This is a genomic window from Flavobacterium sp. ZT3R18 (genome assembly GCF_007097385.1).
Lineage (GTDB): Bacteria > Bacteroidota > Bacteroidia > Flavobacteriales > Flavobacteriaceae > Flavobacterium.
This window is the reverse complement of the sequence record NZ_VJZS01000005.1, coordinates 132,376-247,718: the sequence shown is the minus strand read 5'-3', so window position 1 is coordinate 247,718 and position 115,343 is coordinate 132,376. Positions and strand designations below refer to the sequence as shown.

Genomic DNA, 115,343 nt, shown 5'->3' with positions numbered 1-115,343 from the left:
GTAAATAACATATTGACCTTCTTAAAATGTAAAAGTTTAAAGGAGTGACCTTAATGAAAGGATATATTGAAATTGAATTCTTTTTTATTAATAATTTTTAAATAAACCAAAAACAAATTAACAAACCAAAAACAATTGCTTATGAAACGAATTATATTAGTGTTAGGTCTGGTAATGCTTAGCTGCATAGGAGTAGCTGCGCAAAACCGATCAATAACAGGAGTAGTCGCAGATGCAGAAAAAAAGAGTATTGCCACTGCAAATATAAAGGTAAAAGGAATGTCTATTAGTACAATGTCGGATTCTGAAGGGCATTTTACGATGTCAGTTCCTGAGGGAAAAATTACTTTGACAGTATCTTCTATTGGGTTTATTTCAAAATCTGTAGAAGTTGGTGCCCATGAAAATAATATTACAGTTTTGCTAGCTATTGGCACAACAGAATTAAAGGATGTAGTGGTTACCTCATTTGGGGTAATGAAACACAAGAAAACATTGGGGTATGCTGTTGGTGAGGTAAAAGGAGATGATTTGACAAAAACCAAAGAGGTAAACTTAGCGAACGCATTACAAGGAAGAGTTGCGGGTGTAAATGTTTCTGCACCAGCTACTGGGCCATCAGGTTCCAGCCGTGTGATTATTCGTGGGGCTACTTCAGCTTCTGGATCAAACCAGCCTTTGTATGTGGTAGATGGTGTTCCTATTGACAATACTCAGCAAGGTAATGTCGGTTTGTATGGCGGGGCCGATAAAGGAGATGGTATGTCTTCTTTCAATCCAGATGATATCGCTTCTATGTCAGTATTAAAAGGGAGTGCAGCATCTGCTCTGTATGGTTATAGAGGTTCTAATGGGGTAATCTTGATTACCACCAAAAAAGGAAAGTCAGGTAAAGGAATAGGAGTTGATTTTAGTACAAGTATTGTCGCTAGTACGGCCATAAACCATCTGAAATGGCAAGATCAGTACGGAATAGGAGCGCCTGGTAATGCGGGTATTCCTACAAGAGAAACCACTTTGGATAATATTAGAGATGCTTATAATTTTACTTGGGGAGATAAATATGATGGTTCTTCAATAATCGGTGTAGACGGTCAGCCACATACTTATTCAGCTAATGGGAATAATAATATCAAAAATTTCTATCAAACAGGAATGAACTTTACCAACACTTTGGCAATTTCTGGAGGAAACGAAACTTCTAATTTTAGAGTGTCTTTTGGAAATACTAAAAATGAGTCTATCATGCCAGGCACAACTTTTGGTAGAAATAACATAGCTTTTAATTTTTCTTCTACTCCAAATACAAAAGTAAGTGTAGAAGCAAATGCTCAGTATATTTCTGAAAAATCTCACAACAGACCTTATTTGAATGATGGCCCGAGAAATGCCGCCTATGTGGTTACTTTTTTGAGTCCGCAAACTGACATTAATTGGATGAAGAATCCCTATAATGCAGATAGAGGAGAGGCGGATTACTTAGGTGGAAATGATTACAACACAGTTCCGTCTTTTGCTACTTCCCAAGATTTGAATGATGACCTTAGAAAACGTTTTATAGGTTCTACTAATCTAACTTATAATATTACGGATAAATTTTATGCAAAAGCAGTAATTGGTATTGACGACATTAGTTATGAATTTGAAGAAGTTGAACCAACAGGAATTTCCTATAATCCAGCAGGAAGTATCGAAAACAGAATTGAAGACCGTACAGAGTTAAACACTTCTGCTTTCTTGGGGTATAAAGGAGATTTAGTTAAAAATCTTACATTAGATGCTTTTGTTGGTGCAAACCGCCAGCATAATAGATATAGTGGAATAAAAACGAGAGGAAATGGTTTTATAGTACCGTTTGAATATTTTTATGGAAATACCACGCCAGACAGAACTGAAAAACTGTTTTCAGAAAGCGAAGTAAACTCAGTGTTTTATTCGGCAGATTTTGGATATAAAAATTACTTGTTCGTAGGTTTAACAGGTCGTGAAGATTGGTTTTCTACTTTGGACCCATCAAATAATAGTACTTTTTATCCCTCTGTGAGTACAAGTTTTATTTACTCTGATGTGATAGACTTACCAGAATGGATGTCGTATGGTAAGTTGAGAGGTAGTTGGGGTAACGTTGGGGGAGCATTGCCTGATGCTTATGCTTTAAATCTGTCTTATGCTACTCCCAATGGGCAAACCGATGCTCAGGGGCAACCAATTTTGGGAATTAAAGGAGAGACTATTCCGAATAGCAAATTGAAACCTTATAATGTAAGTACTATTGAATTTGGTTTTGAGAATACATTTTTCAATAATAGACTTAGTACCGATTTGACTTTTTACAGCAAGAGAACTACTAATGATATCACTGATGCAGATGTTTCTGTTGCTTCTGGTTATAAAACCACAAAAATTAATGTGGGTGAAATTTTGAATCAAGGTGTGGAGTTTGCCATAAATGCAAAAGCTATCAAAACAGAAAATTTTACGTGGACTATAGGATATAATATTGGGTATAATGATAGTGAAGTAGTTGGCTTGGCCGATGGAATAACCACTAAGACATTAGATGGGAATAGAGATGGTAGAGCCACTGTAGCTTTAGAAGTAGGGCAGCCTTTTGGAGTTATCAAAGCTTATGATTATTTGAGAGATAAAAATGGTACTATTCTGCTTAACGCAAGCGGAAGATTTGAAAGAGGTGACTTAATTATAGCAGGGCAAGGTGTTGCACCAGTGGCAATGGGATTTACTAACGATTTTAAATATAAAGCGTTTACACTTTCGGCTCTTATAGATGCAAAATTTGGAGGAGAAATATATTCTGCTACAAATCAGTTGGGAACACGTTGGGGTTTAACCGAAATGACATTAGAAGGTCGTGAAGGAGGAATTCATGTTACAGGAACTGATGTTAACGGTAATAGCGTAGACAAACAAGTTCCAGCTTATGATTATTGGAGAGCGGGTTATAGTCAGATATCATCAAATTTTGTTTATGACGCTGATTTTGTCAAATTGAGATCAGTTTCTTTAAGTTATGCTTTCCCAAAAGAATTAATAGGGAAAACAGGATTTCAAGCAATCAACGTAGCTTTTTCTGCTCATAATTTATGGACGTTATATAGTGCAACTCCAAATATAGATCCAGAATCAAACTATTCTAATAGTAATGCTCAAGGTCTTGAAAGAGCAACTTTGCCTTTGACTAGGAATTATGGTCTAACTCTTAATGTTAAATTCTAATAATAAAAATCTTAAGATGAAAAATCAATTTATAAAATTATTTTCTATCGCAATTGTTAGTGCAATGACATTAACTTCATGCGAAAACGGATTCGAAGAAATGAACACGGATCCAAATGCTTTAACAACTCCATCACCGAAATCTATGTTTACGCTAGCAGAGGTGTATATGGATGGACAAGACTATTCGAATACCAGGGCCAATAACATATATGCAGCCCAAATTGTACAGCAATTTTCCTCAATAGGAGGATCTGGTTCAGTATACTCCTATGATGGAGGGTATTCAGGGTCGCTTTTTGGAGAATCGTATGGTAAAGGGTTGAGTCAAATTTTTCAGTTAATGTCGGTTTTACCCAATACGACCGAAAATTCCAATATGATTCAGGCTTGCAGAATAATGAAGGTATTTATGTTCCAAAAATTGACCGATACTTATGGTGAGGTTCCTTATTTTGAGGCAGGTAAAGGATATAATGGGAATATTTTTTCTCCAAAATACGACACCCAACAAGCAATCTACAACGATCTTTTGAAAGAGTTGGACGAGGCAGGTGACGCACTAGATGCCAACAAGCCTTTTGTAGGTAATGCTGATTTGTTTTATCAAAGCGATGTTGCAAAGTGGAAAAAAATGGCTAATTCATTGATGTTAAGAGTAGCGATGCGTTTGTCTAAAGCAGATGCTGCTAAATCGAAACTCTACGTAGAAAAAGCTTTTGCTAAAGGAGTATTTACGTCTAATGTTGAAAGCTTAGTTCTAAAACATGATTCTAGTCCACAAGGTGTTAAAACCAATCCAATTACTTCTACTTGGGTAATTAATGATTTGCAAAATGGAAAAGGAAACATAAAATTCAGTAAAACCTTTATTGATTTGTTGAAGAATAACAATGATCCCCGTTTGAGAATTTATGCTAAATTGGAAGCGACACAAGACAACAATCCAGCAAATCAACAAGGACTAGCCAATGATGCAAAAGTAATTCCTGGTGGTGACAGTCAACTTTTCTCGGATCCAAACACTTCAACGGTGTTGCGTACAGATGCTCCTACCTTAATCATATCTTATGCTGAGGTTCAATTCTTTCTTGCCGAAGCAGCCGTAAAAGGATGGAATGTTACCGGAACCGCTAAACAGCATTACGAAGATGGGGTAAAAGCTGCAATGGAGATACTAACAATATTTGGAGACAAGGTTCCGGCGGTTACTACTGCTGAGTATAATGCTTATATAACAACTCCTGGTATCGCTTTTGATGCTCCCAATGCTTTAAAGCAAATTGGAACTCAAAAATGGATAGTTCTATTGTTTAATGGGATTGAAGCTTTTTCAGAGTATAGAAGAACAGGATTTCCAGTTTTAGTTCCTGTTAACGCTCCAGCTGGGGTAACTAACGGAACTATTCCTAGAAGATTGGTTTATGATCAATCTGAGCTTTTTACAAATAGTGCCAATTATAAGGAAGCGATACAACGTCAAGGTTTAGATTTAATGACAACTAGAGTTTGGTGGGATAAATAAGTTTGGGTTAGGTTAGCTTAATATAAGTCGGGTAGGTTGTTCCTCCCGGCTTACTATTAAGTTTTTAGTTTTGTATTTTTTTAAACATTTACTAAGGTATAAAAAGAGTTGTTATTTTTTAAGGTTTGGTTTATTGCTTTTATCACCTCTTTTTTCGCAACAGATAATTTTTACTGTCTGCTGAAAAAAATGGAGTTATCTTCAGCAAACTATTAGATGAATATACTTAATTTAACATCTTTAATTACAAGTATTTTCGTGGTAACACAAAGCTGATTTGGGTTGTTTTATAATGATTTAGAAATAAAATTTATTTTTTTATAAATTAATTAATCCAACAAATTATAGCCTAGTAAGGTCCTTAAAGTTTTAAGAGAATATAAAACCGCTCAGGTAGAAAATAATAAAAGATATAAAGCTTGGAATAAGCTTGGCAGAAGGAAAAAGGAGATAGTTTTTGAATATTTTTGTTAGTTATTCTGAAATGCAACCCTGAAAAGAGAAGGAATTAATTGTGCTGCAAGAACAATCCTTCTCTCGCTGCCAACTATTAAGTAAATGTTTCAAAATAAACCTTTACTAAAGCACTTTTGTTTATTCTAGAAAAATATAAACACACCGTAATAATGGTAGTAAACTCAGTAACAATGAAATATAAAAAACACTTATATTGGTTTTTCTACATTTGTCTTGCAAACTTTTCATTTGTGGTCAGTGCCCAAAATATTGATATTCAAAAAGGATGGCAATACAGAGAAGCGGGTGCTTTAAAGTGGTATTCGGCCACAGTTCCAGGAGAAGTGCATACTGATTTATTGAAAAATAAATTAATATCAGACCCTTTTTATCGTGATAATGAGAAAAAATTACAGTGGATAGAAAAAAAAAATTGGGAATATAAAACCACTTTTTTGGTAACCCCTGCTACGATAAAGAAAGTATATGCAGCACTCGTTTTTGATGGATTAGATACCTATGCAACGGTGTACTTGAATAAACAGTTAGTTTTAAAAGCCGATAATATGTTTCGTCAATGGCGAGTAGACGTAAAAAAAATAATAAAACCAGGCAAGAATGATTTAGTAGTTGTGTTTCAATCGGCACAAAATGTAGTTGATTCGCTGGCCAAAAAGGATCTTCCTTTTGTAATTCCTGACAACCCTCGCGCGTATGTGCGTAAAGCGCAGTATCATTTTGGTTGGGATTGGGGACCTAAATTTACCACTTGTGGCATTTGGAAATCGGTTCGGTTAGAAGCTTATGATGAAAAAGAAGCCGAGAAAGTATATAAAGTGCCACACCAATACGAATTGGTTCAAGATGTCGATACTATAGGGAAGTCATTTTATTTTAAAATTGATGGTACCCCAGTGTATATGAAAGGAGCCAATTATATTCCTTCGGATGCTTTTCTTTCTAGAGTGACCCATAAAGAATATGAAAAAGTTATTTTGATGGCAAAAGAGGCCAATATGAATATGTTACGTGTTTGGGGTGGTGGAATTTATGAAGATGATTATTTCTATGATTTATGCGATAAAAACGGAATTTATGTTTGGCAAGACTTTATGTTTGCTGGAACGATGGTGCCAGGAGATAAAGCTTTTTTTGACAATGTAAAAGAAGAAGTAAAATACCAAGTGAAGCGTTTGCGTCATCATCCTTCGATCGTGGTTTGGTGTGGGAATAATGAAATTGATGAAGCTTTTAAAAATTGGGGATGGCAAAAAACATTCAAAATGAATCAAAAGGATTCTATTCGCTTGTGGAATGATTACAAACGATTGTTTCAGGACAGTATTCCAAAATGGGTTAAAGAAGTAGATCCTAATCGTCCTTACGTAAGCAGTTCCCCATTGCTTGGGTGGGGAAAACCAGCGAGTATTACCCAAGGCGATAGTCATTATTGGGGCACTTGGTGGGGACTGGAAGATGTTGAAGTTACCCTAAAAAAAACGGGTCGTTTTGTGAGTGAATACGGTATGCAGGCGATGCCGAATTATGCTAGCACGGAGAAAATAACTATTGAAGAGGATCGCCATTTGTATTCGGATGTGTTGAAAGCGCATCAAAAAGCGGGTAAAGGTTTTCATAAACTGAATTCCTATTTGCAACGCTATTTCAAAGATACTACTTATGTAAAAACGTGGTCAGTCAAAGATTATACCTATCTCACACAATGTTTACAATATTATTCTTTTAAAAATATAATCGGAATCCATCGTTCAAAAGCACCGTACAATATGGGGACCATTTTGTGGCAACTCAATGATTGTTGGCCTGTGGCAAGTTGGAGTATTACAGATTACTACAACCGTCAGCCAAAAGCGGCTTGGTATGCCGTGAAAGAAGCGTATCGGGATGATGTCAAACCAGTAGTCGATTTGACTCGCCCCATACATTTAAAGCTAGAAAATCCAGCTATACAATTTAAAATAAATGGAAGTAAAATAGTGCTGATAGCCAATAAAGACGCAAAATATGTTTGGATAGACATCAAAGGGTACACCGGAAGATTGAGCGACAACTATTTTGATCTGAAAGCTGGACAACAAAAGACGATTATTATCGAAAGTCCAATTTCAAAACCAAATATCACTATTACATCTTTGTATGAGGTGTTGAAGAGAAACAGATAATTTGTATTAAATTTTGATTATGGAGGTTTTTAAATTGCCTCCAGCTTTAGCTGGAGGAAAATGAATTAATCTGTAGTGGCTTTAGCCAAAATAACATATAAAATGGAGAAGATGAAACAAAATAAATTGTCATTCGCAATTATTGCTGTGTCACTTGTACTATCGGTTTTTCCAACCTATTCTCAAGGGAAGACGAACAAAAATGCGGATGCAAATTACACCCAATACGTGAATCCGTATATCGGTTCTGGAGGACATGGACATGTTTTTGTTGGAGCCAATGTTCCCTTTAGTGCTGTTCAATTGGGACCTTCTACAATTTTTGAAGGTTGGGACTGGTGCAGTGCCTACAATTATTCGAGTAACACCATTTTGGGATTTACCCACACGCATTTGAGCGGAACTGGAATTGGCGATTTGAATGATATTCTGCTTTTACCCCTTACGGGAAAAGTACCCCTGCAAAAAGCAACTAAAGAAGAGGCAAGCGGCTATGGTTCTACCTTTTCTCATACTAATGAGGTGGTAAAACCAGGTTATTATAGTGTTCTTTTGGATAAATATAATGTAAAAGGCGAGTTGACGACTACTGAAAGAGTCGGTTTTCATAAATATACTTTCAACTCGAAAGACGAAGCACACGTATTGTTGGACTTGGCAGATGGTGTGGGATGGGATAGTCCAAAAGAAACTTTCATCAAAAAAACTGGAAACAGAACCCTAGTGGGATACCGTCATTCTAAAGGATGGGCTGCTGATCAGCGTTTGTTTTTTGCCATGGAATTTTCAGAAGATATTTCGAATGTTTCGCTTTATGACAGCACTTCGGTTGTAAAAGGAATCGACGGGAAAGGGTTAAAAATGAAAGCCGTACTTGATTTTAAAAACAAATCAAAGAATGTTATTCTGGTAAAAGTGGGGCTTTCCCCCGTGAGTTATGAAAATGCTTTGACGAACATAAAAGCTGAAATTCCTACTTGGGATTTTGCTCAATCGGTTCAACAAGCAGCTGCCAAATGGAATAAAGCTTTGGGGAAAATCGATATTAAAGGCGATGCCGATACCAAAACAATTTTCTATACGGCTTTATATCACACTATGTTTGCGCCTTCGATTTTTAATGATGCAAATGGTGATTATAGGGGAACAGACAAGAAAGTCTATAAAAACGCAGGATTTGTAAACTATACCACTTTCTCTTTATGGGATACCTATCGGGCCTTACATCCGCTTTATACGATTACCCAAGAAGATAAAATCAACGATATTGTCAAAACGTTTTTAGCGATTTATCAGCAACAAGGGAGATTGCCAGTTTGGCATTTGATGGGGAATGAAACCGATTGTATGAACGGGAATCATTCTATAGCTGTTATTGTTGATGCTTATTTTAAAGGGTACAGAAACTATGATGTAGCATTGGCTTTTGAAGCCATAAAGAAAACGGCTATGCAAACTCGAGCTGGAATGGATTATGTTCAGAAAGTTCAGTATATACCTGCCGACAGCCAACTAGAATCTGTTGCCAATGCAATGGAATACGCCATTGACGATTATTGCATAGCCAAAATGGCAAAGGACTTGAATAAAATGGACGATTATGCTTATTTCACTAAAAGAGCAGCGTTGTACAAACAATATTTTGATAAAAATACTGGATTTATGAGGGGGAAATTAAAAAATGGGCAATGGCGAGAACCATTCAACCCGCTTTCTTCTGCCCATCGTAAAGACGATTATGTAGAGGGAAATGCTTGGCAATATACTTGGCTGGTGCCTCAAGACCCTTATGGTTTGATTGAATTGTTTGGAGGAGATGATCCCTTTATCCAAAAATTCGACCAATTATTTAAAATTAACGAAAAAGTAGCAGGCGAAGAAGCGTCTCCCGACATCAGTGGTTTGATAGGTCAATATGCTCAAGGAAATGAACCAAGTCACCATATCCCTTATCTTTATGCGTATGTGGGACAACCCTGGAAGACCGCCGAAATTGTCCGTGAAGTTTTTGATACATTCTATACCACTAAAACTGATGGAATCTGTGGTAACGAAGATGTGGGTCAAATGTCAGCATGGTACGTACTCTCTTCTATGGGATTCTATGCTGTAAATCCTGCCAATGGCATTTACGTTATGGGAAGCCCAGCTGTTGATGAAGCCACAATCCACTATAAAAAAAATGTTTCTTTCAAAATACTGGCTGTGGATAATAGCAAAGCGAATAAATACATTCAAAAAGCAGCATATAATGGGAAGCCATATACCAAATCGTACATCACCCATGACATGATTATAAAAGGAGGAGAACTCAAATTGTATATGGGGAGTCAGCCTTCAAAGACTTTTGGGGTGTTGAAAGTGGATAGACCTTTGTAGAAGTTTTTAGTTTTCAGTCGCAGTTTTCAGTGATCGGCCGCATGTATCTAACTCCTTTGGAGAGGGGTTGGGGATGAGGTTTTTAAAAACTATTTTATATTAAAACTATGAAATCGCTATGACATCATTTCTCGTAAGCACCAATGAAGATCTGGCGATACCATATTCAAATAAAAAACAAATATTAGCTACATATGAAAATAAAGAGTTTAATTATTTCGAGTTTACTATTACTTTGCGTCCAAGTAAAAGCACAAACCAAAACGTTCGATCCAGTCGATTATGTAATCCCTTTGATGGGAACACAATCTGCGCCTAACCTTTCAAATGGGAATACTTATCCCGCTATTTGTAGACCTTGGGGAATGAATTTTTGGACGCCACAAACTGGTAAAATGGGAGACGGATGGTGCTATACGTATACTGCTGAAAAGATTCGAGGTTTCAAGCAAACGCATCAGCCATCGCCTTGGATAAATGATTACGGACAGTTCTCCATTATGCCTGTAACGGGTAAATTGGCATTTGTCGAGGAGGATCGTGCAAGCTGGTTTAGTCATAAATCAGAAATAGTAACCCCTTATTATTACAGTGTTTATCTTGCCGATTATGATGTGACAACAGCAATTACCGCTACCGAAAGAGCCGCTCATTTTCAATTTACATTTCCACAAAATGACCAATCTTCAATTGTAATTGATGCTTTTGATAAAGGATCTTATATAAAAATTATTCCGTCCGAGAATAAAGTTATGGGTTATACTACTCGTAATAGTGGTGGTGTAGCCCCTAATTTTAAAAATTATTTTGTTTTAATTTTTGACAAACCATTTGCTTCAAATTATACTTGGAGTGGGTCAGTTTTAGATAAAGCAAAACTTGAAATGAAGGCCGATCATGCAGGAGCTGTAGTCGGATTCAAAACGAGTAGAGGAGAAATTATAAACGTAAAAGTGGCTTCTTCTTTTATCAGTATGGAACAAGCAGAATTAAATTTGCAACGGGAATTAGGGACCGCCACTTTTGAGCAAACAGTTTCAGAATCTAAAAAGGAATGGAATAATGTTTTAGGAAAAGTAACTATTGAAGGGGGAACTGACGAACAACTTAAAACTTTTTATTCTTGTTTGTATCGTACCGCTTGTTTTCCACAAAAACTATACGAAATTGATTCGAACGGGAAAATTATTCATTACAGTCCATTTACTGGTAAAATTTTGCCAGGTTATATGTTTGGCGGAACTGGTTTCTGGGATACTTTTAGAGCATTGTACCCAATGCTGAATTTATTTTATCCTTCCATAAATAAAGAAATGCAAGAAGGATTGGTAAATGTCTATAAAGAGGGGGGCTTTCTTCCAGAATGGTCGAGTCCTGGATATAGAGATTGTATGGTAGGTAATAATTCGGCTTCAGTAGTTGCAGATGCTTATTTAAAAGGAGTGAAAATTGAGGGTATTCAAACTTTATACGAAGCACTTTTAAAAGGAGCAAACAACGAAGGGCCTGATGCCACGGGAAGAAAAGGTGTTGGATTTTACAATAAATTAGGATATGTGCCTAATGATGTTGGAATAAACGAAAGCGCCGCAAGAACATTGGAATATGCTTATGATGATTTTACAATCTGGGAATTGGCCAAAGTGTTAAAAAGACCTAAAAAAGAAATTGAATTGTACGAGAAACGTATGATGAATTATAAAAATGTATTCAATCCAGAGTTTAAGTTGATGAGTGGCAGGGGTAAAGATGGAAGTTTTCAGAAAAATTTTAATCCATTCAAATGGGGAGGAGATTTTACCGAAGGAAATAGTTGGCATTATAGCTGGAGTGTGTTTCATGACATAAATGGCTTGGTTAATTTGATGGGAGGACAAAAACAATTTGTGTCTAAATTGGATGCCGTTTTTACTTTGCCTCCTGTTTTTGATGACAGTTATTATGGTTCGGTTATTCATGAAATTCGTGAAATGCAAATTATGAATATGGGGCAATATGCACACGGGAATCAACCGATACAGCATATGATTTATTTATACAACTATGCAGGCGAACCATGGAAAACGCAATACTGGTCCAGAGAAGTTATGAATCGTTTATACAAACCAACTCCGGATGGTTATTGTGGGGATGAAGATAATGGGCAAACCTCTGCTTGGTATGTTTTCTCTGCCATGGGATTCTATCCTGTTTGTCCTGGAACGGATGAATATGTTCTTGGCGCACCATTATTCAAAAAAATGACGTTGCAATTAGAAAATGGGAAACAAGTTATAATCAATGCTCCTGGTAATTCTGAAGAGAATAAATATGTTCAGGAATTAAAATGGAATAATGCAACCTACAGCAAGAATTATATCAATCATTTCGAATTATTAAAAGGTGCCGACTTGCATTTCGATATGAGTAATTTGCCTAATAAACAAAGAGGAATTTCAGCAAAGGACTTTCCTTATTCTTATTCAACATCAAAATAAAATAGTATGCAATCAAGACGAAAATTCATAAAAAATACAGGGATTTTTTCAGCTGGACTTCTAGCCTTGCAAAGTGATGCTTTTGCTTTACATTCGAATTCGATTTTTGATTTAGGATTAAAAGACTTTGTGAGTCAACGCCCCCCTTTGGCACAAAGGAAATTCACTAGTGATGCAATTGAAGCGGCTATTGTTCGCATCAAAAAACAGATTGCGAATCCTGAGTTAGCTTGGTTGTTCGAAAATTGTTTTCCCAATACATTAGATACCACAGTCGATTTTGAAATCATAGATGGTAAGCCAGATACTTATGTAATTACGGGAGATATTGATGCGATGTGGCTTCGAGACAGTACGGCACAGATTTGGCCTTATATTCCTTTTGTGGCAGCAGATAAAAAATTAGGCGAACTAGTAAAAGGAGTAATAAACCGCCAAACAAAATGTATTTTATTAGATCCTTATGCAAACGCTTTCTACAAAGATTTTAATAAAATTAGCGAATGGAAAAATGATATAACCAAAATGAAACCAGGCATCCATGAACGAAAATGGGAAATTGATAGCCTGTGTTATCCTGTTCGATTGGCTCACGGTTACTGGAAAGAAACTGGCGATATAAGCATGTTCGACAACCATTGGAAAGGGGCAATGAATCTGATTTTGCAAACATTCAAGGAACAACAAAGATGGACGGATAAAGGGCCGTATAGTTTTCAGCGGGAAACGGCTTGGGCAACAGATGGAGTACCGTTGTCTGGATATGGTTATCCTGTAAAACCTTGTGGATTGATTGTCTCTACTTTTCGTCCAAGCGATGACAGTACCTTGTTTCCGTATTTAATTCCAAGTAATATGTTTGCTATTGAGGTGCTTGGGTATTTGATCGAAATGTTCTCTTCTCCAAAAATGAAGGATATGGACATGGTTGCCAAAGCTAAAGAATTGCAAGATCAGATAAAAAAGGGATTGAATGAATATGGAATTATAGACCACCCTAAGTTTGGAAAAATCATTGCCTTTGAAGTAAACGGATATGGAAGTTTTCACTTTATGGATGATGCTAATGTACCTTCTCTACTGTCATTGCCTTATTTGGGAGCCATTAAACCAGATAGTTCATTATATCTAAATACACGAAAAGTGGTACTCTCTGAGAATAATCCGTTTTTTTATAAAGGAAAAGCGGGCGAAGGAGTTGGAGGGCCACATACGGGAGCTGATACCATTTGGCCAATGAGTATTATTCTAAGAGCAATAACTAGTGTTGACGAAAAGGAAATCCGAATGTGTATTAGCAATTTGATAAAAACAAATGCCGATACAGGTTTTATGCACGAGTCATTTCATAAAGATGATGTCACAAAGTTTACTCGCAAATGGTTTGCGTGGGCGAATACATTGTTTGGAGAGTTAATTGTACATACTAGTGTGAAATATCCTCAAATCTTAAAGGATAAAAACATTTAGGCAATATCAATATCAATGGCAATGACAATGGCAATGGCAATGTGAAAATCAATAATGTGTGTTCGAAATCAATAAATAATATAAAAATGAAAACCATAAAACTCCTTTTTTTGTTACTTCTTATCACTACTGGTATAACTGCTCAGAGCAATAAAAATCTAGCTGTAATCGCATATTATACAGGCGATGATAAACAAATAAATGAATTTGAGGTAAATAAATTAACTCATATTATTTATAGTTTTTGTCATTTGAAGGATGGTAAGTTAAGTGTGGATACTGCTAAAGATTCCTTGACTATTAAACATTTAGTTTCCCTAAAAGCTAAGAACCCTCAACTAAAAATCATGTTGTCTTTAGGAGGTTGGGGAGGTTGTGAAACCTGTTCTGATGTCTTTTCTACCCCAAAAGGAAGAGAGGATTTTGCAAAATCGGTAAAAGAAGTTAATGCCTATTTTAATTGCGACGGATTAGATTTGGATTGGGAATATCCAACTATAGAAGGATTTCCAGAGCATCATTATCAAGAAGCCGACAAAAAGAACTTTACGGAACTTATTAAAATACTTCGGCAAACTTTAGGAAACAAGAATGAACTAAGTTTTGCTTCTGGAGGCTTTCAAAAATATTTGGACGAATCCGTTGAGTGGAAAAAAATAATGCCATTGGTAGATCGTGTAAACATTATGAGTTATGATTTGGTAAATGGTTATTCAAAAGTTACAGGACATCATACCCCATTGTTTAGTACTAAAAAGGATGAAGAATCTACGGATAAAGCGGTAACCTATTTGTTGAAATTAGGAATACCTGCAAAAAAAATAGTTATTGGAGCTGCCTTTTATACAAGAGTTTGGAAAGAGGTGTCTAATAGCAACAATGGTTTATACCAATCAGGCATACCAACTGCTGGTGTAAATTTCAAAGAATATACCACATCATTTACCACAGCAAACGGTTGGAATTATTTTTGGGACCAAAAGGCAATGGCAGCCTATTGGTATAATGAAAAAGAGAAATTATTTGCTACTGGGGATGATATCCCTTCTGTTAAAGCAAAAACGACCTATGTAATAAAAAACAAACTTGGAGGAATTATGTTTTGGGAACTGGTTTTAGACAGCCCTCGCAATGGCATGGTCGATGCGATATACCAAATAAAAATTGCAAAATAGTTCAAATAGAAATTAATGTGTCTTTCAAAATTAGAATCACTCTTAAAAAAACAAAAACCGTTATGCCATTCAAAAAAATAGTTTTACTACTTCTTTTATTCGTTTCAGGGCTAATGAAAGGGCAACAAATACTTCCAATTATCCCGAAACCCGGGGATATAAAAATGGGTATAGGCAATTTTATAATTGATGAGAATACAGCTATCCATTACCATAAATCCCAAAAAGAGTTAAATCCTAATGCTATTTTTTTGGCTAGCTGTATTAAAAACATTTCAGGATTATCTTTGAAAATAAATAAAAAGACAGCCAAAAAAATTGAATTTGTAATCGAAAAAGGAGTTCCAGATGAAGGGTACAAATTAAAGGTTTCGCCTAATTCAATAGTAATAAAAGCGAGCAGTCATAAAGGCATCTTTTATGGAATGCAATCCGTATTACAAATACTTCCTGTGGTACGAACCAATGCAGCATTAGCAGTACCTGTTATGGAAGTGAATGATTATCCTCGTTTTAAATGGCGTGGAATGATGCTCGATGTAAGCCGTCACTTTTTTGGTACCGAAGTGATAAAAGAATACCTCGATCTCATGGCGTCCTATAAAATGAACGTTTTTCACTGGCATTTGGTTGATGGTGCAGGTTGGCGTTTGGAAATCAAAAAGTATCCAAAACTTACGCAACAAGCGGCTTGGCGAGTAGATGACTTAAATAAACCATGGAACTGGGCTGAGGTAGCGTTTAATGCAGACCGAAACAAGTCAACTTATGGAGGATATTATACACAGGAACAGCTAAAGGAAATTGTGGCCTACGCCAAAGCCCGAAATATTACCGTAGTTCCCGAGATAGAAATGCCAGGTCATTCTGAAGCTGCAATGGCCGCTTACCCTGAATTATCTTGTAATTCTGCAACCAATTTTGGTCAATCTGGTGATTTTTTCGCCAGTAAAATGGAAGGTAATTACTGTGCAGGAAATGATAATTCTTTTCTCTTTATTCAGGATGTATTGACTGAGGTAATGGCTATTTTTCCATCTGCTTACCTACATATTGGTGGTGATGAGGTTGATAAAACAAGCTGGAAAAACTGCGTTAGATGTCAAGCTAGAATGAAAGCCGAAAATTTGAAAGATGAAAATGAATTGCAGAGTTATTTTATACGAAGAATAGAAAAGTTTTTAGTTTCAAAGAACCGAAAAATGATTGGTTGGGACGAAATATTAGAAGGGGGGTTAGCACCCGAAGCTACAGTGATGAGCTGGCGTGGAGAAGCTGGTGGAATTGAGGCTGCCAAAATGAAACACAATGTAATTATGACGCCCAATTCTCCTTGTTATTTTGACCATTATCAAGCGGGACCAGAGGGAGAGCCATTAGCTATAGGCGGTTTCAATACCGTAAAAAAAGTGTATGATTACGAACCCATTCCTAAAGAATTAAATAAAGAGGAAGAGCAATATGTAATGGGCGGACAAGGGAATGTATGGACAGAATACATAGCTACTACCAAACATCTAGAATATATGGTGCTTCCCCGTATGGCCGCATTAGCCGAAGTGTTGTGGTCTCCAAAAGACACTAAAAATTGGAATGATTTTAAGGAACGATTGCAGTATCATTTTAGAGGATATGATCAAAAAGGGCTAAATTATTCTCCCGGGAATTTTACGGTTAGTATAAAACCTTCTTTTCAAAACGAACAATTGCAGGTAGCTCTTTTTACAGAAGCGTTGCATGGAGAAATACTTTATACAACTGATGGATCTGAACCGACTTTGCAAAGTCTGAAATACGAACAGCCTATAAAAATTAATTCATCTTTAGAATTAAAAGCAGCTACCGTAGTAAATAATCAGATTAGGAGTGTTCAGGCTGCAAAACAAAATTTCGTCATGCATAAAGCAATGGGAAGTCCAGTAGTTTACACTAATCCGGTAAGTGAATATTATCTTGCTGATGGACCTAATTCTTTAACGGATGGGGTCAGGGGGACTAATGCAAATGGTAAATATTGGCATGGTTTTTTTGCAAAAGATATGGTGGCAACAATTGATCTTGGAAAGGGGAAAAGTATAAAAAGCATAGCTTTGGGATGTTTGCAAAATTATAACGACTGGGTTTTTTTACCCCAATCTGTAAAATTTGAAGGGTCGTCAAATGGGACGGATTATGCAGAAATAAAAACGGTAAACAACCCGATCGATGCCAATCTAAAAAACATGAAGTATGATTTTGTTGCGGCTTTTAACCCTCAAACGGTAAAGTATATTCGAGTGACTGCAAAAAATAGTCTCTGTCCTCTAGGTCATAGTGGCGAAGGAAAATCAGGGTGGCTATTTGTAGATGAACTGATAGTGGAATAAAATTACAAATAGTAAGATAAATAAAAGAAAATGAATAAAGTATATGCCATTGGATTGGACATTGGAGGGACCCATATTACAGCTGCAATTATAGACATTATTGACATGAAAGTCCTTGAATCTTCATTGTACAAAGAGTCTTTTGATTCTAATTTACCAGTAGACCAGGTTATGGATATTTGGGAAAAAGTGATTCGTATTTCTTTAAAAAAATCAGGGGTAGAAACTGTAATGGGGGCAGCAGTATGTATACCAGGGCCATTTGATTATGAAAAAGGCATTTGCTGGATAAAAGGACAGTCAAAATATGAACATTTTTATGGTTTAAGTATTCGGGATTTAATTAAGGAAAGATTCCCTTTTTCAGATGATTTCCCTATTTATTTTGAAAATGATGCGGTTTGTTTTGGTAAAGGGGAAGTTTATAAAGATAAAAATAATCTTTTAAAAAGCGTGATGGCAATTACGATTGGGACAGGATTAGGCGCCTGTTTTATAGACAAGGGAATTTCAATTAATTCGGGAAGTTTAGTGCCAAAAGAAGGGGAAATATATGACCTTCCCTATAAAAAGGGGATAGCCGAAGATTATGTGTCAGCACGTGGGCTTTTATCCAGTTATTTTCACTTGAGTGGAACTAAAGTAGCAAATGGATTGGAGCTATTTAATCTTGCTACGATTGGAAATGAATTGGCTATAATTGCTTTTGCAAAGATGGGAGAAGATTTAGCCGAAATTGTGATTCCTTGGTTGAAAAACTTTTCGGTTGATCATTTCATTATTGGGGGGAAGATAGCTAATGCAAGTGCTTACTTCTTGCCTTCTTTCGAAAAAAAGATTAAGGAGGCTAGCTGTGAAGTTAGTGTGTTAATTTCTACAGATAATGAAATTGCTGCTTTATTAGGAGCTTCAAGTCTGCTTTACACATTGTAGTTTTGAATTATATTTGGGATGAATATAAAAAAGGATTTAGAATTGATAAAAAGTAGGATATGACAAATCGAAGAAATTTTATAAAGACAGCAGCGATAGCGTCTGTAGCAGTGGCATTGAATTCTTTCAAAGGAGAATCCGAGGAGGAAAAATTGGTGGTATCAAATAAAAAAATAAAACCAATTGTTCTTTCTACATGGCGATTTGGAATACAAGCTAATGAAGCAGCGTGGGACATATTAAAAAGGAGCGGCCGCGCTTTGGATGCAGTAGAAGCGGGAGTTAAAATCCCAGAAGGAGATCCGAAAGAACGGAGTGTGGGCTATGGAGGGAGACCCGATAGAGACGGTCGTGTAACTCTGGATGCTTGTATTATGGATGAGTTTTCCAATATTGGGGCTGTGGCTTGTTTGGAATATATTAAGCATCCTATTTCTGTAGCAAGAGCAGTTATGGAAAAAACACCCCACGTAATGTTGGTTGCAGATGGAGCATTGCAATTTGCGTTATCACAAGGCTTTGTAAAAGAAAATCTATTGGTCGAAGAATCAGAAAAGGAATGGAGAGAATGGCTAAAAACTAGTCAATACAAACCGATTGCCAATATTGAAAATCATGATACCATAGGAATGATTGCTTTGGATGCCAATGGAAATCTTTCTGGAGCCTGTACCACTAGCGGAATGGCATTTAAAATGCACGGGCGAGTAGGCGATTCTCCAATTATTGGAGCTGGTTTGTACGTCGATAACGAAATAGGCGCTGCAACTGCAACTGGTCATGGAGAAGAAGTGATCCGGATTTCGGGCTGCCATTTGGTTGTAGAATTGATGCGCCAAGGAAAGTCGCCACAAAAAGCGTGTGAAGAAGCGGTTGCCCGAATTGTAAAATTGACGAAAAATAGAAATAAAAACCTAAAAGACATACAAGTTGGTTTTATTGCCCTGAATAAAGAAGGGGAGTATGGCTCTTATTGTATTCAAGGAGGTTTCAATTATGCCGTCAATGACGCCACTGGAAACCGATTAATTGATTCCGACTATTTTTTAAAATAATGAAAAAAGGAAAACTTGAAATAGCGTGTTTTAATCCACAATCCGCTAGTATTGCCCAACAAAACGGTGCCGATAGAGTAGAATTATGTGACAATAGGAACGAAGGAGGAACAACACCAAATTTTGAAATCACAAAAAGTGTTAGAGCAGAATTGGAGATTGAATTAAATGTAATGATTCGCCCGCGAGGTGGAGACTTTGTCTATTCGGATGATGAGTTTGAACAAATGAAAAATGAAATCAGACAGTTCAAAAAGATAAAAGTAGATGGTTTTGTCTTCGGAATTTTAAAAGAAGATGGAAGCATTAATGAAAAACAAAATAAGGAGTTAGTGGTATTGGCCAACCCAATTCCATGTACATTTCACCGTGCTTTTGATGTGGTTAAAGATATATATCAATCGCTTGAATCCATAATCGAATGCGGTTTTAAAACCATATTGACTTCCGGACAAGCCAATAATGTGGTTGAAGGCATTGATGTATTGGCAGAATTGGTTGAAAAGGGGAACAATCGAATTATCATTATGCCCGGTGGCGGCTTGCGTTCCACTAATATTAAGTTATTAAAAGAAAGAACAACTGCTATTTTCTATCATTCTTCCGCCATTGTTGATTTTGGCGAAACAGCAAATGAAGAGGAGGTAAAAGCCTTAAAAACCAATTTGCAATCTATCAACCCCATCTTTTATTAAGATTCTACCATGAATTGTGCGGGTAAAAAATTTCGATACAAATTACACGAATTGTCACAAATTAGAGTAATTCAAAATTTGAATTATTCTAATTCCTAGCTTTTACTTGAATTAGAGAAATTGAAACACCAATTTTTCGTGTAAATTTACTTCGTCAGTTCGCTGTCAATGTCATTAAGTTAAGAGATTTTTGAATGATGATTAACGATTTCAGATTTTAGATTTTGTGTTGATAAATACAAAATCTGTCGGTTTTACGAGAATTAAAACTTCTGCAATCAAAAATCGTTAATCAAAAATCTTAAATAATTTTACAAATTATTCCTTAACTTAATGACATTGAGTTCGCTGTCGCTTGGGTGTGCGATTTGTGTCTAACTTTTTTTAAATAATTACAATACCTATTCAATTCGTGCTAGAATCAAAAAGTATTCCGTTAGGTAATTCAAAAAACACTTTGTGTTGAATTACCTAACGGAATAAAAGAATCCATTTACGGATGCTTGGTTTAAGTTCAAAAGTTAAATACTACATGTGTTGTATGCTAATCGACAAGGATTTAATGGTTTGTATGGTTTGGGGCAGAATTATTTAAAATATAAGCCCCACTGCTTCCATTATTCAAATGCTTTAATGACGGCATCAAAGTTTACTTTGATCGATTTATCATGGTGTGAGATTGGCGGAATTTCTTTGTCAATATTGAGCAGTTCATAAACAGCCATTTGTGCAACTCTGATGGAATATTCAACCGTAAAAACTACATCTTCCGGAATTTCGACAAATTGGCTCACAAAAGCAAGATTTTTTGAATTTTTTGGCACGGGTAGCGGGCGATCCTCTTTTATGCGAGGCATGAACATACTAGTGATATAAGGCATTCTGCAAGGAATACAATTCGCTGCATTGAATGTGCTATTCATGTCGAAATTTAGATGGCCACAAAGTTCTTGCAAAATTTCGCTTCCTGTACATTCAGACATTGGTTTAGCAATGAAATTCCCAATGCGATCCGGATGCAATGCATATCCCCAAAAAACTTGAAGATTCGAAGGCTGTTCCGCAAAATGAGGTTGGTGTGGCAATACCACCGACATAAACCAGTTGGAATCTTTGAAGGTGACCAATCCGCCAACTCCTGCTTCGTTTCCTGAAAATGCTTCCATTTTGTCAAAGAAAGCCGTGTCTTTTAGTGTAACTGTGAAAGAGTGCCAATACGATTCGGGTATACTTGAATTAAAAACGCTTGGATTACCAAATTCAGGGCGTCCTTTTGCTAATTTTTCCCAAAGTGTCCAACCACCGCTATCTTTTTTTGTTAGCTGTTTTGGTGCGTTTGTCATGGAACCAAGACTTGACGCATCGGTCATGGAGCCATTTTGGAAAAACACTAAATCATCTTCATTTACTGTGGCGGTCTTTTTGTTTCCAGATTGATCATAGATTATACCAGTAACTGCAACTTTGCCATTTTCGGTTTTTAGTTCGAAATCTGTAACGGTACAATTAGTCAAGAAATTAACTCCCTGTGCTTCAAGCCAAGCCATTAACGGACGAACCAGTGAATCATATTGATTATAAACCGTGCGTTTGACTCCAGCGAGCGTTTCAATTCTAGAGAATTCCTTCATGAAACGGTGCAAATAACGTTTAAACTCTGTGGCACTGTGCCAAGGTTGAAAAGCAAATGTAGTTGCCCACATGTACCAAAATTTTGTGTCAAAAAACGCTGGCGAAAGCCATTCGTTAATGCGACTTTTACCCAAATGTTCCTCGCTCGCCTCAGTCAGTTTGAAGAGTTCAAGTCGGTCATTCATTGTAAAACCCATTGAAGTTACATCAACAATTGCACAATCACGATCAACTAGTCTAGCGTTAGAATGGGCCTTGATTTTTTCATTAAAATCAATGGTTTCTTTATAAACTGTCGTGTCAGGTTTCGCAAGAGACGGAATGGATTTAAATAATCCCCAAGTGCATTCATAATTGTCTGTTGTTAACATGCGTCCGCCACGCAAGGAGTATCCTTCGTCTTTAAGTGCTGCATCCAAACTACCGCCTAGTAGCGGTAAAGTCTCATATATAGTAATATTTGATCCTTTTATCCCACCATCACGAATCATGAAAGCGGCCGCCGCGAGAGACCCAATACCACCACCTACTAAATAAGCTTGAATTTTTTCTTTACTCTGTATCATATTGTTTTTTTTAAATTTAAGAAATGAAATGCGTATTGTTTTTATTAATTGTAAATGCTTGATAGACAAGTTTTTTGTTTTGTATGGCAGATTGTTATTTGCAAAAAAAGCAACTGTTATTTGGCTGTTTAAATGCCAAACTCCAGACTCCAAGTTCATTTTAAGTATCACTTTGGGATGCTGAAAATATTTTTGGCCGATTCAAGTTGTTAATTTCAATGTAATTCGCCTTATAAAGTTAGCCAACCCTCTTCGAATTATAGAGTAGCTATACCTGATATACTTTTGATACTGTTTTCGGTTTTATGTTTTTTAAATTATTGTCAATCTCGCCAGATGTAGTTACTACTCCATCAGGAACAATTTCGACGTCGTGCACAAAAGGTTTCCATTTTATGATATCTTGAACATTTTTTTGAAACCTTTACTTTTTTTTATTGAATAATTTTTTCAATTGAATGCGTATTTGCGAGGGTGTAAAGTTGCTTTGTTTTGAGAATATAAGTGTTGCATAATTATTGAAATAAGTTTCAATATTCATACGTTAAAAATAAAAAACCCCAGAGTTGGCATACTCTGGGGTTTCTTTCTTTGCAACCTATTATTAAAACTAATCTTTAAAACCCGCCACTTCCTTGGGTTTCATTTTTATCTCTTGCTTTTCTTTGAATAGCTTTGTTTTTTCCTGTTCCAAAACGATAATTGAATCCTACATAGGCAGTTTGACTTTCCCAGTGGAATTCTCCAGTTTGTATTTTTGGATTTGTAGCATCAAATGCAAAATGCATGCTGTCAAATATATCACTTACTCTAGCAGTAATGGTTCCGCTTCCTTTAAGTACCGTAAGACTAGATCCGAAGTCTATTTTCCACATTGGTTTTCTAAGGAATTGTAGCCCTAAATCCTCACCGCGGTACATTCCAGTCAATTGAAAACGTAAATTTTTATTGGCTTTAAAGGTATTGCTTATGCGAGAATTAAAGGTCGTAACGTTTGCCTCTACGTAATCAGTTCCCACATACCCTTTGGTTTTTTTATTGTATACATCAAAACTAATATTGGCAGTATACCATTTTGTAAAATCTAAATTTCCAGAAAGTTCTACTCCAAAAGCATTATTGTCACCCAAATTGGCATAAGATAAAATTTGCTTTTTGGAATCATTTGGGTTTTCAGTAAGAGTTCTTGAAATTTCGTCGTTGATTTGACGGTAAAACACTCCCGAAGTGATAGAACCTATTTTGGTTTTTCGAGTATAATTCAATTCAACCGAATTGGTAAATTGAGGATACAAATTTGGATTTCCTTCCGAGTCTATCAGAGGAGTACTCCATTCGCGAATAGGATTTACTTGATCGATACTTGGTCTGTCCACACGTTTTGAAACACTAAGATTAAAGGAATCAGTATCATTTGGCTCATAGTTTAAAAAACCAGAAGGATAAACCGTGAATAAATTGTCATTAAAAGTACCATCGGCTTCATTCACTTTTTTGAATAAAGCATCGGCAGTGTATTTTTCAAAACGAGCGCCAACTTGCGCGTTCCATTTTTTCCACTGTTTCGAGATCGTAGTATAGGCAGAATAAATGTTTCTCTCGTAATTGAAATTTGAATTATAAGCGCCATTCAAGAGAAAATTATTTTTTGTATTTTCTATTCTGGTTTCTAATCCTGCTTCCAGTTTTATGGTTTCAGTTAAGGGATTAGTGTAATCTAAATTCAGTAAAACATTCTCTCCTTTGTTGGTGATATCATTTGTTTTAGGATCATTGAATACACTGTTTTCGGTATTATTATTGTTACTGTAATTACCTTCAAATTCAAGGGTATGTCCTTCTTTTTTGAATTTTTTCTTGTAATCTAAATTATAGGTTTGGGTATAATTATCGTTTTTACTGTCTAACAATTGAGTGATACGTTTTGACAGGTCAATTTCCCAAGGTTTTAATTTATTTGGAAAATCTACAATTACTTCTGAGCGGCCATTTTCTTTATTAACATTTTGGGTAGTGTAAATAGAAATGGTGTTGGTGTCATTCAGATAAAAGTCAAGCCCCACTTTGGCTAAATGTGAGGTGTTGCTGTTTGAGAAATCAAAATTCTGAGTGTTTAGGTCATTAGGATCAAGCGTTTCAACATGTCCGTAATTGTGGTGTTTTCCTGTAGTTAAGCCGTAATTTCCATACATGTTAATTTTTCCACTACGGTAATTCATGTCAAAAGAAGAATTTGTTTTTGGGGTTTCGCCAAAGGTTACACCACTATTTACACTTCCGTTAAAACCTATTTTAGCGTTTTTGTTTAATACGATATTGATAATTCCGCTCATTCCTTCGGGATTGTATTTGGCCGATGGGTTGGTGATTAACTCAATTTGCTTGATAGAAGTCGATGGAATTTGTTGCAATAACTGAGCTGCATCTACAGTACTCGGTTTGCCATCTACAAAAATCCGCACATTTGAATTTCCTCTAAGGCTTACTGCATTGGTTTGAGGATCTACGCTTACAGAGGGAATGTTGTTCATGATTTCGGCAGCAGTTGCTCCAGCACTCAGTAAATCTTTACCTACATTGATAATTTTTCGATCTGTTTTTTGTTCGATCAACGAACGCTCTTTGACAATATCAACCGATTGGAGTTCTGTAGCTTCCTCTTCCAAAAGAATTTCTATTTTGGAAGTCTTTTTCGAAGTATTCAATTCAAAAGTGGTAGTGTATTTTTTGTATCCAATGAATTCTACTTCTAAAGTGTATTTTTTTAATTCTAAGTTTTTAATTAAAAAGGCTCCGTTATCGTCAGCTACAACTCCATTAATTATTTTGCCAGCCTCTTTGATTACAATTGATGCGTAGGGAACAGCTGTGTTTGTGGTTTTGTTGACTACTTTTCCCGACATAATACCGGGGTTTTCTGCTTGTGCTATTCCTATAAAACTCAATAGGAATAATACTAATACTTTAGTTTTCATAATTTGTTTTTTGATTGATCGATTTTGATTGATGATTTCCCATAAGACTATTTTATTCTTGTTTTGTAACACTATTTCATGAAAAAGTTATTATTTTTTTTGAAATTGTTTTGTGCCGCTTTGATTTTTAGCCCTTTGTAGTTGAAATTTTTTTGAAGCATTTTTGAGTTTTGCTTGTTTTAAAATAATTTTTTTATTTTTTTTAAGGGTGTAAATGCTCAAAAAACAGAATGCTTTCTGAGCATTCGCTTGAGAAAAAATCTGCGTAAATCTGCGAGATTTGCGCGCCTTTTTTTTTACGCAGCTCTAACAGATCTCAAAGAAAAAAATATAAAGCCCTATTTTTATAGATAAAAAGAATATTCTAAATGAGAATGCTATTTTTCACATTCTATATTTGGCTAATAAGCCTTATATTTGCACACTTAAAAAAAGCAAGTACACATGTCATTATCCAATATTCTTACCCCATCTATAGAGAAAGCCATTCAAACTTTGTTTGAAGTAACCATTGATAAAGTAGAGTTTCAAACTACCAGAAAAGAGTTTGAAGGCGATATTACGATGGTTATTTTTCCACTACTTAAATTGGTAAAAAGCAATCCCGTAGAATTAGGAAATAAAATCGGAAATTATTTGGTGGAAAATGTTCCCGAAGTAGCCCGTTTTAATGTGGTTTCAGGTTTTTTGAATATAGTAATTGCAGATTCTTATTATTTAAATTTCTTCAACGAAATCAAGAATACGGAGAAGTTCGGATTTGTAACGCCTTCGGCAAATGACAAAGCGGTGATGGTAGAATATTCTTCGCCAAACACCAACAAGCCTTTACACTTAGGACACGTTCGTAATAATTTATTGGGCTATTCGGTTGCCGAGATCATCAAAGCTTCGGGTAAAAAAGTATACAAAACACAAATCATCAACGATAGAGGAATCCATATTTGCAAATCCATGTTGGCTTGGCAAAAATTTGGTAACGGAGAAACTCCGGAATCTACAGGATTGAAAGGCGATAAATTGGTTGGTAACTATTATGTAGCTTTTGATAAAGCCTACAAAGCAGAAATTGCCGAATTAATGGATGCCGGTAAAACCGAGGATGAAGCTAAAAAACAGGCTCCAATCATTCTGGAAGCGCAACAAATGCTTTTGGATTGGGAAAATGGAAAGCCAGAAGTAATTGCGCTTTGGAAAACCATGAACCAATGGGTTTATGATGGTTTTGCAATAAGTTATAAAAATCTAGGCGTAAACTTTGATAGTTTTTATTATGAAAGCAATACCTATTTATTAGGAAAAGATGTCGTTCAAGTAGGTCTTGAAAAAGGGATTTTCGAAAAAGATCCTGATGGTTCGGTTTGGATCGATTTGACTGATGAAGGATTGGATCGTAAAATTGTATTGCGTTCTGATGGAACAGCGGTCTATATGACTCAAGATATTGGTACGGCGATTCAACGTGTAAAAGACATGCCAGATGTTGGCGGAATGGTTTACACGGTGGGTAACGAGCAAGATTATCATTTCAAAGTATTGTTTTTGATCCTGAAAAAATTAGGATTTGACTGGGCTTCCAATCTGTTTCATTTGTCATACGGAATGGTAGATTTACCTTCTGGAAAAATGAAAAGCCGTGAGGGAACTGTAGTTGATGCCGATGATTTGATGCAAGAAATGACAGACACTGCTCAAAAAATTGCCGAAGATTTAGGAAAATTAGACACTTATTCGGTAGAGGAGAAATCAAAATTATACAATACAATAGGTCTAGGAGCTCTTAAATATTATATTTTAAAAGTAGATCCTAAAAAACGAATCTTGTTTAATCCAGAAGAATCTGTAGATTTCGCTGGAAATACAGGGCCTTTTATTCAATATACTTACGCTAGAATTCAGTCGATATTAAGAAAAGCGGATTTTGATCTTAATGCCGCATCGGGCGTAGTCGAGATGCACGAGAAAGAAAAAGAATTGGTAAAACAACTTGAATTGTTTCCAGAAGTGATTCAGAATGCCGCTCACAATCACAGTCCGGCTTTGATTGCCAATTTTACCTATGAGTTGGTGCGTGAATACAATTCTTTTTACCAAGCCGTTTCTATACTTGGAGAAACGGATTTGAACAAAAAAACATTCAGAGTACAATTGTCCAAAAAAGTGGCAGAAGTTATTGCAGATTCCTTTCAATTGTTGGGTATCAATGTGCCAGAGAGAATGTAATACCAATTATATCATACAAAAAAACGGCTTCCATTGGAGGCCGTTTTCAATTTAAGCAGCCTCAAACTTCGCCAAGCGGTAAGTTAGGCGACAGCAGTCCAAAAAACGGACAATTAACGAACAGAAAGCTAAATCAACAGAAAATTTTAGTAAATTTGGAATATTAAATATAAAAAAGATGTCACAAATCATATCTATAGAATATCCGGACTATTTGGCAAACTCAATGCGAATGAATAAAAGCGAATTTGGAAAAGAAATTAAAATTTCTGCACTTGTAAAGCTTTTCGAATTGGGGAAAATTTCATCTGGAACAGCCTCGAAAGTTTTACAATTATCTAGAATTGAGTTTTTAGAATTATTAGCTAAATATAATGTTGGGTTTTTGAATGTTGAAGATTTAAATGAAGATTTACAAAATGCTTAAAGTTGTTTCAAATACCACACCTATTATTTCACTTTTAAAAATTGGTAAACTCAAAATCTTTAAAGATTTGTATGGGGAAATTTTTATTCCTCAAGAAGTATTTAATGAAATCGAAGCAGGAAAGAATAAAGAATTCTACACCGATTTATCTAAAATTGAATGGATTCAAATAGAAAAAATAATTAATAAAAAGTCTTTGTCTTACTTTTTAGATTTAGATAAGGGAGAAGCCGAAGCAATTGTTTTAGCAACTGAAAAAGAAGCTGACTTAATAATTCTTGATGAATCTTTAGGAAGATTTCACGCTAAACATGCAGGGTTAAAAGTTACTGGAACAATTGGAATACTTTTAAAAGCGAAACAACTTGGACATATAACTGAACTAAAACCTTTGCTTTTTGAACTAAGAACAAAAAACGTTTGGTTAAGTGATAGTTTTATTGAAAATGCACTAAAACTTGCAAACGAAAAATAAAACCCGAAAATCTGCTGTCGCCTAACACACGTCATTAACCGTTTCTATACTTGGAAAAATGGACTTGAACAAAAAAACATTCAGAGTACAATTGTCCAAAAAAGTGGCAGAAGTTATTGCAGATTCTTTTCAATTGTTGGGTATCAATGTGCCAGAGCGAATGTAATGTTGAAACATAAAATTAAAAATCCGAACTGAAAAGCTCGGATTTTTTTATGCGCTATTTCTAAAACATAATTAGTGATTAGTGAGTAGCTTTTAGTGAATAGTATTGTAAGTGTATTCGAAATTTGTACAAAAAATAACCGAAATAATTTTTAGCGATAGATTCTTGTTTTTCGCACACCAAATGCTAATCACTAAGAGCTAATTACTAGGAGCTAATTGCCGCTATCTATCAATTTGAAACCATCATATAATTGATTTCAAAGGGTTTTAGAATTTTGTATTCACTAACACCATCTACCAAAAACCGCAATTCCTCCAGTTCTTTTCTGTTTAACAAAATTATAAAATTGGTCTGCAAAGTAGGGATTGGAATCTTCTTTTCATAAATGGAGTGTTTATATTCTGTTTCCCAATAATCAATGTCTATTTGATCCAAATAATTGGCGAAACTCGTCATTTCGACACTACTCAGATCAAAGGTCAAATTGTTAAACAGCAATTGATACATATCCCTATGCTGGCAATGCAGTAAAATTCCATTCGAGGTACGGTTTAATATTTTTAGATTGCACATAAGCTTAATTTTTAATTATTTAACAACAAAAGCATCAATGATAGCATCAACTTCTGCTTGGGTTGCGGTTGGTTTTAAAGCAAATAAAACAGCGAAAAGCGATTTTTTATCAACTTTGTTTTGTAACGATAAATCTTTGTTAGTAGCATAGACTTTTTCCCATTTACTTCTTACTTTTTTCCAAACTTCGGTGTTGTTTTTCCACCAATTTTGAGCCAATTTACATTTGCTATCGGCTACTTTGGTATAAATGTCCATTCCTTTTTCTTGTGCCAATACCACATCTTTTCCGTCAGCATCTCTTACCAGTTTGTCATTATCTTGCTCGTGAATCCATCCAAACGGCGTTATTTCCTGAATGTTTCTTCTTTTGAGTACATTATAATCGTTTCTTTTGGTGTGTTCTCTTCTTGGCAGGGGAGCATCCGTTGTGTTTTTCCAATAATCAGTTCCGTCAACATGAACCCAGCTTGCTGTCCCTTCGTATCGCGGACTGTCATCTACTTGATATACTTTTTGAGTCCATTGTCCTTTTACATTTTTGGCAGGTAATTTGTTGAATTTCCAAGTTTGGTCTTTGAAATAAGAATACAAATCGGTGTTTTCATACAGCCAGTCCTGTCTCCAGTGTTTTACAATGTCATTTTCTCCAGTTCCAACTATTAATAAATGCTGCATAACAATTTTGTTGGGTTGGTCTTCTACTAATTCTATCCATTCGAGCCCACTATCGTGTTTGGTTGCTGAGGGTTTGTAATTGACGCTATCTTTTGAATATTTAAAAGTTTCCGTGAAGTTAAATTTCACTTCATAACAACCACACATTGCTTTGATTGAATTAATGTCTTGTTGCTGTTGCAAATCTTGACTTTTACCAGTTAGACTTGTTAATAATACAATGGAAAAAAGGAATGCTTTGATTCTCATAAGGTTAGTTTTTAATGAATAATTATTTTGGACAAAAATACTATATTTATTTAGAACAAATAAAAATAAGATATATATTTGTCAAAAATTATTAAGAATGTCTCTAAATAAAATGAAGTTTATAGGTTTGATTTTGTTGCCAACACTGGGTTTTGCTCAAGTAGATGAAAATGATACTAGTTTAAAAACGGAGCAGTTAAATGATGTCGTTGTAACGGCAACACGTACTGAAAGACAGCTTTCGACTTTGCCATTGCCTACTTATGTGATAACAGCGACTGCTATTGAAAGAGCTGGAGTGACAAGATTAAACGAGATTTTGGCACAACAAACAGGACTCATCACAACGGCTGATTTTGGGGGTGTCGAAGGGATTCAGATGCAAGGTTTGGACGCTGCTTATACTTTGATTCTAATGGATGGAGTGCCGCTTGTGGGGAGAAGCGCAGGAACTTTAGATCTATCGAGAGTTAGTGTTGGGAATATAGAACGGATTGAAATTGTAAAAGGAGCTTCATCTTCCTTGTATGGATCGGAGGCTTTGGCAGGAGTGATTAATATTATTACCAAAAAACCAAAAACAGATTTGCTTTCAGGGAGTTTTTCGTATCGCTATGCAACCTTTAATACGATGGATACTAATGCTAGTTTGAATTGGAAAAAGAAAAAATTTTCGGGGGCAGTTTTTGCAGATTATTTTAAATCCGATGGGTATGATTTAGATAAAACTACTGCACTAAAAACAGTTGAACCTTATCAGAATATAACGATTCAGCCCAGATTCTATTTTGATTTTTCGCAGGGGGTCAAATTGACTTTAGGGACAAGATATTACCATCAGAAACAAGATTATAAAACGGTTATTCAGGAACTAAATTACAATGGAGATGCGACTATAAACGAATGGGATATTAATACAAAAGTGGAACAAAAATGGAATTCAAAAATAAGTACTGATTATGAATTATATACAACCAATTATAAAAACGAATCTTTTTTGAATAATCCAAACAATGTGCTTTTTGAAGAGAATTTTTATGATCAATGGCTTTTTCGTCCCGAAATTAGAACTACTTTTTCGATCAATAAAAACAAATTAACTACAGGAATTGGTCTGAATTATGAAACGCTGAATAGAACTTATTTTGCCGAAAAGGCAATATTTAATTCGCAATTCGCATTTCTTCAATATGATTATAATCCAACGGATAAATGGAATATTCTGGCGGGTTTGAGATACGATAATAACAATCAATATCAATCACAGCTCAGTCCAAAACTAGCCATAAACTTTAAACTCAATACCCATTTATCACTCAAATCATCGATAGGATATGGCTTTAAAGCACCCGATTTTCGACAATTGTATTTTGATTTTACCAATTCATCGGTAGGATATACCGTTTTGGGCTACAATGTTGCAGAATCGAGATTAAATGTATTAGAAAGTCAAGGACAATTGTTGTCTCGAATTCCGGAAATTAGTTTTGAAAATCCATTGAAACCGGAAAGTTCTATAAACTTCAATTTTGGAAGTTTTTATAAAAAAGAGAAATTAAAAATAGAAGCCAATTTGTTTTATAACTCTATTTCTAATTTAATTGACACTCGGGTGGTGGCTCAAAAAACAAATGGGCAAAACGTATTTAGCTACTTTAATATCGATCAAATTTTTACTTATGGATTAGAATTGAATGCTGCTTATAATTTTTCAGATCAATTTAATGTCTCTCTGGGATATCAGTACCTCATTGCCAAAGATCAATCGGTTGTTCGAGCTATCGAAAACGGAACTGTTTTTGCCAGAAATCCAACCACATTAGAGTCTTTTCAGATTAAAAAAGCCGATTATTTTGGGTTGTTGAATCGCTCGAAAAATACGGCAAATGTGAAGCTGTATTATACGATTCCAAAGCTAAAAACCGATTTCAATTTACAAGTTTTTTATAGAAGCAAATATGGTTTATCGGATTCTAATAGCAACCAAATTTTAGATAAATATGATGATTTTGTCGATGGTTATGCAACAGCCAATTTTTCAATCTCAAAACAAATTAAAGAAAAATTATTTATCCAAATGGGTGTAAACAATCTTTTTGATTTTACAAATCCAGAAGAAATTAGCACCGTTTCAGGAAGACAGATTTTTGGAAGATTACAATTCAATTATTAATTATTTTAAACACTTTTATTATGAAAAACAGATTTACAACAAATTTTTTTAAACTTTCTATTTTAGCAGTAGTACTATTTACAGCATCTTGCAACAAAGACAATGACACACCTGTTGCTGTGGTATTAGAAACCAAAACGGTTTCCAATTTAGCTGCACCTCAAACAGGTGCTCAAGGGCAGCTAGCTGGTGGGGCATTTACAAAATTTAGTTTTTCAGAAAATGCTATAGTTACTAATGATAATTGGGATATTGCTTTCAGAGGGACAACTATTATTGTAAATGGCGGAACCCTAATTGGTCTTGCAGATGAGCCAGCTAGAAAAGGAACTGGGGCGGTAAGTATTGTTTCGGGTACATTAGGTGCTATCACTACAATTCCTGCAGCGGGTACATTTGCGCAAGACGGAGCAAAGACATACGCGTTTCCAACTTCGGGGGATAATGCTTGGTATGACTACAATTCTACCACACATATTATTTCTGCAAAAGCTGGAAAAGTGTTTGTTGTAAAAACACACAATGGTAAATATGCAAAATTTGAAATTTTGAGCTATTATAAAGATGCTCCAGCAACACCAGATGCCAATTCGGTATCAAGGAATTTTACTTTTAAATTTGTTTATCAAGGGAGTAATACTACAAATTTTTAATTATAGTTAGTTGGTTTTTTTATTTTTGGGAAAAGGAGGCTGGATTTGTTCAGCCTCTTTTTGTTGTTTTGAACTTTATTTTAAAACAATTGCTTTTTTATTTCTAATACTATTTAAACTTCAATATCAAATCATTAAATTTGCGGCTTAATTAAAGAGAAATACAATTATGTTCGATAATTTAAGCGATAAACTAGACAAAGCCTTTCATATATTAAAAGGACACGGGAAAATCACTGAAGTAAACGTAGCCGAAACTTTGAAAGAAGTGCGTCGTGCCTTGCTTGATGCCGATGTCAATTTTAAAATTGCCAAAGATTTTACTACCAAAGTAAAAGAGAAAGCAATAGGTCAAGATGTATTAACTACATTACAACCGGGACAATTATTGGTAAAGTTAGTCAAAGATGAGCTTACTGAATTGATGGGTGGAGATGTTGCAGGAATCAATCTTTCCGGAACTCCATCAGTGATATTAATGTCGGGATTACAAGGGTCTGGAAAAACTACTTTTTCTGGTAAATTGGCCAATTATCTTCAAACGAAAAAGAATAAAAAACCACTTTTGGTGGCTTGTGATATTTATCGTCCAGCGGCTATCCAACAATTGTATGTTGTTGGGGATTCGATAGGTGTTGAGGTGTATTCCGAACCAGAAAATAAAAACCCAGTTGAAATTGCACAAAATGCCATCAAGCATGCCAAAGCCAATGGTTTTAATGTCGTGATTGTCGATACTGCTGGTCGTTTAGCGGTCGATGCAGCAATGATGGACGAAATTGCCAAAGTGCATAAAGCCATTCAGCCACAAGAAACTTTATTTGTTGTGGATGCGATGACAGGTCAGGATGCAGTTAATACAGCCAAAGCTTTCAACGATATCTTGAATTTTGATGGGGTTATTTTGACCAAATTAGATGGGGATACTCGTGGTGGAGCTGCAATTTCTATTAAATCGGTAGTAAACAAGCCTATTAAGTTTGTAGGTACAGGGGAGAAAATGGATGCTATTGATGTATTCTATCCTATTCGTATGGCAGAACGTATCCTTGGGATGGGGGATGTTGTGTCTTTGGTAGAAAGAGCACAAGAGCAATATGACGAAGACGAAGCCAGAAAAATCCAAAAGAAAATTGCCAAAAATGAATTTGGTTTTGATGATTTCTTGTCACAAATTCAGCAAGTAAAGAAAATGGGTAATATGAAAGACTTGGTGGGTATGATACCAGGTGCTTCAAAAGCCATGAAAGATATTGAAATCGAAGATGATGCTTTCAAACATATTGAAGCCATTATTCACTCGATGACTCCAGAAGAAAGAAGTAAGCCTGCTATAATTGATGTAAAAAGGAAAGCTAGAATCTCTAAAGGTTCTGGGACAAAAATTGAGCAAGTGAATCAATTGATGAAACAGTTTGACCAAATGAGCAAAATGATGAAGATGATGCAAGGCCCAGGTGGAAAAAACCTAATGAAAATGATGGGCGGAATGAAAGGAATGCCTGGAATGAGGTAATTTTTTGTTTCAAGTTTCAGGTTTCAAGTTGTTGGAACGTGAATTTGAAACGTGAACTTTGAAATCTGAAAAACTAAAACTAAATTAAAATGCAACTATTAGACGGAAAAAAAACTGCGGAAGATATTAAATGCGAAATCGCTGCCGAGGTAGAAAAGATCAAAGCTCAAGGGGGTAAAGTGCCTCATTTAGCCGCTTTGATTGTTGGTAATGATGGAGCCAGTTTGACTTATGTGGGGAGCAAAGTAAAAGCATGTGAACGTGTAGGTTTTGAGTCTACTTTAGTGAAAATGCCCAGTACAACTTCGGAGACAGAATTGCTGAAAAAGATTAAGGAGTTGAATGAGAATGATGAAATCGATGGTTTTATTGTTCAGTTGCCTCTTCCAGAGCAAATTGATGAGCAAAAAGTTTTGATGGCGGTTGACCCAAGAAAAGATGTTGATGGATTTCATCCTGAGAATTTTGGGAAAATGGCTCTAGATATGACTACTTTTATTCCTGCTACGCCTTTTGGAATTTTGGAACTGCTAGAAAGATATGGTGTAGAAACTCAAGGAAAACACACTGTAGTAATAGGGAGAAGTCATATTGTAGGAAGACCAATGAGTATCCTAATGGGAAGAAAAGGTTTTCCTGGAAATTCAACGGTAACATTAACGCATAGTTATACCAAAAATATTGCCCAAATTACAACACAAGCTGATATTATTATTACTGCTTTGGGAGTTCCCAACTACTTAAAAGCTGAAATGGTAAAAGATGGGGCTGTTGTTATTGATGTTGGTATTACTCGTGTTGCAGATGATACAAATCCTAAAGGATATGTGATTACCGGTGACGTTGATTTTGAAAATGTAAGCAAAAAATCGTCTTTTATCACTCCAGTACCTGGAGGAGTAGGGCCAATGACGATTGCGATGTTGTTGAAAAATACACTTTTGGCAAGAGAAATGAGAATTGCCAGAAATGAATAAATTGATCTTTCATTACCCAATAAAAAAAAGCTTATTTGATTTGAATAAGCTTTTTTTGTGTTTTCCGCAATTCTACAATGGACAGCTTTTTTAGCTTATTCTTTAAAACAGATATTTAAAATTCACTCAAGACTTCCGAAGCGTATAGATTCTGATAAAAAGGTTTACCATATAAGAAATATAAGAAAATATAAGTTATTGCTTTTTCATCCAGCTTAAATGACCTTATATTTCTTAAAGGGTTAAAATTATATGCTGTTTATTTTAGAATACAGCCGTGTTTTCTAATTCGGGATTAATAATCCCCTCTCTTCTTAAACCTTGGATCATCTCTTTTGATGAATTCTGTTCTTCTTTTTGCGGGTTCCGCTTTAGGTAAACTCGCTTCTTCTGTTTTACTGGAAGGTTCAATAAGTTCGTTCAATTCTTTTATTTCGGCATCGGTTAAATCTCTATATCGACCTACAGGAACATCAAGCGAAATATTGATAATTCGGATGCGTTTCAAAGCCGTTACTTCATAGCCCAAATACTCACACATTCTACGGATTTGACGGTTCAAACCTTGCGTTAGGATGATTTTGAAAATGTATTTGCTAATTTGTTCTACTTTACATTTACGGGTTACAGTATCCAATATAGGAACTCCATTTCCCATTCGTTCTATAAAACGATCGGTTATGGGTTTGTTTACTGTTACGGTATATTCTTTTTCGTGATTGTTTCTGGCACGCAATATCTTGTTGACAATATCGCCGTCATTGGTCATGAAAATCAAACCTTCACTGGCTTTGTCTAATCTTCCAATAGGGAAAATACGTTTAGGGTAATTGATGTAATCCACAATGTTATTGCGAACATCGAGGTTTGTGGTGCATTCTATTCCTACGGGTTTATAGAAAGCAAGATAAACGGGTTTTTCATTTTTCTCCCGAATTAGTTTTCCGTCAATACGCACTTCGTCATCTGGCGAAACTTTAGTCCCAAGTTCTGGTACGACGCCATTGATGGTTACTCGACCTTCTTCGATGATTTTATCGGCTTCGCGTCGGGAACAATAGCCCGTTTCTCCTATGAATTTATTGAGGCGTTTTAGATTTTCTTCCATACTGCAAAAGTAGTCTTTTTTTAGACTTCTTGGATTTTCTTCTTTTAGAATGTGCATAGATTTGTAGTTGTTTATAGAAAGATTTCGTAACGTGTACTTTCAATCGCAATGTTATTAAGGTTAAGAGAAATCCAGAGGATTTCAATGTTTATAGAAACCAAGATATCATACACCACCAACCCCAGCGGGGTTGTATTATGAAGGGAAACATGCGACCCCGCTGGGGTCGTTGTGGAAATCGAATATTATTTCTATAAACATTTGACCTCTCCGAGGTCAATATAATACTAATCTTAATGAGATTGCTTTCGATTCCTCTGGGGTCGTAGGAACAACGATAATGTCATGATTTTTAAAAATATTGAAATCTACTATGTAAAATTAGCACGCAGATTAGGCTGATTTTCGCAGATTTTTTTGAACTTCATAATGTTTTATTTAAAAGTGTATTTTGTCTTGTGCTCCCTTTGTGTCTTTATGTGAATATTGATTCTTTAGCGTAAATATTAATCTGAATAATTGTAAAATAATACTACTATGAGTTTAGTTTGGGTTACAAAAGCAAATTATTTGAAAGAGTATCAGATAGAGATTGAATTTAACAACAATAAAAAGGGAGTAGTTGATTTGAAATGACATCTTGATAAAAAAATATTTGAACCTCTTAAAGAAATCGATAATTTCGGAAAGTTTAAACTTAATTCTTGGACTTTGGAGTGGGAAAATGGGGCTGATTTCTCGCCTGAGTTTCTTTTGGAGAATTTAAATTAGATTCTTGACTTAAGTGATAACTGAAAAAGAACCAATTTCTCCTCTTTAGCCCCGATAGAAGCGGCATCCTTTTTTTTAGTCAGGGTTTTTTTTACCCTGACTGAAAAAAAGATATAGTGGATAGCGGGAACCCATACTAACAAGGAAGCCTATTTTTTCGCTTCAAATAAAAATTGATATATTTCTTGATACAATTTATCGTCGTGCATGGAATGACCTAAATCTTTGGTTGTGATGAAGCGTCCTTTTTTCCAGCCGCTTGCGATTTTTTGACCTTCTTTAAAATCCACTATTTTGTCGGTGGTGTCGTGCGCAATAATTCCTTCGATTTTGATTTGTTTGGCAAATGTGCCGCCAGAGAAATGGTCTAGCTTGAAATTGAAATTTTCCAGATAGCGTTTTTCCAAAAGGGTAAACATCTTGCGATTGAGACTCAACATTTGGATGTAATTGTCGATGAGCGTTTTCAAATCGGAGGGAGCGCCTAGAATGACCATTTTCTCAATGCTGGATTCGGGATGTAAATACTGATGATAAACGCAGGCCGAACCACCGATGGAGTGACCAATGATGATGCTGGGATTGTATTTTTCGACTGCTTTGTTAATGAACTCGGCATAGCGAGGTACGTTGAATTCCTTGCCGCTACTTTGTCCGTGTGCGGGTGCGTCTAGGGCGATGATGGTGCTTCCAGATTTTTGCAGATACGGTAGGGTTTTCTCCCAGCGAGCCGAATTGCTTTCCCAGCCGTGAACCAACAGGATTTTGGTGTCATTTCCCTTCCAGGTATAAGTTTGAAAATGGTGTTCGTTGTGTTGGAACGTTTCTTTGATGGTGTTTTGTAGAATTGTTGGCAGGTCTTCTTTATGAAGTTTGCCTACTCTTGGCTGGCTAAAAAGAGAATAAGATACATGCAAGGCTTTTTTGGGGTGCACAAAACTAAGCAGGTTGATGTATTGACCAACGGACTTGACAACTAGAAATCGAATACTTTTTTTTAGGCTCAAAATAATAGGGTATAAAAAAAGTCCCGATTAGATCGGGACTTACTTATTTTTAGAATTTAGAAAACAATTGTTCCATTTTCTCTCTTTCTTCTTCAGCCAAAACACTGTCGACTAAAATTCTTCCTGAATGCTCATCAATTAAGATTTTCTTTCTAGAAGCAATTTCTACTTGTGTTTGTGGTGGAATAGTGAAGAATGATCCTGCTGATGCTCCTCTTTCGATAGAAACAACTGCTAGTCCGTTACGAACACTGCTTCTGATTCTTTTGTATGCTACCAATAAACGGTCTTCGATTAGTGCTTCGTATTCTGCTGATTTCTCAGATAAGAAGATTTCTTCTTTTTGAGTTTCAGACATGATAGCATCCAATTCTGATTTTTTATGTTTTAAGTGAGATGATTTAGATTCTAATCGCTCTTTTGAAGTAGCAATTACTTCTTTTTTATGCTCAATAGAAGCTTTCATTTCTTTGATTTGCTTTTCGGCTAGTTGAATTTCTAATTCTTGAAATTCTACTTCTTTAGTCAAAGAGTTGAATTCGCGGTTGTTGCGAACGCTTTCTTGTTGTTTAGTGTATTTTTTGACAGCTTCTTTGTGCTCGTCGATTGCATTCTTTTTTTCTTTGATAAGATTTTCGACTACTTCGAGTTCTCCCTTCAATTTCTCTGAACGAGTGCTTAAACCTGCAACTTCATCTTCTAAATCTTCAACCTCTAAAGGAAGTTCACCTCTAACGTTTCTGATTTCGTCAATTCTAGAGTCAATTAGCTGTAAATCGTAAATTGCTCTTAACTTGTCCTCAACACTTAATTCTTTCGTATTCGCCATATTCTATAAGTACTTAACTGGATTTGTATTTTCTTCCGATAAAATGATTGCAAAATTAAGGATTTTTTTCCTAAGATAATCAACAATATACTCTTTTGTATAGCGTTCGCTTTCAAAATGTCCAATATCGGCCAATAAAAGTTGATTTTCGGCTTCGTAATACTGATGATATTTCAAATCGGCAGTCAAAAAAGCATCGGCACCGGCTTGAATTGCATTTTTTATGGCAAAACTACCTGATCCTCCCAAGACTGCCACTTTTTTTATTTTTTTTCCTACAAAGGCAGAATGACGAATTCCGTTGGCTTTCATTTTGTCTTTGGCATACAGCAGAAAATCTTTTTCATCCATAGATTCTTCCAGTTCGCCAATCATTCCCAAACCAATATGATTAAAGGTGTTTTTCATATTGTAGATTTCGGTAGCCACTTCTTCGTAAATATGATTCTCTTTTAGCGCTTTTATGATTTTTGCCTCCAGATGTTTGGCATAAACGACTTCGATTTTGGTTTCGGTTCCTGTAGATAACACACCTCTTTCGCCAATAGTAGGCTCGCTTTTTTCATTCCCTTGATAGGTAAAAGTTCCCTCGGAGTTGAAGCTGCATTTGTCATAATTGCCAATGCTTCCCGCTCCTGCTTCAAACAAAGCATTACGGACTTTTTCGGCATTATCTCTTATGGTATAGGTAACTAATTTTCGGATGTGATTTTGTTTTGGAATTAAAATCTGGGTGTTTGTGAGTCCCAAAGTATCACAGAATATTTTATTAACCCCTTCTGGATGATTGTCTAATGCGGTATGAACGGCATATATAGCAATGTCGTTTTTTATGGCTTTGAGGAGGGAGCGCTCTACATAATTTTTTCCCGTTATTTTCTTTATTCCAGAAAATAAAATAGGGTGGAAACAAACTATCAAATTGCAGTTTTTGGCTATGGCTTCGTCAATTACATTTTCTAAAGCATCGTGGCAAACTAAAACACCCGTTGCTTCAGAGTCTTCGTTTCCTATTATTAAACCAACATTATCAAAATCTTCGGCATAAGCCAATGGAGCCATTTCTTCAAGTATAGAAAGGATTTCTTTTATTGTACTCATTTTTTAATCTTTTTGGGTATTTATTAATCTGTACTCTATGAAATTAACAACATAAACTATTTGGTGTTAATTTGTAAAGTTAACATTAGTTTGGTTTTAATAATTTCCGTCCAAAGATAAAATATTATACTTTCGTAAAATGAATTTACTTCGAAAAATACTGTTCCCATTTGCCATTTTGTATGGCTTCATTACGAGTATTCGTAATTATCTTTTCGATACAGGGGTTTTAAAAGCCTATTCTTTTGATTTGCCAGTCATTGCGGTTGGGAATCTTAGCGTGGGCGGAACCGGAAAAACGCCTCAAATTGAATATTTAATTCGGTTGCTATCTGGTAAATATAAAGTAGCCACTTTGAGTAGAGGTTATAAAAGACAATCGGAAGGGTTTGTTTTGGCGAATGATAGTTCGGATGCACTGCAATTAGGAGATGAACCGTTTCAGTTCTATCAAAAGTTCAAGAACATTCAGGTGGCTGTTGATGCCAATCGAAAAAATGGAATCGAGCAGTTGCTTTCCAATTCAAATGCCCCAGAAGTTATTTTATTGGATGACGCTTTTCAACATCGAAAAGTAAAAGCTGGTTTTTATATTATGTTGACTTCTTATGGAGATTTGTACTGTGATGATTTTATGTTGCCCACAGGAAACTTAAGAGAGAGTAGGAGTGGAGTGCAAAGAGCAAATGTTGTTATTGTTACAAAATGCCCTTCGAATCTTTCGTTGGATGCTCAAAATAAAATAAAAAAACAACTTCGTCTTTCTTCCAATCAAAATTTGTTCTTTACCTTTATAGAGTATGATGAGGTGGTTTATTCTGAAAAGGAAACACTAAAAGTGGAGGGGATTAAAAGTCTAAATAAGATACTTTTGGCTGGAATAGCCAAACCCGAATCATTTTTCGCCCATTTGAAACAAGAAAATGACGAATGTTTGACTTTTCCCGATCACCACCATTTTAGCGAAAGCGAATTGCTGGAAATTAAGAAAAAAGCAAGCAATAAAATTATAGTAACAACCGAAAAAGATTATGTGCGATTGAAAGGAAGTATCTTAAGTGGACAGCTTTATTTTTTGCCTATAAAAAGTACGTTTCTTTCTGATGAAGATAGTTTTAATGAAAATATTTTAAATTATGTGGGACAAAGTACAAGAAACAGTTAGTTTTATTAAAGGGAAAATAAATTTTACTCCAGAATATGGAGTGATTTTAGGATCTGGATTGGGGGGATTTACTGATGATATTGCTATAGAGCATACCTTGCCGTATGAGGAAATACCAAATTTTCCCGTTTCAACTGTTGAAGGACACAAAGGCGCATTGGTTTTTGGCACCATTGGCACAAAAAAAGTGATTGCGATGCAAGGTCGTTTCCATTTTTATGAAGGATATTCTATGAAGGAAGTGACTTTTCCTGTTCGGGTGATGAAGTATCTGGGCGTAGAAAAATTAATAGTTTCTAATGCTTCCGGTGGTGTAAATCCGAATTACAAAGTGGGTTCGATTGTGATTATCAAAGACCATATCAATTTTATGCCGGAGCATCCTTTACGAGGAAAAAACGATGAACGTTTTGGACCAAGGTTTGTCAATATGAGTCAACCTTATTCGGTAGAAATGATCGCTAGGGCCAAAGAAATCGCGCAGGAGTTAAACATTGAAGTTCACGATGGGATTTATTTAGGTTTGCAAGGTCCTACTTTCGAAACTTTGTCCGAATATAGAATGGTTAAGATTTTGGGTGCCGATTGTGTAGGAATGTCTACCGTTCCCGAGGTAATTGTGGCACGACACATGGAGTTAGAGACTTTTGGGGTTTCCATTATAACCGATATGGGCGATGAGGATAGTATTCTAACGGTTTCTCATCAAGAGGTTTTAGAAGCCGCTAAAAAAGCAGAACCTAATCTACGGAATCTGATCAAAGAATTGATAGTAAGAGGTTAGGAGTTGGTTATGTTTTGGGCAATGATAGTATAAAAATCTTCAGGAGCAAATGGTTTTGTGATTACATCGGTCATGCCAAAAGAGAGTAACATTTCTCTATTCTCATCTAATGAAATGGCAGTAAGAGCAATGATTGGAGTTGTGGTGTCAAATTCTCTAATTTGTTGGGTAGCAATAGTTCCGTTGATGCCAAGCAAATGCACATCCATTAAAACCAAATCGAATGTATTGTCTTTCAAGATTTGTATGGCTTCTTCGCCATTGTCTAAAATAGTGCATTCAATTTCTTTGTTTGTCAACATTTTTCGCGTAATCATTTGGTTGATTTTGTTGTCTTCAACCACCAATATTTTTTTGTTTTTGAATATTGCTGGATCGTAATTTTTAATTTTGGATTTAATAGCAATGGGTTTTGAATCTACTTTAAAATTCAATTCAAAGGAGAAAGTCGTTCCCTGACCAACTATACTTTTTAGTTTTATTTGTCCTCCAAGTATTCGAACTAGTTTTTTTACAATGGTAAGTCCTAATCCAGTCCCTCCAAATTTCCTATTGATTTCTACAGATCCTTGAGAAAAACTTTTGAAAACCGTTTTCAGCTTATCTTCTGGAATTCCAATCCCAGTATCTATGATTTGAAAATAAACAATAGCATTATCATTTTGATAAGATCGTAATTTGGTAATTACACTAACGGTTCCGTTATTGGTGAATTTTAGGGCATTGTTGATTAAGTTCATGAAGATTTGAGACAATTTAGTAGGATCGCCAATCAAATTTTCGGGAACTGCGGAGTCAATTTTGAGTAAGAATGTATTGTTGTTTATGGTGGCTATTTCTTTGAGAGAGTTTTGAATGTCTCCTAATAATTGTTTTAGATTAAAATTGATGTATTCTATTTCTAGTTTATTAGACTCGATTTTGTTGATCTCTAAAATGTCATTGATGAATGTAGTCAGATAGTTGCCGGAAAATTTCAAAGAAGATAAATAGTGCATTTGTGATTTTTTCGGATTTTCTTCCAATAATAAATGGGTAATTCCATTTATAGCGTTCAAGGGTGTTCGTAATTCGTGGCTTACGGTTGATAAGAACTCAGATCTCGCTCTTGAAGCTTCTTCTGCTTTGTTTTTTGCTAGAATTAATTCATTATTTTTTTCTTTCAATAATAAGTTAGTTTGATTACGAATGATATTGTTTTTATAAAGAGACAAACTCAATAGAGATAAAATTGAAATAATGGCAATAGCAAGAATGCTTATGAGTTTAGAGAATTTTTCAGACTTTTCTTTGTCTTTGTTCTCTTTTTCGTGGCGTAAAGTTTCTTGTAATCGTTGAGTTTCTTTGAAATTTTCATAATCATTGATGCCTAATTTTTCATCATTGGCAAGGGCAATGCTCTCTTTTAAGTTCAAATATTGTTTTAGGTAGGTATAGGCAGTAGTTTTATCTAACATTCTCTCATAAATAGAACTGATTGCCAATAGAAGATTCGATTTTTGATCGAGGTTTTTGGTTTTTTTATTTAATTCTAAGGCTCTGTTGAAATAATTTAAAGCCAAATTATATCTTTTAGCCGATGCTTCAATGGTTCCTATTTGATACAGTGCTTCGGTTCGAGTATTCGTGGTAACTTTATTATCTGGTTGGGCAATGATGGCGTTGAATATAGTAGAAGCCAAAGTGGTATTTCCCTTTATTTTTGAAAGTATTCCTTTTTGAAGGTTGATTAAATTGGCTTTGTCTCTAATGCCTAGTTTCTTTCGGATTTCTTCCGACTTAGAAATGCAATTTTCTGCAAGCGCATAATTTTTTTTCGCTATATGGGACAAGCCTATATAATAATACGCATCTGCTACTTTTTTGTTTGGTTTTGTTGAAATAGTATTGAATAATAGAATGCTTTTGTTTAAAATTTCAATAGCATCATTGTAAAGTTTTAGGTCAAAATAAATTTTTCCGAGCTTGTAAGTTTGAGTAGCTTCGGCTTCTGTTTTATTGTTTTTTTTGCAAAAATCTATTGATTTTTGGGTATAGAATAGAACTTCTTTATATTTATTGTTATTTATATTTTCCGCTACTAAATTAGAGTAGTAAGCGACGCTGTCTACTGTAGTTCTCTTCTGGGAATAGAGTAGCGAATGAAAAAAAATAATAAATAATAAAAAGTATTTCATATGAAGATAATATTTGCTTTTTATTTGAATATGGTATCGCCAGATCTTCAGTGGTGTTTATCTCATCAGATAATATTTTATTTTGGTATTCGATGATTTTTAATTGCGACAACTGCTGTCATGGCGATTTCGTATGAAATCATGACGATTTCATACGGTACTATTTGTTGGTTTTTATGCCATAATTAATGTTTACGACCAATTTTTGATCATGCTCATTTTTTATTTGAGAGTATGTTCTATTATTACTTTATTAATAGAATTAAATCAATGATTCTAGAAGAATATCCAATTTCATTATCATACCAACCTACTACTTTTACCATTTTGTCAATTACCGAAGTAAGTTGTGAGTCAAATATACATGAATTTTGATTGCCAATTACATCTACAGAAACAATTGGGTCTTCGGTATATTCTAAAAATCCTTTTAAAGAGGTTTGAGAGGCCAATTTAAAGGCATCGTTTATCTCATTTATGGTAACGGCACGTTTTACATTGAATGTAATATCCGTTAGTGAACCATCTGGAACGGGTACTCGAATTCCGCAACCTCCCATTTTTCCATCAAGTGCTGTGAAAATTTTGGTTAATGCTTTGGCTGCTCCCGTGGTAGTTGGAACTATAGATTGGCTTGCGCCTCTGGCCCTACGTAAATCTTTATGGGGTTGGTCGTGTAAACTTTGATCGGTAGTATAGGAGTGAATAGTGGTAATGTAGGCTTGCTCAATACCACAAAGTTCATCAATGACTTTGATCATGGGTGCAGCATTATTGGTAGTGCAGCTGGCATTAGAGATAATGGTTTCTGTTCCGTCAAGAATAGATTCATTAACACCTAGAACAACAGTTTTTATAGTATCCACTTCTGATGGAGCTGAAAGAATTACTTTTTTGGCTCCTGCTAGAATATGCGCGTTTATCTCTTCAAAAGTTTTGTATTTTCCTGTAGATTCTATAGCGATATCAATGTCTAAACTTTTCCAGTCTAGGTTTGAAATGCTTTTTTCATGGAAAAATAAAAAATGTTTCCCCTCAACAAAAATACCCGTTTCATCTACGCTTACCGCAAAAGGCAAAACACCATGAATACTGTCGTATTTTGCTAAATGCGCCATGGTTTTTTTATCGGCGATGTCATTGATGGCGACTACTTCAATAGTGGGATGGTTTAAAAGCAAGCGAAATAAATTTCGACCAATTCTTCCAAATCCATTTATAGCGATTCTTGTTTTCAATATTTTTTGTTTCAAGTTTGTTTTCAGTCACAGTTTTCAGTCACAGTTTTCAGTCCAATAAGGGGTGTTAATTTTAAAAACAGTACATTGCTGCTTACTTTTTTAAAAAATTTGTTAAGAATGCAACTTTCAATATTTATAGACAGCTCTGAAAACTGAGACTGAGACTGAAAACTGAAAACTAATTTATAAAATATGCTTTTGCGCTTTATAAGAAGATCGTACCAATGGACCACTCTCTACATGGCGAAAGCCCAACTCTAAACCAAATTTTTCATAAATCGCAAATTGATCGGGTGTTATGAATTCTTTTACTGGAAGGTGTTTCTTACTAGGCTGTAAATATTGACCAATAGTTACAATATCTACATTGGCAGTACGTAAGTCTCTCATGGTTTGAAAAACTTCTTCTTCTTGTTCGCCAAGTCCCAACATAATTCCAGACTTAGTTCTGTTGATGCCTTTTTCTTTTAGGTATCTCAAAACTTCTAAGCTTCGGTCGTATTTGGCTTGTATGCGTACTTCACGAGTCAATCTACGAACAGTTTCTACGTTATGAGAAACCACTTCTGGATTGGCTTCAACGATACGGTCTATGTTTCTTTCGATACCTTGAAAATCAGGAATCAAAGTTTCTAGGGTAGTATTCGGGTTCATTCTTCGGATGGCTTTTACGGTTTCAATCCATATAATAGAACCACCGTCTTTCAAATCATCTCTATCAACACTTGTAATTACTGCGTGTTTGATATTCATAATTTTTATGGAACGTGCCACTTTTTCGGGTTCATCCCAATCTACCGTTTCGGGTCTTCCGGTTTTTACACCACAAAAACCACAAGAACGGGTGCAGACATTCCCTAAAATCATAAACGTTGCCGTTCCTTCTCCCCAACATTCCCCCATATTCGGGCAACTTCCAGAAGTACAGATAGTATTCAGGCTATATTTATCTACCAAACCACGAAGCTCGGTGTATTTTTGTCCTATTGGGAGTTTTACCTTCAGCCATTTTGGCTTTCCAACGGGTAATGTATTGTCTAAAACAGTTTCCATATTTTAATTTTCAGACTGCAAAGATATGGAATGTAGTTTTAGAATTAGAGTTCCCTATTTATGAATTTTGATAAAACTTGTTTGGTTATCAAGTGATTTTTTGGTTTTTCGCAGTAAAAATTGATTTTACTACTAAATTAATTAGGTGTTAAATTTTAAATATTAAAATTAAACGGGATTCCGTTGTTTTTAAACTTGTAGTATATTTGTACTTTTAAAATAAACAAAATAAAAGATGAATACAAAATCATTACTATTAGGAGTTTCTTTACTATTGTTTGGAATTTCTACAGCTCAAGCACAAATTAATTTTGGTGAAAGAGCGTTAGGTGCTGTTCAAAAAGGAATGACAGGATTGACTTTTACCGATACAGATGCCGCAGCTTTATCTAAACCTGCAGTTGATAAAATGGATACCGAAAATAAAGTGGCTGGGCCAACTGATCCTTATGCGATTCGTTTGGATAAAGTTTTTGGAAAATACACCAAAGGAGAGTTTTATACCTTGAACTACAAAGTATATCTTACTAAAGATATTAATGCTTTTGCTACCGCAGATGGAAGTGTACGTGTTTTTTCGGGCTTGATGGATATGATGGACGATAATGAGTTAATTGCCGTTATTGGTCATGAAATAGGTCATGTTAATAACCATGATTCAAGAGATGCCATGAAAGCCTTGTATCAAAAAGAAGCTTTGATTGATGCAGCGGCTTCACAATCTAATAAGGTTGCGGCAATAACCGATAGTCAGTTGGCAAAAATTGGTAGTGCCATGATCGATAGCAAGCACAGCCGTACGCAAGAATCCGAAGCCGATTTATTTGCCTATGATTTCATGAAAAAAAATGGGTATAATGTGAATGCCGAGGAGTCTGCTTTTAGAATATTGGCAAAAATGAGTCAAGGGGCTCAAAGTACTATTATCGATCAAATGATGAGTTCTCATCCTGATTCTAATCAAAGAGCAGATGATGCCAAAGCAAGAGCAGAGAAAGATGGTTTGTACAAGCCGTATGTGCAACAAAAACCAGCTGCAAAGAAGACAACAACTGCTAAAAAGACTACTGCTAAAAAGAAATAATAGATTTTTATTTTTGTATTGCCGTTAATTTATAAAAAGAGAAAGCTGAACTTTTGGAGTTCAGCTTTCTCTTTTTATATTTCCAACCTAATTAGGTTGTATTGTAATTGGCAAATTGTAGGCGGTTCGAACTGGTTCGTTGTCAATAATTCCTGGAGCCCATTTGATCCTTAAAGATTTCAAAACTCGAATGGCTTCCGTTCCTAAGCCATAACCGGGGTCTTTTAGTACTTTTATATCGGTCATGCTTCCGTCTTTTTCAATCACAAAAGAGACACTTACGCGAATAGCATTTTCGCTATCGATTTCTGGTTTTTCAAAATTATTGCCAACATAAGTGTAAAACTTTTTGATTCCTCCTGGGAATTCGGGCATTTTATCTAATGCTGAGGTTGGTACAATTGTTTTTTCCGTAATACCAACAGTACTTGTTATATTTGTGCCTGTTGACGGAGTTGGACCTAATCCTGTACTAGCCGCCCCTGTTGGATTGTCACTAGTATTGCTTTTAAGTTCAGTGTTTGTGGCAATATTTTCTGGAGTTGCTACCGCGGCGTGAACGATTTCTGGATTTATAAGTTGGGTGTTGCTATTCTCTATAATGGGGTTTTTAATTTCGGGTACAATTGCTTCTTCTGCTTTTGTTTCAGGCAGTTCATAAGGCGTAATATCTACAACAACGACTGGCGGCAAATCAGGAACTAATGAAGGTATTCTATGATCTGGATTTAGATAATTATAAACCACAGGAACACTAATGGCCGAGGTCAAAAGTAACACTCCTATAAACAGAGCAAATAAGGAGGTTTTGGTGTTTTCTTGGCGTAAAGAATAGGCGCCATACTCTCTGTTTCTGTTTTCGAAAACAACGTCAATCCAATTGGTTTCGTAAATGCTTAGTCTAGACATAATTTATGGATTTAATGGTTAAGTAGAAATTAAATCATAAGCTATAAGGGTTTTAACTTTTAACGTAAATAACAGGAATTTTAGTGTATAGAAAGATGAGTATTTATTAATTATTTTGTTAAATAGTTGATATTACACGATAAATTAATGATTTTTAGCGAGTTAATGTTTGTGGAATTAACAATTGATATCGTTCCCTTAAGGTTTGTTTTTGTCATTTCGACGAAGGAGAAATCACATTACGTAATTTATGTGTGATTTCTCCTTCGTCGAAATGACAAACTGGAGGCGATTAAATTCTTAAGGAAACTAAATTGAATTAACAATTAAAGTTGTTTTTTTAAGATGTTGTTTAAAATCACTATTGTTGTCAAGTCGAATGCAATGTCATTAAGATTAAGAAAAAAAGCTTATTTCACAAGTATTGTCGAGCTACTTGTGGAGATCTCTCCTTCGTCGAGATGACAAACTTACGTGATATTGCATATCTAAATTATCTTATTTTGTCATTTTTAAATTGGATGAATCGGGTAATATAAGAACACGAGCAGCTCTCAAGTATTGAAAATACTTGTAAAAAAGCTTAACTTAATGATATTTAGCGATCGACTTGACAAACCACTTTGAGAGGAAAAAATGGAATGAATAAAATTACCGTCTATTCTGAATGATTTCAGAAAGTAGTTTTTTGGCGCGAAGTAGTTTGATCTTTACATTACTCAAGGGTTCGTCTATTTTATTGGCAATTTCCTGGTAACTCATTTCCTGAAAATAGCGCAACTGAATAACTTCTTGGTAATGGGGTTTCAATTCTTTGATGAATTGCAATAATTGCGAAAGATTTTGTTCTGTGATTAATACGTCTTCCGCAGAGGGCGTGGTATCGGCAATATTGTAAGCCTGTTGGTCTTGTTCGTCTGTAATTTCTATAAAAAGGCTCGACTTGTTTTTACGTATCAAATCGATATGAACATTCTTTGCAATAGAAATTAACCAAGTGTTAAATTGGTATTCTGAATTGTAGGATGCTATTTTATCAAAAGCTTTAGAGAAAGTTTCTATAGTAATGTCTTCGGCAGTGGTCTCGTTTTCGGTGCGTTTAAGCATAAAACCATAGACCTCATTCCAATAATAATCCAATAGAAAAGTAAAGGCAACCTGATCGCCTTTTTTGGCTTTTTCTATATGTTTGTTTATTTCCAATGCGCAGGTTTTGAGAATATGTTGGTTACAAAGACATTAATTTGTGTGAATATAAGTATAAATTCTATAATGGGAAACCAATACATCACATCTTTTTCTTTTAATTTTCCAGCGGCAAATCCAAGAACTATCCAAGTACATAAATATCTAAAAGCAATTAGGCTCAATACCAAAATCCATTGAAATTGGAAGGCTAACAAAATAATAGGTAATATAAGGAATAACAATTGTGAACTAAAGAAAAGAGCTAATTGTGCTTTGTCAAAAGCTTTATAATGTTTGGCAGTAGTCACATGTCTTCTTTTTTGAATGAACCAATCTTTAAAAGTGGTTTTAGGCATTGAATACGTAAAGCTTTCAGGGCTATAGCTGATAGTGGCATTGTCTGAATGGGCTGCTTGATTAATGAATAAATCATCATCTCCAGAACGAATTTGTATGTGGTCAATAAAACCGTTTACATTAAAAAACTCCTCTTTTTTGTAGGCTAAATTCCTACCTACTCCCATATAAGGATTGCCTCTTTTTGCCCATGAAAGGTATTGAACAGCAGTGAGTAAAGTTTCGAAGCGGATTAGTTTGTTCAAAAATGAACGTTCTGTTTTTTCATAACCACTATAACCCAATACGATTGTTTTTTCTCTTGAAAATTGAGTACTCATGGCAGCAATCCATTCTTTTGAAGTAGGATAACAATCGGCATCTGTAAATAATAAATATTCTTTTTTTGCGGCTTTAATACCCAATGTCAAAGCGTATTTTTTGTTTCCCCAAAAAGCTTCGTTATTCTTTACTTTTACCAAGCGAATATTAGGATATGTTTTTTCAAATTCTTCAAAAATTTCTAACGTATTATCGCTAGAAGCATCGTCGATTAATACGATTTCGAAGTCGGGATAATTTTGTTCGGCAAGTAATGGAATGTATTTAATCACATTCTCTTCCTCGTTTTTGGCACAAACAATTACAGAAATCGGAATATTTTTGGCATTGATTTCTTGTGCTTTTGCAAAAGAGAATTTACCAAAAACAACCAAATAATAAAAAAGTTGAATGACAACTATTGCAATAAAAAAGTATAAAGTAAAGGTTAGCATCATAGTATTTTTGGCTTTTAAAAACGACTGCAAATGTAATTACCAATTGTGAATTATCAATGTAAAATCGATAATTACTTTCTATAGTTTGCCATTTCTTTTGCTACAGCCATAGATTGCTGGTTTTCAGTCTTTTCAAGTTCGGAAATAATGTTTGTGTAATTTTTGTCATCCCTATTTTGTGACATTTTAGTTTGGGCTTGTATTTCTTCGATTTTAATTTCAAAAGCTACAATGCCGCGGGTTTGCATCATTGTTTTTTTGGATAAATCGGCTACTCGAACGGGGCATTTGGAGTTTTTCTCGTATTTGTCGACCAATTTGGTTAAGGAGTCGATTACGGCATCTCCTTCTATGATTTTTATCTTTCCATAAACATGAACCGCGGTGTAATTCCAAGTGGGAACATTCTCGTGATCGTACCAAGACGGAGAAATATAGGAATGAGGTCCCATAAAAACAGCCAGAATTTGATCATTCGATTCAAATGCAGTCCATTGTGGGTTCTCTTTTGAAATATGTCCCATCAAAATTGCTGAACCTTCTTTATTATAATCTAATTCCAATGGAATATGGGTTGCCCATAACTTTCCATTGGTTTGATTGATGAGAAGACCGAAAGCATTTTCTTTTAGGAATTTTCTAATAGACTCTTTGTCTTCGTTTTTGTATAAATCTGGGATATACATGTCTTGTGGATTTAAATCAATTGCCTCCAGCTTCAGCTGGAGGAAAATGGATGTTTTTTTGATTGGCTTTAGCCAAAAAGATACTATTTTGGCTAAAGCCAATAATGCAATTTTTATTTTATTCCTCCAGCTGAAGCAGGAGGCAATTCAAAGCTGAAGGCAATTCAAAGCTTCCAACTTCTAAATTATATTCACTTCCGCTTCAATGTGAATGCCGAATGTATTGAAAACAGTATCCTGTACAGTTTTGGAAACATTCAAAATTTCCTGTCCGGTTGCACCTCCATAATTCACTAAAACTAATGCTTGATTTTTGTGTATTCCGGCATCTCCAAAACGTTTTCCTTTTAAGCCTGCTTGTTCAATCAACCAGCCCGCTGGAACTTTGACTTCTGTTTCTGAAATGTCAAAGAATCTCATTTCTGGGAATTTTTGATGAATTTTCTCAAAATTAGTTTTTAAAAGAATTGGATTTTTGAAAAAACTACCACTGTTTCCTAATTCGGCTGGATCGGGTAATTTGCTTTTTCGAATGGCAATTACCGCATTACTCACGTTTTTTAAAGTTGGAGCTTGCCCCGAAGTTTCGGGATTGTTTTTGACTAACTCGGCGGCAATATCTCCGTAGGAAGTATTGATTTTATGATTGCGTTTCGTTAGTTTGAAAACAACGGAGGTTATCACGTATTGATCTTTTACCTCGTGCTTAAAAATACTTTCTCGGTATCCAAAGTGGCATTCTTCTTTGGTAAACGTTTTTGTTTCTTGATTTTCGATATTGATAGCTTCACAGGAAACAAAGGTGTCTTTCATTTCGGTGCCATAAGCACCAATGTTTTGTACTGGCGTGGTGCCTACGTTTCCGGGAATAAGAGACATGTTTTCTAGTCCGCCAAAATTTTGATCGATGTTCCAAAGCACAAATTCATGCCAGTTTTCGCCCGCTTGACCTTCAATCCAAACAAAGTCATCATCTTCTTTCAGAATCTTTTTTCCTTTTAAATCGATGTGGATGACCAAAGCTTCGATGTCTTTTGTCAAAAGCATGTTACTTCCGCCGCCAAGAATGAATTTTTTTTCGGATTTGTTTTGTTCTAAAATGCTTTTTAATTCGGGTACAGTGTGAACGGCAACAAATTGCTGGGCTTTGGCTTCAATGCCAAATGTATTGTAGTTTTTTAAAGAAAAATGGTGTAATATTTCCATTCGGATTTTGTTTTATAAATAAAAATAGATGTTCGACTTTGAGTTTATTCGGAGGTTAAGGCTCTATTTATAAAGTCATTTAATGGTTTTAAAGTAATCATCTTGGCTGCCATGACGGAGACAAAGTCTTTTTGTAAAGCCAATTTCGAATCGAATTGATGGCTTGCGGTAAAGCTTTTTAATTTCAGAAATTCAATTGCCTGATGATCTTTTGGGTAATCCTTTGGTGCGTTTTTAAGGCAGTTGGTCTCGGTAATGTCCAAACCGTTGTATTCTTCTTGAAAGGTTTTGTTTTTCAAAATTTCAACTAAATCCTCGTGGAAGAAAGCGATTTCTTTTCTAATTTTCTTCAAATCGGGCATTTCTGGCGAGTAAAATCCACCAGCTACAAAACTAGCCCCTTTTTCGATCTGAATATAGTAACCCGAACGACTCCATCCTTTGGTGCCGCTAGAAATCCATATTCCAAGATTTGTTTTATATGGTGATTTGTCTTTGGAAAATCGAACATCGCGATTGATTCGGAACGTGCAATTTTTTACCTCGAGCAATTCAAGCGAAGAATCTAGTGGTTTCAAGGCCTCTAAGAAAGAAGCTGCCAGTTGATGGTAGTCTTCCTTTACGGCTTCGTAGCGTTTTTTGTTTTCAAGAAACCAATCGCGATTGTTATTGACTTTTAAATCTTCCAGGAATTGTAGGGTGTCTTTGGAGAGCATAAGCCGATTATAGTAATTGTTTTTTTAAATCGTCCTCGCTAATGAATCCTGAATTCTGCCATTTTATGGCTTTGTTTTTATACAATAATAAAGTAGGGAGTTCACTAATTTTTAAATCCTGCATGATGGTTTTGTTTTCGTCGGCATTCAATCGGATGATGACTACTTTATCTCCCATTTCTTTTTGCATTTTTAGGATATAGGGCTCCATTTTTTTGCAGGGTGCACACCAAGGCGCATAAAAATTAATCAATACTTCCTTGTCGGTGTTCAATAATTCGGCATATTCTTGACTGCAAACACCTATAATTTTGTCATCGGGTTTAGATAATCCTGCGGCCTCCCATTTGAGTATTCCGCCATCAAGATTATAAATGGTGGTAAAACCCAATTCGGCTAATTTATTGGCTGCTTTGATGCTTCTTCCGCCACTTTTGCAATACACAAAAACTGGTTTTGTTTTGTCGTATTTGTCAGTTCTTAAAGTGAAACTATCACTAAGCCAGTTTACGTTGTCAGAGTTTTCAATATGTCCCGTTGCATATTCCTCGGGGGTACGAACATCTAGAATTTGGGCTTTTGGCGTGGCGTTTATTTTTTCTGAATACGTTTTTACATCAATGGTTTTAACAGCTGGGGATGTTTGTCCGTTGCAAGAAAACAGGATGAAGGATATCGCTAATAAATAAAAGTGTTTAAAGTTCATTTGATTTTGATTTATATATGGTGTAAAATTAAGCAATTTGGAGCTATTCAGTCCATAGTGATTAGTTAAAAGTGATTTGCCGTATGTAATGCTAAAATGAATGTTTTTTTTGAAAACCCTTTTGGTTGTTTTTTTGTAATCTGAGTTAGATTGATGCAACAGGTATAAATGCTCGTAAATGTGAAAAATATGCGACTATTCAGTTTGTTACGGATTTTAAATTGCTTTTAGTTAAAGTCTGATTTTATTGAGATTCAGAGAAATCCAGAGGATTTCAATGTTTATAGAAATCGTGACATTCATATACGTTCCTACGACCCCGCTGGGGTCGAACGCGCACGTTGCGAATTTTTCTATAAACATTTGACCTTTCCAAGGTCATAGGAATCTTTAACTTAAGCATATTGAACTTTTACTAGAGTCAATTCAAATTTTAAGATAAATTGAATAAAAGAATAACAATATTTGAATTTAAGCTCGTAATTTTTTAATTATAACTGAGGTAGCGATTAAAACTGATAATTGTATTCCAATTACGATAGTTAATCTTTGAAGATTTATACCTTCATATCCGTAAATAATAATGTAGCCCGAAAGAAATAGTATTGAAATACGTAAACAAAGTTTTGACAGTAAATTAATAAAGATTGTAAATGATAAAATTTGCTTCATACGTAGAGGATTGTTTAAAAAAAGGATTTCTTTAACTCAATATGTGGTTTAAGTAATAAGAAAAATATGTTGTCGTATTTTATAATGATAAATTTCAGTAAGCATTTAGGTCTTTATTAAATCGAAATACGACATTATTTTATTTCTATTACTTATTACAGCTGATTATTATTTACTAATCACAATAAAATTCACAAATTAAAAATAGTATAACTCTGTAGTGTCGATTTTACAATTGTTTCCGTGCGCTCGGGATGGGTGTCTGATATGAAAAGTTGTCCAAAGGCGTCGTTGTTGACCATTTCTATAATTTTAGACACGCGACTTTCGTCTAATTTATCAAAGATGTCGTCAAAAAGCAGGATGGGTTTTACGCCACTTTGTTTTTTCAGGAATTCGAACTGTGCGAGTTTGAGAGCGATTAAAAATGATTTTTGCTGTCCTTGGGAGCCAAATTTTTTGATCGGATAATTATCTATTTCAAAAGATAGGTCGTCTTTATGGATTCCGACACTGGTGTATTGCAGCATTCGGTCTTTGTTGATGTTTTGTTGTAACAGCGTGAGTAAATCATTTTCGAATAAATGGCTTTCATAAATCAACTGAACCGATTCCTGTGAACCTGTTATATTGTGATGGTGAAAGTTGAAAATAGGAATGAACTCGGCAATGAACGCTTTTCTTTTTTCGAAAATGGATTGGCCAAATTCGGTTAGTTGCTCATTATATATAGATAAGGTGTCGTTGTCATAGGTGTGATTCAAGGCAAAGTACTTTAATAAGGCATTGCGCTGATTCATTACTTTCTGATAATGAATGAGTTGCTGTAAATAGTGTGAGTCTAATTGGGAAATCACGCTGTCCATAAACTTTCTTCGGGTTTCGCTTCCTTCTACAATTAAATCTCTGTCGGCTGGCGATATGATGACCAAGGGAATGAATCCGATGTGGTCTGAGAATTTATCGTAGGCTTTTCCGTTGCGTTTCAGTATTTTTTTTTGCCCTTTTTTGAGGCTGCAGACAATTTGCTCGGTTCTTTCGTTCTTTTCAAATTCGGCATCAATGACAAAAAACTCTTCGCCGTGTTTGATGTTTTGAACGGCCAGTGGATTGAAATAACTTTTTCCATAGGACAAATGGTAGATGGCATCCAGTACATTGGTTTTTCCGATGCCGTTTTTGCCCACAAAACAATTGATTTTGCTGTCAAACTCGAAATTGGCTTCGGAAAAGTTTTTGTAATTGAATAGGGATATTTTTTTTAGATACATCTGAAGTTCTTGCTGGAATTGTTGACTTTGAAGCCTTTTTTATGGGCCGTTTTAAAGAGGGTGCAAATTATTGAAAAATATCGATATAAAGGATGGGAATTTGTGTTTTCGTTTTTTTACTACGTTCGTGCGCTTGCGTGAGGGATAGGAGCTGGCTACCTTGTAGCGTGGATAGCCCGACAGCAGCTAGGAAAAAGGGCCCTGACGACAAAGAGAATAGCCCTTTTTTCTAGCTGGTGGCATGCCCAAATTATTCGAATGTTGGGGAGGGTTTTTGTAGATGAAATCACTTCGGAAAAATATTTTTTTTAATTTTTAATATAAAATCAGTTTTTTTTACGTGCATTAGAATAAAAATTTTATTTTTGCCGTTCACTAAATTAAATTTTAAATGGCTACTTACAGTAAAAGAGGATATAAAGCACCAAAAGAAAAAGAAGTAAAAGACGATGCAGTTGAGAATGTAACGATTGACGAAAAGGACAGTGCTACGGCTGAGGTTTTTTCGAAATTAGACGAAACAGCTTCTAGGACAGAGGATTGGGTTGCTAAAAATCAGAAAATTATAATTGGAGTTGTTGGTGCTATTACACTAGTTACTGTAGGATATTTTGCATACCAAAAATTTGTAGCCTCTCCTAAAGAAGAGGATGCTGCTAGCGAAATGTTTGTAGCGCAATCTAATTTTGAGAAAGCGACTAACGGTGTGGCTAGCGATTCATTGTATAAATTATCATTGAATGGTTCAGAAGGTAAATTCGGATTTGTAAAAATTGCAGACGAATATTCTGGTACAGCTGCAGGAAATTTGGCTAACTATTACGCAGGTATCGCTTACTTGAACACCGGTAAATATGATGAAGCGATTGCTTCTTTAGGTAAGTTCTCTTCAAAAGACATTATCTTAAGTGCTTTGGCAAAAGGTGCGATAGGAGATGCTTACTCTCAAAAAAATGAACCAAAAGAGGCTTTAGATTTTTATTTGAAAGCTGTTGACGCTAGCAAAAATGATTTTACTACACCACGTTTCTTGATGAAAGCGGGTAAAGTAGCATTGGCATTAGGAAATAAAGCAGATGCATTGAAATATTTTACAGATATTAAAGAGAATTACGAAAACGCTCCAGAAGCTGCTACAGTTGATGGTTTGATAGGTTTGTCACAAGAGTAAAAAATGATTTAGGAATGTTGGTTTATGGATTTCAAAGTTCTATCTTTAGTATCTAAAATCTAAATTCTAAAATCTAAATTCTAAAATAAAAATGGCTACCGTAAATAAAAATTTATCTGATTACGATAAAAACACAGTCCCAAACGCGAAAGATTTTCGCTTTGGGATTGTTGTTTCAGAATGGAATGATACCATCACAGAAGGGCTTTTTAAAGGGGCAATTACTGCTTTATTAGAAAATGAAGTTCCTTCTCATCATATTATCCGTTGGAATGTTCCTGGAAGTTTTGAACTGATTTATGGTTCAAAGAAAATGTTGCAAACTCAAAATGTTGATGCTGTAATCGCTATTGGATGTGTGATTCAAGGGCAAACAAAACATTTTGATTTTGTATGCGAAGGTGTAACCCAAGGGATTAAAGACTTGAATGTTCAAACGGATATTCCTGTTATTTTTTGTGTACTGACTGATGATACCATGCAGCAATCTATTGATAGAAGCGGTGGAATTCACGGAAACAAAGGAACAGAAGCGGCAATTGCGGCCATAAAAATGGCTTATATTCGTCAACAGGCTTCGTTGTCTCATCAAATTGATAACCAACATTTGTTGTCTCCGGGTGCTTTGCGAATCGAAAATTTACCTTTGCAAATTGAGGAATAATTATTTCAAGTGATTAGAAATTAGTGAAAAGCTAATTACTGACTGCTATCCACTAATTACTATAAAAAGAGCCTATACTGTTCACTGAATGGTATAGGTTTTTTTGTTTTTTAGCATAGCATGTTCATGGTATTGTATTGATGAAAAGTTGTTTAGAATTGTTGCGGTGTTTTTGGTTTTTTTTATGAGTATGAAAGCTATAAAACCCAATAGAAATTCCTTAAATTTGTGCTCTTTGGTTTTAATCCTTTATTTAAAATCTAAAATCCTAAATCTAAAATTATCTTAATGCCGAGTATAATTCAATTGCTTCCAGATCATGTTGCCAATCAAATTGCCGCTGGTGAAGTGGTGCAAAGACCAGCTTCTGTGGTTAAAGAACTACTAGAAAATGCTGTTGATGCCAAAGCAACCGATATTAAATTAATCATTAAAGATGCTGGGAAATCATTGATTCAGGTAATTGACAATGGTTCGGGGATGAATGTTACCGATGCGCGTATGTGTTTTGAGCGTCACGCGACATCCAAGATTCGTCAAGCCGAGGATTTATTTTCGTTGCATACCAAAGGGTTTCGCGGAGAAGCGTTGGCCTCTATTGCGGCGATTGCCCACATGGAAATGAAAACCAAATTGGAACAGGAAGAATTAGGAACGCACATTATTATTGAGGGTAGTAAATTCGTGTCTCAAGATGTGGCGGTTTTGCCCAAAGGAACTTCATTTGCGGTCAAAAATTTATTTTTTAATATTCCGGCAAGACGTAATTTCTTAAAATCGGATACGGTGGAATACCGTCATGTAATTGATGAATTTCAACGTGTTGCTTTGGCACACCCCAAAATTCATTTTACGTTTTATCATAATGGTAGCGATATGTACAATTTGCCGCCATCGAGTTTAAGACAGCGTGTTGTTAATTTTTTTGGTGGAAAAACCAATGAGAAATTAGTACCCGTTATTGAAGATACGGAAATGATGAACATTCAGGGTTTTGTAAGCAAACCTGAATTTGCCAAAAAAAGCAGGGGAGAACAGTTTTTCTTTGTCAATGACCGATTTATAAAAAGTCCGTATTTGCATCATGCCGTTATGGCTGCATACGATGGAATTTTGAAAGATGGTGCGCAACCCAGCTATTACCTATATTTAACGGTACCGCCCAATACTATCGATATCAACATACATCCTACGAAAACCGAAATCAAGTTTGATAACGAAAGTGCGATGTATGCCATTTTGAGAGCTTCTATTAAACACAGTTTGGGGCAGTTTAATGTGGCGCCCGTTTTGGATTTTGAACGCGATGCCAATTTAGATACGCCTTATCATTATAAAAATCTAGAAGGAGAAGTACCGACCATTCAAGTCGATGGGAATTACAATCCTTTTGCAGAAGATAAACCCAATAAGCTTTTTCCAACGTATAAAAGAGCCGAGCCAACCGCCAGTTGGGAAAGTTTGTATGTTGATGTAAAACACGATACGAGTATTGTTTCTGGTGGCGCTGCCTTTGCTTCAAGCAATAACGAATATACTTTTGAGAATAATGAATTCGCTTTTGAGAATGAAGAGGTTACCTCGTCTTTGTTTAATGATGGGGAAGTAGAGCAATCGGTTCATAAAACCTATCAAATTCATAAAAAATACATTGTTTCTCCTATAAAATCGGGAATGGTAATTGTAGATCAAAACAGAGCGCATCAGCGTGTTTTGTATGAGCAATTTCTAGTGAATATGACCGTGCAACATGCCTCGAGTCAGCAATTGTTGTTTCCTATTAATTTGTTTTATTCGGCAAGTGAAATGGAGCTTATTGCCGAGTTGCAACAATCATTGGTCAATACAGGTTTTGTTTTCGAGGAATCCAATCCAGATCATATCGTGATTTCGGGCATTCCGGTAAATAGTACCGAGAGCGAAGTGGCGGCGGTTTTGGATCAATTGTTGAGCGATTTACATAACGGAATTCCAGAAAACAGTTTCAGTCAGAACGATACTATTGCCAAATCAATGGCCAGAAGTTTAGCAGTAAAAACAGGTACTTATTTAACCGAAAAAGAACAAGAAAACGTAGTGAATGGTCTTTTTGCTTGCAAAGATCCCAATGTTTCCCCATTTCAAAAACCCACTTTCATCACCATGCGTGTGGAAGATTTAGATAAAAAGTTTGCATTATGATGAATATTACGCCTACAGTAAAGCAGTTGTTAATAATAAATGTGTTGTTTTTTATTGGCTCTATGATCGTTGGAGAGCCGGCCTATAAATTGCTTTCCATGTATTTTTTTGAAAGTCCAGATTTTCATTTTTGGCAAATCTTCACGCACATGTTTATGCATGCACCATTGCCTAATATTATGCATATTGCTTTCAATATGTTTGCTCTGTATTCTTTTGGATCTGCATTGGAGCATTTTTGGGGAGGCAAAAAGTTTGTGTTCTTTTATATTTCCTGCGGATTAGGAGCAGCGTTATTGCATACCGGGGTGAATTATTATTTTTTTGAAAATGGAATCAATACCTTAGTAGCCAATGGGTACCAAAAGGTTGAAATATTAAAAGTACTAAGTGAAGGGAAGTTTGACACCAGATGGCAAGAAGTTTTAACAGCTTCGGACTTTCAGTCTTTTATGGGAGCTTATTTAGGGAATGTTGTAGGGGCTTCTGGTGCCATTTATGGCTTGCTAGTAGCTTTTGCTTTCATGTTTCCAAATGCTGAATTGGCATTGATGTTTATTCCAATACCTGTAAAAGCAAAATATTTTGTACCTGTATTATTATTAATTGATTTATATTTGGGTGTTTCTGGAGGTTCTCTTTTTGGTGGTTCAAGCGGAATTGCTCATTTTGCCCATCTTGGAGGTGCACTGGTTGGCTTTTTGATGATGTGGTATTGGAAGAAAACCCAATTTAACAGTAATCGTTGGAACTAATAAGTAGTGTTCAGTTGGCAGTAGCAGTTTGCAGTCATTGCTGCTAAATTTTTAGTCAAAATCTAAAATCTAAAATCTAAAATCTAAAATGGGTATCATAGACGATTTAAAATTACAATATAAATTAGGTGGAATTGCCCAAAAAATGATCTATTGGAATATAGGTTGTTTTCTGATTTCTCTGGTGTTTTTTTATCAATTTAAGGTGGGTGCTTTCAATTTTCCAAATTGGATTGCATTATCATCAGAACCAGCTGTATTCACTTTAAAACCTTGGACATTTATATCTTATGCTTTTTTTCATGATGGATTTTTGCATTTGTTTTTTAACATGATGGTGCTGAATTTTGCCAGCTCCTTGTTTTTGACGTTTTTTAATCCAAAGCAATATTTAGGTTTGTATATTTTAAGCGCCATTTTTGCGGGATTAATTTTTACTTTAGGCTTTAATCTAATGCATTTAAGTGGTGCTGTAGTGGGAGCTTCGGCGGCAATAATGGCGATTTTAGTTGCTGTCACAACCTATAGTCCTTTAATGAATGTGAGATTGTTGCTTATTGGGAATGTGAAATTATGGCATATTACCGCTGTGATCCTTATTCTGGATTTAATGCAATTTCGAGTAGAGAACTCAGGAGGGCATATTTCCCATTTAGCGGGTGCTTTTTTCGGTTTTGTTTTTGTTAAATTACTTCAAAACGGAATTGATTTGAGTAAAATAGTGAGTGCTGTTTTAGATTTTTTTACTAATCTCTTTAAAAAACCAGCAACACCCTTCAAAAAAGTGCATAAAAATTACAAAAAACCAGTCGAAAAATCAACTTCAAAAATTGTGGTAAAAGACAAAAAACAACAACAAATTGATGAGATTTTGGATAAAATTAGCCAATCTGGGTATGATAGCTTGAATAAAGAAGAAAAAGAATTTTTGTTTCAAGCCGGAAAATAGCGTATTTTTATTTGAATAATTGTAGTTATTCAGCTCTTAGTAATTAGTAAAGAGTGATTAGCTTTTGTGTATTCTAAAGAAGAAGCATTCATCATTAAAAGCTATTTGTTTTTTTTTTTGCACAAATTTCTAAATGCATTTATGCTATAAACTACGATTCTTAGCTAATTGCTAAAGGCTATTCACTCCCGATAGCTATCGGGACTGAATGGTTACGAATAATTTAATTGATTAACGTAAACTTTGTAATAATAAAGTTTGAAATTTATTGATAATGAAGAACCTTTCATGGTTTAATAAAGGAATGTTTGTCTTGAATTTAGTGCTTATTGCGCTAACATTCAGTGCTTATTTGCTTCCGTTTTTAGCGCCAAAAATCTTCCCGTTATTGTCGGTATTTACATTGTTTATGCCTTTGTTTTTTTTGTTGAATGGACTGTTTTTTCTCTATTGGGCCATTCAGTTTAAGAAGCGAATGATATTATCGGGTTTGGTCCTCTTGATAGGGATTACCTTTTTTAATAAGTTTTATAAGTTCTCTGCCAAGGAATTTCAAGAAAACGATAAAGATTTTACGGTTATGAGTTATAACGTGAGATTGTTTAATGTGTTCAAATGGTTGGATCGTGATGATATTCCGGAAGTAATCTTAAAATTTATAAATGAGGAGAACCCTGATATATTGTGTATTCAAGAGTTTTCAAATTCGGCTAATATTGATTTGAAAGTCTACCGTTATAAGTATGTTTTGATGGAAGGAAAGCAAATAAAAACGGGTCAAGCGATATTTTCAAAGTTTCCTATTATCGATCAAGGAAATATTGTATTTCCAAATTCGAACAATAATGTTGTTTTTGCAGATATTAAAAAAGGAAAAGACATTGTAAGGGTGTATAATATGCATTTGCAGTCCATAAAAATTTCTCCTGATGTAGATGAAATAGCGGAGAACATTGATGTTATTGACCAACAAAAATCAAAGTCTCTTTTTATTCGAATCAGTAAAGCATTCAAGCAACAGCAGGAGCAAGCGGCTATTTTTAAAGAGCATGAAAAGGAATGTAAATACCCTATTATCATCTGTGGTGATATGAATAACAGTGCTTTTTCGTATGTGTATCGCAATATAAAAGGAAAACTAAAAGACAGTTTCGAAGAAGCTGGAAAAGGCTTTGGAGCCACTTATAAATTCAAGTACTATCCCGCCAGAATTGATTATATTTTTGCCGATGAAAGTATGGAAGTCAAACAATTTGAGAGTTTTCCAGAATTCCAAAACTCGGATCATTATCCTATTATGGCTAAATTGTCTATGAAATAGTTTTTGTACTTATTCCTTTATAAAAAGTAAAAAAATAACCATTACGGCAATTAATATTATTTTGACGTTAAATTTACTAGAATAGCAATAAGGAGTATTTGTCATTTCGACCTTTTGGGAGAAATCACATAACGTGAGCAAATGTGATTCCTCCTTCGTCGGAATGACAAATAAAGCACACAATTAGTGTAGGAAGCTTAAATTTGTATCTTCTTCTAAGAAACTTGGAGGTTTATCGAATCAGCACTTGACTTTTCAAATAATCCATAGCATATTTCCCTTCATTGAATAATAAATCTAAGACACTTAGATTATTTATAAATCCGTGTTTGTCATCAAAAACTTGAGTGTAGTTTTCAAAAACTGAACCATCTTTTTTTCCATTTATTAAATACCGAAAATCAGTAACTATTTTAGGATCTATTTCATGGAAATATTCGGTTGTGGTGCTAAATTCTATTTTCATTCGCAAACATTTTGACAGTACCTCTAAAGTTTTAAAATTGAGATCCATCAAAAAAGTATGTTTTTTTTGAAAAATGGGAAGTAAATCATCTTCAAAAAACTCGAAGAAAGGGGAACTTCTATAAGCTGCTTCCAGCGATTTGAAATGCTGTTTCTGCCAATCAAACTCAGACTCAATTTTTATGTCTTTGGTCTTCTGATGGCTTAAATTAGAATGTTTTATTGGGATGTTTAATAATTGAATTCCGTTTGGACTATAAATATAAGTTCTATTGCGATTGGTTTGTTTCTGAAAATTATCCTCCATTTCAAACGTAATACTGTCGGATTGAGCCATAGCCGCAAAATGACTTATGGAAGGGAAATAGGAGGGATGTAGTAGAATATTCATTGTTTTTAAGGTTTTGAGGTTATGAGGTTATATCGTTTAGAAGGTTTAGCTAAAAACCTAAACCTTCTAAACGATATAACCTTCTAAACTTTTTTTCTCTCTTTTCTTTTTTTCCAAAAATAGTCGCCAACAAAAAAGGCTACAAGAGCAATTAAGAAATGAATTAAATAAGATTTAGGCTCTCCATTTTCATTTACGAAAGAGAAAACTCGATTCCATCTTACTTTCTGAATTCCTTTCCCATCCTTATCCCAACTAAACCAAATGAATACTGGCTTGCCAACCACATGATCAAAAGGAACATATCCCCAAAATCTTGCGTCTAAAGAGTTTTGGCGATTGTCTCCCATCATCCAATAATAATCTTGTTTAAAAGTATAGGTGCTAACTGGTTTTCCGTTTATTATAATTTTGTCACCGTTAACCAGTAATGTGTTTTTTTCGTATTCCTGTATGATGCGTTTATAAAATGGAAGTGTTTTTTTGTCTAATTTAATTGTCTCTCCTTTTTTTGGAATATAAATAGGTCCAAAATTGTCTATGTTCCATCCTAACGAATGGATGTGAGGAAATACATCTCCATCTTCTCCCTTTGGAAGTAAATATTTTTTGACGCCTTTAACCACTGGATTATTCGCTATTCTGCTTGCTTCGTTGTCGGTTAATGTCAATACATATTCTCCGTTATTGGTCAATGCAAAATCTCCATTGCCGTCCTTCAAACCATCTCTAGCGCCATACATGTGTACTAGGGAACTCTGATCCATACTAGTACCTTGAGTATTTACAAAAAAGTTATATTGAAGTTTTGCACTTTCTGGCAATTTGCTCGGTTTTCCATTGATGTAAATGTTTCCTTCACGAATCTCCAAAGAATCTCCAGGTATAGCAACACAGCGTTTTACTAAATTTGTTTTTTTGTCAATCGGTTTGTAATAATTTCTTGTTGGTTTAAAATTATCCATATCCAATAAAGTATCCGCGGGTTGATTAAAGACTACAATTTCATTGCGTTTAATCGTTTCAAACGAAGGGAATCTAAAATAGGGTAATTGAAACTTGTTTAAAAGTGAAGTTTCCTTTTTCGTAATATCATCATTGAATAGGTATGACTTTACCCCTAAAAACGGAATTGAATCATGCACCATAGGTAGCGCAATTGCTGTCATAGGAGTTCTTGCTCCAAAATTTAATTTACTCACAAATAAAAAATCGCCAACGTACAATGTTTTTTCTAATGAAGAAGACGGAATCGTAAAGGGCTGTATAATATAGGTGTGAACCAAAGTAGCAACAATTATAGCAAAAAGTAAGGAACTAATGGTGTCAGAAGTTTTATTCTCTGGGGTTAAGTTTCTCTCTGCTTTGTAATTTAATTTTTGCGTATAATTAATGTAATAAATATAAAAACCCAAAGTAATAATGACCAAAAAAGTATCTAAACTTGAATTTTTCCCAAAGCTTCGTAATGTTTCAACCCAAATAACAGGAAACATAATCAGGTTGATGATTGGGATAAAAAGCAGTATAGTCCACCAAGTAGGTCTACCAATGATCTTCATTAAAACAATTGCATTGTAAACTGGAATTACAGCTTCCCAGCGTTTTCTTCCTGCAATTTCATATAATTTCCATGTTCCTAAAAAGTGGACAATTTGAATAATTATAAAAAAAATAAACCATTGGTATAGTGACATAATCTACTTTTTTTATAATTCTTTTTTCTCTTTTCTTTTTTTCCAAAAATACTCACCAACAAAAAAGGCTGCAAGAGCAATCAAGAAAAATTTAAAGTACGGTTGTGGTTGTCCTTCTCCGCTAACGGTGGTAAATACTCTTTCCCAACGAACTTTCCCTAAACCTTTACCATTGGTATTCCAGCTCATCCAAATGAAGATTGGTTTTCCTACGATGTGATTTTCTGGAACATAGCCCCAATAACGGCTGTCTTCAGAGTTGTGACGATTGTCTCCCATCATCCAATAATAGTTTTGATCGAAGGTATAGGTTGTGGCAACTTTACCGTCAATTCGAATCTCATTGCCATTTACTTTCAGATCTTTTTTCTCGTAATCGGTAATGATGGTTTTGTAGAAAGGCAATGTTTCGGTTGTTAAAGCGACTGTTTTTCCTTTCTGTGGAATATAAATTGGACCAAAATTATCACGGTTCCATTTGTGAATATGCGGAAAAATACCGTCCTCTACCTCTTTAGAAATAATTCTATTTACTGAAGTGATTCCAGGAACATTCCTTAATCTTTCGGCTCCAGCGGCAGTTAAGGCACTTGCAAAAAGGGTGTCTCTTGACTCGTTAATAAATCCTGCTCCATCGGTAACGTCCATATCTTTGAATAGGTATTCAAAATCAATAGGAGTTTTGCCATTCAAAGCTATATTATAAGAGAACTGTGGTTTTGCACGCTCCGGCAAAATCAATTCTTTTCCATTAATGTACACTAACCCGTCTTTTATTGATAGGCTGTCTCCAGGAATCCCAACGCAACGTTTTACATAATTTGATTTTTTGTCAATAGGTTTGTCAACTCTAAGTCCAGATCGGTCTCTGAATTTGAAAACGGTATCAGCTGGCCAGTTAAAAACGACAATATCGGTGCGATTAATAGTTTGCAAACCTGGAAGTCTAAAATAAGGCAATTGAGGCCAAGTCAAATATGATTTTTGTTTGGTCATAGGAATGGTATCGTGTACCATTGGCATTGCCACAGTTGTCATAGGAACTCTTGCTCCATAATTCATCTTGCTTACAAATAAAAAGTCTCCAACCAATAAGGATTTTTCTAATGACGAGGTTGGAATCGTATACGGTTGAATCAAATAGGTATGAACAATAGTAGCTACAATCACTGCAAAAAGTAAAGAGCTAACAGTATCTGCGGCTTTATGGTCTGGACTTAAATTTCTATCCGGTTCATACGTTAAAGTCTGGGTATAATTAAGATAAAAAATATAAAATCCTAAAGTTCCAATCACAAGCAATGTGTCTATAAAAGATTTTTTACCAAAACTACGAATAGTCTCTACCCAAATAACCGGAAACATGATAAGGTTGATAATAGGAATAAAAAACAAAATCGTCCACCAAGTTGGTCGTCCGATTATTTTCATTAAAACAATTGCATTGTAAACTGGAATTGCAGCTTCCCAACGTTTTCTTCCAGCACTTTCGTACAATTTCCAAGTTCCTAAGAAATGAATAGCTTGAACGGCTAAGAAAAATATAAACCAAAGAGATAGTGTCATGATTTTAGAATTTAGATTTTAGAATTTAGATTTTAGACTATTTTCTAATTGGATTTTAGTCCCGATAGCTCCCGATAATTATCGGGACGGGATTTTTATTTTGAATTTAATTTTTCCCTAATTTGGATTTTGGCTCTTCGGCTTAGCTCAGGGTTAAAATTTAATTTTATTTCCTTTTTTGGAATTTGACTTTAATTTAAGCCTAATACATCTTTCATCGTAAAGACACCGTGTTTTCCAGCCAGCCATTCGGCGGCAATTACGGCACCTAAGGCAAAACCTTCACGATTATGGGCGGTGTGTTTTATTTCGATAGCATCCACTTCAGAGTTATAGGTTACGGTATGAGTTCCGGGAACTGTTCCTGTTCTAATGGCTTCAATGTGAATTTGCTTCGCCTGTTCGCTGTCGCTCGGGTCGTTTTCTTTGGGATTGTCTAATGTCCAATTGGTATAATGACTGTTTTCAATAACACCTTTGGCTAATGAAATTGCTGTTCCACTTGGTGCGTCTAGTTTTTGATCGTGATGAATTTCTTCCATATCCACTTTGTAATGATCAAATTTAGACATGATTTTGGCTAAATATTCGTTGAATTCAAAGAATAAATTGACTCCTAAACTAAAGTTTGAACTGGAGATAAAACCACCATTTTTAGCTTTACAAAGTGCAATCATCTCATCATAATGTTCCAACCAGCCAGTTGTTCCAGAAACTACAGGTACATTGGCGTTGAAACAATTAGAAATATTACTAACGGCAGCTGAAGGTACGCTGAAATCAATAGCGACATCTGCAGTAGAAAGTCCGTCATACGTATTGAATTCGTCTTTCTTCAAAACGATTTCATGTCCTCTTTCTAAAGCAATTCTTTCGATCACTTGTCCCATTTTTCCGTATCCTAAAAGCGCAATTTTCATTTGTTTTTTGTTTTTGATTTTTAAAAAGAAACGAATGGTATTTCGAATCTAAAAACGATAATTAAGGGTTAGTCCCAAATTTGATTTTAATGTTACAGTATTTGGATTAAATTCTGGTCGTAACGATAAATTTTCACTGACATTAAACTGTATCAAGGCCGCATCAACATTGGCGTCTATAATGTTTAAAACGTAAAATCCTAATGCAAATAAAGCCGATAAAGAGGCGTTTCTTTTGTAAAAATTTTGAGCGCTAATTAGTTGTGTGTCGGTTTGATTTGCGTAATATGGGTCTGGATTACCGGCTAACCTGCTTTTGTAAGCTTCTCTATATTGGTTGTAGAGTTTTGTATTGTCAATGTATAAATAAACACTGGTTCCAATCGCACCGTAAACGATTGGAATTTTCCAGTATTTTTTATTGTAGGCTTGGCCTAAACCTGGTAAAATTGCCGAGTAAAAAGCGGCTTTTGCAGGTGTTAAGGGGTCGTATTTGTCTGATTTTATTGTGTCTTTTGGTTTTAGGACAGCATCGTCTGTTTTTGCTTGCGCAAAAAGGGATGCGTTTCCAAAAAGAAAAAGAAGTAGGCCTATGGAAATGATTTTATTCACTACCCTTTTATTAATTTTATAATTCTATTGAAGTCTTCTTCAGAATGAAATGGAATGGTAATTTTACCTTTTCCGTTTCCTGCCACTTTTACATCAATTTTCGCTCCAAAATACTGATTAAATGTATCTTTATCTTCATCTTCAATTACAAAAGAAGATGATTTAGACGGAAGTACAGGTTTTGGTTTTAAACTTTCATGGTAGTTTTTTACCAAGGTCTCTGTTTCTCTAACCGAAAGATTTTGACTTACAATTTTTTGATAAATATCCGTTTGAACATCGTGGTCTTCAATATTGATGATCGCTCGACCGTGACCCATACTGATAAAACCGTCACGAATTCCAGTTTGAATGATTGGGTCTAGTTTTAAAAGTCTTAAATAATTGGCTATAGTAGAACGTTTTTTACCCACTCTTTCGCTCATTTGTTCTTGAGTCAATTGAATTTCGTCAATTAATCGCTGGTAAGAAAGCGCAATTTCTATTGGATCTAAATCATGACGTTGGATGTTTTCAACCAAAGCCATAACAAGCGATTCATTATCGTTTGCAATACGAATGTAAGCAGGAACGGTTGTCAAACCAATCAAAGTAGAGGCACGCAAACGGCGCTCACCCGAGATTAATTGGTATTTGTTGAAGTCTAATTTACGAACCGTAATAGGTTGAATAACACCTAATTCCTTAATGGAGGTGGCTAGTTCTCTAAGCGATTCTTCATTGAAATTACTTCTGGGCTGAAATGGATTTATTTCTATAGCATCAATTTCAAGCTCTATAATATTCCCAACAACTTTATCGGCATTTTTATCATCTACAGATTGAATATCGTTTTCAGGATCTTTTAATAATGCAGATAAACCCCTTCCTAAGGCTTGTTTTTTTATTGCTTTTGACATAGAACTATTTACTGTTTTTCTTTATAATTTCTTGAGCTAGGTGTAAATAATTTATAGCTCCTTTGCTTGTAGCGTCATAGTTTATAATGCTTTCGCCAAAACTAGGTGCCTCACTCAATTTTACATTTCTTTGAATCACTGTGTCAAAAACCATGTCGTTAAAGTGTTTCTGAACTTCTTCTACCACCTGATTCGATAAACGCAATCTAGAGTCAAACATCGTCAATAATAAACCTTCGATATCCAAATCTGGATTGTGAATTTTTTGGATACTTTTGATGGTATTCAATAATTTACCTAAACCTTCTAAGGCAAAGTATTCGCATTGAATTGGGATAACCACTGAGTCGGCCGCTGTCAAGGCATTCAAAGTTAATAGTCCAAGAGATGGCGCGCAATCAATGATGATGTAATCATACTTGTCTTTTACGCTTTCTAATGCTTTTTTAAGCATATATTCTCTATTTTCTTTGTCGACCAATTCTATTTCAATCGCAACAAGATCAATATGTGCTGGAATTACGTCTACATTTGGCGAGGAACATTTTATGATCGCCTCCAATGGAGTGTGGCTGTGTTCGAGAATTTGATACGTCCCAATCTCAACCGTTTCTACATCAATTCCTAAACCTGATGTGGCATTTGCCTGAGGATCAGCATCTATTAGTAATACTTTTTTTTCTAAAACACCCAACGAAGCCGCTAGGTTAATAGAAGTAGTAGTCTTTCCAACTCCACCTTTCTGATTCGCAATCGCTATGATTTTGCCCATTTATTTTCTAAATTTTGAACGGTAAAAATACAATTATTTATGGGTTTTGAAAATCTATTTTGTTAACAAAAACAAATAGTTTTTACATGCACCAATTAATACCAAATTATGGGATAAAAAAAAGTTACAGCATGTTCCGCAACAGATAATGCTAACAACAGTATTAGTCTTCAAAACCCTGAAAGGGTGTCATGATTATAGAAATAAAAAATTCCATTTTTCAAAAACCCCGATAGGGGTGGTATTTTCACGTGGGAATGTTTAATTTCACGGAGGCTGTTTTTTAAATTTAAAAAGGCTAAATTATTTCACACCCTTCGGGGTTTATATGCAACACCATGAAATTTCTATAATCATGACACCCTTTCAGGGTTGGAGTAAATTCTAGTGTGCTATTTGGTTAATCGCAACAATACCGTTTATTCTTTGTTTTTTGGTAACTATTATAGCTGAAAAAAAAGAGAACTACACGAATAGTTCTCTTTAATTTAAATTTACCAATAGCTGATTACTGTTTTCGGAACACTGTAAACTTGAACACTGCTAACTTTTTTTCTTTGCTTTAATCATCATTTCTAATTGATCCCAAAGCTCTTCGGGTATGGCTTCCAGTAAATTGAATTGTCCTGCGCCTTTCAACCATTCGCCTCCATCAATAACAATTACTTCTCCGTTTACATAGGCAGAAAAGTCCGAAACTAAGTAAGCGGCTAAATTGGCTAGTTCTTGATGGTCGCCAACGCGTTTCAAAGGTACTTTCTTGGCCATGTCAAATTTTTCGGCTAGATCTCCGGGTAACAATCGATCCCAAGCTCCTTTGGTAGGGAAAGGTCCTGGTGCAATTGCATTGGTGCGGATTCCGTATTTTGCCCATTCTACAGCAAGACTTCTGGTCATGGCAAGGACTCCCGCTTTTGCAGTAGCACTCGGTACCACATAAGCCGAACCTGTCCAGGCATAAGTAGTAACAATATTTAAAACGGTTGCTGAAGTTTGTTTGGTATCTATCCAATGTTTTCCAAAGGCAAGGGTGCAGTTTTTGGACCCTTTTAAAACGATATCAATTACAGTGTCAAAAGCATTGGCTGATAAGCGTTCAGTTGGCGAAATGAAATTCCCAGCGGCATTATTCAGTAAAACATCTACTTTACCAAAAGCTTTCAACACTTCTTGCAACATGTTTTCTACTTCTTCATAATGACGAACGTCACATTGTAGCGGTAAGCAGGTACCACCCGTTTCGGCTTCCAATTCTTTTGCCGTGTTTTTCAGTTTTTCTAAATCTCTAGAAGTGATGGCCACTTGTGCACCTAACTCTAAGAAATATTTGGTCATCGCTTTTCCTAAGCCACTTCCGCCTCCTGTAACTACTATTACTTTGCCTTTCAGGGCATCGTCTCTCAACATTTTATCGGTATAACTCATAATTTATATTTTTTTGGATTGTAAATATAGATAAAAAATAGTATGCATGCATAATAAAAATCAATAAAATTTAGTTTTCAGTCTCAGTTTTCGGTCTCAGTTTTCAGTCTTAGTTTTCAGAATTGGTTGTTAATATTGTAATTTTGTTTCTTAAAAATGTTTGAAAAAAGGGTTCAATTTTAGAGCTGTTTTTATAGTTAACACTCTTTTTGAGTTGATAACTGAGACTGCACCTGAAAACTAAATTTCACACAACCTCTTCGCGGCTTCTTCTAAAGTATGATTGTCTTTGGCAAAGCAAAAGCGTATTAATTTTAAATCTTTTCCATCGGCATAAAAAGTGGATATGGGAATAGCGGCAACTCCATAATCCGTAATTAATCGTTTGCAAAAATCTACATCATTTTCGTTAGATATCTTGGCATACGATACTACTTGAAAATAGGTCCCTTCACAAGGCATTAGCTCGAACTTGCTATTTTGTAATAATGCTCTAAAATAATCTCGTTTTTCCTGATAGAATGAGCCGATTTCGTTTACGTCAACTAGATCTATGTATTTGGAAACAGCCACTTGGCAAATACTGTTGACGCTAAAAACCAAAAACTGATGTGCTTTTTTGATTTCTTTCATCAAGTATTCGGGCGCTACAAGATAGCCGATTTTCCAACCCGTGACATGAAATGATTTTCCAAAAGAAGAAACCATGATGCAGCGGTCGAGCAGTTTTGTTCGAGTGTGAGTCGAAAGGTGCTTTTGTTCGAAAGTGATGTATTCGTAAACTTCGTCTGAAAGTAATAGGACATCGGGGTATTTTTCTAAAAGTGCTTCCAGGTTCTCAAAATCGGATTCGTTTAGAATTTTCCCTGTGGGATTATGTGGATTATTGATGATAATCATTTTGGTTTTATCCGAAAATGCATTTGCAATAATTTTCCAATTGGGTGTGTAATCATCGTTGAGGGCAATATGTATGGGTTTTGCCTGGCTTAATAGAATGGGTGCTTCGTAGCAATCATAGCTTGGATCCAGTATGATGACTTCGTCATCTGGTTTTAATAAAGCCAGCAAAGTTGTAAAAATGGCTTGAGTGGCACCGGCTGTAATGAGTATTTCGGTATCGGGTAGGATGTTGCGGTTGTAAGCCGTTTTTACCAATGTTGCAATTTTGGCTAACAAAGGCGGATAGCCGGACATGGGAGTGTATTGGTGTACATCTTCGTGAGCCAGTTGGGAAACAATTTGAGTCAGTCTTTCGTCTACAGGAAAGTTTGGAAATCCTTGCGAAAGATTGATTGCGTTGTATTCGGCAGCCATTTTGGACATAACCGTAAAGATGCTGGTTGTTACATTGGGTAGTTTACTCATGTAATAAATGAATTTATTTTAGGAGTATAAATATAGTTGATTTATCTTTATTTTGCTTTTTTAGGAGTGAAAAATGAAGGGGTTTTAATTCGGAATGTGGTTTTGAAAATCCTCGTTTCTTGATAAATGATGTTCGAGAAAATAAATGTTTTGGTTTAAAACAAAAGTTCTTGTGAGCTGCGTGAGGGATAGGAGTAAGCTACCGAAGTAGCATGGATAGCCCGACCACAATAGAAAAAGGGGCGTCTCTAGATAATCTAAAGTAGCCCCTTTTTCTATTGCGGTCACGCCCAAATGATTTTGAGTGTAGCTAATTTATGTTTTTACATTTTATGAATGATGAAAATAGTAGGGCGATTGTGTAAATCGACGGTTTCTTTTTTCCAGGCTGCGGCTCTTTTGGTTTTGATGTATTCGGTTGGGAGTGTGATGTCTGTGGCAATGCAGAGGTAGGTTTCTGGATTGATGGCTTGGAGAATATCTTCCAACATTTTGTTGTTTCTATAAGGTGTTTCTATGAAAATCTGGGATTGATTTTTGTCTAAAGATAATTTCTCTAAATTTTTTAGAGCGGTTTTCTTTTCTCCTTTGTCTATGGGTAAATAGCCATTGAAGGTAAAGCTTTGGCCGTTCATTCCTGAGGCCATCATGGCTAACAATATGGATGATGGGCCAACAAGCGGTACCACTTGTATGCCTTTGTCATGGGCCAGTTTTACAATTACAGCACCTGGATCGGCTACTCCGGGGCATCCGGCTTCGCTCATGAGTCCCATGTTTTTGCCTTCCAATAAAGGTTTGATGAACTCTTGGTGGTCTTTGGTTTCGGTATATTTATTGAGGACAAAAAGCTTTAATTCCGATTGTTTTTTCTCGGGATTGGTCAGTTTGATGGATTTTCGAGCTGTTTTGTCATTTTCGACCACGTAGTAGTCAATTAGATCAACGCATCTTTTAATGGTTTGTGGTAATACATCCATAGGGTCGCAATCGCCCATGGTTGTTGGGATTAAATATAGTTTTCCAAGAAGAGGTGTTGGTTTCATACGAGATGATATTTGTTTTTTAAATGGATCCCGATAGCTATCGGGAGGTATCGCCATTCTATATGATTCTAGTGTTTTTTGAATCATGGCGATTTCATAAAGGGGGTAACTTTCGGGTTTTAGAAATAAGAAGCTTTTGTTATAGGACTCTATAAAAAATATCTTCGATGGCAATATCCAATTCTGGAAAAAGCGGGCTTTTTATGTTTTCGCCTTCTACTAATGGTTTTTGGCCAATGTATTCTCCATTTTTTAAAGAGTAAATTAAAATCATTCGGTCTGCGGGCTCGATTAGCCAATATTCTTTAACTCCTGCTTCTAAATACAAATTAAATTTAGTGTGTATGTCGTGCTTACTGTTGTTTGGAGAAATAATTTCGACTATCAAATCGGGTGCGCCATTGCATCCTTTTTCGTCTATTTTGCTTTCGTCACAAATAACGCAAAGGTCTGGTTGTACGACTGTAGTGTCCTTTTTTGCCGATTTTATGGGTAAACGAACGTCGAATGGGGCTTCAAAAACGCGACAAGGTTTTTTATGAAAGTTGATGTAAAAACAACCATTCAAATTGTGTGATATTCCTTGGTGTCTGGAACTTGGTGCAGGACTCATTTTGCGAATATATCCTTTTATGAGTTCCACACGTTCTTGAAATTGCCAAAGCAAATAATCAGAATAGCTATAGGTTTTGGATAAATCCAAGTCGGAAAAGTTTTTTACTACAGGCATAAGAAGTCCATTTTGAGCAAAGTTATAAAAAACTTATTTAGTTTTCTTAGGAATGTTTGGCAATCAATTTGTGGGCAATGACTTCGCAGGCTTCGTCTAGCATTTTATAGACCATGTCAAAACCATTTGCCAAGCCGTAGTAAGGATCTGGGACGTCTACATTTTCTTTTGGAAAGATTTCGTTCAAAATGAGTTGTACTTTGTTTTTTTGCGATTCGTTTTTGGTCAATTCAATTACATCATTATAATTGTTGTTGTCCATCACGAAGATGTAATCAAAAGCATCGAAATCCGATTTTTGAAATTGTCGTCCTTTTTGATTGGAGATATTTAAGCCATTTTTTTTGGCGGTGTCTATAGAACGGTTGTCCGGAGCACGACCAATATGCCAAGAACCGGTTCCTGCTGAATCTACAAGAAATTTTCCTTTGGGAAGTTTAGAGGCTAATATGCCTTCTGCCAAAGGCGAACGGCAAATATTACCCAAACAAACCATTAAAATTTTGACAGGCATACTGCGTTTATAGCGTTAATTTTGAATTAATATCCTCAACATACTTTTTGAATTGTTTGTCGGTAGCTACTAAGTTGTCTACTGTTTTACAGGCGTGTAAAACGGTTGCGTGATCGCGATCGCCTATTTGTGAACCAATATTGGCCAATGAGGCTTTAGTGAATTTTTTGGCAAAAAACATAGCCAGTTGTCTAGCCTGTACAACGTGTCTTTTTCTTGTTTTGGATTGTAACGTCTCTAAATCCAATTGGAAATAATCGGAAACAATTTTTTGGATGTAATCGATAGAGATTTCTCTTTTTACATTTTTCACAAATTTCTCTACGACACTTTTGGCAAGTTCGATAGTCACTTCTTTTTTGTTGAAAGAAGATTGTGCGATCAAAGAAATAATGGCGCCTTCAAGCTCACGAACATTCGATTTGATGTTGCGCGCTACATATTCTATGATTTCGTTTGGAATTTCAACTCCATCACGATATAGAATGTTTTTTAAGATAGAAATTCTAGTTTCATAATCGGGTTGGTGCAACTCGGCAGATAATCCCCATTTGAAACGAGACAATAAACGTTGTTCAATATCTTGCATGTCAACTGGAGCCTTGTCTGAAGTTAGGATTACCTGTTTGCCGTTTTGGTGCAAGTAATTGAAGATGTGGAAAAACACATCTTGCGTTCCTGATTTTCCAGATAGGAATTGAACGTCGTCAATGATTAAAACATCGATTAACTGGTAGAAATGAATAAAATCATTTCTATTATTTTTCTTAACCGAGTCAATATATTGTTGAGTGAAAATTTCGGCCGAAATATATAAAACGGTTTTTTCAGGATATTTATCTTTGATTTCAACACCTATAGCGTGAGCTAAGTGTGTTTTCCCCAATCCAACACCTCCGAAAATCAATAACGGATTAAAAGACGTACCTCCTGGTTTGTTGGCAACAGCCATACCAGCAGAACGGGCTAATCTATTAGAATCTCCTTCAAGAAAATTATCAAAACTATAGTTCGCATTCAATTGTGATTCGATTTTCAAATTACGAATCCCAGGAATGATAAAAGGGTTTTTTAACTCAGGGTTTAGGTTTTTAAAAGGAGCATCTACCTCTTGGGCTTTCATTGGAGCTCTATTGGCACTTGGCAATTGTTCCGTAAACGGTTGTTTATTGCCATAAGTGTTTTCCATTTTGATTTTATAAAGTAACTTTGCGTTTTTGCCAAGTTCTTTGGTTAGGGCCACTTTTAGTAATTTTACATAGTGTTCTTCTAGCCACTCGTAGAAAAATTTACTAGGTACTTGAATGTATAATGCATTATCGGTAAGTTCAACTGATTTGATAGGCTCGAACCAAGTTTTGTAAGCCTGATCCTGAATGTTGTCCTTTATGAAGGACAGACAGTTTTCCCATACTGATTGTGCAGTTTTGTTCATATTCTAGTTAAATTATTTCTTATTAGGGTACTTATTCTCTTATTAAAAGAATGTAAATAATATTCTTTTTTCGGGATAACAAATATGTGAACAATTATCTGTAAAAAAAAATAATTTAGGTTATAATTTTTAGAAATATTGTTGTAAGGCGCTTTTTTAATTTTAAATTTTTAATACATAATTAATGAAAGATCATCAAATTCAAGTTCGTGTTCGTTATTCAGAAACAGACCAAATGGGGGTTGTTTATCATGGAAATTACATACCCTATTTTGAGATAGGAAGGGTTGAATGGCTTAGAAACAAAGGGATTTCATATAAAAAGATGGAAGAAAGTGGTATCGCATTACCTATTGTGAATATGAATATCAATTATAAAAAATCGGCAGTGTATGATGAGCTGTTGACGGTACACACGGTTTTTAAAAGTCAGACGTCTGTGAAGATTGAATTTGATTGTGCGATTTACAATGAAGCAAAGGAGTTATTAACAACTGCCCAATTTATGTTGGTTTTTGTGTCCTTAAAAACGGGTAGACCAACGGCTCCTCCTGATTACATTTTGGAACTACTAAAAACTTTTGAATAATAATCAAAAGGAGTTCTTTTTAATGAGAATTTATAGTTTTATTATGTCAATTTCAAACAAAGATTTAAAAATGTCGAATACCATTTCGGCATTTTTTTTTCTGGTTTTTATTACAATTTTGCCAATGGGTAAATTGGTATCTTCATTTATTTCCATTTCTTGGGATACAATATCTAATTTTTTTTCTTTGATCACGCGCATGACTTTGTTCATGTTTTTATAGTCAAACGAAATTTGAAAATGAATATCAATTGTTTTTTCGATGATTTCAGAAGATTCCAAGGTAATTTGTGCTGATGTTTTGTACGCCGAAATTAATCCGCCCACTCCCAGTTTTACGCCACCAAAAATTCGAACCACCACTACAAGAACGTTGGTAAGTCCAAAAGATTGTATTTGGCCATAAATAGGGGTGCCTGCGGTATTGCTTGGCTCTCCGTCATCATTGGCTCTGTATTGAATGGTTTCAGTGCCTATTTGATAGGCATAACAGTGATGACCAGCGTTGGGGTGTTGCTTTTTTAAGGTTTCGATAATGGGTTTTACTTCATCCTCCAACTCAATTGGAAAAGCATAACCGAAGAATTTGCTGTTTTTTTCTTTGAAAAGGGTTTCTTCAGAGGGAAGTGCAATGGTATTGTAGGTGTCTTTCATGTTCAATGGCTAAAATCAATGGCAATATCAATTTCAATGGCAAAAATCAATTTGAAATTAAAAATCAATTTAAAATTTAAATACTAGGAGGCTAGTGAGTTTTATTTTTTTTATTTTTTCATTGCCATTGATATTGAAATTGAATTTTGCCATTGATATTGTTATTGAATAATTTTTTTATCAAACAAATCAACCACGTCTTCTTTTCCAACCTGTAGATTCCATACTTGAAAGCCGAGCTCTGATGCTGCATCAGTATTTTCTTTTTTATCATCTATAAATAAGGTTTGTTTGGCTTGTAGTCCGTTTTGATCGAGTACATAGTTGTACGTTTCGGCATTGGGTTTTCTCATTCCAATTTCATAAGAAAAATAAATTTTTTCAAAACATTGGTAGAAAGCACTGTAAAAAGAAATTCCGAATTTTTGTTCGAAAGTTTCAATGTGAATAGCATCGGTATTGCTTAATAAAAACAATCGGTATTTTTTGGAAAGCATTTGAAGGAATTCTAATCGGTACAGTGGGAAGTCAAGCAGTATGGCATTCCAAGCTTTCGAAATGTCTTCGATGGATGCATTGGAAGTATGTTTTTGAATTCCAGACAAAAACTCTTCTCCAGAAATAGCTCCTACTTCATAGTGTAAGTTCAGTTGGTCTAAGTCTTCATTCCAATGGGATATGCCGAGATCTTTTAAGCCATCCATAGAGGCTTGCTTGTCTAAGTTGATGAATACATCTCCAAAGTCAAAAATAATAGTATTAATCATGGTTTCTAGCTATTATAAGTTCATCATCGCTGATTGCGTTTTTTTCGTAGATTGATTTTGAGATTTGTGGGGCTTTTGTTCCATTGCCAAATGTCAATTTCCCAATAAATAGTCGAGCTTCATCCCAAAGATTGGCATCGATAAAGGTCTGCAACGTTTGAAGGCCACCTTCAATAATAACCGATTGAATTTGATGTTGGAATAAGACTTCTACGATTTGGGTCGCTACATTTTGTTTAAAATCAATTACTTCAAAGATAGTGTTTTCTTTGTTGACTGCATTTGTTGACTTGGTAAATACAATAGTTTTAATTTGATTGTCAAAAACAGCGTTTTCTTCTGGAATGCGATTGTTTTGATCCAATACTAATCGGACGGGGTTGTTACCGTGCCAATCTCTCGCATTCAGTTTTGGGTTGTCATCAATAACAGTTCGCGTTCCCACCAGAATGGCTTGTTCCTCGGTTCTCCATTTATGAACCAATTGTCTGGAATAGGCATTGGTAATCCAAACTGGTTTTTTTTCAGATTTTTCAAGAGGGGCAATAAATGCATCTTGGCTTTCGGCCCATTTTAATATAATATAAGGTCTCTTCTTTTGATGAAAAGTAAAAAAACGTTTGTTGAGTTCGTTGCATTCGTCTTCAAGTACACCAATAGTAACATGAATCCCTGCTTCGATTAGTTTTTTGATTCCGTTTCCCGCCACTTTGATGTTGGGATCTACGGTGCCTATAACTACATTTGGAATTTTATTTTTTATAATCAAATCGCAGCAAGGCGGTGTTTTTCCAAAATGGCTACACGGTTCCAAGCTCACATAAATAGTCGCTTTTTTTAGCAATGATTTATCTTGTACCGAATTTACGGCATTGACCTCGGCATGGGGTTCTCCTGCTTTTTTATGCCACCCTTCGCCTATGATTTTTCCATCATAAACAATGACGCTCCCAACCATGGGATTGGGGTAGGTGGTTCCTAGTCCGTTTTTGGCTAAGGCTATGCAACGGCTCATGTATTTTTCATGTATCTTCACTTTGCAAAAGTAGTAATTTTGGAATTAGCTCCGAAGCTTAAGGGCTAGTTTTAAACTTAGGATGTAGCTTATTCGCTTTTAATTCAATAGGGCTGTATTCTAAAAGAAACAGCATTTAATTTTAACTATATAAGAAATATAAGGTCATTTAAGCTGGATGAAAAAGCAATAACTTATCTGTTCTTATATTTCTTATATGGTAAACCTTTTCATCACGATCTATACGCTCGAAGCGTCGGGATCGGGGGTCGGGAGTGTTTTTTTAATATCGGTTTAAAAGGAATGTAAGTTAAAATTGCTGTTTATTATAGGATTAAGTAATAAATAGTTGTGTCAGTATACTAGAATTTTAAATCTGCGAAAATCTGCGGAATCTGCGTGCCAATTTTTTTACGCAGATTTGGCAGATTTAAAAGTAAAAATATTGAAGCATAAGTTTCTTTATAGATTAAGAAGTAGTTTTTTTTAAGTGAATGCTTTGCTTTGGATGTTTTACCATTTACAATCTCTATTTTTGCGGTTAGAATTAATAATAGTGTACGTCATGGATAATTGGATAATTAGAAAAATACAGAAAGAAGACAATCAATCGGTTGCTCAATTAATACGATCCGTTTTTGATGAATTGAACATTCCGAAAGTAGGAACGGCTTATGAAGACCCGTATCTTGATTTGATGTTTGAGGAATACAATAAACCAAGATCTGCTTATTTTGTAGTCGAAAAAGAGGGGCGTATTATTGGTGGGGCAGGAGTGGCGCCACTGGCAAACGAAGCCGAAATGTATTGCGAATTGCAAAAAATGTATTTTCTGCCAGAAACCCGCGGACAGGGAATAGGTAGCCAGATGATGGAGCGATGTTTGCAAAGTGCCCGTGATTTTGGTTTCGAAAAATGTTATCTGGAAACCATGCCTTTTATGCTCGATGCCCAAAAGTTGTATAGGAAAGTAGGTTTCGAAAATATTTGTTCTCCAATGGGAAGTACAGGGCATACAAGTTGTCCGGTTTGGATGCTGAAAGAATTATGATTTTAGATTTTTGATTAACGTCCCGATAGCTATCGGGATTGATTTCAGATTTATGACTGAAAGCTGAAAAAATAAAAAATATTCCTATTTGGAAAAAAACATGAAAATAAAAGAATACAGAACTCAATTTATTCAAGAACTTACTTCGATGTATGATGCAGGTGAAGCGGAGAGTTTTTTCTATTTGATATTAGAAGAAAAGCAACAATTAAAAAGAATCGATTTGGCTTTGCAACCTGATTTGGTTTTTTCGGCATCAGCAATCAAGGTTTGGAACGCGATTTTGGAACAATTAAAAATGGAGATTCCGATTCAGTATTTGTTGGGGAAAACGAGTTTTTATGGATTGGATTTTGAAGTGAATGAAAATGTTCTGATTCCGAGACCCGAAACAGAAGAATTAGTAGATTGGATTTTAGAAAGGCAAAAGACAAAAGGCAAAAGGCAAAATATAAAAATTCTAGATATTGGGACAGGAAGCGGGTGCATTGCCATTTCGTTGGCAAAAAATCTTCCGAATGCTAAGGTTTTTGCGATTGATGTCTCTGAAAAAGCTTTGGCTACTGCCAAAAAAAATGCGATTCTCAATGAAGTAAATGTTACGTTTATAGCGCAAAATATTCTTGAAGTGGTCTCCCTGAGCACAGTCGAAGGGTTAGAACAAGAGTTTGATATTATTGTTTCGAATCCGCCCTATGTTCGGAATCTAGAAAAAGAGGAAATAAAGAAAAATGTCTTGGAGCATGAACCTCATTTGGCTCTTTTTGTGGAGGATCATGATGCCTTGATTTTTTATAGAAAAATTGGGGAGTTGGCTCAGAAGAACCTATCCAATTCAGGACAATTGTATTTTGAAATCAACCAATATTTAGGGAGGGAAATGGTTGATTTATTGGAAGGGATGGATTTTATGGATATCGAATTACGGAAAGATATTTATGGGAATGATAGGATGATGAGGGGAGAAGGCAGATTCCTTAATAAATAATTCAGATAGTTAGCTGCAAACATATAACCAAGAAACCTTGAGACAAATGATTGAAATAAAAGTATATAGTAACGATAATCAAAATGATATCGACAAAATGTTAAGTGAAATTGCCAATGAATTTGACATTCCTATTTCTAACCAAAGCGCAGCAATAACAGCCAAATTAATTGATGAATACTGGGTCGCACTCAAAGGCGATGAAGTAATTGGAACTATTGGTATTCTAAAAATAAAAAATAGAAATGCCGTTTTGAAAAGAATGTTTGTAAAGAAAACTTTTCGTGGAAGAGAATTTGGTGTGTCTAGTTTGCTGATGCAAAAAGCATTTGATTGGTGTAAGGATGAAAACATAAATTATATTTATCTCGGAACAATGGATCAATTTAAAGCAGCTCATAAATTTTATGAAAAAAATGGATTTCAAAAAATAAGTAAAAATGCATTGCCGACTGATTTTGTTAATAATCCTGTTGACGATGTATTTTATAAAATAAATTTATGAGTTGGTTAAAGACCGTCTTGTCTTATTAATAGGTTTACTTACGCTGCGCAATGTCTTCCGACTTTTGCGCTTTTTTTATGTTTCTTAAAAACGTTAAACATAAATAAGAGTCTCCCAACTTTTTTTATAAAGATTTATGTGAATTAAAGATTATTTCTAGAATTATGAAAACGACAAAATAATTAGATTGTTACTTTATCAGTTTGATTGTGAATTTGTTTTGTGTAGTCAGCGTGTGTGTCATAGTCCAAATATTATCAAGTTAATAGTTGATAGCTAACAGGTTAAAAAAAACTGTTTGGATAGCGTTTCCTAACAGGTTTTTTTTTAACCTGTTTAGGTATAAACATAATTTACTTATTTGTTAACTTAATTACATTATACCATAGTCGGTTAGCTTTTGCTTAGCACATAGGCTATAATAAAAAAACACGTCTAAAATATTTTTTAGTCTAAACTAAATTTATATTTTTGTAAATCTAAATTTTAAAAATAACGACTATGTATCAACTTCCAGAATTGCCTTATGCAAAAAATGAACTAGCACCAATAATTACAGAAGAAGGTTTTGACTATCACCACGGAAAACACCATTTGACTTATATTACCAATTTAAATAATCTGATAAAGGATACGGAATTGGAAATGAAATCGATAGAAGAAATTATCGACTGGAGTGCCAAAGAAAATCAAACGGCTTTGTTTAATAATGCTGCACAGCACTTTAACCATGATTTTTATTGGAAATGTTTGTGTCCCAATAGTGGCGGAAAATCGGTTGGTTTAATAGATGATTTACTGACGAGAGATTTTGGGGGTTATGAGAATTTTAAAAGTGAATTTTCTGAAAAAGCAACAAAATTATTTGGTTCTGGTTGGACTTGGCTTGTGCAAGACTTAGACGGAAAACTGGAAATACTTGCCTTAAAAGATGCCAATACACCATTACTCTATAATAAAAAACCTTTGTTAACCCTTGATGTTTGGGAGCATGCTTATTATATAGACCATAGAAACGCACGACCCAAGTTTATCGATGGTTTTTGGGAAATTGTAAATTGGGATTTTGCTAATCTAAATCTAAAAAAATGAGTGATGCCTGTGTAAAACATGTTGAGTTGGCCTGGAAAGTCAAAACAACGATAGCCAATCAATATTTTAATGACGGAATTTATGATCTCGCCTTGTTGGGGTATTTAGAAGCTTTGGCGAGAGCCGAAGTGTTAAACAGCAATGGTTCTCAGAACCTGAAGTTCATTCCTTCGGTGCAAATAATGGTTATTTCGTACACCAATTTATCGAATACTTATTTGGAATTAAAAGATTATAAAAGTGCGAAGAATATGTACACCCGAACGGTTTGTTTCTTGCTTTCGACACTGTATTCAAAAGGAAAAAGCAAGGAGAATACCAAGAATATTGATTCCGCTTTTAGAAATGTATTTTTGTCCTATAGCGCTTTTCTAAAGCAAATAGGAAAAGAAACTAAAAATGATGTTTTACTCAATCAAATCAAAAAAATTGTTGACTCTGAATTCATTTAGTTTTGGGTTATGGCAATTACTTTTTTTAGAAGCAAAACTCCCGACTTTTCCCTGAATTTTATTTTCAAGAAAAGATATTGTATACACTAAATTTCTCGTTTTACGGGGTTTGCGTGAGGGATAGGAGCTAGTTACCTTGTAACGTGGATAGCCCGACCACATTAAGAAAAGGGGCTAACGTAGCATACGTGCTAGTTGCCCCTTTCCTTAATGCGGTCACGCCCAGATTGTTCTTAGAAGCAGTTTTTTTTCAAAAGGCGAAGGGCAAAAGGCAAAGGGCGACAGGCAAAAGTCTGAAGGTAAAAACTAAAAATTGAGACTGAAAACTATTCATATCGCAACGCCTCAATAGGATCCAGATTTGCCGATTTTATGGCGGGATACAAACCAGAAACTAGCGCTACGATAAAACTGGTTACAAATGCCGCCATAATCGCTCCCCACGGAATGACGAATACAAAATCGATTGCGGTTGATATGCCATAGCCAATTAAGATTCCGAAAATTATTCCGACCAAACCGCCTAATTGCCCAATAAGTAATGTTTCTATGAAAAACTGAAAGGCAATGGTTGTTTTCTTGGCTCCCAAAGCTTTTCGGACTCCAATTTCTCGGGTGCGTTCCGTAACCGAAACAATCATGATGTTCATCAAGGCGATAGACGAGCCTAAGATGGTAATAATCCCGATGAGCCATGATGCAAATCCGAGGTATTTGGTAATGCTTAGGATTTTATTGATCAAATCATCACTTCGCACTATGGCGAAATTATTGTCTTTTATTGGACTTAATTTTCGGACTCTGCGCATGGTACTATTGGCGTTGTCGATGGCTTGGTCGAGCAGCTCTTTTTTGTCAACCATAACACTCATGGTGTAGTTGATGTTGGGGGCTGTAAAGAGGGAACGGGCGACTTGTATGGGAATCAAAACCCTTAAATCTTGGCTGTTCCCAAAGGTGGATCCTTTTTCTTTTAGGACTCCAATGACTTTGAATTTGGCACCTCGTATCGAAATCGTTTTGCCAATGGGGTTTACGTCTTTTAGGATTCCTTTTTCAAAATCGGAACCTACAACGCAAGTATAGGTATTGTTGGAGATGTCAAAATTGGTAAAGTTTCTGCCCGAATTGGTTTCGAGTCCCGAATTGGTCAAAAAATGCTCATCGACCCCCAAGACGCTTATTTCGGGATCGGTTTTGGTGGCTTCATATTTTACTTCGGCAGTCGTGGTTGCGGTAAAGGATAGCGATGTTTCGGTCAGCGGGTAACTGTATTTGTTCTTAAAAGCCACCGCCTCGGGATAGGAAATAATAGGATTTATGATTTCGCGTTCGCCTCCGCCACGTCGTCGAGAGTTGTTTTCGTATTGATTGATATTGAAAGTATTGGATCCCATAGAAGCAAAATCAGACGACAATGTATTTTCTAGCGCAGATACAACGGTTAGAATTCCAACCAAAGCCGTTATGCCAATAGCGATAATCATTACGGTTAGTATCGTTCGCAACAGTTGAGTTCGGATCGAACCAATCGCAATTCGGATATTTTCTTTAAATAGTTTTAGCATCATGATGGTTTGACTCGAAAATACAAATTTTGTTACAATTATGGTTTCAGAAATTCCTCTAAATGTTTTTTAGGAGCTATTTCCAGCTATCCGCTTGTATCTTTTCTAGTCCCGTTAGAAAAAACGGGACTAGAAAAGGATACCGCTTCTATCTGGGCTAGGGCATTTCGGTATTAAAGAGCTTTAAAATTAAATCACAAATTTATCAAACGGAATTATTTTAAAAGTAAGATATTTGCAGGATGATTTAAAAGGATGATTTTGGATTCAATACTCTTTGCTTGAATCTAAAATCTAAAATCTAAAATCTAAAATCTAAAATTCTAAATTAAAAAAATGGCATCAAAACCGAGTATTCCAAAAGGAACCAGAGATTTTTCACCAGCTGAGGTGGCAAAAAGACAATACATTATCCAAATTATAAAAAGCAATTTCGAAAAATTTGGATTCCAACCTATAGAAACTCCTTCATTCGAAAACTCCGAAACCCTAATGGGAAAATACGGAGAAGAAGGAGACCGATTGATTTTTAAGATATTGAATTCGGGGGATTTTTTGTCAAAAGCCAATGCTGCTCATTTAGAGGCTAAAGACAGTACCAAACTAACTTCGAGTATTTCGGAAAAAGCGCTTCGTTATGATTTGACCGTTCCCTTTGCACGTTACGTAGTACAACACCAAAACGAAATTGAATTCCCTTTTAAAAGATACCAAATCCAACCCGTTTGGCGTGCCGATCGTCCGCAGAAAGGGCGTTTCAGAGAATTTTTTCAATGTGATGCCGATGTGGTAGGTTCAAAATCTCTGTGGCAAGAAGTAGAGTTGGTGCAATTGTATGATTCCGTTTTTACCGCTTTGGGTCTAGAAGGCGTAACCATCAAAATCAACAATAGAAAAATACTTTCTGGAATTGCCGAAGTCATTGGCGCATCCGATAAGTTGATTGACTTTACGGTAGCGTTAGACAAACTCGACAAAATAGGCGAGGACGGAGTAAAGAAAGAAATGATCGAAAAAGGAATTTCTGAAGAAGCAATCATAAAAGTACAGCCTTTATTCAATTTCACAGGAACGATCTCGGAGAAAATCGAAAAGCTTTCGGTTTTATTGTCTTCGTCAGCCGAAGGAATGAAAGGAGTTGAAGAACTTCGTTTTATTTGCGATAATGTTATCAATTTAGGATTGTCAACGGCAAGTTTAGATTTAGATGTGACATTAGCCAGAGGATTGAATTATTATACAGGAGCTATTTTTGAAGTGGCTGCTCCCAAAACAGTTGCAATGGGTTCCATTGGAGGCGGTGGACGCTACGATGATCTTACTGGAATTTTTGGACTAAAAAATATGAGCGGAGTAGGCATCTCTTTTGGACTCGACCGAATCTGTTTGGTTATAGAAGAGTTAGGGTTGTTCCCAGAAACGGTAACGTCTACCTCAAAAGCGTTGTTCATCAACTACGGCGAAAAAGAAGCGTTCTATTCAATGAAAGCCATCAAGGAATTGCGTGCTGCTGATATAAAAGTAGAATTGTATCCCGATAATGCCAAAGTAGCCAAACAGTTTCAGCACGCCGACAAACGATTTATTCCTTATGTGGTAATAGTAGGAGAGGAAGAAATAAAAGAGAATCAGTATAGTTTGAAAGATTTGGTTTCTGGAGAACAAAGAAAAGTGGGACTCGAGGAATTAAAGGAAATTTTAAAATAAACAAAAAGGCTATCTGTAATGGATGGCCTTTTTTAGTTTACCAATTCACTATTAATTAAAGTAAGGAATAAAAGCGGAGATATTTTTAAAGTTTTTTTGATAAAAACAGGTATTTATACTTGCTTTTTCAACTATTAAAAAAATTAGATTTGGTTTATACAAGTATCGAAAACAATTCGAATTCTGTACATCAGTTTTATACGATAACTATTGAACTAATTATAAACCAAAAATAGAACTATGTCATATTTAAACACTCCACGACTTACTTTTTCAGGACAGTTCCAAGCCGATCCATCGACTGTAAATAATGATCCTACACATTTTAACAACGACACATTTCAATCAGAATATCAAAATTACCAGACAGCAGATGCGCCAAACGGTTGGTGGAATCCAGATGGTACGGGTAACTGGCGATTTATTGGTTGTAAAATAACTAGTGTGACCTATCTGGATGGAACAAGTACAGACAATCCGCTATTAGATCCAATTATAGGGATGTCAATAATGGATACCGATAGTCGCACAGCGGCCAAAATTGTGGACTTAGATAGTCAACAACAAATGGTATCCGAACTTTGGGGACTCATCGTAAGGATAGTAAGTAATGAAGGAAATACACTTCTGAAAGGAGAATATGAGGTAGCGGCATTCAGTAATATCTGGTTCTCGAGATCGATAGATAAGACTCGTGATTCGGCTGCGGCGGCTACATACCAGTCAATTATAAAGAATATTAATTGGAACTTTGGAATATCGAATTCACGATATTTAAATGAATTAAAAACCACCAGTTCTGACCAGTTGTCAATACAGTTTACTCTAGACAGATATAATGGCAATAATACCTCACCTCAATTTACATTAGGTAGAATTGCAGGTTCAATAGGGCCGGCTTTAGCAAATGAACCTAAGCATTTTGTTTTGGGTAGACAATTATTTCCATCAGGGAATGTTACAAATTGTAATTATGCCACAGCATTGGTTGATGAAAAATTGAAACAAGTAGTACTTGATTTTGGAAATGCTTTACAATTTAAAACAGGAGGTTTGGTAAATGAAACCAGAGATCTGCATCTGGTTATCAATACGAGTAGCCCTACTTCGCCAAGTTATGTAGCTATTGGAAAAATAAAGTATTCGGATCTTAATTGGTATATGGGGACATCTGGGATTTGTACTTTTACACTCAATGACGAACAATTGAGTCTTGTGAGTCAATATCCTCTAGGTATAACACAAAGCTCAAGTGCAACTATTGATGTATTTACTTTACCAACGGATACTATTACTTTTGTTTATAATGAATGTTCCGAGTATGTATGTGCGGATAAGTTTGTATTCAGACTTAATCCAGACCAAGAGATGCCTGAACCATTTGTTGTTAATTTTTATGCAACCTCATTAGGACAACCTTTGCCAAATGCAACAATTGCGTTATTTCAAACAGGTATTAACGACAATGGTTATCCTCCGAGTATTCCAAATCCACCCACTACTCCTGATCAAATTCTGTTGTTACCCCCATATTCATTCTCAAATTTAGCTCCAAGTCCAATTAATGGCTCTCCGACAACTGCATTGGATATTTCATCTGACCAAAGTAGCCCTACTACTACCGCTACAACAGATGACAATGGTTTTGTTTCAATTACGATACCCTATAATGACCCAGGGTTTGTGCGCGAATTTCAATATTATGCATTAAATAGCGATCAAACGGAATATCAGTTAACTAATTATGATCCGTCACAGTTTATGGATGGGCAATATTATAGTGTTAATTATTGCTTAGATAGTCAAATAACAAATTTTCCAAATAACATAAATCCATCTAATTCTTTAAGTGTTCTAGTTTTTAATGGACCTAAAACACTTTCGGAAATTGAACCTGATTGGGAAAACTTCATCAAGCCCATCATGAAGCAATATGCCAATTTGTATCCACTAATGTCAAAAGGAATTTTTAATCTAGCTGACAAGAAGGTGTTTAAAGATAACGCTCAAATATTAAAATTGGTCTTTGGTAAAGACCCTTATGATCCCAATTATATGCCAGCGACTAGAGACCTGTCAGCCTATAAAAGAACCGTTATTTTGAACTACCTACAAGATATTATTGACCAACAAGAGGAAATTGTAGAAGAAAATATAGCAAATAAAAGCATCTAAAAATTTTAATTATGATATTACTTAATACAATAAAAATAGAAACTCTTGCAGATCTTAAAAATGCGCTACAAACAGCAATTGAATTAGAACATGCAACAATTCCACCTTATTTAACGGCAAATTTCACCCTTTTTAATACGGGAAATGATCAAATATCGAATCTAATAGGTTCAGTAGTTGGAGAAGAAATGCTTCACTTATCTATTGCCTGCAATATTTTGAACGCCATTGAAGGAAATCCAGTGTTGAACAAACCTGGTTTTATTCCAACCTATCCAGGAGTGTTACCCGGAGGTGTAGAATATGGATTAAAAGTACCATTGCAAAAATTCTCTTTGGAGCTTGTATATGATGTTTTTATGACTATAGAAGAGCCAGAAAATCCAATTGAGATTAAAAATCTCATGGTAAGTCCTGATGTGTTGACCATTGGAGAATTTTATGCCAATATAAAGGATATGATCAGTTCGCTTGAAGCCGATGCACAAGCCATTGGTAAAACAATATTTACTGGAAATCCAAAAAATCAGATGACTTTTGAAAAATTTTACCCATCCTCATTATTGTTTCCCATTATAGACGAAGAAACTGCTTTAAGAGGTATAGATATTATTATTGATCAAGGCGAAGGGACAACAACCGATCCATTTGTTACTCCTATTGATGATGCCGATACTACAGAACTGGCGCACTATTATCGTTTTGAGGAAATTTATAAAGGTAAAACGATACAAAAAGATCCTTCTGGTGGATATGTGTATGGTGAACCCCTGATTCCTTTTTATCCGGAATTAGTTCCTAATATGTGGCCAAATCCTAAGATGAATGATTATCCTAAGGATTCGCAGGCTTACATTAATAGCAAGTTTTTTAATTACAACTACACTTCGTTACTAAATAGTTTACATCTAACTTTTAATGGGGAACCTAATCAAATTAATGCGGCAATGGGAATAATGTTTTCTTTAAGATTGTATGCGCTTAAACTACTGGCCATTCCAGATCCAAATAACCCAGGTTATGTGGCTGGGCCTAGTTTTGAATATATAGCTGGGGAATAATTTATAGAAACTGTCATTAAGAAATTTTCTTCCTGTAAAATGAAAATAGTTTCCTGACAACCAAAATTTAAATATTTTTCGGAAAAATAAAACAGTTAAAAACAATATGAAATCGCCATGATAGAAGCTGTCGCAAATACCAATGAAGATCTGGCGATACCATATTCCAACAAAAACAATATTATCTACATATGAAATTCAAGTCAAAGGGAATTGTTGTTAAATTATCGGTGAGTGATGTACTCAAATCCAAGAAATTCTATGAAGAAATTCTTGGATTTAAAACGGATGACAAATACACACTGAATTCGGGTGGAAATTACGGAATGGAGTCTTTTATACAATTGTATTTGGATTCAAAAAGTAAAATTGGATTTATGCTGGGGTTATACAAAGACATTGATGCACCTTTTGATCCATTGCCTCAAACTGGAACAGCACCTACTTTTATTGTGGATGATATCGAAGCAACCTTGGATTATTTCAAAAAGGAGAAAGTAGTAATTGATGAAATAGAGGGTGAGATCATTATTTCGAATACTTCTGATCAAGGATACACAGATCGGTTTTTCTTTTTTAGAGATCCAGACAACAATTCTTTAGTCATTAGACAGGATATGTAGAACAGTTGGTATAGATACTCGAAAAGGCGAATGCAAATAATGAGCATTATAAAGAGGCCTATGATTCTAATATACTAGACAAACTACAAGTATTTATATTGTGTAATACACTCCTATTAAACAGTCTAAATACTTGTAGTTTGTTGTGTGTTTAATTCTAAATTCAAAAAAATGTTAGAAACATCAATTAAAACAAATTCAAAGGAAATATTACATGCGATAATTCAGAGTAAACTTTCTAGTTCTGAATTAAATTGGTTCGAAAGTGTTATCACGTTTGAAAATGACGCACTGTTTTTTCAAGCTTTTGGATTGATTTCTAGATGCATTACGTCAACTACTCCAGAGTTGACAATACAAGAAAAAATAGCACTCGAACAATTATATCCTAGTTTTTTTAAGAGTAGTTGGGATATGCAACAACTGTGTCGCAGTTTGTTAATGGTTTATATTCCGATGCATCAAAACACAGAAGTATTAAAAAGATTAGCTGAAATGGCAGATATAAAAGAGCTTGTCTGTTTGTATAAAGGATTGTTTTTTTTAGAGAATGCTAAGGATTTTGTTTCTTTAGTTCAAGAAGGAATTAGAACCAATATGGTGGCTGTTTTTGATGCTATTGCAGTAGCAAACCCTTTTGCTGCAAAATATTTGCCAACTGATGCTTGGAATCAGTTGGTTCTAAAAGCGGTTTTTATGGGGCGTCCACTTTACCAAATTATCGATTTAGATTTGCGTAAAAACGAAAAATTAGCCTTAACAATACACGATTATATTCACGAACGTTGGTCAGCTGGAAGATTAGTATCTCCCGAAATTTGGAGATTAGTCGTTGGCTTTGTAAATCAAGAAATAGCAGCTGATTTATTAAGTGTCATACATTCAGGAGATACTTTAACAAAACAAGCAGCTGCAAAAGCCTTAAAAGAGAGTTTATTTTATGATCAAAATAAAATTCAGAAGGAAGCAATACTAAATAGTGAAGCTTCATGGAAGGAAATAGGAGAACAACATTATTCACAATTAAATTTTTAGTTTATGTATTATATAGATCCACACATTCACATGGTTTCTAGAACCACTGACGATTATCAAGCCATGCGTGCCGCAGGAATACTGGCTGTTATTGAGCCTGCTTTTTGGCTAGGACAAGCCCGAACAGAAGCCTCCTCTTTCAAAGACTATTTCAGTACCCTAGTGGGTTGGGAAAGGTTTAGAGCATCACAATTCGGGATTAAGCATTACTGTACGATAGGTTTAAATTCAAAAGAAGCAAACAATGAAGCTTTGGCAGAAAAGGTAATGGAGTTATTGCCTCTGTTTGCCGCAAAAGAAGGAGTTGTTGCTATTGGTGAAATTGGGTACGATGATCAGACTCCTGCAGAAGATAAGTATTTTAGATTGCAGATCGAACTGGCATTGAAATTAAAATTACCGGTGATGGTTCATACACCTCACAGAGATAAAAAAAATGGAACCATTAGAAGTATGGATGTGTTAGAAGAACACGGGATTGCTCCTCACATGGTAGTGATAGACCACAACAACGAAGAAACAGCTAAACACGTTTTGGATAGAGGATACTGGGCAGCTTTTACGATTTATCCTAATACCAAAATGGGGAATGAGCGAATGGTTGAAGTAGTAAAACAATACGGATCGGAACGCATCATTGTAGATAGTTCTGCCGATTGGGGCGTTAGCGATCCTTTATCTGTCCCTAAAACGGCAGCTTTAATGCTCGAAAGGGGCATAGCTAAAGAAGATGTTCATTTGACATGTTATAAAAATGCATTAACCGCTTACTCTCAAAGCGGGCAAATAAACGAAGCGGATTGGAAAAATGAGATGACAATAACACAAGATTCACTGTTTGAAGGAAGCAGTATCCTCAGAGGACAAGAAGCTCAAGAAATTGTGTATCCTAATATTATTATCGAAAACTAAATGCCTCCAAAACTATTTTATTTACTTACTTTATTACGACCCGCTAATGTCGTTACTGCGGTGTCAGATATTATTGCGGGTGTTGCCCTATCAGGAATCTTAATTTTCAATAATTTAAGTACTGATTTTATACTTGATTTAGTATTACTCATACTCTCCACCATTGGTTTATATGGTGGAGGAATTGTGTTTAATGATATTTTTGATCTGGAATCGGACACTTTAAACCGTCCAGAAAGAATACTCCCTCGTGGTTTAGTTAGTAAAAAAGAAGCCCTTTTGCTAGGATGCATGATGTTGTTAATGGGTGTTGGAACTGCTTTTGTAGTATCCCTACTTAGTGGGATTTTGGCACTTATTATTAGTCTGTTGGCACTTAGTTATGACAAAATAAGCAAACATTATCCTGTTGTTGGCCCAATAAACATGGGACTATGTCGGGGAGGTAATTTGCTTTTAGGAATGAGTATTAGCAATGATGCTGTTTCTAATTATTGGTACATTGGTATTATCCCTATTATTTTTATTGCAGCCATCACGCTTACTGCCAAAAAAGAAGCGTTCGGCAATAACAAATCTGCCATACTTGTTGCTTTGGTTTTAGATGCCATTGTAGTAGCCTTGTTTTTTTACATAGGAGACCTAATTGGGTTTAGATTTTGGGTTTTATTACCCTTTATGCTTTTTTGGTATGGCATTAATTTTTTTGCGAAATACAAAGCTTTTATCTATAACCAGCCTTTATACATTCAAAAGGCTGTGAAAACAGGAGTATTGTCGCTAATTCCGCTTAATGCAAGTTATGTGGCAGGCTCGGCAGGATTGTTTTATGCCTTGCCCGTTCTCGCTTTATTACCATTATCTATTTTATTGTCCAAAAAATTTGCCGTCACTTGATTAGTAAAGGTTTATTTTGAAACATTTACTTACACCTCACAAAAAAAATGAAACACCAACACATACTTCAACAAAATTTTCAAGTCTCATTTAATTATGACATCATTTTTAGTCGTTCAATATTTGATGTTAGCAATTCATCACTTATTGATGTAATAAAAAAAGAATCTTTTTTTCAGCAACCCAAAATAGCAATTGTAATTGATAAAGGAGTTGTTGAAACTGCAAACCAGTTGGTTGCAAAGATTATCGACTATTTTAAATACCATCAATTTCTGCTTACCGAAACTAGTTTTCTTGTAGTAGAAGGAGGTGAAGTTGTTAAAAATAATCCTGCTGCTATCGAATCCGTTTTACAATTAATCAACAACAACAAAATAGACAGGCATTCGTTTCTTATAGCCATTGGTGGAGGAGCAGTGCTTGATGCTGTGGGTTATGCTGCAGCTATAGCTCATCGAGGGGTACGCCTAATTCGGATACCTACTACGGTTTTATCTCAAAATGATTCGGGTGTTGGGGTAAAAAATAGTATGAATTATTTTGGAAAAAAAAATTTCCTAGGGACATTTGCTCCTCCCTATGCTGTACTCAACGATTCTGATTTCCTAAAAACACTGAGTCAACGCAATTGGAGGTCAGGTATTTCTGAAGCCATAAAAGTAGCGCTTATTAAAGAGGCAGCCTTTTTTGATTGGATAGAAAATAACACTCAAGTACTCAACAATAGAGATACTCTGGCTATGGAAGAGTTAATTATTCGTTGTGCGGCCTTGCATACCCATCATATTTCTAAAGAGGGGGATCCTTTCGAGAAAGGTTCATCTCGTCCGCTAGATTTTGGACATTGGGCTGCACATAAATTAGAGCAACTCACTAACTATGAAATTACTCATGGAGAGGCAGTGGCAATTGGTATAGCGCTAGATGTTACGTACTCTTTTTTAGTACAAAAAATTGATGAACATAGTTTAAATCGAATCTTGAACTGTTTTATAGCATTGGGCTTTTCTATTACTCACCCAATTCTTACAACACATTTAGAAGAAGTTTTAAAAGGGCTAGATGAATTTAGAGAACATTTGGGTGGACAACTTACCATCATGTTGTTAAGTGAGATTGGCAAAGGGGAAGAAGTACATTCACTCAACAACACTCAAATAGCCGATTCAATTGGATATCTTACTTCGTTTCATTATTCAAATACTGTACTATGTTAATTAGTCAAAACGGTCATTTGAGTTATTGTACAAACATTCACGCAGGCGAATCATGGGAAGCTGTTTTTAAAAGTATCGTTTCCTATTGTGTTCCTATCAAAAAAAAGGTATCTCCTTATGAGTCTTTTGGTATTGGCTTACGTCTTTCGTACCAAGCTGCCACCGAATTATTACTTGATGGTAATCTCTTGATGTTTAAAGTTTGGTTACTGCAAAATGAAATGTATGTATTTACTATAAATGGGTTTCCGTATGGAAATTTTCATAATGAAGGGGTAAAGGATAAAGTCCATTTGCCTGACTGGACGAGCATCGAGAGGTTAAATTATACCCAGTTGCTTTTTACAATCTTATGCGAACTTTTGCCATCTGGCATAGAAGGTGGTATTTCAACCTCTCCGCTTTCGTATAAACATTGGCACACAACAGCCGATGAGGTAATTCAAGTCAAACAGGCGGCAACAAAACAGCTCGTAGAGGTGGTTACGCAGTTGGTGAAAACGTATGAGTCTAGGGGTAAAAAAATGCATTTAAATATTGAGCCAGAACCCGATGGAGTGATTGAGAATAGCGACGAATATATTGCTTTTTTTGAAGAGTATTTGCTCCAAGAGGGTGCTTCTTTGCTGGCTTCTAATCTTGCGTGTAGTTATTTGCAGGCACAAGAGTACATGCGTACCCATATACAACTTTGTTATGACGTTTGTCATTTTGCGGTTGGTTTTGAAAAAAGTGAAGATGTTTTGCAAAAAATGGATGACCACGGACTTAAAATCGGAAAATTACAAATTAGTGCAGCACTTAAATGCATGGTTTCTGATACTAGCTCGATTGCCGAATTACAACAATGCTTACGTGTTTTTGACGAGCCTACTTATTTGCATCAAGCAGTAATAAAAACTATTGGGGGGGAGTTACTTAAATTTAATGATTTAGAAAAAGGAATAGACGCTATGAATCGTGTTGATTTTATGGAGCTTCGCACACATTTTCATGTTCCAATATTTATTGAAGATTACCAATTATTACAGTCCACCCAAAATGATATTATTAGTATTTTGAAAAGTTGGTGTAAAAATGAGTTTACCCAACATTTAGAAATAGAAACCTATACATGGCAGGTTTTGCCGTCGCATTTGCAAACTGATTTAACCGAATCTATCGAAAGAGAATTAGAATGGGTTATAAATACGATCGCCAATGAAATAAATACTTTAAAGAGCATAAAAACACCAAAACAATGCAACAAACAGCCGTTATTAATGTAGTAGGACTCACAACTACTTTACTCCAAAATCCAGATTTATTTTTGCACCAATGGCTGAAAAAAAATGGACATTTAAGTATTATAGAGCCCGTACTTCCAGCGCTTACTTGTTCTGCTCAAACTACTTATTTAACAGGCAAGTGGCCATCTGAACACGGCATTGTAGGTAACGGTTGGTATGATAGAGCAGATGCCGAAGTAAAAATGTGGAAACAGTCAAACCAACTCATACAATCTCCAAGAATATGGGATTTGGCAAAAAATATTGATCCAAATTTTACCTGCGCCAATTTATTTTGGTGGTATAATATGTATTCGGATGCCGATTTTACGGTTACTCCTCGTCCACAATATTGGGCTGATGGACAAAAAAAGCCAGACTCTTATTCAAAACCAGCCGATTTGCGGAATCGCTTACAAGATAAACTGGGTGTGTTTCCACTCTTTGATTTTTGGGGGCCTAAAACCACCATCCGCTCTAGTCAATGGATCGCCGAAGCATCAAAACTGGTTTATAAATGGCACAATCCCACGCTTACCTTAATTTATTTGCCACATTTAGATTATTGCTGTCAAAAATTTGAGCCTGATTCACCAAAAATTGTTGCAGCAGTAAAAGCTATCGATGAAGTCTGTAAAGATTTAATTGAATTTTTTGAAAGCAAAGGAGTGCAACCCATTGTTTTATCTGAATATGGTATTACTAAGGTAACTAACCCGATACATATCAATAGGTTCCTGCGTACCCAAGGCTATTTACAAATCAGAGAAGAACGTGGGTTAGAATTATTAGATACTGGCGAGTGCAAAGCCTTTGCACTAGCAGATCATCAAATAGCTCATCTATATGTAAAAGACAAAAACGACCTTCTCGAACTCAAAAAAGTACTCGAAAAAATACCTGGAGTAGCAAAGGTATTGGATGATGAAGGAAAAAAAGAATACCGTCTCAATCACGAACGTTCAGGGGATCTTATCCTTGTGGCAGAACAAGATAGTTGGTTTACCTATTATTATTGGTTGGATGACAGCAAAGCGCCTGATTTTGCTCGCACGGTAGAAATTCATAAAAAAACTGGTTATGACCCTGTAGAACTATTTTTAGATCCTAAAAAGAAATTCATTTTGCCGCGAATTATTTTTAAATTAATTAGAAAAAAATTAGGATTCCGTACACTTATGAATGTTATTCCATTAGATGCCTCACTGGTCAATGGCTCTCATGGATGTATTCCGAAAAGTGATGGAGATAAACCCATATTTATGAGTAAAGTAGCTGTAGCAGATAAAATAGAAAGCAGCTCCGTATGCCAACATATATTGAATACTGTTTTTAAAAATCACAAAAAGAAAAGTCGGTTAAAGGAGAACTGGCTCTAAAAAGAGAGTTGCTATTTGGAGGGTACTGAAAAAGTCTTTAAAGAATTAGATTTCATTAAAAGAGTAGAAAAATAAGATTTTCTACTCTTTTTTATCGTGAAAATGAAGTGCTTAAGCAAAATTCGAATTTTCCTTAATCGCCTTAAAATGTCTAATTATTAAAAAGAGATACTTTTTCAGTGCCCTCCAAAATAGGTTGCCTTTTTTTATGGAATAAATTTAAACTGACTCAGCATCCAGTCGTAGATTTTATCTTCTCTAAAATAACGTTCGACACTACCATGATTGCCGCCTTTAACGATGGTAAAGATTAGGTTAGCATCGGGATTGCAGGTCTGGATCGCTTTGACCATTTTTTTGGATTCCGAAATCGGGACGATGTAATCTTTGTTTCCGTGTATGACCCATAACGGAACCGTTGCGAGGTTGTAAGCATCTTTGGGGTTTCCGCCTCCGCAAATAGCCACTGCTGCTGTGATTTTATCGGGATATTTACCAGCAAAATCAAAAGTACCATAGCCTCCTAAACTCATTCCGCATACATAGACCCTCGATAAATCGGTATTGTAATTGCTTTGCACATATTCCAAAAGTTTTAAGAGTTTGTCGGGATTCCAAGCGCCCGAAGCTACTTGTGGAGCAATCACGATGGCGGGGATTTCTTTTCCTCTTTCGATGGCTCGGATTATACCGTAGCGTTTTACTCGATTCAAATTGGTACCCGAGAGACTTTTTCCGTGTAAAAATAGGATGATTGGTGCTTTTTTATCCAATACCTCTTGATTGGGTAGATTGATCCAGAAAGGATAGTCGGTCTGATCTGTGATGGCTTTTAGTTGTGCTTGTGCTGTCGGAATGGCGCAAAGAATAAATAGGTAAAGTAGAATGTGAAATCGCATTAATTTGGGGTTGTTGTTTTGATATGGGATCGCAAATTAAGTTTTTATGATCAATGCTACCAGCTTTTTTGGAGTTTAATTCTTGTTTGATGGTTTTAAGTTAATGTGGTTGTGTTTTTTATTTACCCTTTCCAAAAAGAATTACTCGAACTAATTTGAAATAAATAATTGGTATTAATTACACTCCTCAAAATAATTCAATTATAGGGGATGACTTTTTTTTTGACTAAAAGGATTAATATTAGAAATGCTCGTGCTATGCTAAATACCTGATTGTTAATATTTTATTTTAAAAGCGTGAATAATATAACTCTTAGTAAAAATTGTATAATGTTTCGGAGGCATAACAAAGCCATCTTTGTCTTATGAAATAATTCTTAAAAAAAATAAAATGAAAGCTAAAATTTTACTATTCACTTTTGCAATATTATGTATTGCATTAATTTCTGGTTGCGAAAAAGATGATTTCGAAGAAGTCGTTGGAGTTTGTCCTATAGTGGAGTCGACGACTCCTTTGGGTAATGCATTAGATGTTCCGTTGGGACAAATCATTACTGCTACATTCAATGAAGAAATGGATCCAAGTTCGATTACTTCAACCTCATTTACAGTAGTAGGAGTTGCACCAATTGCTGGAACGGTCACTTACTCTGATAAAACGGCATCGTTTACTCCAACACTTCCGCTAGAAGAAAACACTACTTATACTGCTAGAATTACCACAAAAGCCAAAGATTTAATGGGGAATGTTTTGCAAGCTGATTATGTGTGGGCATTTTCTACAGGTACGTTTTTGAGACCTGTAGTAATCACAACAGACCCTATTAATAATGCCATTGCTGTGAAGTTTGATAAAACAATTTCGGCAACATTTAATATGGTTATGAATCCATTAACCTTAAATAGCACAACTTTTAAAGTAAGTCAAGGAGCTAATGCTGTAGCGGGAGTAATTACCTATTCAGGGTCAACGGTATCTTTTGTCCCAACAAATCCTTTAGCGGCTAATAAAGTCTATACTGTTACCATAACCAATGGCGCTAAAAATTCATTGAATACTGCAATGGCAGTAGATTATATATGGGTTTTTACTACGGATGCTATACCAACAGTGACTGCAACAGATCCTGTTAATAACGCTATTGATGTGGCCTTAAATCAAACTGTAACAGCTAATTTTAGTACTATAATGGATGCTTCTACAATCAATGCGACCACATTTACTTTGAAACAGGGCTTAACAACAATTCCAGGTACGGTTTCTTATACAGGTACTACGGCTTCTTTTAATCCAACAAATTCACTTATAATAGGAACTGTTTATACAGCTACAATTACAAATGGGGCTAAAAATGTAGCCGGAACACAGTTAGATAGCAACTATGTTTGGAATTTTACTACTATACTGGATCCTGCAGCAGTTGTGATAATTGATCTTGGTACTGCATCTGTATTTGGAGCTTTTGGCGGTAACGCTGGAATAACAAATCAAGGATTGAACACAGTAATCAATAATGGAAGTATAGGCACAACCGCTGCTTCAACTTTGATTACAGGATTTCATGATGGGGTTGCGATTTATACCGAGACACCTCTAAATGTTGGAAATGTGACCGGTGATATATTTGCGGCGCCACCAGCTCCTGGGACAGCTACTTCATTTGCAATTGCACAACAAGGATTGCTTGATGCAAATGCAGCGTATTTAAGTATTTCGCCTGCATCAAAACCTGGTGGTTCTGATCCGAATGCCGGTGAATTAGGAGGATTAACATTAGCTCCTGGGGTTTATAAATCAGCAAGTGGTACTTTTAAAATTAGTAATGGTGATCTTACGCTTGACGCACAAGGTGACCCAAATGCGACTTGGATTTTTCAAACTGCTGCTGGTCTTACTGTTGGAATTTCCGGGCCTACAGGTGCGAAAAGTGTAATAATGAAAAACGGAGGATTGGCTAAAAACGTCTTCTGGTATGTAGGTAGTGCTGCAACTATTAATGGCGCTGGTGGTGGAACGATGGTTGGAACTATTATTGCTAATTCAGGTGTTTCATTTTCTACTCCAGGAAATGCAAATCAAACCGTACTCAACGGAAGAGCGATATCTTTAATCTCGTCTGTGACCATGGTAAATACAACCATTAATGTCCCATAAAACAACAACACTAAATAGTATATCCCGTTTTAGAACGGGATTTATCTCAATAAAAATTTAACAACAAAATAGTTATAAAATGAAAGCTAAAATTAATTACAAACAGGAGTTATGCATGACAGGGACTCCCAATAATCTTTCCTTTAAAAGTCTTTTGCTATTGACTTTGTTTTGGTTAAACGTACAAAGACCAGTTCAGGCACAAGAAATTAAGTACACAAAACCTTCTTGGTTCTTTGGTGTTGCAGGTGGTGCTAACTTTAATTTTTATCGCGGTTCAACACATCAGCTCAATTCGAGTTTAACTCCTGCAGTTACTTTTCATGATGGAGATGGAGTGGGGCTTTATTTAGCACCACTTATTGAATTTCATAAACCAGACACAAGATGGGGATTCATGTTTCAGGCCGGTTATGATAGTAGAAAAGGATCCTTTGATCAGAAAATTACTCCTTGTGATTGTCCTGCTGACTTGTCTACCGATTTAAGTTATATTACAGTAGAGCCAAGTATTCGTTTTGCGCCTTTCAAATCTAATTTATATTTGTATGGAGGTCCACGTTTGGCTTTCAATATGGATAAATCATTTACGTATGCGTTAGGAGTCAATCCTGCTTTTCCAAATCAAGAGGTAGCCTCTGAAGTAGAAGGAGATTTTGACGCTATAGACCAAACGCTTATTTCAATGCAAATTGGAGCAGGTTATGATATTCCGTTATCCTCACAAAATCATAAAACACAATTTGTTTTGTCTCCTTTTATTGCTTTTCAACCTTATTATGGGCAAAATCCACGTTCTGTAGAAACTTGGAACATAACTACAGTTAGAGCAGGTGTTGCACTTAAATTTGGACAAGGGAGTGAAATTGTGGTTCCTGAAGCAGTAGAGCCTCAAGTGCAATTTTCGGTATACGCACCTAAGAATATTCCAGGTGAACGTAACGTAAGAGAAACATTTCCATTACGAAATTATGTTTTTTATGATCTTGGATCGAATGAAATACCAACTCGTTACAAATTATTACGAAAAGAAGATGTGAAAGATTTTAATGAAGATCAAGTAGGAATTACAGCCTCTGTAAATCCATCCGGTCGTTCTGCTCGTCAAATGACTGTGTATTATAATGTAATTAACATACTTGGTAGTCGAATGGTAAAAGATCCTTCAAGTTCTATTACACTTGTAGGCTCTTCAGAAAAAGGATCGGAAGATGGTGTTTTGATGGCTGAATCTATCAAAACGTACTTGGTTAATGTATTCGGAATAAATGCAACAAGAATAAATATAAAAGGACAGTTAAAACCGAATATTCCATCTGAACAACCAGGAGGAAAAAAAGAATTAGTGTTACTTCGTGAGGGGGATCGTAGGGTTTCTATAGAAAGTAATTCACCTCAATTATTGATGGAATTTCAAAGTGGCCCGGATGCTCCGTTAAAACCATTAGAATTTGTTGCAGTTCAAGAAGCACCCATAGACAGTTATGTTACAATTGATGCCGTTGGTGCAAGTGAAGCATATTCATCATGGTCTTTGCAAACTACGGGTTCAGATGGACAGGTAAAACCTTTTGGTCCTTATACTCAAGAAAAAGTAAGTATTGCGGGTAAAGATATTATGGGAACTCGTCCTGAAGGTGATTATAAAGTAAAGTTGATAGGACAAACTAAAAGTGGTCTAATTGTAGAAAAAGAAACTACTGCACACATGGTGCTTTGGACACCGTCTAAAACTGAAGAAGGACTTAGATATAGCATAATTTTTGAGTTTAATAAGTCAAAAGCAATTGCTATGTATGAGAAATATTTGACTGAGGTTGTTACGACTAAAATACCTAAAGACGGAGTAGTTGTCATTCATGGTCATACTGATATTATTGGAGAAGAGTCTTATAATTTAAATTTGTCTTTGGATAGAGCAAATGAAGTAAAAAGCATTATCGAAAAAGCATTATTGGATACAGGTAGAAAAGATGTTACATTCGAAGTACATGGTTTTGGAGAAGATGAAAATGTATCTCCTTTTGAAAATAAATTTCCTGAAGAACGTTTTTACAATCGTACTGTGATAATTGACATTATTCCTGCTAGAAAATAGAAAAATAATTAGCTTGAAAATGCTCTTTTGGAGTTTAAAAAAGGATAGGAACTTAAAAGCCTATCTTTTTTTTTCTAAATCGCCAACAGCAGCAATCTGGTCGAGTATATTCGTTTGATTGGGCGAAATGTAATTTTTCACTTCGCTAGTATTTTCTTTCTTAAAAAGAAGGTCTAACGCATTGTAGAGTCTTAATAAAACGTCTCTATCCTCTTTTTCAATTTCCAAAGCGGTATTAAAATTAAAAACATAATTATTCGAATTGCGAACTTCTACTTTTATTGTTTTTGCCGTGATTTTAAATTTGACTATATCCATATTGTTCCATTGCTCTTTTTAGGTATTTGACATTCTCTTATCGAGTTCTGTTCTTTTTGTATTGCAAATCTTTGTCTGTTCTCTATTGTATTACTTGCTAAAAATAGTGTTTTGATTTGATATAAACACAAATCCTTTGATAATATAAGGATGCTAAATTCTTCCCTCTAATCCAACCGATGCTGTTCTAAAAGAGTATTATTTAGCTCGAACAAGTTCTATCTGCTTCGAAAATTTAAATAGTTGAGTGAATTTTAAACAGTAAAAACGAAAAAATAGATTTCATTTATATCTTTTTCGCTCAATGTTCTCGTCTCAATTTATAAAATACCTTACTCGAGTTCCTCACTTGAGTCCTCACTCGAAAAATTTAAAGTTGATATTTTTAATACATAATTCCAATAAAAAACCCTTAAACAATTGATGTTTAAGGGTTTGTTTTTGTAGCGAAGACGGGAGTTGAACCCGTGACCTCAGGGTTATGAATCCTGCGCTCTAACCGACTGAGCTACCTCGCCATATTCGAGACAAATCCTGTCCCTGAATGCGGGTGCAAATATAAGACAATAATTTGAGTGTGCAAGTAAAAATGATAAAAAAAAATATTTTTAAAAATGCTTTTTTCTTGTCGTAATATTCTATATATTTCCAAAAAATTAAAAGATGTTCATGGATCTAAAAGTACGTTACGAAATCGAATTCCCCATAAATTCTTCTCCTCAATTGTTGTATCAATATATCTCAACACCTTCTGGGCTATCAGAATGGTTTGCAGATAATGTTAATTCGAGGGGCGAGTTTTTTACATTTATTTGGAATGACTCTGAGGAAAAGGCTAGGCTTGCTTCCAAAAAGTCTGGCGAAAAAGTAAAATTTAAATGGGTCGATGATAATAATAAGGATACCGACTATTTTTTTGAATTAAATATTTTGGTAGATGAACTTACCAAGGATGTTTCTTTGATGGTAGTAGATTTTGCTCGTAAAGACGAGATCGAAGAGGCTACGCAACTGTGGGAAAACCAAATTTCAGACTTGAAACATGTAATTGGATCCGTGTAGTAAAATTGTATATTATAACTTATATTTGCCTGAATTAATTCAGGCTTTTTTTATGATAAATTTTAATGGAACTTTAGTGTCTCAGGATGCAAACATAGTAGCGCAAAATCGTGGTTTTTTATATGGTGATGCAGTTTTTGAGACTGTAAAAATTGTGAATTCAAAAATTCTATTTTTAGAAGATCATTATTTTCGGTTAATGTCCTCCATGCGTGTGATTAGAATGGAAATCCCCATGAATTTCACGATGGAGTACCTTGAAGAGCAAATTGTAGCTTTGGTAAAGAATAATGGCTTAGAATCGTCGTCACGCGCCAGAATAACGGTATATAGAAATGAAGGAGGATATTATTTACCTCAAAATAATACAGTTTCTTTTTTAATACAGGCAATTTCACTTGAAAATACTTTGTATGCTCTTGACGAAAAAGAATATGAAGTTGATTTGTATAAAGATTTTTATGTGACCAAGCATTTACTATCTTCAATAAAAACGACAAACCGACTTATAAACGTAACTGGAAGTATTTATGCCAGTGAAAACGGATTGGATAATTGTATTTTATTAAACGACAGTAAAAATGTCGTAGAGGCGTTACAAGGAAATGTTTTTATGCTGAAAGGGAAAGTTTTGATCACTCCGCCAGTTTCAGAAGGTTGTTTGAATGGGGTTATGAGAAAACAAATTTTAAAAATTGCCGAAAAACTAGAAGGTATTGAAGTAGTTGAAGAGATAATTTCTCCCTTTGATATTCAAAAAGCAGATGAATTATTTGTGACCAATGTCATTAAAGGTATTCAGCCAATTACAAAATATAGAAAAAAAGAATTTTCGATTGAAATTTCTAAAGTTTTAGTTGCAAGGCTGAATGAATTTTTAAACTTAGGTAATTATTCAGTAATTAGTGAATAGCCTTTAGTGATTAGCTAAAAATCGTAGATTCTGCGTAAATACAAGCGAAATTTGTGTAAAAAAAATAAACCAAATAGCTTTTAATTATGGACACTTCTTTTTTAGTGTGCACAAGAGCTAATCACTCTTCACTAATTGCTAAGGGCTGAATAGCTACAAACTTAGTTTAAATAGGGGTTTTCAGGAGCATTAGACCAAATAAGGTATTCTCCTCCAAGTTCTATGATTTGTTCTTTCCAGAAATGGGTAGCTGATTTGCCAATTATTTTGTTTTCATAATTGTTTTGGGTAATAATCCATGAATTGGATTCCATTTCTGTTTCTAATTGGTGCTCATCCCAACCAGTGTAGCCTAAAAAGAAACGAATATTGTCTTTTTTTATTTTACCGCTGTTGATCAGCTCTTTGGTGGACTCAAAATTGCCGCCCCAATAAATTCCGTTTGAAATCTCTATGCTGTTAGGGATTAATTCTGGAATGTTATGGATGAAATAAAGATTGTCTTGCTCAACAGGTCCACCATTGTAAATTTTGAAAGTGGCATCAATTTCAGGAATTAAATCATTGATGGTGTATTTCAAAGGTTTGTTAATGATAAAACCTACCGAACCCTCCTCGTTATGGTCAGCTAAAAGTATTACAGATCTGTTAAAAGATAAGTCGCCAATGATAGATGGCTCTGCAATAAGTAAATACCCTTTTTTTAATTTTTCGGAAATCATAAGGCTTTATTTTTTATTAAATTTAATAAAAAAACAGTAAAAACTCCAAATATAATCGTTGAAAGTATAAAAAAAACCTTCCATAGGAAGGTTTAATTATATAAAATAAACTATATTTAGTTTACTGCTCCTTCTAAATCTGCTCCAGCTTTGAATTTCACAACATTTTTTGCAGCGATTTGGATCGTTTTACCTGTTTGAGGGTTTCTTCCGTCTCTTGCAGCTCTAGCGGATACTGACCATGATCCGAAACCTACTAAAGAAATTTTTCCACCTTTTTTCAAAGTTTCACCTACATTTCCTAAAAATGATTCTAAAGCTAATTTTGCAGCAGCTTTTGTGATTCCTGCATCAGCAGCGATAGCGTCGATTAATTCTGATTTGTTCATAATAATAAGGTATTAATTGTTGGTTAAAAGAATTGTTATTACAACAAATTTAGTAGGAATTATGTTTCTTGCAAGGATTTTGTTCGATTTTAGCGCTTTTTGTTGATAACTTGGTTTTATTGTTCATAAAACGAGGTTTTTTTCTTTCAAAAAATTACTTAGCTCCCGTTTTTATTGGTTTTAATAGACTTTTGCACTTTCAGAAAAAACAACTCCATTTAATAATTCATGGGTATTCATTTTCTTTTTACCAGGAAATTGCAAACTTACTATTTGGATATAGCCCTCTGCAATGGCAACTTTCATCTCTTTTTTGGTGCATAATAAAGTCCCAGTAGGATGTTCGTGTTGTTCCAAAATGATTTTGGCTTCGTATATTTTTACATTCCACTCTTCATTTTTATCACTAAAAAAACACCAAGCCGCAGGGTAGGGGCTTAATCCTCGGATGAGGTTATTGATTTCTGAGGCCGATTTTGTCCAATCGATTTTACAATTCTCTTTGTTTAGTTTGTAAGCCGTTTTGATTTCTGCCGAATCATTTTGAATAGTTGTAGTTATATTTCCACTTTCTATTAATTTCAATGTTTCTATAACGGTACCACTTCCCAAATGCATCAAACGATCGTGTAGGTGCCCTGCGTTTTCTGATGCAGAAATTTCAGTTTCGGAACTCAAGATCATAGCGCCAGTGTCTATTTTGTCATCTATAAAAAAGGTAGTGACTCCGGTTTTGGTCTCTCCGTTTATAATTGCCCAATTGATAGGGGCGGCCCCTCTATAATTAGGAAGCAAAGAAGCATGAAGATTGAATGTGCCCAACGCAGGCATTTCCCATACCACTTTCGGCAGCATTCTAAAGGCTACTACGATTTGTAAATTAGCATTCAACGATTTTAATTCCTCAAGAAAACTTTCGTCTTTTAGGTTTGTAGGCTGTAATAATGTTAAGTTGTTTTCTAATGCATATTCTTTAACGGCGGAGTATTTTAATTTCTGTCCGCGACCTGCAGGTTTGTCTGCAGCGGTGATTACGCCTACTACTTCGTAATTGTTTTTGATTATGGTGTCCAGAATTCCAACAGCAAATTCTGGGGTTCCCATAAATATAATTCTTAATTTTTCCATTATGATTTTAAGGTGTATTTATTGTTCTTTTGAATTATTAGTTTCCCATTTTCTAATAATTGTTGCAGCACAAAGATAACATCGTCTGAGGTATCTTTGGTCTTATTTTGAATTTCTCTTGAATTTAAATCTTCGCTTTCTAATAGCTTGATTATTTTTTTTGAAAGCGTATTGTAGTCTTTTTGGGATTTGGTTTTCGTAATGCAATAGGAGCAAATGCCGCAATCAGTAGTTGCTTTTTCTCCAAAATAATCTAAAATCATTTTGCTTTTGCAAACGTTTTTCTCTTTAATATAATGAAGTACCGATTGAAGCTGCTCTTTTTTGTGCTGGTTTTGTCTCTCTAAATATTTTGAAACTTTACTAATAGTTCTTTCGTCTTCCCGAATCTCATTAAAAATTAAAGTAGCATCATTGTTTTTCGAACGGTATTCAATAATTTCTTTGTCTTTTAATTTGTGCAATACAGCTTGAACTTCTGCTTCAGAATGATGGGATTTTTTAGCAATCAACGGAAGATTAAAAGCGGTTTGCATTTCATAAATACCAGGGTAGGTTCTTAGTATGGCCAAAATGATTTCCTCGTCATTGGGGTTTAAGCTCGTATAGCGAATGACCTCTTTGGATGGAATTAGAAATTGTAACGTTATTTTTTCCGAAAATTCCTGAGATAAAGTAATAACACCTTGTCCATCCAGAAAACGCAGGGCATTAAAGGTTTTTAACGTAGAAAACCCATATTTTAAGCAAAAATGATGCAGGTTAAAAGTAAACTGTTCGTCAATCCCTTCTCCATAAGCAATTTGGAAATAATTGCAGAGTTTAACATACATGGTATTCAAAAACGGTTTGTCGGGAAGCACTTGTATAAATTGATTTTCGGTCTGAATAATATCAGATGGACTTGTCAATAATACCGCAAAAGCTTTGTCTCCATTTCTGCCAGAACGCCCCGCTTCTTGGTAGTAATTCTCAATATTTTCGGGTAGCTGAATATGGATAACGGTTTTTACATTGGCTTTGTCAATTCCCATTCCAAAGGCATTTGTAGCCACGATAACTTGGGCTTTTTCTTCCATCCACAGCTGCATGTTTTTGTCTTTTTCTCTAGAGGTAAGACCGCCGTGATAATAAGTAGCTTTAAATCCTAAGGATTGCAATTGACTCGAAATATCCAGGCATGATTTTCGGTTTCGAACGTAAATGATAGAAGGTTGCGGATTTTTTTTAAGGATTTGTTCCACCCGAAAAAGTTTATCTTCAACTTCAAAAACCATATAGGCAATATTTTTTCTGGCAAAAGATTTTTTAAATTGCTTTGGTTCGTGCAAACCCAATTCGGTAATAATATCTTCTTTTACTTTTGGGGTTGCCGTTGCGGTAAGTGCCAGAAACGGAACTTTGGGGAAATGTTCTTTTAAAGCAGAAATCTTCAAATAAGCGGGTCGAAAATCATGTCCCCATTGCGAAACACAATGCGCCTCATCGATAGTAATCAGGTTTATGGGGAGGTTTTTTATCCGATCCATAATCCAATCCGATTGTAATCGCTCTGGAGATACATACAGAAATTTATAATTCCCGAATTGGCAATTGTCTAGCAAATCAATCATCTCGTCAGATTTGATGCCACCTGTTAAAGCGATTGCTTTAATGTCGCGCTTTTGCAAATTAGCAACTTGGTCTTTCATCAACGCTACCAATGGCGAGATCACCAAGCATATTCCTTCCTTCATCATGGAAGGAACCTGAAAGCAAACTGATTTTCCACCTCCTGTTGGCATCAAGGCAAAAGTATCCTGACCGCTCAAAACCGAATCAATTATTTCATTTTGAAGAGATCTAAATTTGTCGTGTTTCCAATATTTTTGAAGAATAGCTAATGCTTCTTGCATAGAGTTCAGGTTTCAGAGAACGCTAAATTTTATCTAATATATAAAGAATTCTGTTATCTACACTATCTTTTGGCACTTCAATTAGATGGTACCCGTATTTCTGATAGGTTTCTATAAGGTGTTTGTAAATAGTTTTTGCTTGTTCAAAATTTTCGTAGCGCTCGCTGTCACTTTGGTAAATCTCTTCCCAAGGCGGAAGAATAAAAATTTTAGTGTAATTATTTTCGCGACAAGCCAAGTCAAAATGATCTGGATAAGAATCCCCAATATAATCCAAGTAGGCTACAACATCAGGAATGCCACGATCGATAAACACCATTGTATGTGCTTCATTTTGAGCATTATTGTATTGCTTAACTCTGCCATCAAGCAGCATTTGGCTAAACAGTAAAGGATCTTCTAGGAACAATTGCTCAATCCCTCTTTTTTGAGCCTCAAGCGTTACTTCACGAGAAATTTCGGGATAACAACAATAGCCTTTTGCAACCAAACTATCGATAATAGAACTTTTCCCCGTACCAGGGCCACCAATGATAACAATAATTTCTTTCTGCACTTTCTGTAATTAAACGGCAAAAATACTTAAAGTTATCGTTATTTTAAAAAAAATACCCTAGGATTTTTATCAGTTTGTTCAGGAGCGAATGATTGTTTCATTTTCGGGAGATATGGGTTCCTGCTGTACACTGTATCTTTTTATAAGGCTAAGAAAAATAGCCTTATAAAAAGGATGCCGTTTCCATCAGGGCTAAAAGGAAGTAATTGTTTTTTTTTGGAGATATTTTGTTGGATTAAAGCTGCTTTTAAACTCAAAATAAGTTGATACACATCTTGGTTTTAAAAAAACCTAAATTCTAGACGCAATTCTGAATTCTAAATTCTAAATTCTAAATTCAAAACCGTATATTTGCTTTTATTTTAATTTAAGAATGGACAACGATAAAGAAAGAGAAACCGCAGAATTTTACGAAAGACTGAAGGTTGAGTTAGATAATAGTAACACTTGGCCCGCAGAATATTTGTTTAAATTCATAGTTCCCACATCCGACGAAAACATCAAAAAAGTCGAAGAGGCTTTTGATTGTATGGGAGCTGTAATTAAAACAACAAAGTCAAAAACAGGAAAATTTACCAGTATTTCAATAGATTTAGAGGTCAAAGATTCACAAGAAATAATAGATAAGTACCAAGAAGTTTCTACAATAAAAGGTATAGTTTCCCTATAATTATGGTCGAAAAATATAAAAAAGAAATAGCGAATGATGTCGTTTTTAATTTAGAATACAATTCTGAAAGAGAGCACTTAATCATTCCAGAATATGGTCGTCATTTGCAAAAATTGATCGAGCAGGCAACTGTTATAGAAGATGATGTAGAACGCAACAAAGCGGCAAAATACATCATTCAAGTAATGGGGAGTTTGAATCCTCATCTTAGAGACGTGCCTGATTTTCAGCATAAACTATGGGATCAACTTTTCATCATGTCCGATTTTAAATTGGCAGCCAATTCGCCTTATCCAATTCCATCGCGAGAAGTTTTACAACTCAAACCCGATGTTTTAAAATACCCTCAGAATTTTCCAAAATACAGGTATTATGGTAACAATATCAAATATATGATTGATGTTGCCAATAAATGGGAAGATGGCGAAATGAAAAATGCATTGGTAAAAGTAATTGCCAATCACATGAAAAAATCCTATTTAAGCTGGAACAAAGACACCGTAAAAGACGATGTGATTTTTGAACACCTTTATGAATTATCAGACGGGAAATTGAATTTAATTCAAAGTTCAGAAGAATTATTAAACACCACCGATTTATTACGAACCAATAAAAGGATTTCCAATAAGATAACTCCTGCTGGACAACCTAAAATTCAAAGTAATAAAAATACTAAAACGGGGAAACCAAAACCGTTTATCAAGAAATAACTAATTAAAAAGAGAGACTAAGACACTAAGTCACTAAGTTGCTGAACAAAAAAGTACATAGGGAACTTAGAAACATAGAAAATTAGAATCTAAGAATCTTAAAACAAACACATGGGAATTTTTAAAATAGAGGGTGGCATTCGTCTAAAAGGAGAAATCACACCACAAGGAGCCAAAAATGAAGCATTACAAATTTTGTGTGCCGTACTTTTAACCCCAGAAAAAGTAACAATCAATAATATCCCAGATATTATTGATATCAATAAATTGATTACGCTTTTAGGTAATTTGGGCGTTAAAATCGAGAAAATAGGTTCTGGTTCTTATACTTTTCAATCAGATGAAGTAAATGTTGATTATTTAGAAACCGAAGCATTCAAGAAAGAAGGCGGATCACTTCGTGGTTCTATTATGATTGTTGGGCCACTTTTGGCACGTTTCGGAAAAGGATATATCCCAAAACCAGGAGGAGATAAAATAGGACGAAGAAGATTAGATACTCACTTTGAAGGGTTTATTAATCTTGGTGCCAAATTTAGATACAACAGAGAAGACCATTTTTATGGAGTAGAAGCTCCCGATGGGCTAGTGGGTGCCGATATGTTATTGGATGAAGCATCAGTAACCGGAACTGCTAATATTGTTATGGCAGCTGTTTTGGCCAAAGGAAAAACAACGGTTTACAATGCTGCTTGTGAGCCTTATTTGCAACAACTTTGTAAAATGTTGAACTCCATGGGAGCCAATATTACAGGAGTTGGATCTAATTTACTAACCATAGAAGGAGTTGAAAAACTAGGTGGTTGCGAGCATAGAATTCTTCCAGATATGATTGAAATTGGTTCTTGGATTGGTCTTGCGGCCATGACAAGAAGCGAAATTACAATCAAAGATGTGAGTTGGGAGAATCTAGGAGTGATTCCAAATGTCTTTAGAAAATTAGGAATTACACTAGAAAGAAGAGGAGATGATATTTTTATCCCAGAACACAAAGATGGTTATGAAGTAAAAACAGATATTGATGGTTCAATTCTTACCATTGCCGATGCGCCATGGCCAGGATTTACGCCAGACTTATTGAGCATCGTTTTGGTAGTTGCTACGCAAGCCAAAGGAGATGTATTGATTCATCAAAAAATGTTTGAAAGCCGTTTGTTCTTTACAGATAAATTGATAGACATGGGAGCAAAAATCATGCTGTGTGATCCGCACAGGGCTGTAGTTATAGGACATGATTTCAAATCACAGCTTAAGGCAACAACAATGTCTTCACCAGATATTCGTGCAGGAATCTCGTTATTGATTGCAGCATTATCGGCCAAAGGAACAAGTATTATTCAAAATATAGAACAAATAGATCGAGGATACGAGCGTATAGACGAACGTTTAAGAGCTATTGGAGCCAAAATAGTTCGAGAATAACAATAAATAATCAATTTTTAAAATCGCTTAAATAAATTTAATTTTCATTTAAAATTAGTTTGTTTAAGCGATTTTTAGTACAATAAAAAAATGGACGACAAAACGAATGAGCAAAAAGCCATAAAGGCAACCTATTTTAGTATAATTGGGAATACTGCATTGGCTCTTATAAAAGGATTAGCTGGTTTTTTTGGGAATTCCTATGCCTTGGTTGCAGATGCTATAGAATCAACTACTGATATTTTTGCTTCATTGTTGGTTTTATTTGGTATAAAATACTCCAACAGGCCAGCAGATGATAATCATCCGTATGGACATGGAAGAGCCGAACCATTAATTACCTTTTTAGTGGTTGGATTTCTAATTACATCGGCAACAATTATAGGATACGAAAGTATTATAAACATTCAAACGCCGCACCAATTACCCAAACCTTGGACACTTTTTGTGCTTGGAGCTATTATTCTTTGGAAAGAGTATTCGTTTCGTTTGGTAATGAAAAGAAGCAAGGAAACCAATAGTTCTTCTCTCAAAGCCGATGCTTGGCATCATAGAAGTGATGCGATAACTTCGGTAGCGGCCTTCATTGGGATTTCTATCGCCTTGTTTTTAGGAAAGGGGTATGAAGCCGCAGATGATTGGGCTGCTTTGTTCGCCTCGGTTTTCATACTTTATAATAGTTACCTCATTTTTAGACCCGCTCTTGGCGAAATCATGGACGAACATTTATATGATGATTTGGTCGAAGAAATTAGAAAAGTTTCCCTTCAAGTAGATGGAATTATCGATACCGAAAAATGTTTCATTCGTAAAGCTGGAATGAAATATCATGTCGATCTTCATGCCAGAGTAAATGGTACGATAACGGTAAAAGAAGGACACGATTTATCACATAAACTCAAAGATACGTTGAGAGAGAAAATACCAGAGTTGGGACATGTCTTAATTCATATTGAACCCAACTGAAAATGATTTCAATCCAAAAAAAAATAAAACCCAATACAATTTATAAATGTATTGGGTTCTTTATTTTTAAGAGGTAAGTTTAATTCAAAAACTTCAATCCAACGATTACACCGTCTTTTTGAAATCCATTTTGGTAGGAACGCACATAATCCAGTCGAAATATTTTGAACTTTCCAAAACCAAGATTGTCCAAACCTACACTGTATTCAGCATAAGGACTTGTGTGTGGTACCGCAAGTAAGTGATAGCCTAAAACTAAATTCGATTTTAACTTATTCAATAACGGGATTTTATTCATTATATAGCCTTTGTCGTTGTGTTCGGTATGCAACTCAAAATAGCTGTCATTGGTGCTATTGGTATAATAAGGCATTAAATTAAACACATTCAAATAGCTTTCTGACAACCCGATATAAGTTTGGTTTCCATTAAAATGCTTGTAATCAATAAATGAGATTTGGTCGGCATTAAAGAATTTACCTCCTTTTGCGTTTAGAGATAGAATACCTTTGTTTCCTAAGGTAGCGTTATAAGTTATCTTGGCTTTTGCATGGTCAAACTCATATTTCTTTTCGCTTCCCGCAAATCCTTTTTCAAATCCAAAAGTCAACACGGGATATTTATCATTTGATTGGTTGTACTTTCCGTCAGGGCGGGAAATGTAGTCTTGATCAAAATTAATATTAGCTTCTATTTTGGCTTTTACTAAATTGTATTTTTCAAAAGCTGGTGTTATATTGTCATTTGGAGCCAATGGATTATTAGAAGTGTAGTCTTTGTCTTTTTGTAAAAAAGTGTAATCCGTGTTGTTAAATAAAGGTTTGTTTTCTAAATAATCAACTTTGGCCTTGAGGAAAATTCCATTTGTAACTTCCCGTTGATACAATAAAGAAATAAAATTATTTTCATAAATCTTCATGAAATTTTCTTTAAAAAATAAAGTGGTAACAGAGTTCAATAACTCTGATATTGGGTTATCTCCGTTAAATTGCGCTATACGACTTCCTCCAGAAATTTGAATTTCGCTTTTATTGATATTGTTGAATTTATGGATAAAACTTCCTGTTGCTCTGAATTGAGCTTCGGAGAAGCCGTAATCAAAATCAGCCCCAAATCGAGTGTATTTCCCTTTTTCACGGTCGGTTTTTGTATAGGATAACCCGGTAGCAATTTTCCAGCCTTGCACGGTATTGAAATTGATTCCAGTTAGTAAGCCTCCATAATTGGCTGACCATTTTTGAAAGGAGTTTTTATAGGTGTAGCCCATAATTATATCTGGAAAGTGAAATTTATTCTTTTTTTTATCGATAGAATCAAGATATACCTGTGATTTTTTCTTGGTTTGAAGAATGTCTTTCTTGGTGTAATCTGTACTTTCTTCGATGGTTAAAGGAATGGGACGGATGGTATTCCAATACGCATCATCTTTTTTATTGGCATTTTCTTGAAAAGACAATATCTCTTTAGTAAATGTTTTTTTTGTAAAAGGAGGATCAAACTCAAAATTAGAGAAGACATAAGTAAATCTGCCTGATATATTGATGCCTAACATTCCAAAAGTAAAATCGATTGATT

At 35.2% G+C, this 115,343-nt stretch carries 95 protein-coding genes, 1 tRNA gene and 1 pseudogene (1 of these 97 running past the window's edge); 52 read left to right on the top strand and 45 right to left on the bottom strand.

Annotation, left to right across the window (positions count from 1 at the left end; translation table 11 throughout):
- Positions 1-141: 141 nt before the first annotated feature.
- From FNW52_RS08230 to FNW52_RS08180, 11 genes are all read left to right on the top strand, one after another.
- Positions 142-3,237 carry a SusC/RagA family TonB-linked outer membrane protein gene (locus tag FNW52_RS08230; protein WP_143376969.1) on the top strand — a complete coding sequence of 1,032 codons (3,096 nt, stop codon included), beginning with the start codon at positions 142-144 and terminating at the stop codon, positions 3,235-3,237.
- Positions 3,238-3,253: 16 nt separating this feature from the next.
- Positions 3,254-4,762 (top strand): SusD/RagB family nutrient-binding outer membrane lipoprotein, encoded by a 1,509-nt coding sequence (locus tag FNW52_RS08225; protein WP_143376968.1) that lies wholly within the window; start codon positions 3,254-3,256, stop codon positions 4,760-4,762.
- Positions 4,763-5,409: 647 nt separating this feature from the next.
- On the top strand, positions 5,410-7,401 hold the full coding sequence (locus tag FNW52_RS08220; protein WP_143376967.1) for a glycoside hydrolase family 2 protein: 1,992 nt from the start codon (positions 5,410-5,412) through the stop codon (positions 7,399-7,401).
- A 111-nt stretch (positions 7,402-7,512) separates the two neighbouring features.
- Positions 7,513-9,780, top strand: a complete 2,268-nt coding sequence (locus FNW52_RS08215; protein WP_143376966.1) for a GH92 family glycosyl hydrolase — start codon at positions 7,513-7,515, stop codon at positions 9,778-9,780.
- A gap of 194 nt (positions 9,781-9,974) precedes the next feature.
- On the top strand, positions 9,975-12,257 hold the full coding sequence (locus FNW52_RS08210) for a GH92 family glycosyl hydrolase (protein ID WP_143376965.1): 2,283 nt from the start codon (positions 9,975-9,977) through the stop codon (positions 12,255-12,257).
- Positions 12,258-12,263: 6 nt separating this feature from the next.
- The gene (locus FNW52_RS08205) at positions 12,264-13,727 is read left to right on the top strand and encodes a glycoside hydrolase family 125 protein (RefSeq protein WP_143376964.1); all 1,464 of its coding nucleotides are present in this window, start codon (positions 12,264-12,266) and stop codon (positions 13,725-13,727) included.
- An 86-nt stretch (positions 13,728-13,813) separates the two neighbouring features.
- Positions 13,814-14,902: a glycoside hydrolase family 18 protein gene (locus tag FNW52_RS08200; protein ID WP_143376963.1), complete on the top strand. Its 1,089-nt coding sequence runs from the start codon at positions 13,814-13,816 to the stop codon at positions 14,900-14,902.
- 62 nt (positions 14,903-14,964) lie between these two features.
- Positions 14,965-17,268, top strand: coding sequence for a glycoside hydrolase family 20 protein (locus FNW52_RS08195; protein ID WP_143376962.1), 2,304 nt, complete (start codon positions 14,965-14,967; stop codon positions 17,266-17,268).
- A 30-nt stretch (positions 17,269-17,298) separates the two neighbouring features.
- Positions 17,299-18,201, top strand: a complete 903-nt coding sequence (locus FNW52_RS08190) for an ROK family protein (RefSeq protein ID WP_143376961.1) — start codon at positions 17,299-17,301, stop codon at positions 18,199-18,201.
- A 59-nt stretch (positions 18,202-18,260) separates the two neighbouring features.
- Positions 18,261-19,256 carry an isoaspartyl peptidase/L-asparaginase family protein gene (locus FNW52_RS08185; protein ID WP_143376960.1) on the top strand — a complete coding sequence of 332 codons (996 nt, stop codon included), beginning with the start codon at positions 18,261-18,263 and terminating at the stop codon, positions 19,254-19,256.
- Positions 19,256-19,951, top strand: coding sequence for a copper homeostasis protein CutC (locus FNW52_RS08180; protein ID WP_143376959.1), 696 nt, complete (start codon positions 19,256-19,258; stop codon positions 19,949-19,951). The genes FNW52_RS08185 and FNW52_RS08180 overlap by 1 nt, the downstream gene beginning before the upstream one ends.
- A 617-nt stretch (positions 19,952-20,568) precedes the next feature.
- Here FNW52_RS08180 and FNW52_RS08175 read toward each other — a convergent pair.
- Positions 20,569-22,308, bottom strand: a complete 1,740-nt coding sequence (locus tag FNW52_RS08175; RefSeq protein ID WP_143376958.1) for an oleate hydratase — start codon at positions 22,306-22,308, stop codon at positions 20,569-20,571.
- Positions 22,309-22,766: 458 nt separating this feature from the next.
- Positions 22,767-25,124 carry a TonB-dependent receptor domain-containing protein gene (locus FNW52_RS08170; protein ID WP_143376957.1) on the bottom strand — a complete coding sequence of 786 codons (2,358 nt, stop codon included), beginning with the start codon at positions 25,122-25,124 and terminating at the stop codon, positions 22,767-22,769.
- 444 nt (positions 25,125-25,568) lie between these two features.
- Between FNW52_RS08170 and argS the strand changes: the two genes are divergently transcribed.
- From argS to FNW52_RS08150, 4 genes and pseudogenes are all read left to right on the top strand, one after another.
- Complete coding sequence (gene argS / locus FNW52_RS08165) at positions 25,569-27,347, top strand: arginine--tRNA ligase (protein WP_143376956.1); 1,779 nt, start codon at positions 25,569-25,571, stop codon at positions 27,345-27,347.
- Positions 27,348-27,525: 178 nt separating this feature from the next.
- On the top strand, positions 27,526-27,774 hold the full coding sequence (locus tag FNW52_RS08160; protein WP_143376955.1) for a UPF0175 family protein: 249 nt from the start codon (positions 27,526-27,528) through the stop codon (positions 27,772-27,774).
- Positions 27,767-28,249: a DUF3368 domain-containing protein gene (locus FNW52_RS08155; RefSeq protein WP_143376954.1), complete on the top strand. Its 483-nt coding sequence runs from the start codon at positions 27,767-27,769 to the stop codon at positions 28,247-28,249. The genes FNW52_RS08160 and FNW52_RS08155 overlap by 8 nt, the downstream gene beginning before the upstream one ends.
- Before the next feature lie 37 nt (positions 28,250-28,286).
- Positions 28,287-28,415 (top strand): annotated as a pseudogene (locus FNW52_RS08150) (DALR anticodon-binding domain-containing protein); the annotation flags it as partial.
- A gap of 231 nt (positions 28,416-28,646) precedes the next feature.
- Here FNW52_RS08150 and FNW52_RS08145 read toward each other — a convergent pair.
- Together FNW52_RS08145 and FNW52_RS08140 are read right to left on the bottom strand one after the other, a co-directional pair.
- A complete protein-coding gene (locus FNW52_RS08145; RefSeq protein ID WP_143376952.1) occupies positions 28,647-28,991 on the bottom strand; it encodes a DUF6686 family protein in 345 nt (114 codons plus the stop codon).
- 15 nt (positions 28,992-29,006) lie between these two features.
- Entirely contained in the window at positions 29,007-29,918 is a 912-nt protein-coding gene (locus tag FNW52_RS08140) for a DUF6607 family protein (protein ID WP_143376951.1), read from the bottom strand.
- A 97-nt stretch (positions 29,919-30,015) separates the two neighbouring features.
- Between FNW52_RS08140 and FNW52_RS08135 the strand changes: the two genes are divergently transcribed.
- From FNW52_RS08135 to FNW52_RS08120, 4 genes are all read left to right on the top strand, one after another.
- Positions 30,016-32,091 carry a TonB-dependent siderophore receptor gene (locus FNW52_RS08135; RefSeq protein WP_143376950.1) on the top strand — a complete coding sequence of 692 codons (2,076 nt, stop codon included), beginning with the start codon at positions 30,016-30,018 and terminating at the stop codon, positions 32,089-32,091.
- Positions 32,092-32,111: 20 nt separating this feature from the next.
- On the top strand, positions 32,112-32,744 hold the full coding sequence (locus FNW52_RS08130; protein ID WP_143376949.1) for an HmuY family protein: 633 nt from the start codon (positions 32,112-32,114) through the stop codon (positions 32,742-32,744).
- A 169-nt stretch (positions 32,745-32,913) separates the two neighbouring features.
- The gene (gene ffh / locus FNW52_RS08125) at positions 32,914-34,260 is read left to right on the top strand and encodes a signal recognition particle protein (RefSeq protein ID WP_143376948.1); all 1,347 of its coding nucleotides are present in this window, start codon (positions 32,914-32,916) and stop codon (positions 34,258-34,260) included.
- A gap of 89 nt (positions 34,261-34,349) precedes the next feature.
- Entirely contained in the window at positions 34,350-35,237 is an 888-nt protein-coding gene (locus FNW52_RS08120) for a bifunctional 5,10-methylenetetrahydrofolate dehydrogenase/5,10-methenyltetrahydrofolate cyclohydrolase (protein WP_143376947.1), read from the top strand.
- Positions 35,238-35,532: 295 nt separating this feature from the next.
- Here the strand turns inward: FNW52_RS08120 and rluF are convergent, their stop codons facing one another.
- The 4 genes from rluF to FNW52_RS08095 all read right to left on the bottom strand — a co-directional run bounded on the left by rluF (position 35,533) and on the right by FNW52_RS08095 (position 40,053).
- Positions 35,533-36,345, bottom strand: coding sequence for a 23S rRNA pseudouridine(2604) synthase RluF (gene rluF / locus FNW52_RS08115; RefSeq protein WP_143376993.1), 813 nt, complete (start codon positions 36,343-36,345; stop codon positions 35,533-35,535).
- Between the two features lie 920 nt (positions 36,346-37,265).
- Complete coding sequence (locus FNW52_RS08105; protein ID WP_143376946.1) at positions 37,266-38,123, bottom strand: alpha/beta fold hydrolase; 858 nt, start codon at positions 38,121-38,123, stop codon at positions 37,266-37,268.
- A gap of 49 nt (positions 38,124-38,172) precedes the next feature.
- Positions 38,173-38,952, bottom strand: a complete 780-nt coding sequence (locus FNW52_RS08100) for a zinc ribbon domain-containing protein (protein ID WP_143376945.1) — start codon at positions 38,950-38,952, stop codon at positions 38,173-38,175.
- A 3-nt stretch (positions 38,953-38,955) separates the two neighbouring features.
- Positions 38,956-40,053 carry a Nif3-like dinuclear metal center hexameric protein gene (locus FNW52_RS08095; protein ID WP_143376944.1) on the bottom strand — a complete coding sequence of 366 codons (1,098 nt, stop codon included), beginning with the start codon at positions 40,051-40,053 and terminating at the stop codon, positions 38,956-38,958.
- Positions 40,054-40,192: 139 nt separating this feature from the next.
- Here FNW52_RS08095 and lpxK point away from each other — a divergent pair, with 139 nt between their 5' ends.
- Complete coding sequence (gene lpxK / locus FNW52_RS08090; RefSeq protein ID WP_143376943.1) at positions 40,193-41,218, top strand: tetraacyldisaccharide 4'-kinase; 1,026 nt, start codon at positions 40,193-40,195, stop codon at positions 41,216-41,218.
- Positions 41,190-42,002, top strand: coding sequence for a purine-nucleoside phosphorylase (locus FNW52_RS08085; RefSeq protein ID WP_143376942.1), 813 nt, complete (start codon positions 41,190-41,192; stop codon positions 42,000-42,002). Before lpxK ends, FNW52_RS08085 begins: the two co-directional genes overlap by 29 nt.
- On the opposite strand, the gene FNW52_RS08080 is transcribed toward FNW52_RS08085, so the two are convergent.
- The 3 genes from FNW52_RS08080 to lipA form a co-directional block, all read right to left on the bottom strand.
- Positions 41,999-44,179, bottom strand: coding sequence for an ATP-binding protein (locus FNW52_RS08080; protein ID WP_143376941.1), 2,181 nt, complete (start codon positions 44,177-44,179; stop codon positions 41,999-42,001). The genes FNW52_RS08085 and FNW52_RS08080 overlap by 4 nt on opposite strands.
- Before the next feature lie 245 nt (positions 44,180-44,424).
- Positions 44,425-45,417 (bottom strand): type I glyceraldehyde-3-phosphate dehydrogenase, encoded by a 993-nt coding sequence (gene gap, locus FNW52_RS08075; protein WP_143376940.1) that lies wholly within the window; start codon positions 45,415-45,417, stop codon positions 44,425-44,427.
- 186 nt (positions 45,418-45,603) lie between these two features.
- Positions 45,604-46,473, bottom strand: a complete 870-nt coding sequence (gene lipA / locus FNW52_RS08070) for a lipoyl synthase (RefSeq protein ID WP_143376939.1) — start codon at positions 46,471-46,473, stop codon at positions 45,604-45,606.
- Between the two features lie 235 nt (positions 46,474-46,708).
- Here lipA and FNW52_RS08065 point away from each other — a divergent pair, with 235 nt between their 5' ends.
- Entirely contained in the window at positions 46,709-47,557 is an 849-nt protein-coding gene (locus FNW52_RS08065; RefSeq protein WP_143376938.1) for a M48 family metalloprotease, read from the top strand.
- Positions 47,558-47,644: 87 nt separating this feature from the next.
- Here the strand turns inward: FNW52_RS08065 and FNW52_RS08060 are convergent, their stop codons facing one another.
- The 8 genes from FNW52_RS08060 to FNW52_RS08025 form a co-directional block, all read right to left on the bottom strand.
- Positions 47,645-48,466 (bottom strand): energy transducer TonB, encoded by an 822-nt coding sequence (locus tag FNW52_RS08060; protein WP_143376937.1) that lies wholly within the window; start codon positions 48,464-48,466, stop codon positions 47,645-47,647.
- 651 nt (positions 48,467-49,117) lie between these two features.
- The gene (locus tag FNW52_RS08055; RefSeq protein WP_116762359.1) at positions 49,118-49,669 is read right to left on the bottom strand and encodes an RNA polymerase sigma factor; all 552 of its coding nucleotides are present in this window, start codon (positions 49,667-49,669) and stop codon (positions 49,118-49,120) included.
- The gene (locus tag FNW52_RS08050; RefSeq protein ID WP_143376991.1) at positions 49,660-50,766 is read right to left on the bottom strand and encodes a glycosyltransferase; all 1,107 of its coding nucleotides are present in this window, start codon (positions 50,764-50,766) and stop codon (positions 49,660-49,662) included. The genes FNW52_RS08055 and FNW52_RS08050 overlap by 10 nt, the downstream gene beginning before the upstream one ends.
- 74 nt (positions 50,767-50,840) lie before the next feature.
- Positions 50,841-51,455 (bottom strand): FMN-binding negative transcriptional regulator, encoded by a 615-nt coding sequence (locus FNW52_RS08045; protein ID WP_143376936.1) that lies wholly within the window; start codon positions 51,453-51,455, stop codon positions 50,841-50,843.
- 180 nt (positions 51,456-51,635) lie between these two features.
- On the bottom strand, positions 51,636-52,661 hold the full coding sequence (gene murB, locus FNW52_RS08040; RefSeq protein WP_143376935.1) for a UDP-N-acetylmuramate dehydrogenase: 1,026 nt from the start codon (positions 52,659-52,661) through the stop codon (positions 51,636-51,638).
- A 44-nt stretch (positions 52,662-52,705) separates the two neighbouring features.
- Positions 52,706-53,377 carry a DUF2461 domain-containing protein gene (locus FNW52_RS08035; RefSeq protein ID WP_143376934.1) on the bottom strand — a complete coding sequence of 224 codons (672 nt, stop codon included), beginning with the start codon at positions 53,375-53,377 and terminating at the stop codon, positions 52,706-52,708.
- A 7-nt stretch (positions 53,378-53,384) separates the two neighbouring features.
- Positions 53,385-54,083 carry a thioredoxin domain-containing protein gene (locus FNW52_RS08030; protein WP_143376933.1) on the bottom strand — a complete coding sequence of 233 codons (699 nt, stop codon included), beginning with the start codon at positions 54,081-54,083 and terminating at the stop codon, positions 53,385-53,387.
- A gap of 863 nt (positions 54,084-54,946) precedes the next feature.
- On the bottom strand, positions 54,947-56,026 hold the full coding sequence (locus FNW52_RS08025; protein WP_143376932.1) for a DNA replication/repair protein RecF: 1,080 nt from the start codon (positions 56,024-56,026) through the stop codon (positions 54,947-54,949).
- Between the two features lie 391 nt (positions 56,027-56,417).
- On the opposite strand from FNW52_RS08025, the gene FNW52_RS08020 reads away from it, so the two are divergent.
- The 6 genes from FNW52_RS08020 to FNW52_RS07995 all read left to right on the top strand — a co-directional run bounded on the left by FNW52_RS08020 (position 56,418) and on the right by FNW52_RS07995 (position 63,067).
- Complete coding sequence (locus FNW52_RS08020) at positions 56,418-57,197, top strand: tetratricopeptide repeat protein (RefSeq protein ID WP_143376931.1); 780 nt, start codon at positions 56,418-56,420, stop codon at positions 57,195-57,197.
- Between the two features lie 91 nt (positions 57,198-57,288).
- Positions 57,289-57,861, top strand: a complete 573-nt coding sequence (ribH, locus tag FNW52_RS08015) for a 6,7-dimethyl-8-ribityllumazine synthase (RefSeq protein WP_143376930.1) — start codon at positions 57,289-57,291, stop codon at positions 57,859-57,861.
- A gap of 288 nt (positions 57,862-58,149) precedes the next feature.
- Entirely contained in the window at positions 58,150-60,042 is a 1,893-nt protein-coding gene (mutL, locus tag FNW52_RS08010; RefSeq protein WP_143376929.1) for a DNA mismatch repair endonuclease MutL, read from the top strand.
- Positions 60,039-60,797, top strand: coding sequence for a rhomboid family intramembrane serine protease (locus FNW52_RS08005; RefSeq protein WP_143376928.1), 759 nt, complete (start codon positions 60,039-60,041; stop codon positions 60,795-60,797). Before mutL ends, FNW52_RS08005 begins: the two co-directional genes overlap by 4 nt.
- 88 nt (positions 60,798-60,885) lie before the next feature.
- Positions 60,886-61,746: a rhomboid family intramembrane serine protease gene (locus tag FNW52_RS08000; RefSeq protein ID WP_143376927.1), complete on the top strand. Its 861-nt coding sequence runs from the start codon at positions 60,886-60,888 to the stop codon at positions 61,744-61,746.
- Between the two features lie 274 nt (positions 61,747-62,020).
- A complete protein-coding gene (locus FNW52_RS07995) occupies positions 62,021-63,067 on the top strand; it encodes an endonuclease/exonuclease/phosphatase family protein (protein ID WP_143376926.1) in 1,047 nt (348 codons plus the stop codon).
- Between the two features lie 232 nt (positions 63,068-63,299).
- Here FNW52_RS07995 and FNW52_RS07990 read toward each other — a convergent pair whose 3' ends face one another.
- From FNW52_RS07990 to dnaA, 13 genes are all read right to left on the bottom strand, one after another.
- Positions 63,300-63,923, bottom strand: a complete 624-nt coding sequence (locus FNW52_RS07990) for a WbqC family protein (protein WP_143376925.1) — start codon at positions 63,921-63,923, stop codon at positions 63,300-63,302.
- Between the two features lie 83 nt (positions 63,924-64,006).
- Complete coding sequence (gene lepB / locus FNW52_RS07985) at positions 64,007-65,620, bottom strand: signal peptidase I (protein WP_143376924.1); 1,614 nt, start codon at positions 65,618-65,620, stop codon at positions 64,007-64,009.
- A 12-nt stretch (positions 65,621-65,632) separates the two neighbouring features.
- Positions 65,633-67,186 carry a signal peptidase I gene (lepB, locus tag FNW52_RS07980; RefSeq protein WP_143376923.1) on the bottom strand — a complete coding sequence of 518 codons (1,554 nt, stop codon included), beginning with the start codon at positions 67,184-67,186 and terminating at the stop codon, positions 65,633-65,635.
- A 191-nt stretch (positions 67,187-67,377) separates the two neighbouring features.
- Positions 67,378-68,106 carry a 4-hydroxy-tetrahydrodipicolinate reductase gene (gene dapB / locus FNW52_RS07975; protein WP_143376922.1) on the bottom strand — a complete coding sequence of 243 codons (729 nt, stop codon included), beginning with the start codon at positions 68,104-68,106 and terminating at the stop codon, positions 67,378-67,380.
- Positions 68,107-68,154: 48 nt separating this feature from the next.
- Entirely contained in the window at positions 68,155-68,718 is a 564-nt protein-coding gene (locus tag FNW52_RS07970) for a DUF5683 domain-containing protein (RefSeq protein ID WP_143376921.1), read from the bottom strand.
- Positions 68,718-69,617 (bottom strand): ParB/RepB/Spo0J family partition protein, encoded by a 900-nt coding sequence (locus FNW52_RS07965; protein WP_143376920.1) that lies wholly within the window; start codon positions 69,615-69,617, stop codon positions 68,718-68,720. The genes FNW52_RS07970 and FNW52_RS07965 overlap by 1 nt, the downstream gene beginning before the upstream one ends.
- 4 nt (positions 69,618-69,621) lie before the next feature.
- Positions 69,622-70,389, bottom strand: a complete 768-nt coding sequence (locus FNW52_RS07960; RefSeq protein ID WP_143376919.1) for a ParA family protein — start codon at positions 70,387-70,389, stop codon at positions 69,622-69,624.
- Positions 70,390-70,932: 543 nt separating this feature from the next.
- On the bottom strand, positions 70,933-71,814 hold the full coding sequence (locus FNW52_RS07955; protein ID WP_185965938.1) for an SDR family oxidoreductase: 882 nt from the start codon (positions 71,812-71,814) through the stop codon (positions 70,933-70,935).
- Between the two features lie 240 nt (positions 71,815-72,054).
- Positions 72,055-73,182 (bottom strand): methionine aminotransferase, encoded by a 1,128-nt coding sequence (locus FNW52_RS07950; RefSeq protein WP_143376918.1) that lies wholly within the window; start codon positions 73,180-73,182, stop codon positions 72,055-72,057.
- Between the two features lie 323 nt (positions 73,183-73,505).
- Positions 73,506-74,228: an SAM-dependent methyltransferase gene (locus FNW52_RS07945; RefSeq protein WP_143376989.1), complete on the bottom strand. Its 723-nt coding sequence runs from the start codon at positions 74,226-74,228 to the stop codon at positions 73,506-73,508.
- Between the two features lie 139 nt (positions 74,229-74,367).
- Positions 74,368-74,958 (bottom strand): Uma2 family endonuclease, encoded by a 591-nt coding sequence (locus FNW52_RS07940; protein WP_143376917.1) that lies wholly within the window; start codon positions 74,956-74,958, stop codon positions 74,368-74,370.
- Between the two features lie 46 nt (positions 74,959-75,004).
- Positions 75,005-75,472 (bottom strand): low molecular weight protein-tyrosine-phosphatase, encoded by a 468-nt coding sequence (locus FNW52_RS07935; protein ID WP_143376916.1) that lies wholly within the window; start codon positions 75,470-75,472, stop codon positions 75,005-75,007.
- 7 nt (positions 75,473-75,479) lie between these two features.
- A complete protein-coding gene (gene dnaA, locus FNW52_RS07930) occupies positions 75,480-76,907 on the bottom strand; it encodes a chromosomal replication initiator protein DnaA (RefSeq protein ID WP_116762314.1) in 1,428 nt (475 codons plus the stop codon).
- 184 nt (positions 76,908-77,091) lie between these two features.
- Here dnaA and FNW52_RS07925 point away from each other — a divergent pair, with 184 nt between their 5' ends.
- Entirely contained in the window at positions 77,092-77,496 is a 405-nt protein-coding gene (locus FNW52_RS07925) for a thioesterase family protein (RefSeq protein WP_116762312.1), read from the top strand.
- A gap of 30 nt (positions 77,497-77,526) precedes the next feature.
- On the opposite strand, the gene FNW52_RS07920 is transcribed toward FNW52_RS07925, so the two are convergent.
- The 3 genes from FNW52_RS07920 to ribD form a co-directional block, all read right to left on the bottom strand.
- Positions 77,527-78,156 (bottom strand): YigZ family protein, encoded by a 630-nt coding sequence (locus tag FNW52_RS07920; RefSeq protein WP_143376915.1) that lies wholly within the window; start codon positions 78,154-78,156, stop codon positions 77,527-77,529.
- A gap of 155 nt (positions 78,157-78,311) precedes the next feature.
- A complete protein-coding gene (locus FNW52_RS07915) occupies positions 78,312-78,917 on the bottom strand; it encodes an HAD family phosphatase (protein WP_143376914.1) in 606 nt (201 codons plus the stop codon).
- Positions 78,910-79,953 carry a bifunctional diaminohydroxyphosphoribosylaminopyrimidine deaminase/5-amino-6-(5-phosphoribosylamino)uracil reductase RibD gene (ribD, locus tag FNW52_RS07910; RefSeq protein WP_143376913.1) on the bottom strand — a complete coding sequence of 348 codons (1,044 nt, stop codon included), beginning with the start codon at positions 79,951-79,953 and terminating at the stop codon, positions 78,910-78,912. The genes FNW52_RS07915 and ribD overlap by 8 nt, the downstream gene beginning before the upstream one ends.
- 544 nt (positions 79,954-80,497) lie before the next feature.
- Here ribD and FNW52_RS07905 point away from each other — a divergent pair.
- The 5 genes from FNW52_RS07905 to FNW52_RS07885 all read left to right on the top strand — a co-directional run bounded on the left by FNW52_RS07905 (position 80,498) and on the right by FNW52_RS07885 (position 84,020).
- Positions 80,498-80,983, top strand: a complete 486-nt coding sequence (locus FNW52_RS07905) for a GNAT family N-acetyltransferase (RefSeq protein WP_143376912.1) — start codon at positions 80,498-80,500, stop codon at positions 80,981-80,983.
- A gap of 100 nt (positions 80,984-81,083) precedes the next feature.
- On the top strand, positions 81,084-81,971 hold the full coding sequence (gene prmC, locus FNW52_RS07900) for a peptide chain release factor N(5)-glutamine methyltransferase (protein ID WP_143376911.1): 888 nt from the start codon (positions 81,084-81,086) through the stop codon (positions 81,969-81,971).
- Between the two features lie 46 nt (positions 81,972-82,017).
- Positions 82,018-82,476, top strand: coding sequence for a GNAT family N-acetyltransferase (locus FNW52_RS07895; RefSeq protein ID WP_143376910.1), 459 nt, complete (start codon positions 82,018-82,020; stop codon positions 82,474-82,476).
- A 501-nt stretch (positions 82,477-82,977) separates the two neighbouring features.
- A complete protein-coding gene (locus FNW52_RS07890; protein ID WP_143376909.1) occupies positions 82,978-83,568 on the top strand; it encodes a superoxide dismutase in 591 nt (196 codons plus the stop codon).
- Positions 83,565-84,020 carry a tetratricopeptide repeat protein gene (locus tag FNW52_RS07885; protein WP_143376908.1) on the top strand — a complete coding sequence of 152 codons (456 nt, stop codon included), beginning with the start codon at positions 83,565-83,567 and terminating at the stop codon, positions 84,018-84,020. Before FNW52_RS07890 ends, FNW52_RS07885 begins: the two co-directional genes overlap by 4 nt.
- Before the next feature lie 326 nt (positions 84,021-84,346).
- On the opposite strand, the gene FNW52_RS07880 is transcribed toward FNW52_RS07885, so the two are convergent.
- Positions 84,347-85,591 carry an ABC transporter permease gene (locus tag FNW52_RS07880; RefSeq protein WP_185965937.1) on the bottom strand — a complete coding sequence of 415 codons (1,245 nt, stop codon included), beginning with the start codon at positions 85,589-85,591 and terminating at the stop codon, positions 84,347-84,349.
- 333 nt (positions 85,592-85,924) lie between these two features.
- On the opposite strand from FNW52_RS07880, the gene hisS reads away from it, so the two are divergent.
- From hisS to FNW52_RS07830, 10 genes are all read left to right on the top strand, one after another.
- The gene (hisS, locus tag FNW52_RS07875; protein ID WP_143376907.1) at positions 85,925-87,295 is read left to right on the top strand and encodes a histidine--tRNA ligase; all 1,371 of its coding nucleotides are present in this window, start codon (positions 85,925-85,927) and stop codon (positions 87,293-87,295) included.
- A 240-nt stretch (positions 87,296-87,535) separates the two neighbouring features.
- Positions 87,536-89,470 (top strand): hypothetical protein, encoded by a 1,935-nt coding sequence (locus FNW52_RS07870; RefSeq protein ID WP_143376906.1) that lies wholly within the window; start codon positions 87,536-87,538, stop codon positions 89,468-89,470.
- Positions 89,471-89,481: 11 nt separating this feature from the next.
- A complete protein-coding gene (locus tag FNW52_RS07865) occupies positions 89,482-90,531 on the top strand; it encodes a ferritin-like protein (protein ID WP_143376905.1) in 1,050 nt (349 codons plus the stop codon).
- A 191-nt stretch (positions 90,532-90,722) separates the two neighbouring features.
- Positions 90,723-91,154 carry a VOC family protein gene (locus FNW52_RS07860; protein ID WP_143376904.1) on the top strand — a complete coding sequence of 144 codons (432 nt, stop codon included), beginning with the start codon at positions 90,723-90,725 and terminating at the stop codon, positions 91,152-91,154.
- Between the two features lie 171 nt (positions 91,155-91,325).
- On the top strand, positions 91,326-92,189 hold the full coding sequence (locus tag FNW52_RS07855; RefSeq protein ID WP_143376903.1) for an EboA domain-containing protein: 864 nt from the start codon (positions 91,326-91,328) through the stop codon (positions 92,187-92,189).
- A gap of 3 nt (positions 92,190-92,192) precedes the next feature.
- The gene (locus tag FNW52_RS07850) at positions 92,193-93,101 is read left to right on the top strand and encodes a TatD family hydrolase (RefSeq protein ID WP_143376902.1); all 909 of its coding nucleotides are present in this window, start codon (positions 92,193-92,195) and stop codon (positions 93,099-93,101) included.
- A complete protein-coding gene (gene eboC, locus FNW52_RS07845) occupies positions 93,102-93,998 on the top strand; it encodes a UbiA-like protein EboC (RefSeq protein ID WP_143376901.1) in 897 nt (298 codons plus the stop codon).
- Between the two features lie 47 nt (positions 93,999-94,045).
- Positions 94,046-95,218: a 3-dehydroquinate synthase gene (locus tag FNW52_RS07840; RefSeq protein WP_143376900.1), complete on the top strand. Its 1,173-nt coding sequence runs from the start codon at positions 94,046-94,048 to the stop codon at positions 95,216-95,218.
- Positions 95,212-96,486: a metabolite traffic protein EboE gene (gene eboE, locus FNW52_RS07835; RefSeq protein WP_185965936.1), complete on the top strand. Its 1,275-nt coding sequence runs from the start codon at positions 95,212-95,214 to the stop codon at positions 96,484-96,486. Before FNW52_RS07840 ends, eboE begins: the two co-directional genes overlap by 7 nt.
- Complete coding sequence (locus tag FNW52_RS07830) at positions 96,459-97,865, top strand: alkaline phosphatase family protein (RefSeq protein ID WP_143376899.1); 1,407 nt, start codon at positions 96,459-96,461, stop codon at positions 97,863-97,865. Before eboE ends, FNW52_RS07830 begins: the two co-directional genes overlap by 28 nt.
- A 206-nt stretch (positions 97,866-98,071) precedes the next feature.
- Here FNW52_RS07830 and FNW52_RS07825 read toward each other — a convergent pair whose 3' ends face one another.
- The gene (locus FNW52_RS07825) at positions 98,072-98,764 is read right to left on the bottom strand and encodes a prolyl oligopeptidase family serine peptidase (protein WP_143376898.1); all 693 of its coding nucleotides are present in this window, start codon (positions 98,762-98,764) and stop codon (positions 98,072-98,074) included.
- A gap of 391 nt (positions 98,765-99,155) precedes the next feature.
- On the opposite strand from FNW52_RS07825, the gene FNW52_RS07820 reads away from it, so the two are divergent.
- Together FNW52_RS07820 and FNW52_RS07815 are read left to right on the top strand one after the other, a co-directional pair.
- The gene (locus FNW52_RS07820; RefSeq protein ID WP_143376897.1) at positions 99,156-100,919 is read left to right on the top strand and encodes an Ig-like domain-containing protein; all 1,764 of its coding nucleotides are present in this window, start codon (positions 99,156-99,158) and stop codon (positions 100,917-100,919) included.
- Between the two features lie 79 nt (positions 100,920-100,998).
- Complete coding sequence (locus FNW52_RS07815; protein WP_143376896.1) at positions 100,999-103,017, top strand: OmpA family protein; 2,019 nt, start codon at positions 100,999-101,001, stop codon at positions 103,015-103,017.
- Between the two features lie 60 nt (positions 103,018-103,077).
- Here FNW52_RS07815 and FNW52_RS07810 read toward each other — a convergent pair whose 3' ends face one another.
- Both FNW52_RS07810 and FNW52_RS07805 read right to left on the bottom strand, forming a co-directional pair.
- Positions 103,078-103,335: a hypothetical protein gene (locus tag FNW52_RS07810; RefSeq protein ID WP_143376895.1), complete on the bottom strand. Its 258-nt coding sequence runs from the start codon at positions 103,333-103,335 to the stop codon at positions 103,078-103,080.
- Between the two features lie 444 nt (positions 103,336-103,779).
- Positions 103,780-103,853, bottom strand: a tRNA-Met gene (locus tag FNW52_RS07805).
- Positions 103,854-104,004: 151 nt separating this feature from the next.
- Here FNW52_RS07805 and FNW52_RS07800 point away from each other — a divergent pair.
- Together FNW52_RS07800 and FNW52_RS07795 are read left to right on the top strand one after the other, a co-directional pair.
- On the top strand, positions 104,005-104,397 hold the full coding sequence (locus tag FNW52_RS07800) for an START-like domain-containing protein (RefSeq protein ID WP_143376894.1): 393 nt from the start codon (positions 104,005-104,007) through the stop codon (positions 104,395-104,397).
- Between the two features lie 52 nt (positions 104,398-104,449).
- A complete protein-coding gene (locus tag FNW52_RS07795) occupies positions 104,450-105,310 on the top strand; it encodes an aminotransferase class IV (RefSeq protein WP_143376893.1) in 861 nt (286 codons plus the stop codon).
- A gap of 161 nt (positions 105,311-105,471) precedes the next feature.
- Here the strand turns inward: FNW52_RS07795 and FNW52_RS07790 are convergent, their stop codons facing one another.
- The 5 genes from FNW52_RS07790 to FNW52_RS07770 all read right to left on the bottom strand — a co-directional run bounded on the left by FNW52_RS07790 (position 105,472) and on the right by FNW52_RS07770 (position 110,000).
- The gene (locus FNW52_RS07790; RefSeq protein ID WP_143376892.1) at positions 105,472-106,032 is read right to left on the bottom strand and encodes a YqgE/AlgH family protein; all 561 of its coding nucleotides are present in this window, start codon (positions 106,030-106,032) and stop codon (positions 105,472-105,474) included.
- A gap of 116 nt (positions 106,033-106,148) precedes the next feature.
- Positions 106,149-106,421 (bottom strand): HU family DNA-binding protein, encoded by a 273-nt coding sequence (locus FNW52_RS07785; protein ID WP_116764564.1) that lies wholly within the window; start codon positions 106,419-106,421, stop codon positions 106,149-106,151.
- 180 nt (positions 106,422-106,601) lie between these two features.
- Complete coding sequence (fmt, locus tag FNW52_RS07780) at positions 106,602-107,549, bottom strand: methionyl-tRNA formyltransferase (RefSeq protein WP_143376891.1); 948 nt, start codon at positions 107,547-107,549, stop codon at positions 106,602-106,604.
- Complete coding sequence (locus FNW52_RS07775) at positions 107,549-109,444, bottom strand: ATP-dependent DNA helicase RecQ (protein WP_143376890.1); 1,896 nt, start codon at positions 109,442-109,444, stop codon at positions 107,549-107,551. Before FNW52_RS07775 ends, fmt begins: the two co-directional genes overlap by 1 nt.
- Positions 109,445-109,466: 22 nt before the next feature.
- On the bottom strand, positions 109,467-110,000 hold the full coding sequence (locus FNW52_RS07770; protein WP_143376889.1) for an AAA family ATPase: 534 nt from the start codon (positions 109,998-110,000) through the stop codon (positions 109,467-109,469).
- Positions 110,001-110,373: 373 nt separating this feature from the next.
- Here FNW52_RS07770 and FNW52_RS07765 point away from each other — a divergent pair, with 373 nt between their 5' ends.
- The 4 genes from FNW52_RS07765 (at position 110,374) to FNW52_RS07750 (ending at position 113,768) form a co-directional block, all read left to right on the top strand.
- Entirely contained in the window at positions 110,374-110,670 is a 297-nt protein-coding gene (locus FNW52_RS07765) for a DUF493 family protein (protein WP_143376888.1), read from the top strand.
- 2 nt (positions 110,671-110,672) lie between these two features.
- Positions 110,673-111,380, top strand: coding sequence for a DUF4290 domain-containing protein (locus FNW52_RS07760; protein ID WP_143376887.1), 708 nt, complete (start codon positions 110,673-110,675; stop codon positions 111,378-111,380).
- A 111-nt stretch (positions 111,381-111,491) separates the two neighbouring features.
- Positions 111,492-112,802 (top strand): UDP-N-acetylglucosamine 1-carboxyvinyltransferase, encoded by a 1,311-nt coding sequence (murA, locus tag FNW52_RS07755; RefSeq protein WP_143376886.1) that lies wholly within the window; start codon positions 111,492-111,494, stop codon positions 112,800-112,802.
- Between the two features lie 90 nt (positions 112,803-112,892).
- Positions 112,893-113,768: a cation diffusion facilitator family transporter gene (locus FNW52_RS07750; protein WP_143376885.1), complete on the top strand. Its 876-nt coding sequence runs from the start codon at positions 112,893-112,895 to the stop codon at positions 113,766-113,768.
- Positions 113,769-113,847: 79 nt separating this feature from the next.
- Here the strand turns inward: FNW52_RS07750 and FNW52_RS07745 are convergent, their stop codons facing one another.
- Positions 113,848-115,343, bottom strand: the 3' portion of a protein-coding gene (locus FNW52_RS07745) for a DUF5686 and carboxypeptidase regulatory-like domain-containing protein (protein WP_143376884.1). 970 nt of this gene lie beyond the right edge of the window; the window shows 1,496 of its 2,466 coding nt (coding positions 971-2,466); its start codon lies beyond the right edge, outside the window — the gene reads right to left on this strand; its stop codon occupies positions 113,848-113,850.

Bases quoted from the DNA above. Each gene is read 5' to 3' on its own strand.
- dnaA (WP_116762314.1), bottom strand. From the start codon at position 76,907: ATGAACAAAACTGCACAATCAGTATGGGAAAACTGTCTGTCCTTCATA.
- FNW52_RS07775 (WP_143376890.1), bottom strand. From the start codon at position 109,444: ATGCAAGAAGCATTAGCTATTCTTCAAAAATATTGGAAACACGACAAA.
- lepB (WP_143376923.1), bottom strand. From the start codon at position 67,186: ATGACACTATCTCTTTGGTTTATATTTTTCTTAGCCGTTCAAGCTATT.
- FNW52_RS08180 (WP_143376959.1), top strand. From the start codon at position 19,256: ATGAAAAAAGGAAAACTTGAAATAGCGTGTTTTAATCCACAATCCGCT.
- prmC (WP_143376911.1), top strand. From the start codon at position 81,084: ATGAAAATAAAAGAATACAGAACTCAATTTATTCAAGAACTTACTTCG.
- FNW52_RS08225 (WP_143376968.1), top strand. From the start codon at position 3,254: ATGAAAAATCAATTTATAAAATTATTTTCTATCGCAATTGTTAGTGCA.
- FNW52_RS07855 (WP_143376903.1), top strand. From the start codon at position 91,326: ATGTTAGAAACATCAATTAAAACAAATTCAAAGGAAATATTACATGCG.
- FNW52_RS08095 (WP_143376944.1), bottom strand. From the start codon at position 40,053: ATGAGTACAATAAAAGAAATCCTTTCTATACTTGAAGAAATGGCTCCA.
- FNW52_RS08000 (WP_143376927.1), top strand. From the start codon at position 60,886: ATGGGTATCATAGACGATTTAAAATTACAATATAAATTAGGTGGAATT.
- FNW52_RS07860 (WP_143376904.1), top strand. From the start codon at position 90,723: ATGAAATTCAAGTCAAAGGGAATTGTTGTTAAATTATCGGTGAGTGAT.
- eboC (WP_143376901.1), top strand. From the start codon at position 93,102: ATGCCTCCAAAACTATTTTATTTACTTACTTTATTACGACCCGCTAAT.
- FNW52_RS07945 (WP_143376989.1), bottom strand. From the start codon at position 74,228: ATGAAACCAACACCTCTTCTTGGAAAACTATATTTAATCCCAACAACC.
- FNW52_RS07865 (WP_143376905.1), top strand. From the start codon at position 89,482: ATGATATTACTTAATACAATAAAAATAGAAACTCTTGCAGATCTTAAA.
- FNW52_RS07880 (WP_185965937.1), bottom strand. From the start codon at position 85,591: ATGATGCTAAAACTATTTAAAGAAAATATCCGAATTGCGATTGGTTCG.
- ribH (WP_143376930.1), top strand. From the start codon at position 57,289: ATGGCTACCGTAAATAAAAATTTATCTGATTACGATAAAAACACAGTC.
- FNW52_RS07870 (WP_143376906.1), top strand. From the start codon at position 87,536: ATGTCATATTTAAACACTCCACGACTTACTTTTTCAGGACAGTTCCAA.
- lipA (WP_143376939.1), bottom strand. From the start codon at position 46,473: ATGGAAACTGTTTTAGACAATACATTACCCGTTGGAAAGCCAAAATGG.
- FNW52_RS08020 (WP_143376931.1), top strand. From the start codon at position 56,418: ATGGCTACTTACAGTAAAAGAGGATATAAAGCACCAAAAGAAAAAGAA.
- FNW52_RS08050 (WP_143376991.1), bottom strand. From the start codon at position 50,766: ATGCTAACCTTTACTTTATACTTTTTTATTGCAATAGTTGTCATTCAA.
- FNW52_RS07935 (WP_143376916.1), bottom strand. From the start codon at position 75,472: ATGCCTGTCAAAATTTTAATGGTTTGTTTGGGTAATATTTGCCGTTCG.
- FNW52_RS08045 (WP_143376936.1), bottom strand. From the start codon at position 51,455: ATGTATATCCCAGATTTATACAAAAACGAAGACAAAGAGTCTATTAGA.
- FNW52_RS08210 (WP_143376965.1), top strand. From the start codon at position 9,975: ATGAAAATAAAGAGTTTAATTATTTCGAGTTTACTATTACTTTGCGTC.
- argS (WP_143376956.1), top strand. From the start codon at position 25,569: ATGTCATTATCCAATATTCTTACCCCATCTATAGAGAAAGCCATTCAA.
- FNW52_RS08130 (WP_143376949.1), top strand. From the start codon at position 32,112: ATGAAAAACAGATTTACAACAAATTTTTTTAAACTTTCTATTTTAGCA.
- FNW52_RS07940 (WP_143376917.1), bottom strand. From the start codon at position 74,958: ATGCCTGTAGTAAAAAACTTTTCCGACTTGGATTTATCCAAAACCTAT.
- FNW52_RS08005 (WP_143376928.1), top strand. From the start codon at position 60,039: ATGATGAATATTACGCCTACAGTAAAGCAGTTGTTAATAATAAATGTG.
- FNW52_RS08195 (WP_143376962.1), top strand. From the start codon at position 14,965: ATGCCATTCAAAAAAATAGTTTTACTACTTCTTTTATTCGTTTCAGGG.
- murA (WP_143376886.1), top strand. From the start codon at position 111,492: ATGGGAATTTTTAAAATAGAGGGTGGCATTCGTCTAAAAGGAGAAATC.
- FNW52_RS08025 (WP_143376932.1), bottom strand. From the start codon at position 56,026: ATGTATCTAAAAAAAATATCCCTATTCAATTACAAAAACTTTTCCGAA.
- FNW52_RS07925 (WP_116762312.1), top strand. From the start codon at position 77,092: ATGAAAGATCATCAAATTCAAGTTCGTGTTCGTTATTCAGAAACAGAC.
- FNW52_RS07895 (WP_143376910.1), top strand. From the start codon at position 82,018: ATGATTGAAATAAAAGTATATAGTAACGATAATCAAAATGATATCGAC.
- FNW52_RS08170 (WP_143376957.1), bottom strand. From the start codon at position 25,124: ATGAAAACTAAAGTATTAGTATTATTCCTATTGAGTTTTATAGGAATA.
- dapB (WP_143376922.1), bottom strand. From the start codon at position 68,106: ATGAAAATTGCGCTTTTAGGATACGGAAAAATGGGACAAGTGATCGAA.
- FNW52_RS07750 (WP_143376885.1), top strand. From the start codon at position 112,893: ATGGACGACAAAACGAATGAGCAAAAAGCCATAAAGGCAACCTATTTT.
- FNW52_RS07890 (WP_143376909.1), top strand. From the start codon at position 82,978: ATGTATCAACTTCCAGAATTGCCTTATGCAAAAAATGAACTAGCACCA.
- FNW52_RS08190 (WP_143376961.1), top strand. From the start codon at position 17,299: ATGAATAAAGTATATGCCATTGGATTGGACATTGGAGGGACCCATATT.
- FNW52_RS08035 (WP_143376934.1), bottom strand. From the start codon at position 53,377: ATGCTCTCCAAAGACACCCTACAATTCCTGGAAGATTTAAAAGTCAAT.
- FNW52_RS07820 (WP_143376897.1), top strand. From the start codon at position 99,156: ATGAAAGCTAAAATTTTACTATTCACTTTTGCAATATTATGTATTGCA.
- FNW52_RS07885 (WP_143376908.1), top strand. From the start codon at position 83,565: ATGAGTGATGCCTGTGTAAAACATGTTGAGTTGGCCTGGAAAGTCAAA.
- FNW52_RS08100 (WP_143376945.1), bottom strand. From the start codon at position 38,952: ATGGCGAATACGAAAGAATTAAGTGTTGAGGACAAGTTAAGAGCAATT.
- ffh (WP_143376948.1), top strand. From the start codon at position 32,914: ATGTTCGATAATTTAAGCGATAAACTAGACAAAGCCTTTCATATATTA.
- mutL (WP_143376929.1), top strand. From the start codon at position 58,150: ATGCCGAGTATAATTCAATTGCTTCCAGATCATGTTGCCAATCAAATT.
- FNW52_RS07965 (WP_143376920.1), bottom strand. From the start codon at position 69,617: ATGTCAAAAGCAATAAAAAAACAAGCCTTAGGAAGGGGTTTATCTGCA.
- FNW52_RS07950 (WP_143376918.1), bottom strand. From the start codon at position 73,182: ATGAGTAAACTACCCAATGTAACAACCAGCATCTTTACGGTTATGTCC.
- FNW52_RS08085 (WP_143376942.1), top strand. From the start codon at position 41,190: ATGTGGGACAAAGTACAAGAAACAGTTAGTTTTATTAAAGGGAAAATA.
- FNW52_RS08145 (WP_143376952.1), bottom strand. From the start codon at position 28,991: ATGTGCAATCTAAAAATATTAAACCGTACCTCGAATGGAATTTTACTG.
- FNW52_RS07765 (WP_143376888.1), top strand. From the start codon at position 110,374: ATGGACAACGATAAAGAAAGAGAAACCGCAGAATTTTACGAAAGACTG.
- FNW52_RS07790 (WP_143376892.1), bottom strand. From the start codon at position 106,032: ATGATTTCCGAAAAATTAAAAAAAGGGTATTTACTTATTGCAGAGCCA.
- FNW52_RS08160 (WP_143376955.1), top strand. From the start codon at position 27,526: ATGTCACAAATCATATCTATAGAATATCCGGACTATTTGGCAAACTCA.
- FNW52_RS08030 (WP_143376933.1), bottom strand. From the start codon at position 54,083: ATGAACTTTAAACACTTTTATTTATTAGCGATATCCTTCATCCTGTTT.
- rluF (WP_143376993.1), bottom strand. From the start codon at position 36,345: ATGGAAGAAAATCTAAAACGCCTCAATAAATTCATAGGAGAAACGGGC.
- FNW52_RS07785 (WP_116764564.1), bottom strand. From the start codon at position 106,421: ATGAACAAATCAGAATTAATCGACGCTATCGCTGCTGATGCAGGAATC.
- FNW52_RS07850 (WP_143376902.1), top strand. From the start codon at position 92,193: ATGTATTATATAGATCCACACATTCACATGGTTTCTAGAACCACTGAC.
- FNW52_RS08080 (WP_143376941.1), bottom strand. From the start codon at position 44,179: ATGAAATACTTTTTATTATTTATTATTTTTTTTCATTCGCTACTCTAT.
- FNW52_RS07905 (WP_143376912.1), top strand. From the start codon at position 80,498: ATGGATAATTGGATAATTAGAAAAATACAGAAAGAAGACAATCAATCG.
- FNW52_RS07815 (WP_143376896.1), top strand. From the start codon at position 100,999: ATGAAAGCTAAAATTAATTACAAACAGGAGTTATGCATGACAGGGACT.
- fmt (WP_143376891.1), bottom strand. From the start codon at position 107,549: ATGGAAAAATTAAGAATTATATTTATGGGAACCCCAGAATTTGCTGTT.
- FNW52_RS07795 (WP_143376893.1), top strand. From the start codon at position 104,450: ATGATAAATTTTAATGGAACTTTAGTGTCTCAGGATGCAAACATAGTA.
- FNW52_RS07825 (WP_143376898.1), bottom strand. From the start codon at position 98,764: ATGCGATTTCACATTCTACTTTACCTATTTATTCTTTGCGCCATTCCG.
- FNW52_RS07955 (WP_185965938.1), bottom strand. From the start codon at position 71,814: ATGAGTTATACCGATAAAATGTTGAGAGACGATGCCCTGAAAGGCAAA.
- FNW52_RS08175 (WP_143376958.1), bottom strand. From the start codon at position 22,308: ATGAACTTGGAGTCTGGAGTTTGGCATTTAAACAGCCAAATAACAGTT.
- FNW52_RS07915 (WP_143376914.1), bottom strand. From the start codon at position 78,917: ATGATTAATACTATTATTTTTGACTTTGGAGATGTATTCATCAACTTA.
- FNW52_RS08120 (WP_143376947.1), top strand. From the start codon at position 34,350: ATGCAACTATTAGACGGAAAAAAAACTGCGGAAGATATTAAATGCGAA.
- FNW52_RS08185 (WP_143376960.1), top strand. From the start codon at position 18,261: ATGACAAATCGAAGAAATTTTATAAAGACAGCAGCGATAGCGTCTGTA.
- FNW52_RS08135 (WP_143376950.1), top strand. From the start codon at position 30,016: ATGTCTCTAAATAAAATGAAGTTTATAGGTTTGATTTTGTTGCCAACA.
- FNW52_RS07995 (WP_143376926.1), top strand. From the start codon at position 62,021: ATGAAGAACCTTTCATGGTTTAATAAAGGAATGTTTGTCTTGAATTTA.
- FNW52_RS07990 (WP_143376925.1), bottom strand. From the start codon at position 63,923: ATGAATATTCTACTACATCCCTCCTATTTCCCTTCCATAAGTCATTTT.
- FNW52_RS08155 (WP_143376954.1), top strand. From the start codon at position 27,767: ATGCTTAAAGTTGTTTCAAATACCACACCTATTATTTCACTTTTAAAA.
- FNW52_RS08230 (WP_143376969.1), top strand. From the start codon at position 142: ATGAAACGAATTATATTAGTGTTAGGTCTGGTAATGCTTAGCTGCATA.
- murB (WP_143376935.1), bottom strand. From the start codon at position 52,661: ATGGAAATATTACACCATTTTTCTTTAAAAAACTACAATACATTTGGC.
- hisS (WP_143376907.1), top strand. From the start codon at position 85,925: ATGGCATCAAAACCGAGTATTCCAAAAGGAACCAGAGATTTTTCACCA.
- FNW52_RS08060 (WP_143376937.1), bottom strand. From the start codon at position 48,466: ATGTCTAGACTAAGCATTTACGAAACCAATTGGATTGACGTTGTTTTC.
- FNW52_RS07840 (WP_143376900.1), top strand. From the start codon at position 94,046: ATGAAACACCAACACATACTTCAACAAAATTTTCAAGTCTCATTTAAT.
- FNW52_RS08205 (WP_143376964.1), top strand. From the start codon at position 12,264: ATGCAATCAAGACGAAAATTCATAAAAAATACAGGGATTTTTTCAGCT.
- FNW52_RS08065 (WP_143376938.1), top strand. From the start codon at position 46,709: ATGAATACAAAATCATTACTATTAGGAGTTTCTTTACTATTGTTTGGA.
- lepB (WP_143376924.1), bottom strand. From the start codon at position 65,620: ATGTCACTATACCAATGGTTTATTTTTTTTATAATTATTCAAATTGTC.
- FNW52_RS08200 (WP_143376963.1), top strand. From the start codon at position 13,814: ATGAAAACCATAAAACTCCTTTTTTTGTTACTTCTTATCACTACTGGT.
- FNW52_RS07800 (WP_143376894.1), top strand. From the start codon at position 104,005: ATGGATCTAAAAGTACGTTACGAAATCGAATTCCCCATAAATTCTTCT.
- FNW52_RS07760 (WP_143376887.1), top strand. From the start codon at position 110,673: ATGGTCGAAAAATATAAAAAAGAAATAGCGAATGATGTCGTTTTTAAT.
- eboE (WP_185965936.1), top strand. From the start codon at position 95,212: ATGTTAATTAGTCAAAACGGTCATTTGAGTTATTGTACAAACATTCAC.
- FNW52_RS08220 (WP_143376967.1), top strand. From the start codon at position 5,410: ATGAAATATAAAAAACACTTATATTGGTTTTTCTACATTTGTCTTGCA.
- FNW52_RS08140 (WP_143376951.1), bottom strand. From the start codon at position 29,918: ATGAGAATCAAAGCATTCCTTTTTTCCATTGTATTATTAACAAGTCTA.
- lpxK (WP_143376943.1), top strand. From the start codon at position 40,193: ATGAATTTACTTCGAAAAATACTGTTCCCATTTGCCATTTTGTATGGC.
- FNW52_RS07810 (WP_143376895.1), bottom strand. From the start codon at position 103,335: ATGGATATAGTCAAATTTAAAATCACGGCAAAAACAATAAAAGTAGAA.
- FNW52_RS07960 (WP_143376919.1), bottom strand. From the start codon at position 70,389: ATGGGCAAAATCATAGCGATTGCGAATCAGAAAGGTGGAGTTGGAAAG.
- FNW52_RS07830 (WP_143376899.1), top strand. From the start codon at position 96,459: ATGCAACAAACAGCCGTTATTAATGTAGTAGGACTCACAACTACTTTA.
- FNW52_RS08215 (WP_143376966.1), top strand. From the start codon at position 7,513: ATGAAACAAAATAAATTGTCATTCGCAATTATTGCTGTGTCACTTGTA.